The sequence below is a fragment of the Pseudomonas sp. CFBP 5748 genome (assembly GCF_053850495.1).
Window position 1 is genome coordinate 1 of sequence record NZ_JBSPTN010000009.1, and the last position, 114767, is coordinate 114767.

Here is a 114767-nt window from a genome sequence, read left to right on the forward strand (position 1 = left end):
ATGGTGTCCACTTAAATCAGGTGGACACCATCGCCTTTGGCGTCGGGGTCAGGAAGGTGTGTTGGCCGGACGCATACAGATGAGCGCGCCATGACCAAGATTGAAGCCGGGCCGGTAGTAGCTGATGATTTTGAGACATGGCTGAGCACACGCCCTAAGTGGTTGCAGACAGCGGCTCGTATGATCATCGACTCGAAGCGGCAGCTAAACCAGCACGAAATTAGCTCGTTGGCCAGGTTGTGCAAGCTCGAAGCCAAGGATGAAGCTGATCCAGGATTTCTGACGGTAACCCCTGGCACCTTATCGCAGGTCGCCAATAGACCTTTGCTTCGAATCGAAGAAATCCTTGATGTGCACGGGCTGAACGCCATCAAAGCTGGTGCCAATCTTCCATTCGGCAAAAGCAATCTCTCGGTGATCTACGGACAGAATGGAACCGGCAAGAGCGGTTTTGCGCGGCTGCTAAAGGAGATCTGTGGATCACGATCCAAGGACGAAATACGCGGTAATGTCTTTGATCCAATGCCTACGCCCTGCCGCGCTCATTTCAAGGTGTCAATAGACGGTAAGCCGGCGGATGTTCACTGGGACGTCCCAAGCGGGCCTCACAAAGCTCTACGACATGCACAGGTGTTCGACAGCAAGGCTGCCCAGCAGTACATGACCAGGACTGAAGCATGCTATGAGCCCAGCCGGATGAAGTTTGTATCCGCACTGATCGTAACAGCGGACGCTGTTAGCGCGGAGCTTTCAAGAGAGAAGGCACTACTCAGCAAAGCGTTACCCGCCATCCCAGAAACGCTAGGTCACACCGCCGAAGCAAAATGGCTTCAGGGCCTGAAGAGTACGACCACGACCGCCAGTATTGATAAGGAATGTCTGTATACAGATCTGCTTGATCGGGAGCGCATTGAGAAGGAGGCCCTACTCGCAGAGAAAGACATTGCAGGCCGGCTGCTGAGCATTAACAAAGAAAAAACTGCGCTGAAGAGTATTGAAACAGCAATGTCGACTCTTCAACAAGGATTGAACGATGCGACGGCAGGTACGCTAGAGACCCTGAAAAACGCCGCTGTTAAAGCCAGGAACTCGAGCGAAGAGGCAGCGGCAGCGATTTTCGGTAAAGCCGAGCTCGACGGTGTTGGCTCTGCGACCTGGCAGGATATGTGGGAATACGCACGCTCATACTCCAACGGCACGGCCTACACAGAATCCCAGTTTCCCAATATCGCGGCTGACTCACGCTGCGTACTTTGCCACCAAAGCCTTGATGAGGATGCCAAAGTCCGGCTGTCAGGGTTTGAAAAGTTTGTCACTGATGGCCTCGAGACAGCCGCCAAGAAGGCTGAAAAGAGCTTTACTGATCAAAAAAACTTCGTGCCAACTCTTCCAGGGCAAGCCGACTGGATCGTTCACATGTCCACTCTGGGCTTCGAGGAAGCCGATGCGATCACTTGGCTGGGCATGCTCAAAGCGAGGCGCGATCAAATCGTGTTGGGAAGTCCTGTCGGCACCTTGCCAGCTTTCGACTGGAAGGGCATCAGCGAGGCGGTTACAACTAAGTCAGCAGACTTGATTGCCGAAGAAGGGAGCCTTTCATCCCTGCTGAAGGATGAGCATCGTCAAGCAATGCATGAACGAGTTCAGCACCTTCAAGCCAAGCAGTGGCTCTCACAAAACAAGACCTCTATTAGCGCCGAAAGGGCTAGGCTGATAGCAGTCGCAGCAATAGACAAAGCCTCACGCTCAGCGGCCACCAATGCCCTGACTACCAAGAAAAACGACTTGGCCAAAACTGAACTGGATGCTGGCTACCAAGCTCGATTCATCGAAGAATTGAAGCTACTGGGCGGCCACCGCATTCCAATAGCGCCCCTAAGTAAATCGGGTGGCAAAGGCAAGATCACCTTTGGTTTGAATCTCGTGGGCGCGCACGGCACCCATGGCTTGGAATATATCTTGAGCGAGGGTGAAACCAGGATCGCCGCACTCGCCGCGTTCCTTGCGGACACGACAGGATCAAACCAGTTAGCTCCGTTCATTTTCGATGACCCGATATCTTCACTCGACCAAGACTTTGAAGAGAAGGTTGTCGAACGTCTCGTGTCTTTGTCACAGACCAGGCAGGTCATCATATTCACCCACCGACTTTCTCTTGTAGCTCAAGTAGAAGCTGTTACCAAGAAATGGGAGCAGACTCCAGGGATGCCCTCAATTAAGCCGACACTCACGTCACTTCAAAGGATGGCGAAGACTGCTGGTATCGTCGCCACTGCGAGCGCTCGAGACCTGAGACCAGAAAGTGCTGTCCGTGGGTTGATCGACAATACGATTGTGCGGTTGAAAAAACACCAGGAGAAGGCGGAAGTCGAGGCTTATGAGTCGCTCGCCAAGAGCGCTTGCAGTGACTTCAGGATCATCGTCGAGAAGACGATTGAGTACATTTTGCTGGCGGACGTCGTAGGCCGCTTCAGACGTGCAATCAACACTCAAGGCAAGCTACACAAGGTCGCTAAGGTAACAAATGACGACTGCGTATTCATTGATGACTTGATGACCCGCTACTCGGTGTATGAGCATGCTCAGTCTGAGGAGATGCCCAGCAGCGCTCTTGAGCTGGATGTCTTTGAAGCCGACGTAACAGCCCTGCAGAAATGGATTGCCGAGTTTGGATCGAGAGCGAGCTAGCACGGCTCATTGAGCGAGGGTCAGAATCATGAAAAACCTCCTGATTCTGGCCTGGGGCTAGACAGCAGCAGGCATCAGGGCAAGGCCCTGCTTCGGTGATGATGCAGAGCCTGCTTTGCGAGAAGTTCGCCGACCGTTCTGCCTTGTAGTCGATGAAGATTGAGACTAAAAAAGTCGCAAGGATAGAGACTAATACCGAACACGCTCGCCCAAAACCGACATCCTGTAAACGTTGGCGAGGTATCGAGCATCGCTCGAGAATTGTCTTGCGTGCTTCTGCCAGCTTGGCAAGTCGGTGACTGTCAAAATTGAGGTGCCGTCGGGAAGATTATCACCAACGATTTGGCCTTGAACGCCGTTAACAAACACCTTTAACGCGTCATAGAAGTCTTTCCCTGCCAAGAGAGAAGCTTTGATCTCTTCCGAGCCTGCCTGGTGTAACCAGCTATTAATGTTGAGGCGCATCGCGTCCTCTACTTGCACGACGTCACTGTGGAGATTTCGAAATGCATCAAAAGCTTGCTCCGGGATCCATCCTAAGGTGAAGTCGTACTGCTCCAACCAATGCAGATCAGACGCGGAGAGGCAGGTGGGAACGTAGCTGCGCAGCGCGGCGAGCGATAACATATAGTCGTCATTGGAAGCTGGTTGTGGGGTAGCTGCCAAACTGTACACGTTGGGGAAGATACGCTGCAGTACGCCCTGAGGGATGGATTTGAGGTCATCTGCAGTGTAATCAGACCAATGTTTCACATGAACGGCAAAGGAGCTTCCGTCCGGACGCTCATGCCGATAGACAGAGCCACTGTTTTGCTGATCCTGGATGGTGGTGTGCTTGTGGGCAGTTGTAAAAATCACGTAGCCTTTGATTTTTCCTGCGTACCCATCAGTTTTTTCCAACTCCTCCAGCACCTGCTTCCAAGTGAACGAGGTTTCGCGCAACTTGCACTGGCCTACCAGTGGTAAATCCGATTTTTTGGGGACTAGATCAATCCCAAACTGACTTTGGCCTTTGTGTCCATAGCATTGATACTTGATCTTCGGGTCGTGCTTGTGGGCTATTTGCTCCATGAAGTAGCAGCAGAGTTCTTCCCAATGCTCCCAAATCTCAACCTTCAGTCCTAGCATTTCCAGCTCCCTTGACGGCGGAAAATTGTAGATGGGATTAGCGGTGCAGCGGCCTAGCCTTGGCAGGCATAATCATCGCGCTTGAGGTCATGATATCGAGATCTGGGGTAATTCGCCCAAGCTGAAGGCCTCGCAAGGTGATCGGTTTGAGGAGCCAATGAGCTCCATCTACATCGATTTGATTGAGACCACCTCCACGTACTTGTAATTCTGCCTGGCGGCCTTCACAGCATCTTGCTCAGCAAGCAACGAACTCAGCGTGTCGGCCTCATGGATCAGCTCGTGCATCTTCCCCTCAAATTCGTTTCCAACTCGAAGCGTGACCCTGAGCCTAGGCGTAAATGATTTCGCCGCTTTCTTCTTGGGCGAAGGCGTTGATACCGGCTTGGTAAAAACAACCTCTGGCGCAGGCTGTGGCGTTGGAGGCGCAGGAACCTCTTCGGGCTCAGTCGCACCAAACAATGCACGACGCATTTCTTCTTCAGTTAAATCAGAGCTCATGGAAGATCTCAAAGGGGCGCTAATTATCTCGACAAGTTCCATTAGGATTGTTGCCGACCGGTATCGTAGGGGAGCCTGCCTAGACGTCAAATCCCCAGTTCGATTTCAATACAGGAGCCCCGTAAGGCTCGCGAAAGCTGCGCCTTTGGCAGGATGGTAATGAGTCCATCAGCTAAGTTGCTAGCGTGACGAGCATACAGCGTGACTGTGTTCGCATCCTGCATCCGACCTGGTACGACAGCACCTACCCTCTGCTGGGCAATTTTAAGAATATTCAAGATTTCCTGGCTGACCTCATTGGTGGACAGATGTTCAACGAGTGGTCTAGGCGGAGGGGCGGAACGGCTCCCCATATCTATTACCGCTTGGAGCAGGCCGTCTGAGCCCAAATGCTTCAGGGCCATCTCCCACAACTTCCCCTCTTGGGCGATATCCAGGCGTGCCCTACTCATTGCGAAATCCTAAAAGCATCAAGCTCATTCCTGATTGCAAATTTTACCCAGCTGTCGGCGAAAGCGACGCTCATACAGCTGGGTTAGTCGCAGAGGACGGGGCGCGAATTCTACGTTGAACGGCAGGATATTAGATATTCAGACTCGCGGAAGGATGCTGACTTGGGCAGGTAACATCAATCGCTCGCCGCCCGGATGGGAAACACGGCGATTGAACGCAACCTGTTTCGTAGGATGAAAGAAGCTACGAGGAGAAATAGAGCCATGCCCACCACATCGGCCACGAAATGATCATACGCATTTATGAACGGAATTCCGTTGGTGGCAGGATCAACATACATTTCATTTCCGACGGAAAAAAACAGCGTGATCACTACGCCGATCCAAGGAGTCCAAGGGATCCCCTCGTTAACGTCTCTGACAATCGAGCGGAACAAAAGCCTGGCGAATGAAGAAGGCCACAACAGAAGTGGAATTTTCAGCACATTGCGAATGACTTGAGACAACTTGGGTCGCTGCAGCTTGGTGGGGGGGAATCCGAAGTAGCTGAGCGCGAGTGGGAATGTGAACCCGAACAACGCATGGCAGACATTGTAATTCCAGCCTATAACGTCGAAAAAGCGGAACTGGATGATCCAGAACGTTATGGATATCGCGCTGAAAATCGCGATAGGGGTGAGTATTTGAAAGCGTTTTAGAAGCATGGATTTTCCTTATGCGGGCTGGATATCCATTCAGGGTACGACGTGGTCGACAGCCTTCTCAACCGAACCCTGCACATTTACTCAATGCGGCGATTAGCAAGGCTGCGTCGGGAATATTTATCTACCTTGAGTCTGCCTTGTGGCGATTCTCCTCCCAGTCCGCGCATGTTGAATTGACGGAGCTTTGCCTCTGGCTGATCGCTGGATTTTCTCGCTCACTGATCATACCAAATCCCGGATACCCCACGAAAAAGTAGGATTAAATACTTGGTTTTTGATGGCAAAAACGAGCCGGGGCTTAGGGCCCCAAACAGACGAGTTGGGTTAAGAGCAGAAGGGCAATCCCAAACCGATGTCATAGACTTGAAGATGAGCTCAAAAAACCCTTTAGGTCGAACGGATCAAATAAAAAGCGACCGGCCAAACAACCTAATTTCCAGAGTGAAAAACAGCGAGGCACAGCCACAGCTGCTTTTCTTTTGAGTTCAAAATATACATCTCCGGTTTTGAAAAACCGTTTCAAGGGCGGGCATTTCATGCTGTCGCATATTCGACATAAATGTCGCCCAAGGATAATTTTCTCTAAGCCTGCATTGCGCCTATTGGAAACCTAGGCACGTTGAGCGATGAGCCGCCCGGTAGTAACGAAGGGCTTACTGGAGGCGATCAGGCGTTGGTAGATACGTGTCACCTGCTATGCGCATGAACTCACGCAAGCTATGCCGTCCGACGTCCCGCCTGAACGTCGCAATGACGTACTTCGAGTTGACCGTATTGATCACCCAAAACCTGCCTTCCTTCGTTACGTACTGAATGTCGGATGTCCGAATCAGCCGACCATCTGCGAATCGTTGGAACGGCCCAGGGCAAATGTGACTGAACACCACGCCAACGGCACTGCATGCATGGATATGGACATTCACCAGGTAGGCCGTGACCAGCCCGTCGTAGTCCTGATTCACTGCTTTGGCTATGCGAAGGAGGTCGAAGTCCGAGTAGCGCTTTTCGTGTAAATCGACTGCGACGGTATTGATGTAGTCCATGGTTAAACGGCCTCTGACGCTGAGGCTACGCCGGTGGTTGCAGCACTACGCCGATAAAGCTCTCTGACCCCAATCAAGGCATCAACATCCAGGTCGCGTTGATGGGTATTGACGTACACATCACCACTCTCGACATGCAGAACACAGATTGGCACTTCTGCCTGGTTGAACCCCATGGAAAGTGATTTCAGCTTTTCCATCTTCCAGCCTGACCCTTTGTTCATCCATGCCGGGGTAACGACCTGGACATCTTGAATGACCATGCTCTCGTCTTGGGAGACCAGCAGCTCTACCAAGCGAGGCTCATCGTTCAGCATCTCTTCATAAGCTATGAACCGCCCCTCATGCCGGCGCTTGAGGCTCACGTGATACCAATGGGTAACCAAGGATCGCGACATGGCGTGAAAGTGAGCGAGACCGTCCCCGAACATTCCCACCGGGCCGGCCTGGTCTTGCATGCTAATCCTGAACATCGTGTATCTCGTGTTGAGCAGGCCCGCGAAGTGCGCCTGCGATTAACATAAGCCAAATATTGTCTTCAGCGAGGCAGTCATCTCGCGCCCTTTTCCCATGAGCACGTACACCGTGTTTCGCGTCTCGAACAGGCAAACACCGTCGAACGATTTACACAGGGTCGAGCGCACCCAGCCCCCTGGTGGAAACCGGCCATGACCGTCATGGATGACGCAATGGGCATACATAAACATCGGCTCCAGACCAGTAGCTCTTACTTTCGCGAGCGACTCTGGGGACTCGTCGACGTGGAAGATGACCCAGTCCTCGACGGTGCAAAAAGGCTTACGACCGAAGCGCCCCGCGACCAATACTTCCACTTCTGCATGAGACAGCGACGTGCCAGCAGAGGAGATTTCCCCCTCCCGCAGCAGCTCGTGCTCAGAAGAATTAGTCATAAATTGATGATCCTCTTGGCGACAAAGAAAATAGAGCTCTGCGCACGTACAGATCGCAAAGGTGGCGCGCCTGTAGTTCCATCGCAATGACTATATACATTTGTGTGGAACTCATCAAACGGGGCATACCGTCTCCTTTTGGGGAGAGGTGCGCTGGATGTCTTTGCGGAAGGCATATGCGGCAACGCTACAGTGGCTGAGGGTTCGACATGGGTTGTCGCAAGCAGACCTCCAGCATCAGACTGACCAAGCACACATAAGCCGCCTGGAAGCATCGACGACATCGGCAACCGTCGATCTCAGTGCCGACTTAGCTAAAGCGCTAGGCCTGATGCCACTCTCTTTTCTCACGCTGGTGGCCGCAGCCGATGAAGGTAAGACCGCGCGCTCAGTTCTGAATGACACAATGAAAGAACTCATGCAGCTTGGTGTTCTTGATGAGCAGCTACCTGCCGAACCCCAAACGCTCACTACACCCCAGAGAATCGCTGCAGCAGAAAGACTCAAAGCGGTGCGCGATCTTAAGGCGGCAGGCCTTTCTCAAGCGGAGGTTTGCCGGCAATTAGAACTGCCCAAGAGCACAGTTAACCGGCTGTGGTACGTCGGCGGTTGACCGTGCTCAGGTCTCAAACTCAAGAATATCAGCGGCTTGCCTTGCAACGAGAACGACGTTCCGATCAATAGGTTCTGATCCCTGATCGGGTCGCTCAAGATATGGAGACTCAGGAATCCCCTGTCGGTAATGCTTTAGGACGTACATCGCCCGCTTTCGCTTGCCACGAAGGGAAATGAATCCTTGATCCTTGGAAACCGTCTCCGCGACCTTTTTCATCTCACCGTTCAGTCTTGCCTGGTCTAGAGATGACGCCATTTCCTCAGCCTCATCCGCAGCCTGCTCAAATCTGTCGAGTGCCTCTGTGAAGTCCTGGTAGTCACCTACCTCACAGGCCATCGCGACTAATAACGCCCCGCTGGTAAAGAAACACTGAAGGTGAGAGTAATCAGGACAGGATTTTCGAACTCTAGCCATGACTTCCGCTTCCGTGGACAAAAACTCCTGTCGGAGCTTATCCGCCTCAGCCTGGACGTCTGTGATTTCGGAAACCAGATCGGCGAGTTGTTCCTCCAAAAGGCTATGCTCGCGATAAATGAATACCACAGCAGGCTTGAGGCTCTCGCACGCTTTGATGAAGGCTTCGCGATCTAGCATGGCGACTGCAGAAGAGCCTGTAGAGACAGAAGTACATTCAGTGACCTGGGTCGGTATCGTGACCAAAGCCGTCATCAACATTTCAAGGCAAGTCTCTATCGACTCCTCGACTCGCAAATAGCTATTCACTTCCATTTGAGTTCCTATTCACAGCCCTGCCACCGGCACAGACTTACCAAAAGTTTTGATCTGCTCAAGATCGGAGGCGTCGAGATCGAACCACTCACCCTCAAGGCGCTTTGCTTGATAAGTGATGTGGAAGCTTCGCTCTGCATGACTGTAATCATCAAACCAGGCGTAATGTTCAAGGCTTATGGGAAAGGGGAGCTTGACTTCGAAGAGCCGGGTACGAGCTCTCAAGTGAATTGTTTTGCCGATCTTGAAACCCAGCTTAGATCGAATGACATAGACGTACCCACCTGTCGGCAAATTGGAGGGGCGACTCACGCCTCTCACGGGCGATGGTGGTGCTGGGATGTCGAATCCAGCGATATCTGGAAAATATTCGGCATGTAGATCTGGAAGACCGTACCGGTTAACCACGTCAGGAGCAAAAGCAAACCAGTGTTTGGCTTGAAGCCAATAACGTCTTCCATTCGAGCTGGGCCGAAGCGTGACATCAGCCTCGCGCCACAGGATTTTTGCACGGCCTGACTCTCGATCAACCGTCATGACGATGCCAAATGCGCTCACATTACCAACCTGGGCTCTCGCGTCCCAGCTGGCCAGCAAAATGCAGTCCTTTGGACGTACATGGAGAATCAGGCCGGACAAATCGGAATCAACCTGCACGTTATGTTTCACAGGCATGACAAGCTTCTGGGGATCAAACCGATAAAATTTCATACAAGCTTCCTTGCAATAACTACTAGGCTACCGCGATAACAAACCCTATGAGGCTCAATAAGGCACCGAAATAATACCCAGAATAGATCAAGTATCCCGCACAAAGAACGCCGTGACCTCAATCTGATATCGCGCTTTTCCGCGCAGTAGCCCAGGCCAGAAAACCACTTATTGGTTGCCGGTAATCCACGAGGATTCGTAAAGTTCTACAACATGAACTGGCAAACGAGAGGAGACGATATGGATGACGAATCGCTACCGATGCTCGACCCGCAGCTAGAGGCCATCAAGTGGCCGACAGACTTCTCCGGCCAGCAGCTGTTTATCCAAGGTGACGATTGGCAGCACAACGCGATGTTGAACTGGTCTCACTTTCGTGCCGACCTTTATGCTTTTGCATACAAAGATGCCGCTGACGGCCTAGTAGAGGCTATGGCTAATCGTCAGGTGCCACTAGATAGCGGCATTTACCCTTTGCTCTTTCTATACCGCCATTCCTTGGAGCTGCAGTTCAAGCTGATGCTTCAGAGTGCTCGCGCGCTGACAGGCAAAAAGTCCAAGAACTACGATAAGCATCCGTTGATGCCTCTATGGTCAGAATTGCGCCATCTGCTCATGGGGCTGGGTCTAGAGCGCTCCGACGCCAACGCTAATGCTGTTCACGAGTTTATTCGCCAGTTGGACGACGTTGACCCAGACTCGATGGCATTTCGGTATGCGACGACCAAGAGTGGTAAAGCTCACCTGCCGGACGTTACGTACATCAACATCCGGCACTTGCGCGAGGTGCTCAACAGCGTTTTCGTTTGGCTAAACGGCACATATAGCTGGATCGGGGAGATGGAGCAAGGTCAATCAGGCTACTAAACCCGTACGCTGGGAGACACGGTCATTTCAACGCGTAAATTGTGATAAGGGGCTGGTTGTTACCACGCTGGCTCCTCATCCTCCTCTTGAAACTCATCGTGCTCATCATCCTCAGTATCTCGCCCAATCAGCCCGCTTCGAAGAAGTCCGATCTCATAATCCCTGGATTTCAGCTCCTGATGGGCACTTCGAATCGCGAGAACAGTAGTCTCGATTTTCAACGCTCCTTTGAGATCCCGACGTAGGCTGTTCACTCGCAGAAGGCACCCCAAATTCTGGGTGCCCCTCAGCCAGTTGTTTCGTGCGGAACCCGACGTCCCTTCATTCCTGTTGAAAACGAAAGTGATCTCGATGTCGTTCACGTGTCGCCGGCCTGATACCAAGTCTTCGCCCGAGCCTTTAGACGGCAAATTTGAAAATGTGTAACTGCCCTGTATGAAGATAAGCTCTCCCTCAGCGATCAGCAGCTTAAGTGTGCCTCGATCTAGATCATCAGAGATGTTCTTCACCCTGGCATGGCCCATCGTGATTTTCAGCATGCTTGTCATATAGCGCTGAAGGATGAGACCCGAAGTGCCCGAGTACATGATCCCATCTCTCAGGTACAGGATGCCTTCGTCGTTGCAGAGATTGGCGCTACGCACGCCCTGAAAACCACTAATCTGAGTAATGTCCACTCCGAGCTCGCTGGCAATTTCAAATACCCTGAGGTGGTTGAAGTACCACCACTGACAGGCCATGAGCTGCGTAGACTTGAAGATGGCACTAGGGTCAAGACGCTCCACCTCCTTCTGCCAGGTAACCTTCACCGCTTTAAGTCGATCAGACGTAAGGCTTAGCTCAAGCATGCGAGTGGTGTGCGCTTCACCATGGTGAATGGAGCAGAGAACGGCAAGGTTCTTTTCAGAGTGATCGCGGCTCTTGGCCCACGGCTCTATATGATGGACGATGACGGGAAGAGTGGGGTCTCGGCAAACACAGCAAACCCACCTATTTGCGAACAAGGTCTTTACGAGCGCCTCGAGGGGAATCGGGGGCCTACCGTCACCGAGTATTGTGTGTGCGGCCTCCTCGGTAAGTCCCATTTCGAGAAGCTGCTGAAAGTTTTGCTGCTGAAGTTTTGCGAGCGTCCATCGCTCTTCACGCAGCGTCCTTGCCAGCGTGATGTCTACACCTCGGGCAATCAGCGCTAGCTCAGTCGGGTTTCTGGTCACAAGCTCTACTCCATTAGAAATTCAGCGACAGTAGGTCAGGGCTACCAGGGCCTTATTAACAGACTCGCTGTGTAACCACATCCTGAAGAGCCATGAGATGCTGAGTCAACAGCCGGAGCGTATCTTCGTCGTTGATAAAACGCTCATCGACATCGATTTTCTCAGTCGCATTTCAACAAATACTTCAGGCTTATTGAGCACTTTAAAAACCAAATAATGGTGAGCGAACGTAGCCGAGCTTCCACTTTTGCCTATGCGGTTCCGAAAGCTTGAGCTTCCCAAGATCCAATACCCAAGCAGCCGCTGCTTCGCCTCGAAGGAAGGAAACCATTCGGCGACTCCTATGTTGCAGAGTCTGGAATCGCTCAACGTCCATTTCACCACCATGTCCGCCGCAGCTCTGTAGTGGTCAGCCATGAAAAGCTTTTTGCACACTGAAAGCCAGCCACGCACTTCCAATTGCTTGGTCGCATTAATGATGCTGTTGTCACCAAAAAACGCAGTGGTATGACGTGGTTGAGTTGCTAGACAACCAGTCAGATGAGCCTCCAGCTAGCTGAGCGATATTTCCCACTCGCATTCTTTTTCAAGAATCAGCACAAAACTGCCCATTCGATTCCGTTGATATTGAAAATCAGCACAGACTCGTTGAAAGACTACCAACTGGATGGTAGCTTTATTGCAGATTTTAAATTCATGCAATCAACGCCATCCCTGTGAGAATCCCATGCAAGATTGGAAGCAAACCCGCAAAGACATCAACGCTCGCTTGGTAGAGCTAAACGGCCTGTCTCCTGAAACCATGAAGGGCATGGCTGCTCTCGGTGCTGCCGGTAGCAAAACAAACCATCTGGACGCCAAGACTCGCGAGCTCATCTCCCTTGCAGTGGCCGTGACGACCCGCTGCGACGGCTGCATTGCCTTTCACGCTGCTGAAGCCAAGAAGCTCGGTATAACCAGTGAAGAGGTAGCTGAAGCTTTGGGTGTGGCCATCAACATGAACGCCGGGGCTGCAATGGTCTATAGCACCCACGTACTCGACGCGTTCGACAAGTCCTAATCAAACGCCGAATCCCCCCTTCAACGACGTCGAGATAAATCATGAATAAGCTGTTCACTCCTTACGATCTAGCCGGGACTCCTTTAAAAAACCGCGTTGTCATGGCCCCTATGACTCGCACCCGAACCTTGAACAACATTCCGAATGAATCCAACGCGCTTTACTACGCACAACGAGCTTCTGCCGGCTTGCTGATCACCGAAGGCCTGCCTATTTCCGATGAGGCTCGCGGCTATCTATACACCCCTGGCATTTACGAAGATGTGCACTTACCAGGCTGGCGCAAAGTGACTGACGCGGTGCACGCCAAGGGCGGGAAGATTTTTGCGCAGCTCTGGCACGTAGGCCGTATGTCCCACACCTCGGTACACGGCATGGTGCCAGTCTCCTCGGGCACGGTGCCTGCGGTAGATACCACGGTGTATGCCTGGATCGAACCTGGTAAATCTGGCCCGGTACAGCCAAGCACACCACGTGCGCTGGAAACTGAAGAAGTGAAACGCGCCATCGCCGACTTCGTGAAGTCCGCAAGGATGGCCATTGACGCCGGCTTTGACGGTATCGAAATCATGGCAGCCAACGGCTTCCTGTTCGACCAATTCCTGAGCAGCGCCTTGAACACTCGTTCTGATCAGTACGGCGGCTCTATCGCGAACCGTCAGCGTTTCCTGCTGGAAACTATTGATGCGATTGCTGCTGAAATCGGTGGATCGAAGATCGGTGTGCGCTTCTCTCCGTTTGGTCGACTGTATGACTTCGGTGTGTACGAAGGCGAAGAAGAAACCTGGATGAGTATGGCGGCTGCCCTCAACGAAAGAGAGCTGGCATTTGTTCACCTGAACTACCAACCGACCATCCTCGCCGCGCAAACGCCACCAGGTTTCGGCGCTGCGTTCCGTGAAGCGTACAAGGGCACCTTGATGGCTGCGGGCGGCTTCACCAAAGAGATCGCAGAGTCTGAGCTGGCCAAAGGCGAGCTAGATCTCATTGCCTTCGGCACCGCCTACATTGCCAACCCTGATCTGGTAGAGCGCATGCAGAACAATTGGCCATTGGCCGAGGGAGATCGCGCGACCTACTACGGCGTAAGCGGCTCGATTGATAAGGGCTACACCGACTATCCGGAATACGCAGCCGCCAAAGCCTGATATTCCTTCACAAACATTTAGGAGAACACCATGCCACTCGTAACTATCAAAGGGATTGAAGGCGTTTTTTCCGACGAGCAAAAGGCTGAAGTGATTCGCAAAGTGACTGACGCTATGGTGTCGGTTGAAGGCGAAAACATGCGCGCCCTCACGTGGGTCATCTTCGAAGAGGTAAAAAGTGGGGACTGGGGTATTGGTGGCAAACCTGTGACCGCCAAAGAAGTATTGAAGCTGCAAGCCGGCGAGTAAGGCTTCACCTTCAGGTCATTAGCTCCCTGTTCTTTGAGTGCGGCCATGCTCAACGAACAGGGAGCTTTTTCCGTTCTTAAAGAACGCCAGGTTTGTGGGGACTACTCCGTGATTCTGATCATTTACGCCCATCCTTACCCCGACAAATCCAACGTCAACAAGCTGATGCTCAAGCTGGCAGCCAACAATCCCGATGTCGCAATCCGTTCCCTGTACGACCTCTACCCCGATTTCAATATCGACGTTGAAGCTGAGCAGAGGGCGGTGGAACAGGCAGACCTTCTGGTTCTGCAACATCCTATGTATTGGTACAGCTATCCGCCCCTTTTAAAGCTGTGGATCGATAAGGTCTTCACTCAGGGTTGGGCCTATGGCGCCGACGCTGTTGCTTTAAAAAACAAGAAACTGCTGTGGGCCGTAACCACTGGCGGAGAGCATGATCATTTTGAAGGCGGCGACCACCCAGGTTTTGCGGTGCTGTCCCAGCCCATTCAGGCGACGGCGAATTACTGCGGGATGCATTGGTTGAGTCCAGTCGCAGTCCATGGTGCCTACAGAGCAGATCAAAGCGCATTGCTTAAACAGATCCGGAATTATGGCCAGCGCCTGACGTCATGGAGGGAAGATTGAATGGACACTCACAGCCTGATTGAAATGCTCATCTACCTGGGCTCCGCAGCCTTGATAGTCCCAATTGCCGTTCGCTTAGGGCTGGGCCCAGTTCTAGGCTACCTGATAGCTGGCTGCCTGATCGGCCCATGGGGTTTGAAGCTTGTGACCGACGTGGAGTCCATCCTGCACTTTGCTGAAATTGGCGTGGTGTTGATGCTGTTCATCATTGGTCTCGAACTCGACCCCAAGCGCCTTTGGGCAATGCGCCGCATGGTCTTCGGCGGCGGCGCGTTGCAGATGCTGGCATGCGGCGCGGCCATCGCAATTTTCTGCGCTGTACTTGGCTTGAGTTGGACGGCTGCGTTGTTGGTAGGGCTGACGTTGAGCCTGTCCTCGACGGCTATCGCCATGCAGGCCATGAGCGAGCGAAACATGAACTCCACCGCCGTAGGTCGCAGCAGCTTCGCCGTGTTGCTTTTCCAGGACATCGCGGCGATTCCCCTAGTGGCCATGATCCCACTGCTGGCCGCAAACGGTGGTACGCCCTCAGGTGCAGAGCTGGCGCTGTCCACTGCCAAAATCGTGGGTGCAATTGCCGCAGTGGTTCTTTTGGGTCACTACGTCTCTCGGCCCGTCCTTCGCTTTGTAGCGCGCTCAGGCCTGAGAGAAATCTTTAGTGCCGTCGCACTGTTCCTGGTGTTTGGGTTCGGCCTCTTGTTGGAGGAGGCCGGCTTATCCATGGCCATGGGCGCGTTCTTAGCCGGCGTTCTCTTGGCCAGCTCGGAGTATCGCCATGCTCTGGAAAGCGATATTGAACCCTTCAAAGGCCTGTTGCTGGGTCTGTTCTTTATCGGTGTAGGGATGTCGATTGACTTCGGCACGCTGATCGATTCGCCGCTGAAAGTCATCACCCTGACCTTGGGCTTCATTCTGATCAAGCTGCTCGTGATCAAGCTCCTGGGTCGCTTCCTGAATGTCCCAAGTGACCAGCGTTCATGGCAGGCGGTGTTCCTTGGCCAAGGCAGTGAGTTTGCCTTTGTAGTATTTGGCGCAGCAACCGTCGCCGGCATCCTGGTCGACCCTTGGGGTAAGAGCCTGACGCTAGCGGTGGCGTTGTCCATGTGTGTAACGCCTTTACTGATCCTCTTGCTCAATCATTTAGAGTCTTTGGGCAATCAGGCCAGCAAAAAAGCGGACACCATTGACCAAACCAACCCTCGGGTCATCATCGCTGGCTTCGGAAGATTTGGTCAGATCGCTGGTCGTCTGTTGATGTCCTGTGGTTTTGAGGTAGTGGTCTTGGATCATGATCCAGACCACATCGAGACGCTGCGTAAGTTCGGGGTCAAGGTGTTTTATGGGGATGCCACCCGCCTCGATTTACTGCACGCTGCGGGTGCTGCCCAAGCCGTGGTGCTGATCAACGCCATCGATAATCAAGACGATAACCTGGCATTGACCAAGTTGGCCCAAGAGCATTTTCCATCCCTAAAACTGGTGGTGCGCGCTCGTGATATGGGACACATCATCACGCTGCGTCAGATGGGTATTGAAGACGTCGAGCGGGAAACCTTTGAAAGCGCGCTGTCCCTCGGTCGCAGGGCTTTGGAGCAACTTGGGATAGGACGCTACGAAGCTCGTGAGCGTGCGGATCGATTCCGCCGCCTGAATTTGGAGATGCTAGAGGAGATGTCCGCTCAGCCCGAGGACGATACCGAATTCAAGTACGACGCTTACAAACGGGCCAACGCTTTACTAACGGAAATATTCAATGAAGACCGCGCTCATCCAATTGATGTCGGCCCAGGAAAAGTGAGCCTTGCGCACAGGGAGACAGGTAGCTGACTTGCCTTACAGGTCGAGGAGGATGCTTGGTTAACTAGCGTCCTCCAGTTCAGTGATGATTGCTTTTTTCAAGGCTGAAACTGATTTAGACCCAGCGAAGACCCTCAACAATCGGCCTTCGTGGAACACTGCCAAGGACGGCACAGATCGAATGCCATACATCTGCGCAATCGTCGGCGATACCGCGATATCAATTTTTCCAAACACTGCGAGAGCATGGAGCTTTTCCTCCAAGTCGACGAAGACTGGCTTCATCTCTTTACAAGGTTTGCACCAAGATGCTGAGAACAGTACGACACTGCTGCCTTTGGCAACAAAGCGGGAAAATTGGGGAGCGCTCAATTCAACGATACGGCTCATTTGGATCTCACGTGTTGTGTTAAGGAAAAGGGGGCACCTTCTGATTGCCCCCGTTCCGTTGCCTATCAAATTTTGCAGCCATCGATGCCGCAGACTTGGCCCGTCAATGAGCTATCCTCGGTTCTCGCTTTAGCAGCCATTTGATTCAGCGCTTCAAGAAAGGCCGCTTCTGGCTGAGCACCTGACACCGAGAACGCGTTGTTGAAGACAAAAAGTGGCACGCCGGAACCCAGTTGCGCTGCGAAATGCTCGTCCTCTTCCATCTCAACGCGCAGCTCCACGGATGACCACGCCAACTGAATTGATTCATCGGGCACACCTGCCTCCTTCGCAATCTCCTCCAAATTGGCGCGATCAAAAAGCGACTTGCCGTGACTGGTACTTTGCTCGTACAGCGCCTCAACAAGGCGCGTCTTCACTGTCGTGTCTTCAACTGCCTTCACCAGGACATGAGCATCCGCTGTGTCACCAAACATCATGGTGTCGAAACGGTAATCCAGCCCCTCAGCTCGGCCATATTTACTGACCGTACTCATCATCGCTTCTGCGGAATCTGGGTTGCCGAGCTTACGTTTCAGTGCCGCTATCATCGGTTCAGGGGTGTGATTTGCAGCCAGTCGATAGGCCCGAATGTTGACCTGTACATCGTCCTTCTGCGGGAAGTTTTCGAGTGCTTTTTCAAAACGACGCTTGGCAATCCAGCACCAGGGACACACATAATCAGACCAGATATCGACTACATATTTTTTCGAAGGGGTTTGCATAATTTATCCTGCACGGAGAAGTTAAGATTGCATTGCGGCCATTTCAAGCAAATGGTTAAAGCCAGCCAACGGGTCGGCTGAGCGACCCAATGTCCAATCAATGAGGCTTGCTCCCTCCAACATGCTCAGCAGCATGAAGGCGAAGCTCTCAGCAGTTGTTCCAAGTAACCAGTGGTGCTGCCGGACTGCGTCATTTAGGGTTCTTTGGAGCCAGGCTAGCTGGGAATTAAAGAAGTCCCTGGTAAGTCTTTGTAGCGACAAAGGCAGCGCAGCCATTTCCGCTGCCAAGGCACCGCATAACGGCAGCAGCCCCTCATTCGCGCTGATCACGAAAAGTCGGGAAAAAGCCTGTAAGCGCTGCAGTGGCTCGGGATGCATGATCTCGATTGACAGCAACGTCTCGTTGAACCGAGCGATGTAGTCGTTGATCAGCTCCGCGCCCAAGCACTCCTTGGTAGGAAAGTGATGGTGAATGCTGGCTTTTCTAATGCCGACTTTCGCTGCGAGATCCGCGTAACTGAACGCTGAGTAACCCTTTGAGCGCATCTGGGTTTCGGCGTAGTTCAGCAGCGCGGCTTTTGTCGTGATAGACATTTGAAACTCCTACAGCCAGCACCCTTGTCACTGAAGCAGCCTGCTGGAAAGCGCCCCGTTGAAAGGCGTTACACAGGGCGCTTGCCTCGGTGTTTAGGCACGTACCGCCATCACCCCTGCATCAACATCCCAGATAGCACCGGTCACCCAGGAGGTTTTATCGGAGAGTAAGAAGAGGATGGTATTGGCGACGTCTTCAGGAACACCGACTCGACCCAGTGGGTGGAAATCGTTTAGCGACTTCATCGCATCCGGGATCGCTTCCTTGTCCATGAAGCCTTCATAGATCGAGGTGTGAACGATGCCAGGCGAAACGGCATTGACTCGGATACCTGAGTGAGCCAATTCAATTGCCAGGTTTCGGGTGACTGCGTGCAGGCCCGCCTTAGCCATCGAATAAGCGGTAGCTGGAGAGCCGGCCAGCGCGGCTTGCGCGCCAATCGAACCGACGTTGACAATGGAGCCTTCGCGCTTGGCAGCAAGCATATTTTTGACCACTGCCTGCGTGATAAAGAATGTAGCGCGGTTCAGATCCAGGTACATGTCGTAGTCAGCCTCATCGTGCTCAATGAAAGGCTTCGGAATGAATATGCCTGCAGAGTTGACCATGAAGCCGATGTCACTGTGGTTGGCATTGATCTCGCTGCGTACATGATTCATCCCTTCCTCGGTCATGAGGTTGGCAACGATTACTGATACGTTCCCCAGCGGACTCAGCTCGGCGCGCACAGCATCGGCTTTATCCTTTTTACTGCCGGTGAGAACCACGCTGCCACCCGCCTTTAAAAACTGGCGCGCTGTTTCCAGGCCCATGCCGCTCGTGCCGCCGACGACCAACAGTTTTTTGCCTTTAAAAAAATCGTTCATTGCAGACTCCGGTATCAGATAAGTGAGAGGTGGTCAGCGGCCAGGTGCCGTGCTGACCTGTGGCCAGGACAGTTAGTCTTCGATGACTTCGAGCTTAGGGAGCATGCGGATGGCTTTAGAGAAGTTGGCGTAGTTGACCGAAGTCTTTAGCACCACGTTGTGCAGCTCCTCTACACGCTCACGGGAGGCATCGGTGTGCAGGCGAATGACGACACTCACCTCGTCGTAGCCTGGGTTAACGCTTTCGTCGATGCCTAGGAAACCGCGCAGGTCGAGGGTTCCGTCAGTCTCGATCTCCAGGCTGTGAATCTTGATGCCCATCATCGCGGCATTGGCGGCATAGCCGACCGACATGCAGGCGTTGAGAGCTGCCATCAGCAGCTCCTGAGGGTTGGGCGCGGTGTTCTCGCCCAGCAATTCATTCGGCTCATCGGCTGCAATTTCAAAATCGCGGGAATAGGTCTCACCGGCCAAGCTGTAACGGCTGACTTTGGCTACAGACCGGGTCTGACCCTTCCAAGCGGTTTTAACGTTGAAGCTTGCGTGGCGCTTGTTCGCATCACCAGCAACGCCTTCGGCGAAATTCTGGAGTGCGGCGACATCGATACCATTCAGGTTGCTGTTCATGTGGACGTTCCTCTTCAGATAAGCCGGACGATTAGACCGGAAGAGAAACAAGACTACCAAGTAGTAGGTTGGCTTGCAAGATAGATGACGATACCAATAGCTTTGAAAAGCTAGGCTGCATAGAGGAATTGGGAATATTGATGACAACACAGTGAGTGTCGTGACCAACAGAGTCACTTCGAAAGCGACGCCATGAAACGATCTTTCACACCTCTATGCATCGGGTGAAATTTGTGTAATCGTACGAATTGATGGCATAAGGCTGTCACCACATGGATAAAAATCAGGGAGGTTTTATGGCTGTTTATGCACCAGGGCACGTGTTGGGGCGAGATGGAGGTTCGTTTCAAGAAGTCACTTTGAACGCAGCCAAGAGCGCGGTCGTCGCTAAGCATGGACGGTACTGTACAATTCGCGATCACGAAAAAGCGCCGCCTACAAGCCAACCTTCCCGTCATTGGATGCAAATCTACCGCACACCAGATAATACCGAGTGATCTATCCGGTGGATTTTAGTTTGCACTAATTGATACAAGCATAGATCGGCTCGCGGCCCTGAATCAAATGACTCAAGGCCGCCTGCTCTTGGCAGGCGACCAAATCGAGAAGCTATTGAAAGATGTACTAAAGATACAGCGATGAAAGATGCCCCCTGAAAAGGGAATGCAGCGGTGGAGTCGATAAATGTGCTTGCTAGAGTTTTCAGTGACGAAGGGTAGATAAAATCAAATCAAATCCCGAAGATTTCTCGTAATCATCGCTCATCGCCCAAGAAACAAAGCTCGCACCTTCCAAAGTATTCAATATGTACCTTGAAACTCTGATTACATCCAGGTCGGCTTTAAGCTCTCCTCGATCTTGACCCTGCTTAATATTTGCCTGAAGCCAAGTGAGATGGATCTCAAAGAAATCCTTCGTCATTTCTTTGAGACTTTCAGGCAGGGCCAGAAGCTCTGCGGCCAAGGCTCCACAGAGTGGAAGCATCCCGTTTAGACTGCTTTGTGCGAACATCAAGGCGAACGCATTCAGTCGGTCGACAACACTGACGTGTTCATCATTGATAGCCTCCAGCTGCTTTTTGAACCGGAACAGGTAGCTCTCGACTATGGCAATTGCCAAGCCTTCTTTGGTGGGGAAGTGATGGTGAATACTCGCCTTTTTAATGCCGATTTCGTCTGCAAGGTCGGCATAGCTGAAGGCCGCGTAGCCCTTCGTGCGCAGCAGAACCTCGGCGCTAGTCAAAAGGTCTGAACGTGTACTCATGATGCCGAATCCGAATTTGTCATCCTGACATCATAAATTAGTCACCCCTCATAAGACAGCGCTCGCCTTACCAGGCTTCAGCCTTGAGTCGAGCTGGCAAGTGCGGCACAACCTCAACGCATGGCTTGCGCGTCCGCAGGCAAACGCGCAAAAGCTTGGAGTGCTGGGTAAAAATCGCTGAAGTCTGCGCTCAGCACCTCATAGTTGCCTTTGAGATGTTCGAACAATCCATCAAGCCCCTCTGGTCTGGAAAGGCGCTTCGAGATTATGCCCAAGCCATATCCAATCATTTCAATGTCTCTATAGGCGCACAGCCAATCCTCCGAGATCATCAAAGGCACGACCTGCGCCAGCGACGAAGGAAGGTTAGGCTCTGCCTCCAAAATCCCATAGATCTGCTGCGCGAAATCATCCAGCGGCACGTCACAATATTGCTCCCAATCTCGCGCGAGGCAGTGGTCAAAGAACATGTCGAGAGCGATTCCAGCGTAGCGCCTTTGCTCGTTCGGAAATCGTGATAGCGCTCGCTTGACCAACCCGTGAGCATCAGTGAAGGCATCAATCGTCCGATGCAGCTGAATCGCAGCCTCAGTTTTAGGAGAAAAACGCCCTGCGAGTGGGCCTTTAACAAAGTCCCCGTACAGGCTCCCCAGGAGCTCGTCAGACGATTGCCCCCCAAGGTGTAGATGAGCCAAATAATTCATCCCATGCACCCTCATGCAAGTAGCGGTCGACGGTCAAGATAGCAGAGTCGAAAATGTCCTATCTACTAGATGGGTTCGTTCCTGAGCCTTACCAACTTTGAACTTATTTTGAAGCTCATCCCCCTAAACCTGTGCCCATCGCCGCTAGCTCAGCTGAATCTGAGCTGCTAACTCAAGAAGGTATTGAAATCATGAAAAGCGAACAGGTTGAGGGCGTTGTAGAGAAGGTTGCCGGCAAAGCTCAAAGCGCAGTGGGGAAACTACTGGGTGATTCGAAGCTTGAAGCCGAAGGTGCGGGACGCCAGGCTGCCGGTCAGTTGACCCAAACCTATGGCGATGCACTGGACAGTGTGTCTACGTTCGTCAAAGAGAAGCCGGTTGCTGCACTTGCAATTGGTGCAGTAGCCCTGCTGATACTAGACCGTCTCCTGCGCCGCTGAAGGTGGGAGGAAAAGCCTTGAGTTGCTTCTCCCGAAATCGTCTCTCGTACTCTCCAGGGCTATCTCTGAAGGGTGCGAGGGCTATAGGGATATACTGGAGAGCACTTTATGAGCGTCCTGTCCCTCAGTAGTCTCGAAGTGTTTGATTTGCAAGCCGGCACAGCAATGACCCCGAAGGACAGAGATGCCGGCTAGACGCTTGATCGGTTTTTATTGATCCGCCGTACCGAATTTATCAGAGGCCGGGCCTCCATTGAAGCTAAAATCGGTGGTGCCGTTGGTGATCCATTCGACCAGCTTTTCCTTGTGTGTGTAAGCCACCACTCCACGTTTTTGAGTCGGATCGAATCTTAAGACGCGCCATATACCAAAATCGGGGCCGAAGTCGATGAACACGGGTTTGGAAACCCACCAGCGAGCAAAAAGCTTGCTGCGGGAATGCCAGCTAAATGAAGCCAGTCCATTCTCCGACACTTTTGACAAACCCATTCTGAAGTTGTACCTGTCGAACTCAGTTCGCGTGCCATCGATCACCCAGATCATATCTTGATAGTAGTTTTGCCTCGCGATGACCTCTTCAGGATGTATTGTCGATCTCTGAAACTCAATAACCATCCCTGAAGGCGTTCTGACATCTGCTATATGTCGCTCCCCTGAGGACGCTTGCAACACAACTTCCTGCCACTCGGTTGGGAACATATTCTTCCAATCGCGATGCCATGCCGTTTCCGTTTCCCACCACGGATCGCAATTGTCCAAACGTTTATGAGCCCAATGCCAGACGACATGGTTCCCGCATTTAGCGACGGTCTGGGAACCACAAAAACTGCAAACACCACGTGCTTTTGGAGTGGCCTCTACACGAGCGCCTTCAAGCAATGAGTATTTCATTTTCTTCCTTGATGCTAAAAATGGGGTGCGGCAGCTCTTAACTTCCTAGTCGGCAGTACCTTGTAACTCACAGGACGAAAGACAAATATCTGAGCACGGAATTCGTCCTAGCAGCCTGGTAGGCCTGCGTAAATGTCTAAAGAGGCGGGTGGCGGACGGTGCCCCACTTAAATCGCCTTCAGGAGACGGTCAAGCGTTTGATGCTCCCATGTGCTCAGCATAGCAATGGGATCTGTGCCAAAGCGATTTCCCGAGTCTATAGACCAGCGCCGTCCGTCAGGGCTTATGCACTCTTCACAGTAGCCCAGCTCATCGCGGTCGTTATGAATAGACACTCGCCAACCTTCGACATTAACTTTGAAGCGCTCCGCATAAATTTCTTCCCATCCCCTCTCGCAGGCTCTGACCATAATTAGGCGCCCAAGAGCTACCTCCCTCAGCACTTGGCTGACCTCTCGCGCTGAGAGTGGAGCCTCTTCGGCAGCGCCATCTAGCTGCGACGAACGAGCTGCCGCTCTGGCCTCTTTCAGTCTCTGCTCAGCGTACATAGCCGGATCATCATTTGGCAGCGGATATCCTGCGGCTGAGAGAGCTTCGGCTCGCTCTTCAATGAGCAGGCGCTCAGGATCGCGAACCGTTTGGTAGGCTCTGCCTGGTACGCGTTGAGTTGTGTCCAATCCCGGCTCCCCAGAAGGCTGATGACTAAGAGCGACTAACTTACTTTTAGAACGATAACAGAACGCTTCGAATAGCGATGCCGAGCTCCGAATCATGAGGGTAGGATGCGTTGCGATCTATGCTTCACAGAGGCTCAGACACCAAGCAAGCGGAGCGCGCAGGCGTGAGGGATGCCAGCCCGCAGGGGCGAGACACGCCTTGGCGGGGCTCGATTCACGGCAGCCTGACGCAGCAGGCGGCATGCCATCAACGCCAACAAGAGATAACTCAAATGCCCGACGATGAACTCCGCGAACTGGAGGCCAAGAGACGAAAAGCTTTGTGGATGCTTGCGAACATATCTCCAGGCGATTCGAAGGCGTTCGATCCCTTATCCATTCTTGATGACCTTGAACTTCAAGAGCGAAAAGACTCCCCTCATGCTGACAAGGCACTTGAGCTCAACCAGCTTCGGGATTGTGTCACCGTGCAGTATCACCACTCCGGAACCGACATCATTTTGGAGCAGACTATCCCCCAGCCCTGGAGGGAGCGCTTCAATCAGGCGAGTATCGGGTCGACCAGATTGTTAGATGGGCCTTACGCTGCGGACTGGTATAAATTCCTGGCTTGTTGGGAATCAGAGATGCAGCACCTCGAGGCACACAGAGCTGCCAGAAGTAAGCCCAAGCTGGATTGATGCAGACGGAGAAAAGACGTGGAACGAGACAGCGATGACACCGTGTATTGCGATATCCAAATGCATGTAGCCCAAGGCCGGGAACTACTGGAAGTAGTGACTGCCCTGCGAGAGTCGAAAGCTCATCCAAGTCTCGACAGAGTTTTTGAACACATTCAGGACGAGCTCAGCACCTCAATCGACATCGTTGAGAACCCGCCGACCTGGGGGCCTTGGTTTCAGTAAACCTCACCACAGCCCGTACTGTTTCTTCCTGTATATCGCGGATAGCCCACCAGTGTGAAAGCTGCCGGTGCCGGTGACTACAACTCCTGCAAGCACCTCTCCTTCCGTCTCTCTAGGTACAATACGAGCGTGACGCCTGCACCGCTCGGGAGCTCATTTTCAGAAGATGCCTAATGGGTGCGCCTATCAAAATCAATCAGTAAAGGAATACAATCTTGCATATTAAAAGTTTTGGCCTATTGGGGCTTCGAACACTCTACCTCAATAACATCATGCAGACCAACTCCCTCAATCCGCGTGATGTTCCTCAAGTCAAAGCTTCAAAGGTTAATATTTTCGTCGGCCCCAACGGCGGCGGTAAGTCAACTGTGCTAGATATGGTGCGCGCACTCAAGGATGTTGAGATTATAAAAACGATTGCTCGTGAAAACATGCGATCCACTACCGTGGCGGCTTCCATCATCTACTTTGACAATGGAACTTGGGTAGCTTCAGTATTAAACAAGCTAGATATTGATGAATTTGGCACATACATAGCCGTTACCACACGAGAAGACAGACACTTATTCAAGGGAAGCATTTACAGTAAATCGTCGAAACCTCCCAAAGAACTTTTAAAGGTTTTAGATAAACTAGAAGCAATAATTAGTTTTCGCTCATCACACGACGAGCGCGGAGTTTGTATTAACAAAATCATCAACGCGCTCAATAATGATGGCAAGCATCTAGTGGGACTCGCGCCGCACCCATTGCAGCCCGACCAAGTAGACTATAAAAGGCCTCCAAATGCAGATGACGCCTACAAGAATGCCAACCCAATTAGCTTTCTTGATAAGAATACGTTAGGTGTCTACCTCAACGATGATTTAGGTCAGTACAACCATATCCCAATAAAGATGCTGCCGTCTGGATGGCGGGCGTTTGCTGGACTAATAGGATGGCTGAACTCTGTTAAGGATGACCAGATATGTGTCATCGAGGAGCCTGAAGTCCACCTGCATCCAACGCTTCAGAGACTCATGATGGCTAGGGTTTCTGAAATCGTCACCCGCAAGAACCTTCAGCTTTTCATCTCTACGCACTCGTCTGTGCTTCTCGACATATCAAGCTGGTCTGTACCAGACACAAAGCTATTTGAAGTCAATGGTTACGCATTATCAGAATTAACATCACCTGCAAGGGCTCTGTCAGGGCTCGGCATAAAGCCAAGCGATGTTTTCCAAGCCAACGGCGTGATATGGGTCGAAGGGGCGTCTGATCGAATCTACATTTTGCACTGGCTTTCGCTCTGGTGCTCGACGCATGGTAAATCCATGCCCATGGAAAATCTTGATTTCTCCTTCGTGTTTTACGGCGGCTCTATGCTCGGCCATTTCACATCAAATGCTACGCCAGGATTAATTGACATATTCAGTATAAACAGGAACTCCATAGTAGTTATGGATCGAGATCTAGACTTTCAGCGCGCAGCTGACGGCACTGATGAATGCATTAACCAAAACTGCGTGAAATATCAGGTTTGGGCTGACATTGCTGAACATGAGTCGAAGACGGGATATTGCTGGGTGACTGAGGGCTATACGATTGAAAGTTATTTACCAGCAGCTTTTCGAGACAAGCATTATCGGATTTTCGGCGCTAGACTAAAGCAGATTACTACCTATTCAAAAGTTACAATCGCCGACAAGTTCGTAACTGGGGACAACACTTTCAGCCATAGCCATGACCCACAAACCGACTTGCCCACTCAGATTGAAAGGCTTTTCAACACTATTGAGGCATGGCAGTTGTAGGCACAAGCATCGGCAAGCATCGCCTCGAGGCAATCAAAGGTCTGCATCCCAAGCATCCATCGCCTCGCTCACAGTAGCCAACCAGCGGAGATGATCGTTCTGTATGGCATTGGCGACGTGCTTGGCGGTGTTGGCTTCGATCCAAGATGGAAGACTATGCGCGCCGTCCGAGAACAGGCTTGCGGTCACGACAGCGAATCGCCCCGTACTCGTAGACTGGAGGCACATGTAGCGCACAGCAGCGCCACTATGGAGCCGACGCCAAGCCACCACCTCAATACAGCCCTGCAGCTCTACAGGGGCCTCAGCAGCGTGGTCAGCCTTCTGCGACTCCTCGTTCTCTGCCACAGGTTGGAATGGCCTGCTCGGCTTTCCTGGTTGGTGGACAAGGTGCTGCAACTGCTCGCGTGCCGCGATTATCTGATCTCGGAGTTCTTCGGGATTGATGGACATCCCGCCCTCCGGTGTCACCTTGAGGGTCTTCAAGGAGTTCGCCGCCCGGATGAACTCGCGCTCACGCTTCTGCTCCCAATCGGGACGGCGGTCGTGAAACAGCCTGGAGATTAAGCGATGGAGGTTGATCATGTGAGGCTCCGGTGACTCGGGTGGTAGCTAAGGCACTCCGGTAGGCTATCACCCAAAGCCTCCCTGCTCGAAACGATGGAATCTGAACCAGCACTCAGGCGCCACGGGTTGTCGGTCGGGAACTTGATAAGGCTGGATAAGCGCACTCCACAACTGAAGGGTTCATAGGCTAAAATGTTGCGTTTGCGCCCGCCTGGAGCTCTGAGTGCTCAGAGATAAAGAAATCCGAACAGCCTTAGTCGACCACCTAATGAAGCGGTCGCCTAAACCTGCTCGAGTGCTCGAAGAGCTCACCATCGATAATGGCAATGCCATTGCTGACGTAGTTGCCTGCTATCGCGAGATGCATTGCTACGAAATCAAGGGCGAGACAGATAACGTACGACGCATTCTGTCGCAGTCAGAGTTCTACTCAAGGTCGTTCCCCAAACTGACCCTAGTGACCACAGAAAATCACGTACGCTGGGCAATGGATAAGATCCCCTCCTACTGGGGCATTATCTTGGCCACGTCAGGTAGAGATCGGACAATGTTGCGTTATGTCCGAAAGGCCGGCACTAATCCAATGTTCTCCAAGAAAGACGCTCTTCTCATGCTCTGGAAGGCAGAGCTGACGGCCATTGCGACCTCACATCCCGAGGTGGTCTTCAAAAAGTCTTTCAACCGTGACGATATCGCTGAACAGATCAGCTATCAGCTGAGCCGCGACGACGCCCTCGCAGGAATCCAAGGCGCCCTCATCGAAAGGCGCTCAAATGTTGTTAACCACGAAAGTGATGTGAGCGGCGGTTGAGCTTTTAATCCACGTTCCTGGGTTGCCTGTCTTTTTCGACCTTGCTGGAGCCTTGTAGCTGCGGTCATGAATGTACTGCTCACCATATGAATAATGCGGAGTAGACAGCCTAAAAAATGGCTCATTCACAATCACATCAGAAATATCAAAATACTGCCTAAATTTGTGAGTTTTGAACCGTCGCCCACGCGCAATGAAGAAGCTATCACTATAAGTGTAGAAAACCTTAGGCGCCGCCCGACTACTGATAAACTCAGGTTCCATCTCAAAGTCTGAATACTCCGGACTGACCACGCCGTAGTCTCCAAACAACACCTCCTTGAAGGCGGGGGTTGAGTTCATAGCCCGCCACAGCTTGTATTCCTCTCGAGGAATATGAGCTTTGGAGTTTGTCGGGAGTAGCCCTGCAATAGATGCAGGCACTACTGACCCAGAGACAACCACTTTGGCGCCTGGAAAATCACCTTGGAAGCTAGCCACAAACCTTTCCACCTTCCTCTTGGAGTCGGCTGCATCATCGATGATGCGTAGATCAATCAAAAGAATTACTGTCTGTGGCTTGGCGACCACCAAGTCTGCCCAAAGTGCCTGAAGGTTACTCTTTGTGAGGTTGTAGCTTTCAATGTCGATCATTTGAAGGCGTATACCGACATCTGTGCCCGGTCGCGATTTGACGAAATCAAGCGCCGCGACGTTATGATCTGGGTGCCGATCAAAGGCCAGAACTGGCATAACTTGGTAATTCGACAGCGTTGCAAGAACGGCCCTGTACTGCGGGACAGTGCCCAGATCGACACTATCATCGACATCGAAGTTGTCAACAAAGAACTTATAATTTATGCCATTTTCCAGAGCATTACCTAGCTCTTTATCTGCGATCCTCAAGCGATCAATGACCTCATCCTCATCCATCACTTTTTGCGTTCGGGGAATGTCATACATGGGAGCAATTTGATCACGAATGCCTCCATCCAACACCCCAACACTTTGGATCTCATTCTGTTTAAGCTTAAGAAAAGGAACATATTTAATCATTGGCAAACCCGAAAGCGCTTTTAACGTCCATGGAGTGATGCAATTCAGGGTAAAGCTTATAATTCCTAGCTTGGTGGCGAATCATCCCGGCCATGATAGATGGATGCACTTCCGCTCTAGAGCACACATCCAGCAATTGCTTCCTATCAGCCCGGATATTCCAGGCCATACGCCAATACTGGCGAGAGACCAAACTATCTTTCGCGATAATATTGGCCTCAATCTCACGATCAGAATCGCTATCCTCTTCGAGGTCGTCCAAAATAGGATTATCGAGATAATCGTAATGCATATGAATATGGGCTAGCTCGTGCATGAGCGTAAACCAGAAGTTATCGTAGCGATTGTAGCGAAGCGCTATCCCAACAACTGGCGTGCCCTGAGAAAGCTTGAACGTACACCCGTCCATTTTCATCGACTTGAAGCCAGGCTCCACCACCAGCAGCACTCCATATGCTTCAGCCAGGACATCGACCAGGGAGGTGATGTTCTCAGGCGTCAGGCTCAGGAGGGCAATATCTCGAAGTTGCTGAGTGCTCAACCCCTCGAAATTAGGCATCCTCCGGCTCAGCAAGCTGAACTTGGATTTTTCATTGATCAGCGACAACCACGCTTGGATCTTGGTTTCTTCCGCAGAATCATTCTTGCGATAGAGCACCGCGTTGTTGTTGGTAGCGCTGAGGGCAAGCCGAATGATGAAGTCGTCATACGCCTCACCTGGTCGACCATGCGTTTTGGCATCTGCTGGCTTCAAGGCTTTCTTCAAGTTTGAAAGAGCCGCCGTGAACTCGACTGCAGCGTCCCGCGAGGATGGATAAACCTCGAAGTCCTCTGGAAGACCTTCTGGAGAATCAGACATGATGAGCCTCCCCTGCCAGCTTTCCAGCTATGTCAGGAGGTGCTTCGAAGTAACGCAGGTTCTCTTTTTCGGCATCAGCGTCGTACTCAATCATGCCCAAGTAGCGGTAGTACCCTTCCGCAGTAGGTAGCGAGTGCAGGCAGAAGCCTGGACGGTAGCCGAGCGTGTTGATGGCGAAGTGAGAAGCATGGGCAATCAGGATCCGACTGACGCTACCAAACTGCTTCACGTAGTTCGGTCGATCTCGATTCCAGTACGCAGACGCAACGTAATCGATGTAGAAAATGCGCTCCCCGTCCAAGCGGCTTTCCTTGGGATGATAGATGACGCAAGTCGCCTGTATCCGCCCCAGTGCGCTCAGGAAGAACCAGTGGTAATCATCGCTACGGAAGGCGAACGCCTTGTCCAGCCAGCTCCAATGGAAATCTGATAATCCATAGGTGGGCAATTGTTCGAAAAGCACGTTGGGGTCATCTGCGGCAGCAGGAATGTCCGCCATCAGCTGTTTCATGATATGGCGCTTCTCGGTATCCCACTGCTCGCTCAACTGGAACACATACGTGGGAGCCAGACCTTGATGGATCTGGTAAGGCACCTGCTGTCCTGAATGGCGACACTTAAGGGTGGGCTCAGTCATCAGAGCGCACACCGCTGGGAGCGCAGCCCTCGGACAGTCCGAATGGCATCATGTGGAAATCCCTCTCCGTATTAATGGCCAGATGATGCCACTATTGACTGCCAGCCTCAACGTACTACTTATGACGTCAAAACCAGTGATCACCATTGTAGACGCGATAGTCTGTGCAGGTATCTCCGTCCGATTGCACTCATCAGATCGGCAGTGCTGGCCACTATTACACTGTCAGGTTCGTGTCGTGTCGCCCGGATCGCCTCCGACTCATACTTGAACCATCTGAACAGCAACTGAGACAGGGGACACGAGATGAGTAATTTTGACACCGTTGAAACCCGCGTACTGAGCAAAGGTGAACTGGGCCAAGTGATCAGGTATCTGCGCGAATTGCGTCAGTGGTCTCAAGAGACGCTGGCGGTGCTCGCCAAGACTACGCCCAGAACCATCCAGCGGGTTGAAGCAGGGGCCGGGGCAAGCCTCAATACGCTTCGCTCTCTCGCCTCTGCTTTTGAGTTCCAGGACATCGACGCATTCACTAAACCGATGGAGATTCCAACCGAGGAGCAGCTGCGCGCTGCTCGTGAGCAGTTCGATCTGAGGTATGTCATGACGAAGGCACTGAAGCTCGAATCAGGCAGGGGCTTGGCCAAACTTGCAGCTGAAAGCATCGGCGATTATATCGAGCCCGCCTTCGAGCCATCCAGAGACCAGGCACTGGCATTCGCGGAGCTCACTGATTACCTACGGGAGTATCGCGACTGCGCCGAGCTCTATTCCAGCACAGCGCGCTTGGAGGTTTTTGAAGAACTCCAGGCCATGATCGAACTCCTAAACGAACAGGGCGTTGATCTGCGCTATGCGACCTGTCCAGTGGTACACAACGGCACCTCGGATTCGCATGTGGAAGCATTCCCTGTAGGGGATGTGCTTTACCTGATTGGATTCAGAGAAGGTGAAGCGCCAGAAGAGTTGGCCCTGCCTCGGAAGATGGGCATTTAGTGACCCGCCTATCCCGGTCGTGGAGCTAAATGAGCACCTATTTCACAATTGCTATTCGCCTACTCTTAGGCCCATGGTGGAGAGCAAGCGGAGCGCGCCGGCCCGAAGGGCCAAAGGCGTGAGGATGGAAGCCCTGCGGGCCAAGACGCCTCCGGCAGCTTGGTTCACGACAGCCGACCGACAGGGCACGCCCAAAAAGCTGCTCGCCCCTCAGGGCTTCCTAGGCTTCGCTCTTGCAGTCGCTTCTGCCACCAACGGGTCTTCAGGCCAAAAATGCTTCGGATATCTACCTTTAAGATCCTTCTTCACCTCCGCATAGGTGCTGCGCCAAAAATTGGCTAGATCCTGGGTCACCTGCACAGGCCTGCGGGCTGGCGATAAAAGATGCAGAACCAGAGGTTGCTTACCGTGGGCTATGCGGGGCGTTTCTGCCATCCCAAACAGCTCCTGCAGTCGTACGGCCAGAATAGGTGGCTGTTCGCTGTAGTCGATGCGAATGTTCGACCCTGACGGCACCTGAATCGTCTGCGGTGCTTGAACCTCTAGTTCCTGCGGAAGCGGCCAAGGCAGAAGATTTCTGACTATCGAGGACAGATCCAGCTGACTGAAGTGACTGAGCCTCGTGACTTTGCCCAGGTATGGCGTCAGCCAATCTTCCAGTGTATCCAAGAGATTGGTATCACTGAGATCAGGCCATTTGCTAGCGGATTGGCCACTCTGGATATCCATCTGACGGAGCAGATCGACTCGAGCTTGCCACTGCCGCAGCTCAGGGCTCCAGGGCAGGAGTTCAATGCCCTTGCGCCTCACGAGGTTGACCAAGGCCAGCGAACGGGTTTGCTCATCGAGACTTGGCAGGGCTGTCGTCGACAAGATGAGTTGCCCAACCTTCAACTGCCGCTCAGCCTTGAGTACCCCTTCCCTTTCATCCCAGTCGATCTCATCGACAGACCTCACGAGGTCACCTAGCTCGTCATCGAAAAGGGCCGGATCGAGGTCACTCGCCATGTAGATCCGCTCCTCACGCTGGCCTTGCCGGCTACCAAGATCGGCTACCACCAGCCACTCGTGCTTGGTGAGAGCATCAGGCTCTGAGAACACGGCAGCCCGACCGTTGGAGAGACGGTACTCGGATGCACTTGCACGCCTCTGGAGACCGATTCGGTCAGGGTAGGCGAATGCCAGTAGACACCCTACCCATCTTGGGTGATCGGGTTCGCTGACTGGGTGGACGGCACTCCCACGTAGCAGGGATCGATACTGCCGAGCAGACTGCTTCACGCGCTGAAATGAGCCACCGCCTCGACGTGAATGTTGGTCGCCGGATAATGCACTCAGCCTGGTGTGAAGATCAGCACCTGTACCACGCAAGATGTCTTTCTCACCGAGCAGCGCCGCGATGTTGCAAGCGAGGTCATCCAGCCCCATCGCGTTGCCTTTAATGAGCATGTGAGCGATCCGTGGATGCGCTGGGAGCTCGCTCATGGCTGATCCGTGTGGTGTGAGCTGTCCAGCATCGTCGAGTGCGCCCAGGCGCTTCAGCAGGTCTCTACCTTGGCCGAAGGGAGCTGATGGAGGTTGGTCGAGCCAGGTCATCTCCTCCAGCTTCATTCCCCACCGGGCCAACTGGAGAGCCAGGGATGCAAGATCCGCCTGCAGGATTTCAGGGGCACTGTAGCCAGCCATTTGCTCGTGCTGCGACTCAGACCAAAGGCGATAGCAGATACCTGGTTCCAATCGCCCTGCCCGTCCTGCACGCTGGGTAGCACTGGCCTTGGAAATACGCTGCGTGTCGAGTCGCGTCATACCGCTGCGAGGATCGAACTTCGGCACTCGCTCGAGACCACTGTCCACCACAACCCTAACGCCTTCGATGGTCAAGCTGGTTTCAGCGATGTTCGTGGCCAGTACGATCTTCCGGGAGCCGTTGGGTGCTGGGTCAATAGCAGCACGCTGGGCGTTCAGGTCGAGGTCGCCGTACAGCGGGCATACGATCACCTCTGGACGACCACTCAACTGCTCTTTGAGCGCCTCAGCCACCCGCCGAATCTCTGCCTGCCCAGGAAGGAAAACCAAAACGCTTCCCGACTGTTCGTTGATGGCAGCCAAACAGGTGTCAGTGACTCGCGCATCCATACGCTCGCCCGGCTGATATGGACTGCCCCAAACCGGTACGACCGGATACATCCGGCCCTCACTGGTGACCACAGGCGCATCATTCAGCACTTTTGAAAGGCGAGCACCTTCCAGCGTTGCGGACATCAGAAGCAACTTCAGTGGCGGTTCATCACGCAGAAGCTCACGAGCACTCACGCACAGAGCCAGTGCAAGGTCGGAGTCGAGGTTTCGCAAGTGGTATTCGTCGAAGATCACCACACCCACACCATCCAGCGCGGGGTCATCTTGAAGCCGGCGAGCCAGGATACCTTCGGTCACTACTTCAATCCGGGTTCGTGGGCCTACCTTGCTTTCAAGACGAATGCGGTATCCGACAGTCTCACCAACCTTCTCACCAAGCTCACTCGCCAAACGTTCAGCGGCGGCCCGAGCAGCCAATCGACGAGGCTCGAGCATCAGGATCTTCTGATCACCGAGCCAAGGCTCGTTCAGTAGTGCTAGTGGCACTCGAGTGGTCTTGCCAGCACCAGGAGGAGCTTCAAGGATTACTTCGTGGCGGTTGGCCAGGGCCTCTCGTAGGTCTGGCAATACGAGGTCAATAGGTAGTGAAATCATCGAGGCTCCCAAATCAGGGAAGCAGTATACGACGGGGGATCAAGCGAGGAGATTAAGCCCTCAGACTGAGACGGCGTTGTTTGAGAGTATTTGACAAGAAAGTGATGGTTTCTGTGCATTCAGCAAAACGTGGAATTCATCGAAAATCAGCAGCCCCACACCCTCCAGTGCCGGGTCGTCCTGCAAACGGCGAGTGAGGATGCCTTCGGTGACCACTTCAATGCGGGTCTTGGGCCCGACCTTGCTGTCGAGACGAATCCGATAGCCAACGGTTTCGCCGACCTTTTCCCCCAGCTCACTGGCCAGTCGCTCGGCCGCCGCCCGCGCGGCCAGGCGCCGTGGCTCAAGCATCAGGATGGTCTGCCCGGCCAGCCAGGGCTCGTGCAACAGAGCCAAGGGCACGCGGGTGGTTTTACCGGCACCGGGCGGCGCTTCGAGCACCGCTTCGTGGCGCGACGCCAAGGCTTGACGCAGGGCGGGTAAAACTTCATCAATCGGCAAAGAAATCATGCTGGCTCCAAAACAGAGGGCCGAGTATAACGGCGAACTGTTTAGCGTGGTCTGGACTCCAACCAGCAACGCCTTTATCTGCTCAGGAGATTGCTATGCGTATTCCCTTTCGCGTGATCGGCGGCGTCCTGGTCGCCACCCTGCTGACCCAGGTCAGCGCCTGCGGCTCGATCTTCTATCCGGACCGTCGTGGCCAGATCGACGGCAAGATCGACCCGGCGATTGCCGCACTCGATGCCGTCGGCCTGCTGTTCTATATCATCCCCGGCCTGATCGCGTTCGCAGTGGACTTCGCCACCGGTGCCATTTACTTCGAACCGGGCAAAAGCGTCCAGATCGAGCCGGAGAAACTCAAGCCGGCCATCAACGCCGACGGCAGCGTCAATAACCTCAAGCTGCAGGCGATCCTGGAAAGCGAACTGGGCCGCAGCTTCCCGCTGGACGATCCACGGCTGATCCAGCACAAGGGCAACGCCCAGCAACTGGCCGCCCTCGGTCTCAAACCAGCCGCATAACTGGCGCCACGCAAGGAACGACCGCGCCATGACCACCAGCACCGAACACGCTCGTCTGTTACGCCTGGCCACCCGTGCTTCGGTGGCCGTGGCACTGATCCTGGTTGTTGCCAAGGCAGTGGCCTGGTGGCTGAGCGGTTCGGTGAGCATGCTCGCCGGCCTGACCGACTCGGCGCTGGACGGCGTCACTTCACTGCTTAATCTGCTGGCGGTGCATTACGCCCTGCGCCCCGCCGACGACGATCATCGCTACGGGCACGGCAAGGCCGAATCCCTGGCCGGCATGGCCCAGGCGCTATTTATCGGCGGCAGTGCAGTATTGATTGCCTTGCAGGCGCTCGAGCGTCTGAAACACCCGATTCCGGTGGAAGCGCCCTGGCTCAGCGTCGGCGTGATCGTATTTTCCCTGGGGCTGACCCTGGCGCTTCTGGCGTTGCAACATCGGGTCATCCGCGCCACCGGCTCCAACGCCGTGCGCGCCGACTCCCTGCACTATCGCTCCGACCTGTTGCTCAACGGCAGCATCCTGGTCGCCCTGGTGCTGGCGGGGTTCGGCTGGTATCAATTGGACGCCTGGTTCGGCCTGGGCATCGCTGCGTACATTCTGTGGAGCGCCGTCCAGATCGCCCGGGAAAGCTTCGCGGTGCTGATGGATCAGGAACTGCCACCCGACGTCAGCCAACACATGCTGGAACTGGCCTGTGCGGTGCCCGGCGTGCTGGGCGCCCATGACCTGCGCACGCGGATCTCCGGCAACCATTGGTTCGTGCAACTGCACCTGGAGTTGCCGGGGGAGCTGACCTTGTCAGTGGCCCATGGCATCAGCGACCAGGCCGCCGACGCTATCCACAACGCTTATCCAAAGGCCGAAGTGCTGGTGCATGCCGATCCGTCGGAAGTGGTGAAAGGCGCTAGCGCCTAACCTGTGGCGAGGGGATTTATCCCCTCGCCACAAAAAGCAGCGTCCGCGCGACCTTTACCGAGCCTCAGTAAGTCACCTGATACCCACGACTACTCAAGCAACTGCCCTGGGCCTGGCGATAGGTCTGCACCACTTCCGGCGCTGGCGGGTAGGTGTAGTTGCGCGGATCGAAACCACTCTGCTGCACCGCCCAGCGATAGCAATCGTACCCGTCCTGATTGACCTGCTCGGGCGACTGGCCGTTGGCCGGGTAAGCCACCACGTCAAAGCTGTTGCCTTGGGGCTGGGGCTGCGGGTTGGCCACCGGCGGCTCGACCACGACGTAGTCCCGGGTGTTGGCTTCGTAGACGTAATAGGCACCGGCGGCGAGAAAGAACAGCGAGCTGCCGATCCAGACTTCCCGGGCATAATCAGGCAGATAACGGATACGGATTCCGCGCGGCGGCTCGACCACAACATAGCGCGGGCCTTGAGGGCGATACCAGTAGCCGCCCGAGTAGAAATAGTCATGGCCACGATAAGGTACGCGGTAGTTGCGGTCCGGGAACCGGTCGATCACATAACCCGGGCGATATTGCGGTCCCGGGCCCCAGCCGGTGCCATGACCGCTCGGCCGGCCGGACCATTGCTGGTCGGGGCGATTGTCATGACCTGGGCGTGGCCCGCCGTTCGGATAGCCATCGCTGCGGCGCGGGATATCGCGGTAGTAACCCGGTCGCGGTTCCTGGGTCTGGGTCACGCTGTCAGGCCGGCCCTGTATCGGCAGGTTATTGCCGGGTTGCTGCTGTGGACGGCCGGGACCGTTGGGGTCTTGAGGCGGACGGTTATACGACTGGCCGCCCTGATATTGCGGCAGTGGCTTGACCTCGAACTGACGACTGTTGTCGCCACGAATGATTTCGTTGTTCTGTGGCCGCGGCTGGCCCGAATAACCCTGGCCGTTGCCATCGCGCCCGTCCTGACCACGACCGCCGTCCGGTCCGCCACGGTTTTGCTGATCGTCGGCCATTCCCTGCGCACTGACACTTGCCCACAACAGACCAACACCTGCCAAACGCCAGATGCGCGACTTCATGAAATTCCTCACAACGGTTCAGGGCCTGATGATAAGACTGGAAAAGCCCAGGCCGGTTCTGCAACAGGTTATCAGTCACGGGGTTTATTTCGCAGGCATTTGCTGATCCCCCAACCAGGCCACCACCTTGCGCAGGGCCACGTCAGATAAAGCAAAGTGCCATCATCAAAAAATGACCTGACAACTACCGTTCGTCGGATTTACAAGTAATTCTTCAAGACAGGAAGCGTTACCACTTAAGATGCCCACCGTTTTCGCCAGGCGACAGGGACTTCTTATTCGCCTGAAACAACCGCCGGCATCCGCCGCAGTTAGCCATTCAAGGGAATGAAGGCATGTCACGTTTTGGCGTTACGCACGTTTTGGCTTGTTGTGCGGTGTTTACATCCCTGGTCCATGCCGCGCCCATCCAAACACCCGGTGACCGCGATCTGATTCGTGATCGTCAGCAGCAACTGCTGCAAGAACAACAAAAACGCCTCGACGAACTCCAACAACTGCCCGGCAAGACCTTGCCCGCGCCTGCCCCTGCCACCCCCGACGACAAACGTTGCTTCGACATCAAGACCATCGAGCTTGAGGGCGCGGCCCACCTTGACGCGGGCATGCGCGAGCAGTTGCTCAAGCCCTATCAGAACCAATGCCTGTCGGTCGGACAGATCAATACCTTGCTCAAGGCCTTGACCCATCACTATCTCGAGCGCGGTTTCGTCACAACACGAGCCTACCTGCCGCAGCAGGATCTGTCGGGCGGCGTGTTGAAAATAGTGGTAGTCGAAGGGCGACTTGAAGGCTTCGACAGCTCCGCCCTGGCCACCCCTCGCGAATTGGCCATGACTTTTCCCGGTCAGACCGGCGAGCCGCTGAACCTGCGGGAACTGGAACAATTGGTGGATCAGCTCAGTCGCTTGCCGTCCCGTCAGGCCCAGCTCGAACTGGCACCAGGCGAGCAGGTCGGTGGCAGCCGTATCGGCCTCAAGGGCGAGCGTGAAAAACCCTGGCGCGTATCGGCCACGCGTAACAACGACGGCGACCGCAGCACTGGCCAGCAGCAAATGGGTCTGGGCCTGGACTGGGACAGCCCATTGGGCCTGGCCGACCAATTGAGCCTGCGCGCCAATCAGGACGCGGTCAGCGATCACTGGCGTCACTCCGACAATCAGAGCCTGTATTACAGCGTGCCCTACGGCTGGTGGACCTTCAATTACGCCTACAGCCAGAGCTTCTACCGCGCCAGCGGCAACGCCCAAGGCTACACATTCGGTTATGACGGTACCAGCAAGAACCACGCGTTGCGCGCCGAGCGCGTACTGCATCGCGACAACGTGAGCAAGACCGGCGTCAGTTTCGGCCTCAGCCAACTGCGCACACGCAACTACGTGGACGATAACTTCATCGACACCTCCAGCGTGACCATCACCGAGACCCAATTGAACCTCAACCATGGTCGGCGCGTCGGCTCGGCGTTCATCAACCTGGATGCCGGCTGGCAACAGGGGATTGGCATGCTGGATGCCCAACGGGACAGCTCCCACCATGGCCCCCAATCGCGCTACAACAAATACAGCCTGACCCTGAGCTACCTGCAGCCGTTCCGCTTATGGGGTGAAAACTTCAGCTTCGACAGCCTTGCAACGGGTCAGCGCAGCGAAGATGAACTCTACAGCCCGCAACGAATCAGCCTCGGTGGTGTCAGTTCGGTACGTGGCCTGCAAGACCAGACTTTGACCGGCGACAGCGGCGGTTACTGGCGTAACCAGTTGCGCTGGCGCCGAGCTGTGACCTGGCAGCCCCTGCAACCGCTGTTGCAGGAGTACGGCGTGGCGTTTGCCTACGATGTCGGGGTGATCGAGGGAAGATCCTCGAACCCCGACGAGCGCGGTCGCCTCACCGGTAACGCCCTGGAGTTCAACGCCAGGGGCAAGAACCTCGCAACTTCCGTGAGTTTTGCCCGCTCACTGGAACGCCCGGGGATTATCGAAAAACGTGAACGCCCGGTGTATTTCCGCGTCGATCTGTTTTTCTGACACCCGACTCGCTCTTGTAAATGGAAGACTTTCACATGGACGTTCGTAGCCCCCTGTCTCAGAGTATTGCCCTGTCTTTGGCCTCGATTGTGTTCCTCAATCCCATCGTCGCGGCGGCGGCAGGTCTTGCGGTCGACGCGGCAGCGGGGGGTAAGACGACCATTGGGGCGGCGGGTAACGGCGTGCCGGTGATCAACATCAACGGCGCCAATGGTAGCGGGCTTTCCCACAACAAGTTCACCGACTACAACGTCGGCAAGAACGGCGTGATCCTCAACAACGCCACCGGCAAGACGCAGAGCACCCAACTGGGTGGCATCATCGTCGGCAACAGCAATCTCAAGGGCCAGGCCGCACAGGTCATCCTCAACGAAATCACCAGTGGCAATCGCAGCCACTTGGCCGGCTATACCGAAGTGGCCGGGCAAGCGGCACGCGTCATCGTCGCCAACCCCAACGGCATCACCTGCAGCGGTTGCGGCTTTATCAACACGCCACGCGCCACCCTGACCACCGGCAAGCCCATCATGGACGGCCAGCGCCTGGACAGCTTCCAGGTCGACGGTGGCGATATCAGCATCGAAGGTGCAGGCCTGGATGCCAGTGACGTCGACCAGTTCGACCTGATTACCCGCAGCGCCAAACTCAACGCCAATATCTATGCGAAGAACCTCAATGTGGTGACTGGCCGCAACGACGTCAGCGCCGACAATCTGAGCGCCACCGCCCGCGCCGAGGATGGTAGCGAAAAACCCGAGCTGGCCATCGATAGCTCGGCCCTGGGCGGCATGTACGCCGGTGCGATTCGTCTGGTGGGTACCGAAAAAGGTGTGGGCGTGCGCCTGGCGGGCGACATGGCGGCCAGCGTGGGCGACATCCAGATCGACGCCAGCGGCAAGGTCAGCATGAACAACGCCAGCGCCAACCAGGCCATCACCGTCAACGGACAAAGCCTGGACGTACAAGGCAAGGTCTACGCTGGCACCCAGGTCAGCGTAAACACCCGCGCCAATGTAACGGTGGGCAAGAGCATTGCCGCTCGCGACAAAGTCACCGTCACCAGCGCCGGCAAGGTCATCAACAACGGAATCGTCGAAGCCGGGGTGAACCCGGACAACACCCGCAACCAGGGCGGCGACGTCACCATCACCGCCAAACAACTGACCAACACCGGTAACGTCGTCGCCAGCCGCAACCTCGCAGTAGACGCCAGCGAGGTGATCGACAACCAGAACGGCATCATCCAGGGCGCCAACGTTGGCCTGACCAGTGCTCGCCTGGTCAACCAGGGCACCTCGGCGCGGGTGCTGGGTCTGAACACGCTGTCTCTGTTGACTCCGGCCATCGTCAACCTGGGCGCTCTGATCCGCTTCGGCGACGGCCAGTCCACCACCCTCAATCTCGACAGCCTGGACAACACCGACGGTCATCTCGAACTGGCCGGTGGCAACCTCGAACTCAACACTCGACAACTGACCAACCTGCGCGGTTCGGTGATCGCCGATCAACTACAACTGACCGCCGAGCGCCTGGACAACCAAGGTGGCCTGATCGCTTCCAGTGTCGGCCAGTCCAACCTCAAGGTCAGCGGCCAACTCGACAACACCGGCGGCGTGCTGCAAGCCCAAAGCCTGCTGGATGTCAGCGCCGCCAGGGTGCTGAATCAGGGCGGCAAAGTCGTCGCCGATCACCTGAAGCTGACCGCCGAACGCCTGGACAACAGCGCCAATGGCCTGATCAGTGCCGAACTTGGCAACAACGCATTGACCGTGACTCAAGACCTGATCAACCAGGGCGGTCGGATCCAGGCGGCCTCCGTGCTGACCGTCAAGTCCGGGACCGTGGACAACCTGGGCGGCACACTGGTGGGCCAGCAGTTGACCCTGGTCAGCCAAGGTGCCCTGAACAACCAGCAAGGCAAGATCAGCGCCGATCAACTGGACCTTACCGCCCAGGACGTCAACAACACCGAAGGCCTGCTGCAGGGCACAAGTGTCGCCACTCTCTCTGCCCGGGATCTGAACAACCTCAAGGGCAACGTCAACGGCGGCCAGCTCAGCGTGGGTTTGGACAGCCTCAGCCAGAACACCCAAGGCGTGCTCAGCGCCGAAACCGGCAAGCTGACAATGGTCGTGGCCCAGCAACTGAACAACAGCGCCGGTCATCTTCAAGCCAAAGTCGGCGACCTCGACGTACGCGCCGCAGCGTTGAACAACCAGCAAGGTGTGATCGTCGGCAAGCAACTGTTGCTGACTCAAAGCGGCTTGCTGGATAACCGCGGCGGCCGCGTGGTGGGCGATCAACTGACCGTTGGCGCAGGGCGCATCGACAACAGCGCCAACGGCTTGCTGCTGGCCGGGACCGGGGGTGCGCTGCTGACGCTCAAGGACCAGGGCATGACGCGGGGGCAATTGCTCAACAACCAGGGGCGTGTGCAGAGCGACGGCCATTTGCAGATCAATGGCAGCGACATCGACAACCACGGCGGCGTGCTGCTGGGCAGCAGCGTCGGGGCCAACGTCTCCAACCTGGACAACAGCGTACAAGGTTCGGTGATTGCCACCGGCGGTACGATTGAACTGGTGGTCTCAGGTGTATTGAACAACGCCCTGGGCCTGATCGACGGTGGCGAGTCGGCAGTTCGCGTGACCCAGGCCACACAGTTTGACAATCAGGGCGGTACCCTCGCTGGCAAACGCCTGGATGTGCAGGGTACGGTGGTGGATAACCGCAAGGGCCAACTGCTGTCCGGCACCGAGGGTTTGAAAATCACCGCCACCACCGTGAATAACAGCGAAGGCCTGGTGCTGGCGCGCGGCGGCCACGCCGATCTACAGCTTAATCAAGGCACACTGAACAACCAGGGCGGTGCTTTGCAAGGTGACAGCGCCGAAGTGGTGGCCGCCTCTGTGGACAACAGCGCACTGGCAGGCAAGGCCGGGCTCATCAACGCCCAGGTCGGCGACCTGAAACTGCTGGTCGACAACCTGACCAACCAGGCCGGCCGCCTCTATGCCCAAGGCCTACTCAGCAGCCAGGGCCAGGTTCTGGACAACCGCGCGGGCGGTGAAATCAGCGCCAGGACCCTGAGCCTCAACGCTGTGAGCACCTACAACCAGACCGGCCTGATCGAATCGGGCGGCAACCTGTTGCTAACCGGCGACAACCTGAATAACAGTACTGGCCGTATCCGCGCCATTGGCGGCAACCTGAGTCAGATTCTGCTCACTGGTGACCTGAACAACCAGAGCGGCTCCATCGGCGTCACCAGCCAGGCCCTCAACCTCAAGGCTGGCGCGCTGAACAACCTTGCCGGCAGCGTCGAACACACCGGAGCAGGCCTGCTCAAAATCGACCTCGCCAGCCTGAGCGGCAACCAGGGCAGCATCACGGGTCTGGGCCACGGCGATGTGGACATTGGCTCGATCAATGGCACCGGGCGCCTGCAGTTCAATGGCGCTCTGGATGTGGCCGTGGGCAACAACCTCAACCTGCTGGCCGGTGACCGCATCGCCAGTGCCAGCAACCTGATGTTAAGCGCCACAACCCTGAACAACAGCGGCGAAGTACTCAGCGACGGCGACCTGAGCCTGACGCTCACCGGCGACCTGAATAATGACGGCCTGCTGTCGGCGGCCAAGGCCGTCAGCCTCTCGGCGGGGAACCTGACCCAAAATGGCGGACGTATCGCCAGTGCCGGTGATACCACCCTCAACCTGCGCGGCAACCTGGACAACCTGGGGCGCCTGATCGCCAGCCAGAATCTCAAGATCCACGCGGCACAAGTCAGCAACCGCGGAACCCTCGGTGCCCTTGGCCAGGTGGACATCTTCGCGGGCAACGGCATCAGCACCTCAGCCGATACCCTGATCTACAGCGGCGCCGACATGAACCTGCGCGGTGCCAGCCTGAGCAACCTCTACGGCGACATCTACAGCAAGGGCAACCTGAGCTTCGCCGCCCTCGACGGTGGCCAGGCAAACAGCCTGAGCAACCGCTCGGCGAACATCGAAAGCGAAGGCGACATGAACCTCAATGTCGCCAACCTGGAAAACACCAAGGACACCTTCGAGATCGGCGAATCCCTTGTCAGCCGCCGCATCGACATCAACTGTACCGACTGCTCCGGCAAGCACCACACCGCGACTTTTATCGTCAACAGCACCTACCTGGGAAAAATCATCCAGGACTCTCCGGGCGCACGCCTGATTGCCGGACGTGACCTGCTGATCAATGCCGGTACGGTGGAAAACAAGCAAAGCCTGCTCGCCGCCAACCGCGACGCATTCGTCAACGCGACAAACTTCTACAACCGTGGGGCGACCCTCGACCAGCGTGTCGAAAGCACCACTTACTTCCTGCACGGGGTGAAACAGGGCGACTTCCGTTGGGCAGAGTCCAACGCCAATGCCTGGAACGCGGCCAACGCCGGCAGCGCCCCGGACCAGCAGCAACCGATTCCAACGGCGATCACCCAGTACCCGCTCATCGGCCAGAGCAGCGTCGTACACAACGGCACCCAGACGGGTTACGCCTCGACCTTGCAGTCCGGTCGCCAGTTGAACCTCACCGTCACCGGCAACCTGGAAAACGGCACCTTGACTCAACAGGCCAGCGCCCAGTTGACCGGCCAGAGCCTGGCTAACACCGTTGGCCTGGTCGGTGGCCAGACCATCACCGTCAATGCCCTGGGCAGTGGCGGCAGCACCCAGGTGGCGGCGGATGTACGGCGCGTCGAGCGTGTCACTGCCGACGGCAGTACCCAGCTCAGCTTTGTACCGGTGGACTTTGCCGGCGTACCTTTCGCCGCCGTCGACCCCACAGCGCTCGCCACCTATCGACTGCCGGAAGGTGACTATGGCTTGTTCGTGCGTAGCCAGAACCCGGACAGCCGCTACCTGATCGAGACCAACCCCAACCTGACCAACCTCTCGCGCTTCATGAGCTCCGACTACATGCTGGGCCTGTTGGGCTACAACGACGACCGCAGCTGGCGTCGCCTGGGTGATGGCTTGTACGAAACCCGCCTGATCCGCGAAGCGGTGCTGGCTCAGACCGGTCAGCGCTTCCTCGCCGCCAGCCTGACCAGCGACTACGAGCAATACCAGTACCTGATGGATAACGCCATCGCCGCCAAGAACTCGTTGCAACTGAGCGTCGGCGTAGCCCTGAGCGCCCAGCAAGTGGCGGCGTTGACCCACGACATTGTCTGGATGGAGACCCGCCAGGTGCAGGGCCAGCAAGTCCTGGTGCCGGTGCTCTACCTGGCCCAGGCCGAGTCGCGCAACCTGCGCGGCGGCAGCCTGGTGCAGGCCCGGGATATTAACCTGATGGCCGGCAACGACCTGACCAACGTCGGCACCCTGCGGGCCAGCAGCAACCTGGTGGCAGAGGCGGGGAACAATCTCTATCAGGGCGGTCTGACGCAAGCCAGCGAGCGTGTGAGCCTGATGGCCCAGAACAGTATTCGCAACGCCCTGGGCGGCGAAGTACGTGGCAATCAGGTCGACCTCACCGCCGTCAAAGGCGACGTCGTCAACGAGCGCGCCGCCATGGAAGTGCTCTACGGTTCCGGCTCGCGGACCAACCTGGATCAGGGCAGCCTGATCAGTGCCCGCCAGCAATTGAATGTCAGCGCCGGACGCGACCTGACCAACAAAGGCCAGATCAACAGCGACGGCAATGCCACGCTCAATGCCGGCCGCGACGTGGAAATGCTCGCGGTGCAGGATCACACCTTCACCCAGAATGCGATCCGCCGTGGCCTGGTGACCAACAACACGGTTAAGACCCTCGGCTCCAGCGTGACCACTGGCGGCAACCTGGAAGTGAACGCCGGACGTGACATGGCGGTCGTGGCGAGCCAGGTCAAGGCCGGTCATGACCTGGCCCTCAATGCAGGCAATGACATAGCCATTGTCTCGGCCCAGGACGAACAGTCCTCGACCTTCTACCAGAAGAAAAAAGGTTCCTGGGGCAAAAGCAAAACCACCCAGAGCGCGGACTCGGCGACCAGCAACGTGGCTTCGCAGATCGAGGCCGGACACGACCTGACCGTCAACGTCACCCAGGACAAGGACGGACGTATCGGCCTCACGGGTGGCCGCGACGTAAGCGTGATCGGCAGCCAGCTCAAGGCCGGCAACGACTTGCTGGTGGGGGGTGCCGGCGACGTGAACCTGATGTCGGCGCAAGAGCAGACCGACAGCAGCTACAGCATGAAGAAAAAAGGCAGCTTCGGCCTGAGCAAAAGCGGCAATAGCCGCAGTTCCAGCAGCATCACCCAAGTGGGCAGCGAGCTGAGCGCCGGAAACGATGCCGTGGTGGTCGCTGGCGGTAACGTCAACCTGTCCGCCAGCCGTGTCGACGCCAAGCGCGATGCGCAATTGCGCGCCGGGATGGTCGACAAGAACGGCGACGTCAACCTGATGGACGCAGCCAACGAGTCCACCAGTCAAAGCGAGAAGTACAAAAGCAAAGTTGGCTTCAGCACCTCCGGCAACTTCATTTCCATCGCCTCGGCGAAGAAATCCGGGCAGGCAAACCTGCAGACCCAAAGTGTCGGCAGCCAAGTCACCGCTGGCCGCGATGTCACCGTACAGAGCATCCGTGACGTGAACATGATCGGCAGCACCGCCCAGGCCGGGCGTAACCTGCAAGTGGGCGCAGGGCGCGACGTCAACGTACTGGCCGGCAGCAACAGCCAGGACCAGAGCAACTGGAAATCCACGAAGCAGAGCGGCCTGTCCCTGGAAAGCGATCGCAACGGCTTCACTGCGTTTGCCGGGCGCGAAGCGACCAAGGAAAAATCCCGAGCCGCCCAGCAGACTGCCGCCGGCAGCCAACTGGTGGCCGGCCAGGACATGACCGTCCAGGCCGGGCGCGACCTGACCCTCGAAGGTGCGGGCCTGGACGCCGGGCGCGACATCAGCCTGCAGGCCACACGCGACATCAATGTCGATGCCGCCGATGAAACCTTCATCCAGGAGCGCAGCAAGACCCGCAACCGCAATGGCCTGACCGCCAACATCAGCCACAACTATGGCAACACCATGGACGCCATCAACGGCACCGGCAAAGGTGAAGACAACGTCAGCAAGGCCTCCAGCGTGCTCAGCACCGTGGACGCCATCAACTCCTTCACTTCCGGGCCGACCAGCGCCACTCACCTTGGCTCGGCCAGCCAGGGCACCAGCTCGCGTTCGGAAATTCGCGACAACGTCCCGTCCACTTTGAGCGCCGGGCGTGATATCAACGCCGTGGCCGGTAACAACCTCAATGTGCGCGGCAGTCAGTTCGAGGCCGGGCGCGACATCACCCTGGTGGGCAAGAACGTCAACCTCGACGTGGCCCGTGGCGCAATCAACCAGGAGAGCCAGACCACCCGCAGCCAGGGCGGCATCAACGGCCAGAGCGGCGGCGGCAGTGCCCGCGCCGGGATCGGTGGCAGCAACGGCGTGGCCAGCGAAGAAATGACCCAGGGCACCAACAACCCGAGCGTACTGCTCTCCGGGCGTGATACCAACATCGAGGCCAGTGAGAACCTGACCATGATCGGTACCCAGGTGATTGCCGGCCACGATATCGATCTGCGTGCCGGCAAGGACCTGACCATCCGCGCCGCACAGAACGACTCCGACAGCGAATCCACCCGGCGCAGCGGTGGCGGAGAAGTCGGCATCGCCTTGGGTGGCAAGGACTTCATCGCTGTCTACGCCAGCGTCGACATGGGCAAGGGCAAGCTGGAGCGGGAAACCGAGAAACAGCAGACCGCCTACCTGTACGCAGGCAACCAACTGCGCTTCAACAGCGGCAACGACACCACCATCGCCGGCGCCAACCTGCGCGCCGACGAAGTGGTTGGCCGCGTCGGCGGCGACCTGCTGGTGTCGTCGGTGCCAGACACCGGCAAAGTCAGCGGCAAGCAGTTCGATGCCAGCGTCACCGTCAGCATCGGCCTGGCCGGTGGCGGTGGCGTCAGCGGTTCAGTGGGGGCGGGCAAGACCACCGGCAAGACCAACTGGGTTGAACAGCAAACCAGCATCACCGGTAAAAACGGTGTGGATATCCGCACCGAGAAACACACCCAGATCGATGGCGCGCTGATCGCCGCCGACAACGGCAAGCTCAAGCTCGACACCAACACCCTGGGCTTCCGTGACATCAATGGCGTAGACAAGGAGCACAGCTACTACGTCAACGTTGGCGGTGCCTTTGGTTGGGGGGCGGAAGCAGGTAACGGCGCCAAGGCCACCGGCGGCAAGGACGTGGCCTTCACCGGCGACAAGAGCCTGAGCGGCGCGCCCAAGGAAGGCTTCAATGGCTGGAGCGTGAGCGGCTACGACTACCGCAAGGAGCGCGAGCAGGATGTGCGCGCCACCGTCGGCGCGGGCAACATCATCGTGCGCAACGACGCGGTTACCGGGCAAGACTCCACTGGCGGCCTCAACCGCGATCTGACCAAGGCCTATGACATCACCAAGGACAAGGAAAAGCGTACCGAACTCTATGTGAGCGAGTCGTCGCTGAACTCGGTGGGTAACCCGTCGCAAACCTTGGATCGGTGGAAAAAAGGGCTGCAGGACTATGGCAAGAACAGCTCCGATCTGTTCAAGAACTACGGCAACCTGACCAAGGCCACTGAGCAGGCGCTTGCTGAAAATCCGAGCCTGGCACCTCTGGCCTGGATTCCGGGTGTGATGCAAAGCGCCATGGACAAAACCTCATACGGAACCCTGGGCCTGATGCCAGGCGTGATCAGCCACGGTGGCGTAGCCACGCAGTTACCCGTGCTGCTCAGTGGCGACATGAGCTTCTACCGCACCGAACTGGTCTATCAGAAAGATGCCAACGGCAACGTTGCCATGGACCCGGAAACCGGCAAGCCGCTGCTGGACCTGGCCAAGACCAAGTTCGACATGATCCTGCGTCCCGACGCGCCGGGAGCGATTGCCACCAACGGCATCCAGAATGCGTTCGAGGCGGCACTGGTCAATGGCGGTATGCAAACCGGCCGTGACAACTATATGCAGGCCTACAACCCGGAACATGGTTTCCTCGGCGACCTGTTGGAATCGGCATGGGACGTGAACCTGGGCGGCATCAAGCGCTCCGGCAACGCCCAGCAGTTGCATGAGTTCTACCAGGCAGGCATCGACCAGGGCTTCAAGCTGGACCTGGTCGGCCATAGCCAGGGGGCGTTGCTCACCTACCGGGCACTCGAAGGCCTGGATTTTGGCCAAAACGCCGGCAGCATCCAGCTTTCAGGGGCGCCGGTATACGCGCAAAAATTCTTCACCGCAGCGGAAAAAGCCGGCTTCAACACTACCGACAATGCAGTGTTCCAGGTCAACCGGCCAGACAAGCAGGTGTTCTTCGGGATGTTGCCGATGACCGATTCGGTGTCCGACCTTCTGGGACGCAACGCCATGAACTCCAGCGACCCGATCAGTCGTTTCCTGGGGGCCGTCTTCACCCTCCCTGGCCTCATGGGTAAAGACAGCCCGCATTCCAACTACCTGTGCCAGGTTCAATCGATGTGCGGAAACGGCGCCAGTCAATTGCAGCAGGACTTCAGGAACGGCACGACCACCAACCCGGACGGAACCAGAAGCAAGACCTATATCGTACCGACCTTTATCGACAAGAATGGCAATGCCTTCGGCGCTTCACTTTGACGCTGAGCCGACTTGCCCTGCTATTACTGCCCGTGACCCTTTGGGGCTGCGGGCAGACACCGTTGGTGCACGAGGACGATCGGCGGTTGAGCCGCATGTTATGTGAAGTAGGAGAACAGCGGGTTACCCTCAGTCCTCGCTTCTCTTATGACCTGCCCGAGCCGCTGCGACACACCACGTGCGGCACGATCAAAAGTGGCTTTACCTACGACAAACGCCGCGACGTGCTGTCGGCGGGCACCTCCGGCAACTTTCGTTCCGGTGAGCTTGAGGTCTTGGCGTCGTCACTGTTCCTGATCGTAGAGGGCATGCTCGATGGGAACGTAGAGGACCTCTATGCTCCCGAGCAATTTCTGCAAAACAAACGGGCTCAGATGGATCTGTATTCGAGCGAGCCTCGCCCACAGGAGATCGACTGGGTCACTCGTCAAGGGATGCGGTGCCTGCGTTTTCATAACGTTTGGCACAGCCCGACGGGCTCCTGGGAGGAGGTCGTCAAGTACTGGTGCTGGGAAAACCAGAGCGGCCTGAGGCAACCGTTCCATGTCCGCGCCGGCCAACGCTTGGCCGAAGGCACCAAGGGCTATGACCTGGATCAGGCCTTTATCCTGCCGTTTTTCCAGGGCCTGAAAATCAATCGCCTGTCCGATGCCGCCCTGGCCGAGGCTGACGCAAAAATCAAAGCCGCCTGCGCCCACGTCAAATCCCGCTATGACCAGCACCTGAACTGGGGCGCCGACTACCCGGACAAACGCCTGACCCGCCAGCGCTTGCGCGCCTGCGGGTATGACGTGCCCTAGCCAAAGCAGAATCTGCCCAATAAAAAAGGGAGGCCCGTCGGCCTCCCCTTGAGAATTTCGTCCGTGCTCGACGCTTTTGACGTCGGCTCACCTCACGCCGTCTTCTGGACAGTGTGCAGCTCGGGGGTCTGCCAGCGCCGGTGGGCGCTGCGACCGCAGCCGGCCTGATTGGGCGGGCTGCACTGGACTGTTTGTCCGAGCAGTGATCTTGGTGATAAGAATAAGCCTGGGGCGCCGACAGATGATTGCGAAGATTGCGTAAATAAACAGCTCTTGCGCAATTTTTAACCCTAGATAGATAATCCACCGCAATTATCAAGATAAAGGCCCGACTGATGAGCAAACTCGACCGTTACGACCTGAGCATTCTGGCGGAATTGCAGCGCGATGCGCGCATCTCCAACCAGGAACTGGCCGAACGCATCGGCCTGTCACCCTCACCTTGCTCGCGACGAGTCAAGCAACTGGAGGACGACGGCTACATTTCCCGCCAGGTTGCCCTGCTCGACCGCAAGATGCTGGGCCTGAGCCTGACCGCCTATGTGCTGATCGGCATGGACCGCCACACTCCCGAGCGCTTCGAGAACTTCGAAGCCGCCATCCGCAACCTGCCGCAAGTGCTCGAATGCAGCCTGGTGACCGGCATGGATGCCGACTATCAGCTCAAGGTGGTGGTACCGGACATGGATCATTACCAGAAGCTGCTGCTGGGGCACCTGACCCGGATCGATGGCGTCACCAGCGTGCGTTCGAGCTTTGTGCTGAACCAGGTGCTCAACAGCACCGAACTGCCGTTGACTCATCTGCGTAGCTGAAGCCCCCATCGCGAGCAAGCTCGCGCCCACAAGGATTGGGTGTGAACGCGGATTGGTGATTACAAAAAAGTTCAAATGTGGGAGCGGGCTTGCTCGCGATGGCGTCAGCCCAGCCGATGAATAGCTGCGACACACCGCCGCAGGCCAATCCCTCGCCCTCCCCCCATGCCGTATACTCGCCACGCCTTTTCAACCTCGACCACGCCGGAGTGCCCGATGGATCCTGCTGTTTTCGAAGAGTGGATGATGACCGGCCTGGTCAGCATCCTGATCATTTTCATGGGTTTCATCGTCTGGGACCTGGCGAAGAAGTCCAAGGCCGGGCGTTTCGGCTCGTTCATTCTGTTTTTCGTGCTGGGGCTCGGCGTGGCGGCGTTCGTTATCAAGAGCGTGGTGATCGGCCTGATCGAGACCGGGACGCTATAAGCGCGCCGGCACTTCTTTCCACTGGCCCTGATCAAGCCCTTCGATTGTCCAGTCGCCGATCCTGACCCGCACCAGGCGCAATGTCGGCAAGCCCACCGCAGCGGTCATGCGTCGCACCTGGCGGTTGCGCCCTTCGCGTATCACCAGTTCCAGCCAGCTGGTGGGCACGCTTTTACGAAAGCGTACCGGCGGGTTGCGTGGCCATAATTGCGGTTCATCCAATTGGCGCGCCTCGGCCGGCAAGGTCATGCCGTCGTTCAACTCCACGCCGTCACGCAGACGCTGCAATTGTTCGGCACTCGGCTCGCCCTCCACCTGTACCCAATAGGTCTTGGCCAGCTTGTGCTTGGGGTCGGCGATGCGTGCCTGCAATTGCCCATCGTTGGTCAGCAACAGTAACCCTTCGCTGTCGCGATCCAGCCGCCCGGCCGGGTAGATGCCCGGCACATCGATAAAATCCTTGAGCGTCGCCCGCCCCTCGCCGTCACTGAATTGCGTCAGCACATCGAAGGGCTTGTTGAACAGGATCAGCTTCGGCTCGGCTGGCGGGGCCTTGGCCACGCGGCGCGGGGCGGAGGCTGGGGGCTTCGCGCCAGGACGGCGGGAAACAGGGCGTGGGGGACGAGACATGGCGAACACAACATCTAACGGTCAGGACCGACCATGCTAGTGGCCCGACCGTTAAATGACCACCATCCGATCAGCGGAACGGTGGCTCGTCGAAGCTGCGCAGTTTGCGCGAATGCAGCGAGTTGAGCTCGGTACGCAGCAGGTCCAAGGCCGCAATACCGATCTTCAGGTGCTGGTTGACCGCCCGCTCATAGAAGGCGTTGGCCGAACCCGGCAACTTGATCTCGCTGTGCAACGGTTTGTCCGAGACGCACAGCAACGTGCCGTACGGCACCCGCAGGCGATACCCCTGGGCGGCGATGGTGCCGCTTTCCATGTCCACCGCCACGGCGCGGGACAGGTTGATCAGCGGACGTTCCTGGGCCCAGCGCAATTCCCAGTTGCGATCGTCGTAGGTCAGCACGGTGCCGGTACGCAGGCGTTTCTTCAGCTCGTCGCCCTTTTCTCCGGTGACATTGGCCGCCGCTTGCTGCAAGGCCATCTGCACTTCGGCCAGGGCCGGAATCGGAATGTTCGGCGGCACCACCCGGTCGAGGATGCCATCGCGGCGCATGTAGGCGTGGGCCAACACGTAGTCGCCGATGGTCTGGGACTGCCGCAACCCGCCGCAGTGGCCGATCATCAGCCAGCAATGCGGCCGCAGCACGGCCAGGTGGTCGGTGATGTTCTTGGCGTTGGACGGACCGACGCCGATGTTCACCAGGGTCACGCCATGACCATCATTGGCTTGCAGGTGATAGGCCGGCATCTGGTAGCGGTGCCAGACCACGCCAGCAGCGATGGCCGAGGCTTCGCCGTGGTCCATGTCCTTGTCGATGATCACGTTGCCCGGCAGCACCATGCGTACAAAACGCGGATCGCTGCGCAACTGCTCCAGACCATGGACGATGAACTGGTCGACGTAGCGGTGATAGTTGGTCAGCAGGATCCACGGCTGCACATGACGCCAGTCGCTGCCGGTGTAATGCACCAGCCGGCGCAGGGAGAAATCCACCCGCGCGGCGTCGAACAGCGCCAGGGGCAGCGGGTCGGTGTTTTCCCAGTCATAGAGGCCGTCGGCGATGCCATCGGTGGCGGCCGACAGGTCAGTGCTGGGGAACACCCGCGCCAGCACCGCGGCGGTTACGCCGGAGCCGGCCAGTTCATCGCCCTGCTCCACCACGTACGGGTACGGAATGTTCTGCTCGCTGACACCCACTTCCACGGTGACGGTAAAGTCGTGCATCAGCGGGACCAGCTGTTCCAGCAGGTACTTACGAAACGCAGCAGGATGGGTGACGGTGACGCTGTAGGTGCCCGGCAGCTGGACCTTGGCGTAAGCGCGCGTGGTTTGCGGGACCTCGCCATGGCAGTGATAGGTCAGGCGCAAGGCCGGATAGCGAAACAACGCACGTTGCTCGGCATCCGGCTCGACGCGATCCTTGAGGTAACGCTTGAGCGCCTGGTTCAGCGCGGTGGTCGCACGCTCGTGCAGGGCGGCCAGCCGGTCCACGGCTTGCTCGGCGGTTTGAACGACAATAAACGCTTCGGTCACGATCAGCTTCCTGTGTTCTGACTTGCAGGCCTTCATCTTGCCTGCATCGCCGCCCGACGGGAACAGTGGCGTAGTGGACTCGATCGATTCCCTGTGGGAGCGAGCTTGCTCGCGATAGCTGAGTGTCAGTCACCACAAATGTTGGATGTGCCGACGCCTTCGCGAGCAAGCTCGCTCCCACAGGGGTATGTGTCGTTTCTAAAAGCCGTGTGGGGTGGAGCGCGTCACGATGGCTTCGACCTGCAAGCCCCGAGGCAAGGCGCCATACGCCCGGCCAGCCGAGCCAAGGCGGCTGGCGATGAAGGCATCGCTGACATCGCTGTTGCCCGCTTCCAACAACAACTTGGCTTGCAAACCGACGGCGATGTCTTCAGTCAATTGCCGGGCGCGGTACTGGATGTCATCGGTGTCCTTGAACGCGGCGTGCAACTGATCGATGTGCCCGGCCAGACGCTTGTCGCCATGGCCGTCCCCCAGTTCGGTGAATAGCACTTCCAGCACACCGGGCTCCTTGGACAAGGCCCGCAGCACATCCAGGCACTGCACGTTGCCGGAGCCCTCCCACGTTGAATTGACCGGTGCTTCCCGGTACAAGCGTGGCAGAATGCTGTCTTCGACGTAACCGGCACCGCCCATGCATTCGGCGGCTTCGTTGATCATCGCGGGAGCGCGCTTGCAGATCCAGTACTTGCCCACCGCCGTCACCAGCCGGGCGAATTTGGCCTCATGCTCGTCATTCAAGTGATCGAGCGCCTGGCCCATGCGCAGGCTCAAGGCCAGGGCGGCTTCGCTTTCCAACGCCAAATCAGCCAGGACGTTTTGCATCAATGGCTGCTCGCTCAGCAACTTGCCAGCGACCTTGCGGTGCGCGCAGTGGTGGCTGGCCTGGGTCAGGGCCTGGCGCATCAGGGCGCTGGAGCCGACCATGCAATCGAAGCGGGTCATGGCGACCATCTCGATGATCGTCGGCACACCGCGCCCTTCTTCACCGACCATCCAGGCCAAGGCGCCGCGAAACTCGACTTCGCTGGAGGCATTGGAGCAATTGCCCAGTTTGTTTTTCAACCGCTGGATGTAGAACTGATTGCGGGTGTCATCCGGGCGATGGCGCGGCAGCAGGAAACAGGTCAGGCCCTTGTCGGTCTGAGCCAGTGTAAGGAAGGCGTCGCACATCGGCGCCGAACAGAACCACTTGTGCCCCACCAATTCATAGGCCTGGCCCGGGCCGCTGGCGCCCACCGGATAGGCCTTGGTGGTGTTGGCCCGCACATCGGTGCCGCCCTGTTTTTCGGTCATTGCCATGCCAAGGGTAACCCCGGCCTTGTGGGCCATGCCGATGTTACGCGGGTCGTACTCGGTGGCGAGCACTTTTGGCACCCAGTGCTCGGCCAGGTCCGGTTGCAGGCGCAGCGCCGGAACGCTGGCGAAGGTCATGGTCAGCGGACAGCCGGTGCCAGCTTCCGCCTGGCTGTGCAAATAGGTCATCGAGGCACGAGCGACATGGGCACCGGGTTGCGGATCAGCCCACGGCAAGCTGGGCAGGCCATGCTCGACGGCGGTGCGCATCAACTGGTGATAGGCAGGATGGAACTCCACCAGGTCGATGCGATGGCCATACCGGTCGTGACTGGAAAATACCGGTTTGTTCTGATTGGCCAGGAACCCTGCTTCCATCAGCGGCCCACCGGCCAGCGCACCGTATTCATCGATCCGCGCCTGCGCCCAGCCAGCACCGAAACGCTGCGACCACTGCTGCAGCGGCAGGTCGATGCGATACAGGTTGGCGCCGTCCAGGGACGGCGGCTGATTGGTGACGTCGTGGGTTTCGGCGAACTGGTGCAGGTTCATGACGGGGCTCCTCGGTCGGCCAGCAGAGTTCAGTTAAGCACCGCCCCCCAACCGAACAAAGTGTCATACCCGCCTAAATGCCGGCGCTTTCACCCTGCTTCGGGCAAAGCACCCGGCGCTGCAGAGTCGCCTGCAATGCCTCGAATTTCACCGGCTTGCCCAGGTAATCAATCAAGGCGCCCGACGGACAATGCTCATGATCCAGGTTCGGGCTGACCACCAGCACCGGCAAATCCTCGCAGCCGGACAGCGTGCGGATCTGGCAACAGACCGACACACCGTCCAGCGGTGGCGACTGGCAGTCAAGCAACACTGCATCAAAGCTCTCGCCCTGCAACAAGTCCAAAGCCGCGCGCCCACTGTCAGCGGTGCGCACCCGGTAACCAAGCTTGAGCAACATGCCGCGCATCACCAGTCGATCGATACTGTTGTCATCCGCCAATAGCACCGTGCAATCCTGGGGCAGGCGCGAGCCTTGGCGCCCACCGAACGAAAACGCCGTGGGGACCGCCGCTGACAAGGCTATTTCAAACTCGACGTCCAGCTGAAAACGACTGCCGCGACCTGGCTCGGAGGTGTGGGTCAGGCGTCCGCCCAGCAGTTCCACCAATTGCCGGCAGATCGCCAGACCGACGCCGAGACCGCCATACTCACGGGTCATTGAACCGTCGAGCTGGAAAAAGCGCTGGTACAAGGACGCCTCTCCAAGGTCGGTAAAGCCGATACCAGTGTCGATCACGGCGAACGACAGCACCAGGTGATCGCGCCCCATCGGCCGGCCGCTGACCCGCAACGCCAGGCCGCCAACCCGGGTGAACTTGATGGCGTTGTCCAGCAGGCACTCCAGGCATTGGGCCAGTTTGCCGCTGTCACCGAGCAATCGATCCGCCAGGCCCGGGCTCACTTCAACCTTGAAATCCAGCCCCTTGGCCTCGGCATTGGCGGCGAACTGTACCTCCAAGGCATCGATCACACTGCGCAGGCTGAACGGCGCCGGATAGACCTTGAGCTTGCCGGCCTGCAACTCGGTAAGGGTGAGGATGCCGTTGACCATGCGCATCATGTCCCGCGCCGAACCGGCGGCGGTTTGTTGGTACTGGGTCAGTTCCTCGTCCATTTCGACGGTTTCCATCAACTCCAGGGAACCGATCACACCATTCATTGGCGTCCGCAGCTCGTGGGTCAACGTGGCGAGGAATTCGTCCTTGAGCTTGTTGCCGTGGGCCAATTGCCGGTTGAGCACTTCGAGTTTCTGTCCGGCATCGAACAGGGTCTGGGCCTGCTGCTCGCGCAGGGCATTGATGCGGTCGGCCAGGGCCAGGGACAACAGCGCCACTTCGATGGCCGAGCCGATCTGGCTGGCATACATGGTCAAGAACACGTTCGGCAGATAGCCAAGCACCATCATCGTGTTGACGATGCCGCCCAACAGAAACGCCGACCAGGCAATGATGAAATAGCGCGCCACTCGCAGGCCGCGCCACCAGACCAACACCCCGGCGGAAAAAATCACCACGGTGAATACCAGCGCCAGCGCCGTTGCCAGGCGCAGCGCCAGAGCGTAGCTGGTCATCAGCGACAGCCCCACCACCACCGCGCTGTAGGCAATCAGCGCCAGCAGCAGGCGGTCAAGCCAGCGACTGTATTGCGCGGTTTGCAGGAAGCTGCGGGCGAACTGGCTGCCAAACAGGCCCGCGCAGCCGATGAAGAACGGCGTCGCGGCGTTAGCCCACCAGGGGTTGTCCGGCCAGAAGTACTCCACCGCCGCGCCGTTGACCGACAACTGATACAGGCCGAACGAGGCAATATAGACGATGTAATAAAGGTAGCTGGTGTCCCGCACGCTCAGGTAGATGAACAGGTTGTAGACCAGCATCCCCAGCAAAACGCCATAGATGATCCCCAGCACGTACAAACGCAACGGCTGTTGTTCGAGATAAGCAGTGCTCGACCACAGCGTCAGCGGTGCCTGGATCGACCCCTGGCTTTGCAGGCGCAGGTACACGGTCTGCTGTTGATCGGGTTTGAAAGCCAGGCTGAACAGGTAGTTGTTCTGGTGAATTTCACGACTGGCGAAGGGCAATGCATCACCCGTCTGGCGCACCAGGCGATAGGCCCCTGCGGCGTCTGGCAGATACAAGTCGAGGTGGTCCAGCGGCGGATACGCCAGTTCCAGCAGCCACGTGCGTTGGGCCTCCGGATTGCCGGGGCGGTAATGCAAATCGACTTTCAGCCAGAACGCCGACCGTGAATAGCCAGCGTTCAGCGTCTCTTTATCATGGGGTTTGAAGCCACCCGCCGCAGCCTGGGCGAGGACATCATCGAGGGTGGCCGTGCCTTCTGTGTCTTCGAATACTTGCAGGGCATGACCCAAAGGCAGGCTTTGAGTGAACTCATCGAATTCGAGGGCGCTCGCCAAGGGGGACAAGCACAGCAGCAATATCAGCAAATAGCGCATTTAAGCCCCAGCGTGGCCTGTCCGGTTGAGTCAGGAAGCCCCCCATTCCCTGAGTAGACGTAAAACCGGCATTACCTGTTATGAGTTGGATCCATCTCTAGCATAGCCGTTGATGGCCAATTTGCACCATTGAAATCTTTCCCGCAGAAGGCTCTAGAACGGGCGTTCCAGCGGCAAGCATTGAGATAGAGCTGTTGCTTTGGTCAACTTGCGAAACAAGCCTGGCGCCGGGCCCGACCCTGGCGAGGGGATTTATCCCTTCGTCACGGATAAACCCCTCCATCGCGTAAATTTCCCCCACCACAGGTGTGCGCCGCTTCAAGGGGTTTGGTGGTAAGCTCGCGCACCATGAATATCTACAGCTCTCGCCCCGTTGTCCTCTGCCTCTCCGGCCACGACCCCAGTGGTGGCGCCGGCTTGCAGGCAGATATCGAAGCCCTGCTCGCCCAGGGTTGCCATGCCGCCCCGGCAGTTACCGCGTTGACCGTGCAAGACACAGTCAACGTCAGCGATTTCCGCGTGCTCGATCGCGAGTGGGTGCTGGCACAAGCCAACGCCGTGCTCAACGATTCGCCAGTGGCGGCGGTCAAGCTGGGCATGCTCGGCTCACTGGAAATGGTCGACACCGTGGTCGAACTGCTCCAGGCACACCCGCATCTGCCAATGGTCTGCGACCCGGTGCTACGCGCCGGCGGTGGCGGGCGACTGGGCAAGGATGAAGTCGGCTACGCCATGCGCGAACGCCTGCTGCCCCTGGCCATCATCGCCACCCCCAACCTGCCGGAAGCACGCATCCTCGCCGAACTGCCCGAGGGCAGCGCCGACGAGTGCGCCGAAAAACTGCTGCCCTTCGTCAAACACCTGTTGATCACCGGTGGTCACGGCGACGAACATGAAGTCCATAATCGCCTGTACAGCCGCGACGGTCGCCGCGAAACCTATACCTGCCAGCGCTTGCCCGGCAGCTATCACGGCTCCGGCTGCACCCTGGCCAGCGCCCTGGCCGGTCGGCTGGCCCAGGGCGAACAGCTCGCCAGCGCCGTCAAGACCGCACTCGATTACACCTGGCGCACCCTGCGCGATGCCGAACAACTGGGCAAAGGCCAGTTCGTACCGCGTCGCCTGCCGCTGGATTTCTGCTCGTAGCACTGGAGGCCTGTGGAATGAAATTACGTGGCCTTTACGCCATCACCGACAGCCAGCTGCTGGCCGGCAAATTCCTCGCTTATGTCGAAGCGGCACTGGACGGCGGCGTCACCCTGTTGCAATACCGCGATAAAAGCAGCGACGAGGCCCGGCGCCTGCGCGAAGCCGAAGCGCTGCGCAACCTCTGCGAGCGCTACAAGACTCAACTGATCATCAACGACGACGCAGAGCTGGCCGCACGCCTGGGCGTCGGCGTGCACCTGGGCCAGACCGATGGCCCGTTGGCGCCGGTGCGGGCACTGTTGGGGCGCCAGGCGATCATCGGCTCCACTTGTCATTCGAGCCTGGAACTGGCCGAACAGGCCGCCGCCGAAGGTGCCAGTTACGTCGCATTCGGGCGCTTCTTCAATTCCAACACCAAGCCCGGCGCGCCCAGCGCAAACCTTGAACTGCTGGAACAGGCCCGCCGCAAACTGCATGTTCCGATTTGCGCCATTGGCGGTATCACCCTGGAGAACGCCGCCCCACTGGTGGCCCACGGCGTCGATCTGCTGGCGGTGGTCCACGGCCTGTTCGGTGCCGACAGCAGCGGGGAAGTGACGCGCCGCGCCCGCGCTTTCAACGATCTGCTGCAGATCAAATAATTTCCGCTTTCGAGAGCCTAACCATGTCCCGTTCCGAAACCCTGTTTGCCAACGCCCAGAAACACATCCCCGGCGGCGTGAACTCGCCCGTTCGTGCGTTCAAGAGCGTCGGCGGCACCCCGCTGTTTTTCAAGCACGCCGAAGGCGCGTACGTGACCGACGAAGACGATAAGCGTTATGTCGATTACGTTGGCTCGTGGGGCCCGATGATCCTCGGCCACAGTCATCCGGAAGTGCTCGACGCGGTGCGCAAGCAGTTGGTGCATGGCCTGTCCTACGGCGCTCCGACCGCGATGGAAACCGAAATGGCCGACCTGGTCTGCTCGATCGTGCCGTCGATGGAAATGGTGCGCATGGTCAGCTCCGGCACCGAAGCGACCATGAGCGCAATCCGCCTGGCGCGGGGCTTCACCGGGCGCGACAGCATCATCAAGTTCGAGGGCTGCTACCACGGCCACTCCGACAGCCTGCTGGTCAAGGCCGGTTCCGGCGCATTGACCCAAGGCGTGCCGAGTTCGGCTGGCGTACCGGCGGCGTTCGCCAAACACACGTTGACCCTGCCGTTCAACGACCTCGAAGCCGTCGAGACGATGCTGGGTGAAGTTGGCCAGGACGTGGCCTGCATCATCGTCGAGCCGGTGGCCGGCAACATGAACTGCGTACCGCCGGCACCGGGTTTCCTCGAAGGCCTGCGCAGCCTGTGCGACCAGCACGGCGTGGTGTTGATTTTCGACGAAGTGATGACCGGCTTCCGCGTGGCCCTCGGCGGCGCCCAGGCCCATTACGGCGTGACGCCGGACCTGAGCACCTTCGGCAAGATCATCGGCGGCGGCATGCCGGTGGGCTGCTTCGGCGGCAAGCGCGCCATCATGGAATGCATCGCACCGCTGGGCCCGGTCTACCAGGCCGGCACGTTGTCGGGCAACCCATTGGCCATGGCCGCCGGCCTGACCACCCTGCGTTTGATCAGCCGTCCGGGCTTCCACGCCGAACTGACCGACTACACCACCCGTCTGCTCGACGGCTTGCAGGTTCGCGCCGACGCGGCCGGCATCCCGTTTGTGACCACCCAGGCCGGCGGCATGTTCGGCCTGTATTTCAGTGGTGCCGATGACATCGTCACCTTCGAAGACGTGATGGCCAGCGACGCCGACCGCTTCAAGCGCTTCTTCCACCTGATGCTGGACGGCGGCGTGTACCTGGCACCGAGCGCGTTCGAAGCCGGATTCACCTCCATCGCCCATGGCGAGGCCGAGCTGAAAATCACCCTCGACGCCGCCGAGCGGGCTTTCGCTGCACTGAAATAAGCCTGTGGATAACTGACGCTGGCTGACACCGGCGTCAGTTATCACCGACAACCTTGCGCCCTTTTCCTACGTATTTACCCTCGAAGCGGCCGTTGAGGTTCCCTCGCAGCAGAAAAACGAGTAAAGACTTTGTAAGGATGGCCCTGCTTATTTCATAATGCGCGCTTATTGGATCCCCCGGAGGGTCCGCGCGCCCCTCAGAGGTAAGTCGATTCCCATGAACCGCACCGGCCGCACCCTTGCCTTGGGCTGCCTGTTGCTCCTTCAGCCCCTGCTCGCGAATGCCCAGGCAGGCGGCAACTCGTTGTTGATCCCGGCGCTGGGCCGTTGCACGCTCAATACCCAGCCACAAGATCTCGCATCGGCACTCGACGCCTGTCAAAAAGCGGCGGACGCAGGTGATGCACAAGCGCAATACGAGCTGGGTGAGTTCTACTACGAAGGCAAAGCTGCGCCGCGCGACCTCAAGCTAGCCCTCAACTACTTCGAAAAAGCCTCGCTGCAAGGCCATGCCCAGGCGCAATTCAAGCTCGGCGGCATGTTCTTTCATGGTGAAGGTGTGCCGGCCAATAATGTCCAGGCCTACATCGTCTTGAAGATGGCGGCGGTCAACGGCGCCGAAGACGCCCTGGACACCGCCGACGAAGTCGCCGAGAAAATGCCCCGCGACGAGCTGGAAGTGGCCACCCAGGTGCTGGGACAGATCTTCCGCAAATACCTGATGGAATTGCAGAACGCCGACGGGCGCACGCCCTTCTCGCCGTTGCCCTGATTAATGCGATGGCCTTACCGGCCCCTTCGCGAGCAAGCCCGCTCCCACACATGATCTCCGGTGCCCACAAATAACGTGTTCACAGACAATCCAGTGTGGGAGCGGGCTTGCTCGCGAATGAGGGTAACTCGGTGTTTAGCCTTACTTCTCAGGCATCGGCATCGGAAACGGCATCACGTTGCCGACCGCGCCCCGGGCCTCGCTGATTTTCGGGGTGCCCAGGCGCTCGACTTCGTCGATGCGCACGATCGAGTGCATCGGCACGAAACTGCGCACCACGCCTTCGAACTGCGCCTTGAGCTTTTCCTCGCTCGGATCGACGACCACTTGCGTGCGCTCGCCAAAGACGAACTCTTCCACTTCCAGGAAGCCCCACAGATCACTTTGATAGATCTGCTTGGCGTACATTTCGAACACCTGGCCCTGGTTGAGGAAAATCACCTTGTAGATTGGAGCTTCACGTTTGGTCATGGCTGGCGAAACACATCGGCGGGTAAAAATGAGGGCGCGAACTATAGCATAGCCACTGCTCGCACAGCGGTAGGAACCCAAGGACTTGTTCCCTATAATGCGCGGTTCTTTGAATCACGTGATGACCCCCTCCATGGCCAAGAAGCTTTACATCGAAACCCACGGTTGCCAGATGAACGAGTACGACAGCTCGCGCATGGTCGATCTGCTGGGTGAACACCAGGCCCTGGAAGTCACCGCCCGCGCCGAAGACGCGGACGTGATCCTGCTCAACACCTGTTCGATCCGCGAACGCGCCCAGGATCGGGTGTATTCCCAACTGGGCCGCTGGCGCGAACTGAAACTGGCCAACCCGGAAATGGTCATCGCCGTGGGCGGTTGCGTGGCCAGCCAGGAAGGCGCCGCCATCCGTGATCGCGCGCCGTACGTGGACGTGGTTTTCGGCCCACAGACCCTGCACCGTCTGCCGGAGATGATCGACGCCGCCCGTAGCACCAAGCTGCCGCAGGTGGACGTCTCGTTCCCGGAGATCGAAAAATTCGACCACCTGCCCGAACCACGCATCGACGGCCCAAGTGCCTATGTGTCGGTGATGGAAGGTTGCAGCAAGTACTGCACGTTCTGCGTGGTGCCCTACACCCGGGGCGAGGAAGTCAGCCGACCGTTCGACGACGTGATTGCCGAGATCATCCACCTGGCGGAACACGGCGTGCGTGAAGTGACCCTGCTGGGGCAGAACGTCAACGGTTATCGCGGCCTGACCCACGACGGGCGCCTGGCCGACCTCGCCGAACTGATCCGCGTGGTGGCGGCGGTGGATGGCATCGACCGCATCCGCTACACCACCTCGCACCCGCTGGAGTTCTCCGACAGCCTGATCCAGGCCCACGCCGAGGTCCCCGAACTGGTCAAGCACCTGCACCTACCGGTGCAATCGGGTTCCGACCGGATCCTCGCGGCCATGAAGCGCAACCATACGGCGCTGGAATACAAATCCAAGCTGCGCAAGCTACGGGCAGCGGTACCGGGGATCTGCATCAGCTCGGACTTTATCGTCGGTTTTCCCGGCGAAACCGAAAAAGATTTCCAGCAGACCATGAAACTGATCGAAGACGTGGGCTTCGACTTCTCCTATTCCTTCGTCTATAGCCAACGCCCCGGCACCCCGGCGGCCGACCTGGCGGACGAAACTCCCGAAGAAGTGAAAAAAGAACGGCTCAACGCCTTGCAACACCGCTTGAACCAGCAAGGTTTCGAGATCAGCCGACAAATGGTCGGCTCCGTCCAGCGGATCCTGGTGACCGATTACTCGAAAAAGGACCCGGGCGAGTTGCAAGGGCGGACCGAAAACAACCGCATCGTCAACTTCCGCTGCGACACCCCAGCCCTGATCGGCCAGTTCGCCGACGTGCACATCGACGCCGCGCAACCGCACTCGTTGCGCGGTTCGTTGATCCAGTAACACCCCGATCCCCTGTGAAAGCAGAACCAGTGGGAGCAAGGCTTGCCCGCGATGCAGGCGCCTCAATTCTTGAGGGACCGAGTTGCATTCATCGCGGGCAAGCCTTGCTCCCACAAGATTGCTCGGTTTATTAAGAGCTTTCGCACCCAGCCTACTGGCGCTATCCTTGGTTTCATCTTAATTGCCCCTGGGCGGCTAAAAACGACCTTGAACGCACCCATCGAACCACATCGCTTTATTCTCGAGCCCTTTGAGGCTCGCCGCTTCGCCAATCTGTGCGGGCAATTCGACGAGCACCTGCGCTTGATCGAACAGCGCCTGGCCATCGAGATCCGCAATCGCGGAAACCAGTTCGAACTGATCGGCGAACCCAAGCACACCACCTCCGCGGAAAACCTGCTGCGCCGCCTCTACCGGGAAACCAAGGGGAACGAGCTGTCGCCGGACACCGTCCATCTGTTCCTGCAGGAGTCGGCTGTCGAAGAACTCGACAACCACGCCCCGTCGGAACCTGCCGTGGCCCTGCGCACGAAAAAAGGCATGATTCGCCCTCGCGGCTTGAATCAGCAGCGCTACGTGAAGGAAATCCTGGGCAACGACATCAACTTCGGCATCGGTCCGGCCGGTACCGGCAAGACCTACCTGGCGGTTGCCTGCGCGGTCGATGCGCTGGAGCGCGAGCAAGTGCGGCGCATCCTGCTGGTGCGTCCGGCGGTCGAAGCGGGGGAAAAACTCGGCTTCCTGCCTGGCGACCTGGCCCAGAAGATCGACCCGTACCTGCGCCCACTGTATGACGCGCTGTATGAAATGCTCGGCTTCGAATACGTCGCCAAGCTGATCGAGCGCCAGGTCATCGAGGTCGCGCCACTGGCCTACATGCGCGGACGTACGCTGAACAACAGCTTCATCATCCTCGACGAAAGCCAGAACACCACGGTCGAGCAGATGAAAATGTTCCTGACCCGGATCGGCTTCGGCTCCACCGCCGTCATCACTGGCGACATTACCCAGGTCGACTTGCCCAAGGGCACCAAGTCCGGGCTGAACCATGTGATCCAGGTGCTCAAGGATGTACCGGGCATCAGCTTCACGCATTTCATGCCCAAGGACGTCGTACGCCATCCGCTGGTGCAACGCATTGTCGAAGCCTACGAGCGCTTCGAGAACCGCGAGGCTGACGACGCGCCCGAAGGCAAAGGCAATCGCCACAATGCTTGAACTCGACCTGCAAGTGGCCTGCGAACACGCCGCCCCCAGTGAAGCCCAATTTCGTCAATGGTGCGAACTGGCCTTGCGCCAGCGCAGCGCCGACTCGGAGTTGACCATCCGCCTGGTGGACGAACCCGAAGGCCGCGAACTGAACCACACCTGGCGGCAAAAAGATTACGCCACCAATGTGTTGTCGTTCCCCGCCGACGTGCCTGATGAACTGCTCGACATCCCACTGCTGGGGGACCTGGTGATCTGCGTCCCGGTGGTGGAGCGTGAAGCGGCTGAACAAGACAAGCTTCCTGAGGCCCACTGGGCCCACCTGGTCATTCACGGCTGTTTGCATCTGCTGGGTTACGACCACATAGAAGATGACGAAGCCGAAGAAATGGAAGCACTGGAACGAACGTTGCTTGCAGAGCTGGGTCATCCCGACCCCTACGCCGGCGACGAACACTGATACATCAACCTGTAACGATAAAGGATTCAGAGTAATCGCTATGAGCGAAGATCGATCGAGCAACGGGCAGAAGTCATGGCTGGGCAAGCTCACCCAGGCTTTTGCCCATGAGCCGAAAAACCGCCAGGAGCTGCTGGAGCTGCTGCGCGATGCACACCAGAACAAACTGTTGGACAGCGAAGCGCTGGCCATCGTCGAAGGCGCCATCCAGGTCGCTGACCTGCAAGTACGCGACATCATGGTCCCGCGCTCGCAGATGGTCAGCATCAAGGCGACCCAGACACCCCGTGAATTCCTGCCCGCCGTGGTCGATTCCGCTCACTCGCGCTACCCGGTGGTCGGCGAGAGCCATGACGACGTCATGGGCGTGCTGCTGGCCAAGGATCTGCTGCCGCTGATCCTTCAGGAAAACGGCGACAGCTTCAACATCAAGGACTTGCTGCGTCCGGCCACTTTCGTGCCCGAATCCAAGCGCCTGAACGTGCTGCTGCGTGAATTCCGCGCCAACCACAACCACATGGCCATCGTCATCGACGAGTACGGCGGCGTGGCCGGCCTGGTGACCATCGAAGACGTGCTCGAGCAGATCGTCGGCGACATCGAAGACGAGCACGACGTCGAGGAAGACAGCTACATCAAGCCCCTGCCCAGCGGCGATTTCCTGATCAAGGCGCTGACGCCGATCGAAAACTTCAACGAGTTCTTCGACAGCCAATTCTCCGACGATGAGTTCGACACCGTCGGCGGCCTGGTGATGAGTGCTTTCGGGCACCTGCCCAAGCGCAACGAAACCACGGAAATCGGCTCCTGGCGCTTCCGCATCCTGAATGCCGACAGCCGTCGGATTCATCTGCTGCGCCTGTCCCCCATTGCCCGATAACCCCTGCGAGACCCGCTAAGGACAAAAATGCGCTGGATAACCCGCCCCGGCTGGCCCGGTAACCTGCTGGCCGTGGCGGCCGGCGCGATCACCACCCTGGCCTTGGCGCCGTTCGATATCTGGCCGCTGGCACTGTTGGCGGTCGGGTTCTTCTATGCCGGGTTGCGTGAGCTTTCGCCGCGCCAGGCCTTGGGCCGTGGCTGGTGTTTCGGTTTTGGCCTGTTTGGCGCCGGCACCAGCTGGATCTACGTCAGCATCCACAACTTCGGCGGCGCCTCGGTACTGCTCGCCGGCCTGTTAATGCTGCTGTTCATCGCCGCCATCGCCTGGTTCTTCGCCCTGCCCGCCTGGCTCTGGGCGCGCTGGCTGCGGCGCAACGAAGCCCCACTGGCCGACGCCTTGGCCTTCGCCGCGCTGTGGCTGGGCCAGGAAGCCTTTCGCGGCTGGTTCCTCACCGGGTTCCCGTGGTTGTATTCCGGCTACAGCCAGCTCGACGGCCCGCTGGCCGGCCTCGCGCCGCTGGGCGGGATGTGGCTGATTTCCTTCACGTTGGCCCTCACTGCCGCGCTGCTGTACAACGCGTCCCGCCTGATCCGCGCCGGGCGCAAAGGTTTTATCGCCGCAGGTGTGCTGCTGTTGATCGGCCCGTGGGTGGCCGGCATGGCGCTCAAGGGCCACGCCTGGACCAGCCCGTCGGGCGACCCGCTAAGCGTCGCAGCGATTCAGGGCAACATCGAACAAAGCATGAAGTGGGACCCGGAGCAGCTCAACGCGCAGTTGGCGCTGTACCGCGACATGAGCTTTGCCTCCAAACGCGTCGACCTGCTGATCTGGCCGGAGACCGCAGTCCCGGTGCTCAAGGAATCAGCCCAGGGCTACCTGGACATGATGGGCAACTTCGCCGCCGAGCGGCATTCGGCGCTGATCACCGGCGTGCCGATTCGCCAACTGGTGCGCCACGAGAAGCGTTACTACAACGGCATCACCGTGACCGGCGAAGGCGACGGGACTTACCTGAAGCAGAAACTCGTGCCGTTCGGCGAGTACGTGCCGCTGCAGGACATCCTGCGGGGCCTGATCGCCTTCTTCGACCTGCCTATGTCCGACTTTGCCCGGGGCCCGGCCGACCAGCCGTTGTTGCAAGCCAAGGGTTACCAGATCGCGCCGTTCATCTGCTATGAAGTGGTCTATCCGGAGTTCGCCGCCAGCCTCTCGGCCCGTAGCGACCTGTTGCTGACCATCAGTAACGACACTTGGTTCGGCACTTCCATCGGCCCGTTACAGCACCTGCAAATGGCGCAGATGCGCGCCCTGGAAGCCGGTCGCTGGATGATTCGCGCCACCAACAACGGCGTGACCGGGCTGATCAACCCCTTCGGCCAGATCACCACACAGATCCCGCAATTCGAGCGTGGCATCCTCTACGGCGAAGTGGTGCCGATGCACGACCTGACGCCGTACCTGCAATGGCGCTCGTGGCCGCTGATCATTTTGTGCGTGTTGCTGCTGGGCTGGGCGTTGATCGCGGGCCGGATGGCCAAAACCGTTTAAGGACTTTTGGCCCCCTGTGGCGAGGGCGCTTGCTCCCTCGCCACAATGAGGGCGCCCTCGCGACCTCATCATCTTCAGCGGTAGAACAACCGATACCCCACCAGCCCCACCGCCTCATTCATCAACTGCCCCGACTGCCAGATCGACTTGAACTCCGGCATCCAGCCGCCCAGCGGTCGGGCATTGTCCTGTCCCAGGAAGCCCACCGGTGCTGGCACCACTTCAAACCCCGACCGCTCGAAACTCCAGACCGCCCGCGGCATGTGCCATGCCTGGGTCACCACGACGACACGCTTGATGCCGGCCGGCAGAAGGATCTCGGCGCTCATCCGGGCGTTTTCCCAGGTCGTGCGGCTGCGCTCTTCCTGCCAGCGAACGCTCACGCCGAAATCGTCCAGCATCGAATCAGCCATCAGTTTGGCTTCACTGGGTGGGGTGCCGTAGTGCAAGCCGCCGGTCGTCAGCACCGGCAACCCCGACGCCTTGGCCAGGCGCGCGGCATAACGCTGGCGCTCCAGGCCGATGCCGGTGGGTTGGTCGGCGCCCCAGGCCAGGTCACCGCGCTCACGGCCAGAACCCAGCACCACAATGGCGTCGGCACGCTGGGCCAGGGTCGCCCATTCGCTGCGCGGCAGCGGCGGTTCGCGTTCCAGCGCCCTGGCGCTCCATTGCACTACCACGGGCAGGCTCATCAGCCAGAAGCCACCCAGTCCAACGAAAAAGCACAGGCCGGCCAGGCGCGGCCGGGAGTTGCGCCACCACCAGGCGAGCGCCAACAGCAGCAAAAGAAGGCCGGGCGGCAATAAAAGTGTTTTGATGAAATAACGAAACGGCATCGGGCATCTCCATAGATGCCCGAAGCCTAAGTGGGTTGACGCAAAGCGACAACAGATTCGAAAAAACCTTGAATCAAAAAAAGCGACACGCGTGAATCCGGCGTTACTTGAACTGCAGTGACCGGACTTTTACAGCATCCTTGTCAGGTGTCCGGTCCTTGAGCCATACAACTTTGGCCGAACGGGGCACATCGAGACGCTTGAGTACCTGGACCCCACTGGTGGGGGCTTGGTGTCCGGCCTGTTCGAGGTAAGCCTTGACCAGTTCGAACTCTGCGGGGCTCAAGCCGCGCAGCTCCAGCTCTGCCGGGCGTTCATCACGCAAATGACCGGCGGTTCTTGCAGCGTCAAGGGCTACCCCGAGACGATCGATCAGTTTTTCGTACAACTCAGGCGTCGTTACTTTTCGTTGTGATTCAACCATCCCTCACCTCATTGAAGATAAGACTCACTCCCCATTGAGAAGCTTAGCTTCGCTGGGCAAACCGGCAGGACGCCGCGACCAACGGCCCTGAGCGCGGGCCGGGGCCGATGGTCGGCAATGAATCGGCAATGGCTCGGCAGCAATCAGGGTTTCCCTCGGCAGAGTGCGGTCATGTATGCTACGGCGCTTCCTGTAACTCCACTTCCAGCTTGGCTGGGCATCGAAAACGCCGCATTCGGCGTCGTCTGCGTCCAGTATGGCCACGAAGAGGATTGGGCCACCCCATTCAGTACAAAAGTAGCCATGCACGAACACTACCAGCCCCGTGAAATCGAAGCCGCCGCCCAGTCGTTCTGGGACGAGCAAAAGTCCTTTGAAGTCAGTGAACAGCCAGGCAAGGAGACTTACTACTGCCTGTCGATGTTCCCTTACCCCAGCGGCAAGCTACACATGGGGCACGTGCGCAACTACACCATCGGCGACGTGATCTCCCGCTATCAGCGCATGCAAGGCAAGAACGTCCTGCAACCCATGGGTTGGGACGCCTTCGGCATGCCGGCGGAAAACGCCGCGATGAAGAACAACGTGGCCCCTGCCAAGTGGACCTACGAAAACATCGCCTACATGAAGACCCAGCTGCGCAGCCTGGGCCTGGCGGTGGACTGGTCCCGCGAGGTCACCACCTGCAAGCCCGACTACTACCGCTGGGAACAATGGCTGTTCACCCGCCTGTTCGAAAAAGGCGTGATCTACCGCAAGAACGGCACCGTGAACTGGGACCCGGTTGACCAGACCGTACTGGCCAACGAACAAGTGATCGACGGCCGCGGCTGGCGTTCCGGCGCGCTGATCGAAAAACGCGAAATCCCGATGTACTACTTCAAGATCACCGCCTACGCGGATGAACTGCTGGAGAGTCTCGACGAACTGACTGGCTGGCCTGAACAGGTCAAGACCATGCAACGCAACTGGATCGGCAAGTCCCGGGGCATGGAAGTGCAATTCCCGTACGACGTTGCCTCCATTGGCGAAGCCGGCAACCTGAAGGTCTTCACCACCCGTCCGGATACCTTGATGGGCGCCACTTATGTCGCCGTGGCCGCCGAGCACCCGTTGGCGACCCTGGCCGCCCGGAATAACCCCGCGCTGCAGGCGTTCATTGCCGAATGCAAGGGCGGCAGCGTCGCCGAAGCCGACGTCGCCACTCAAGAGAAGAAAGGCCTGCCGACCGCGCTGTTCGTCGAGCACCCGCTCACCGGTGAAAAACTCCCGGTGTGGGTCGCCAACTACGTACTGATGCATTACGGCGATGGTGCTGTCATGGCAGTGCCGGCCCACGACGAACGCGATTTCGAATTCGCCCACAAGTACAACCTGCCCGTCAAAGCCGTAGTGCGCACCAGCGCCGGTGATCAAACCCCGGCCCCTTGGCAGGACGCCTACGGCGAACACGGCGAGCTGATCAACTCCGGCGCGTTCGACGGCCTGGACTTCGCCGGCGCGTTCGATGCCATCGAAGTGGCGCTGATCAAGAAAAACCTCGGCGCCTCCCGCACCCAGTTCCGCCTGCGCGACTGGGGCATCAGCCGCCAGCGCTACTGGGGCTGCCCGATCCCGATCGTGCATTGCGATACCTGCGGCGACGTACCGGTACCGGAAGATCAACTGCCCGTGGTCCTGCCGGAAGACGTCGTACCCGACGGCGCCGGTTCGCCCCTGGCGCGCATGCCTGAGTTCTACGAGTGCAACTGCCCGAAATGCGGCGCACCGGCCAAGCGTGAAACCGACACCATGGACACCTTCGTCGAGTCCTCGTGGTACTACGCCCGCTACGCCTCGCCGCACTTTGAAGGCGGCCTGGTGGAAAAATCCGCGGCTGACCATTGGTTGCCGGTGGATCAATACATCGGCGGCATCGAACACGCCATTCTCCACCTGCTCTACGCGCGCTTCTTTCACAAGCTGATGCGCGACGAAGGCCTGGTGAGCTCCAACGAGCCGTTCAAGAACCTGCTGACCCAAGGCATGGTGATCGCCGAGACTTACTATCGTCGCGAAGCCAACGGTGCCTACACCTGGTTCAACCCGGCGGACGTCGAACTCGAGCGTGACAGCAAAGCCAAGGTCATCAGCGCCAAGCTGATCGCCGACGGCCTGCCGGTGGAAATCGGCGGCACCGAGAAGATGGCCAAGTCGAAGAACAATGGCGTTGACCCACAATCGATGATTGACCAGTTCGGCGCAGACACCTGCCGCCTGTTCATGATGTTCGCCTCGCCACCTGACATGAGCGCGGAATGGTCCGACTCGGGCGTCGAGGGCTCGCACCGTTTCCTCAAGCGCGTCTGGCGCCTGGCTCAAGCTCACGTCACTCAGGGCCTGCCGGGCAAACTGGAGGTCGCCGGCCTGAACGATGAGCAGAAAGCCATCCGTCGCTCGATTCACCTGGCCATCAAGCAGGCCAGCCATGACGTCGGCCAGAACCACAAATTCAACACTGCCATCGCCCAGGTGATGACGCTGATGAATGTCCTGGAAAAAGCCGCGCAAGGCACCGAACAGGATCGCGCACTGGTTCACGAAGGCCTGGAAGCCGTGACCTTGCTGCTGGCGCCGATCACGCCGCACATCAGCCACGAGCTGTGGAATCAACTGGGTCACGCCGACCCGGTGATCGACGCCAGCTGGCCGGTGGTGGACGAAACCGCGCTGGTGCAGGACAGCCTGACCCTGGTCATCCAGGTCAATGGCAAGCTGCGCGGCCAGATCGAAATGCCGGCCGCCGCCACTCGCGAAGAAGTCGAAGCCGCCGCACGGGCCAACGAAAACGTGCTGCGCTTCGTCGATGGCCTGACGATCCGCAAAGTGATCGTCGTGCCCGGCAAGCTGGTCAACATCGTCGCAAGCTAATTGGATCGGGCGCCAGGCTCAAGCCTGGCGCCGAATATAACCTGCGAGACCGCACTGTCGGCCCATAGGGTTCAAGGGGAGCAACAAGATGATCAAACGTAATCTGCTGGTAATGGGCCTGGCGGTCCTGTTGAGCGCCTGCGGCTTCCAGCTGCGCGGCACCGGCACCACCGAGCTGGCCATCACGGAGCTGGACCTCAGCGCACGGGACGCTTATGGCGAAACCGTTAAAATGCTGCGCGTAGCCTTGGAAAACAGCGGGGTCAAGGTTTACAACGGCGCGCCCTACAAGCTGATACTGACCCGTGAACAGCAAAGCCAGCGCAGCCTGAGCTATGCAGGTGCCGGTCGCTCGGCCGAGTACGAGCTGACCAACGTGCTGAACTACGAGATCCGTGGCCGGAACGATCTGTCGCTGCTGGACGACAAGCTGCAAGTGCAGAAGGTCTACCTGCACGATGGCAACAACATCACCGGTTCCGACCAGGAATCGACCGAGGTGCGCGTCGAAATGCGGCGTGAGCTCGTACAGCGCATGATGCTGCGCCTGCAACAACTGAGCCCGGCCCAGTTGGAAGAGCTGCAACAGACCGCCGATGCCCGCGCCAAGGCCGAAGCCGAAGCACTGGAAGCGGCACGCAAGGCTGAAGCGGAAACCCCGCAGCAGTCGCCGATGCAAATCCCGGCTGAATAAGCCTTGCGGGGCGCTCCGGCGCCCCGCTCGCCTTCTCTTATGAACCGCGCTTTATGAAACTGGCCCCCGCCCAACTTGGCAAACACCTGCAAGGCGCCCTCGCGCCGGTCTACATCATCAGCGGCGATGACCCACTGTTGTGCCAGGAAGCCGCCGACGCCATCCGCGCAGCCGCCCGCCAGCAAGGCTTCGACGAACGCCAGGTGTTCGCCGCCGATGCCAGTTTCGACTGGGGAACGCTGCTGCAGGCTGGGGCAAGCATGTCGCTGTTCGCCGAAAAACGCCTGCTGGAGCTGCGCCTGCCGTCCGGCAAGCCCGGCGACAAGGGCGCAGCCGCGCTGATCGAATATTGCTCGCGGCCGGCCGAGGACACAGTGCTGCTCATCAGCCTGCCGAAACTCGACGGCAGCGCGCAGAAGACCAAATGGGGCAAGGCCCTGGTCGAAGGTCAGCAGACGCAGTTCGTGCAGATCTGGCCGGTGGACGTCAGCCAGCTGCCGAGCTGGATCCGCCAGCGCCTGTCCCAGGCCGGTCTCTCGGCCAGCCAGGACGCGGTAGAGCTGATCGCCGCCCGGGTCGAAGGCAACCTGCTGGCCGCCGCCCAGGAGATCGAAAAGCTCAAGCTGATGGCCGAGGGTGGGCAGATCACCGTGGAAACGGTACAGGCCGCGGTGGCCGACAGCGCGCGCTTTGATGTCTTCGGGCTGACCGATGCGATCCTCAACGGTGAAGCCGCCCATGCCCTGCGCATGCTCGAAGGCCTGCGGGGTGAAGGCGTCGAGCCACCCGTGATCCTCTGGGCCCTGGCCCGGGAATTGCGCTTGCTGGCCAACTTGTCCCTGCAATACAGCCAGGGCATACCGCTGGACAAAGCCTTCAGCCAGGCCCGCCCGCCCGTGTGGGATAAACGCAAACCGCTGATGAGCAAGGCCCTGCAACGCTATTCGGCGTCGCGCTGGGCGCAACTGCTGCTCGAAGCCCAGCGCATCGACGCGCAGATCAAAGGCCAGGCCGCCGGCTCACCATGGATGAGCCTGAGCCGGTTGTCGCTGTTGATGGCCGGCCAGCGGCTGACGCTGCCTGCTGAATAAAAGATCGCAGCCGTCGGCAGCTCCTGCATGGGAAATGCGAAGGCTGCGATCTTTTCCGCTCTTGATCCTACAAATATCGCCTCCATTTACCCTATAGACAGCTCCCCAACGCTGCCCCATTATTTGCACCGCAAAACCCACCCATGCGAGAACTCATCATGAGCAAAAAGCCATCCAAGCATGGCCCCAACAAGGCCAAATCCATCATCGCCCAACCGTTGTTCCGCAGCCGTCAGGAACGACCCACCAAGGGCAAAGGCAGCTACCGCCGCGAAGCCTTCCAGTCTGACAACTGGGAGGCTTCTTGCTTTGTGGCAGCTTGAAACACCCGGACAAGCCCTACGCCCCTTTCGCATGATAAGGTCAGCACCTGATTTGTATTTCTGGACCTGTGCATGCCCTTTTGTCTTTCCCGTCGTTGGCCACTGCGCCAAATGATTGTTGCCGCAAGCGTCGCCCTGCTTGTCGCCTGCGCCGAAAAACCTACCGCCGCCGACGCTCAACCACTCCAGACCGCCCCTGCCGTGACCGCTCCGGCCATCGTGCCACCTGTGGTGCCGACTGGCGATGACCTGGCCATTGCGCCCACCCAGACCTTCGCCGAGTGGCAGGCCGGGTTTCGCAAGGAAGCACTGGCCGCCGGAATCCGTGCCGACCTGTTCGACCGTGCCTTTATTGGCGTCAGCCCGGACATGAGCGTGATCAAGGCCGACCGCAGCCAACCGGAATTCACCCGGCCCGTGTGGGAATACCTCGATGGCGCACTCTCACCCTTGCGGGTCCGTAAAGGCCAGGCCCTGGTCGCCCAGCATGCCGAGATCCTGCAAAGCATCGAACAGCGTTATGGCGTCGATCGCCAGGCGCTGGTGGCGGTGTGGGGCATGGAGAGCAACTTCGGACAGTTCCAGGGCACCAAGTCGGTGATCAATTCCCTGGCGACCCTCGCCTACGAAGGACGCCGCCCGGGCTTTGCCCACGCGCAACTGATCGCCGCGCTGCAGATCCTGCAACAGGGCGATATCACACCGGAAAAAATGCTCGGTTCCTGGGCCGGCGCCATGGGCCAGACTCAGTTCATTCCCACCACGTACAACACCCACGCGGTGGATTTCGACGGCGACGGCCGCCGCGACATCTGGGGCAGCGCCACCGATGCCCTGGCTTCGACCGCGCACTACCTGCAAAGCTCCGGCTGGCAACGCGGCCAGCCATGGGGATTCGAAGTGCGACTCAAAGAGGGCTTCAACTACCCCCTCGCCGATGGTGCGATCCGCAAGCCCGTCTCCGAATGGCTGCAATTGGGCGTCAGCCTGCCCAACGGCGGCCAGGTTCCGGCCGGCGCCGAACACCTGTCGGCGGCCCTGCTGCTGCCGGCCGGCTATCGCGGCCCGGCGTTCCTGGTCCTCGACAACTTCCGCGCGATTCTCAAGTACAACAACTCTTCGTCCTACGCATTGGCGGTAAGCCTGCTGTCCGAGCGCTTCACCGGTGCAGGGCTGATCGACGGCCAATGGCCAAAGGATGACCTGCCCCTGAGCCGTAGCGAACGCATCGAATTGCAGACTTTGCTTGGCAAGCATAACTACGACGCCGGCACCCCCGACGGCATCATCGGCGCCAACACCCGCAAGGCAATCCGCAGCGCCCAGCAGTCGTTTGGCTGGCCGGCGGACGGGTACCCGACGCATCAGTTGCTGGAAGGGTTGCGTAACCGCTGATTTGACTTATGGCGGCTACCGCCATCGCGAGCAAGCTCGCTCCCACAGTTGACCGCGTTCTTTCAGAGAAACGCGGGGCCAATGTGGGAGCGAGCTTGCTCGCGATGACTGACCATCAGGCAACAAAAATCTAACCCCTGACCACCACGTCCTGCTCCAACACCAACATCTTCTCCCCCGCATCCAGCTTCACCAACGCCCCCATGGGCAAGGTCAGGTTCGGATCGCAATGCCCACTGCGCCAGCCGGACACCACCGGAATACGCAACGGTTCGAAGGTCTGCTTGAGCAAGCGGTTCAACGCCTCGACATCAACCCCCGCCACATCCCCCACCAACACGCCACGCAACTTGTGCAACGTGCCGGCCAGCCGTAGTTGGGTCAGCAGCCGGTCGATGCGATACAGCGGTTCGTTGACATCTTCAATGAACAGGATCACCCCGTCGGCATCGATCTGATAAGGCGTGCCCATGGTTGCGGCAATGATCGACAGGTTTCCCCCCAGCAAACGCCCGTGGGCAATGCCAGGTTCGACGGTGGTCAATGGATAAGCAGCGGGATGGCTCAGCACACTGCCCGCTTTCAACTGCCCACGCAGCAGGCTGAAAAACGAGGTGACGGTTGGTGGCTCCTTGTCGCCCAGCAGATCGGCATTGAGCAGTGGTCCGTGGAAGGTGACGAAGCCGGCATAACGGCTGATGGCCAGGTGTAGGGCGGTGATGTCGCTGTAGCCCACGAATGGCTTGGCGTTGCGTCGTAGGAGGTCGAAGTCGATGCGATCCAGCAGGCGGGGCGTGCCGTAGCCACCGCGCAGGCAGATGATGGCTTTGATTTCTGGGTCGGCGAAGGCGGCGTGCAGGTCGTTGAGGCGTACTTCGTCGCTGCCGGCCAGGTAGTCGTTCTTTTCGTAGACGCCCGGGAATATCCGCAGTCCGTGACCCCGTGCGTGCATCCATTGGATGGCTTTGTCCGTGTCCAGGGGGGCGGGACCGGCGGGGGCGATCACTCCGATCAAGCCTTCTTGAGGGAGGGCTGGGACGGGGTGGTGTGGGTTTAGGGTTTGGGCCATGGGGTTCCCGGCTTTTTTGATCGTGTGTATATCCATTTTTTTTGTAACGGCGGCTGGCGGTTCCGCTCTTACAGCGGGTCACTTTTGGAAGAGCCGGGAGCCGGACCAGCCAAAAGTAACCAAAAACGCTTTGCCCCACCACTCGGCACCTCGCTTCGGCTCGGTGCGCCCTCACTCCGGCATTGCTCCGTGGGCCCGCCGCGAAGGGCCATCCATGGCCCAGCGCGGCTATCCCGGCATCCATGCCGGGATGCCCACTGCGCAATGCCTGCGTTCGGCCAGCGTGGTTTAACGGGGCGCCCAGATCAAGATCCAAAGCAAAGCAAAGCAAGAGCGGGGCATGTCCAGCATCTATGTGGCTGAGCCACCGCTATCGCGAGCAAGCTCGCTCCCACATTGGATCTTCAGCGAATACAGAATTCATGTGCACTTAGCCCCCTGTGGGAGCGAGCTTGCTCGCGATGAGGTCCGCACATCCAACATCACCGCAGACTGACCCACCGCCTTCGCGAGCAAGCCCGCTCCCACAGGAGAAATGCGGTCCCACCAAGAACCAGGCCGGCTATCAGGCCGCCTCGCGGTGGACGTTGATCTCGGGCGCCCCGTTAACCACGATGGCTGAACGCAGGCATTGGTTCGTGGGCAACCCGGCATGGATGCCGGGTTAGCCGCGCTGGGCCATGGATGGCCCTTCGCGGCGGCCCACGAACCAATGCCGGAGTGAAGGCATGCCGAGCACTAGCGAGGCACCGAGTGGTGGGGCAAAAGCGTTTTGGTTACTTTTGCGCTCTTCAAAAGTGACCCGCTGTAAGAGCGGAACCATAAGCCGCCGTTACCGCAGCAACGGATATACACACCGCCCTGGATACACCACCCCACCCACCAAAAAAATCCCAACCTTAAATCAGGACCCCAGCAACTCTGCCTTAACCAGTTTCGCCTGCTCATCCGCATGATACGAAGACCGCACCAACGGCCCCGAAGCAACGTTCTTGAACCCCATCTTGTACCCTTCCTCAGCAAACCAGGCAAAGGTATCCGGATGCACAAAACGCTGCACCGGCAAGTGACTACGCGAAGGCTGCAAGTACTGCCCCAAGGTCAGCATATCGATGTCATGCTCACGCATGCGCTTCATAACCTCGATGACTTCCTCGTCAGTCTCACCCAGGCCCAGCATCAACCCGGACTTGGTCGGAATGTGCGGCATCATCTGCTTGAAGCGCTGCAGCAAAGTCAGCGACCACTGATAATCCGACCCCGGACGCGCAGCCTTGTACAGGCGCGGCACGGTTTCCAGATTGTGGTTGAACACATCAGGCGGCTCGGCAGCGGTGATTTGCAGGGCGATGTCCATCCGGCCACGGTAATCGGGCACCAGGGTTTCCAATTGCACGTTCGGCGACAGTTTGCGGATCTCGCGGATGCAGTCGGCGAAGTGCTGGGCACCGCCGTCACGCAGGTCGTCACGGTCCACCGAGGTGATGACCACGTACTTGAGCTTCAGGTCGGCGATGGCGATGGCCAGGCTTTCCGGCTCATTCACGTCCAAGGGTTTCGGACGACCGTGGCCGACGTCACAGAACGGGCAGCGACGGGTGCAGATGTCGCCCATGATCATGAACGTCGCGGTGCCGCCGGAGAAGCATTCGCCCAGGTTCGGGCAGGAGGCTTCTTCGCAGACGCTGTGCAGCTTGTGCTTGCGCAGCAGGGCCTTGATCCGGTCGACTTCCGGGGATACCGGGATCCGTACGCGAATCCAGTCGGGTTTCTTCGGCAACTCGGTGGTCGGGATGATCTTGACCGGGATGCGTGCAACCTTTTCGGCGCCGCGCAGCTTGACGCCGGCCTCTACCTTGGCACGCGGGGCCGGGCGCTCGGTAACATCCAGCGTCGGGATCATGGTTTGCACTGCATCAGTAGTCATATCAGTCGATTCCGCCCGTAAGGGTCGTCTGCTCAGCATAGTCGAGGTGTTTGACGAGCTGCGCGCGCAGCCGGGCACTTACCTCGGCAAATTCAATCGATCCTGTGTGATCGCGCAGCTGGGTCATCGCCAGCCCCGCGTAGCCACAGGGATTAATCCGTCGAAACGGCGCCAGATCCATGTCCACGTTCAACGCCAGGCCGTGAAACGAACAGCCGTGGCGGATCCGCAGGCCCAGGGAGGCGATTTTCGCCCCGTCGACGTAGACACCCGGCGCGTCTGGCTTGGCCGCGGCGGTTACGCCGTAGCTGGCCAGCAACTCGATCAGGCAGGTCTCCATTCGGGTGACCAGCTCGCGTACACCAAACCCCAGCTTGCGCACATCCAGCAATAGATAGGCAACCAGTTGGCCGGGGCCATGGTAGGTCACCTGCCCGCCGCGGTCGACCTTCACCACCGGAATATCCCCCGGCAGCAGCAGGTGCTCGGCCTTGCCGGCCTGGCCCTGGGTGAACACCGGAGGGTGTTCCACCAGCCAGACTTCATCATCGGCGGTGTTGCCGCGTTCGTTGGTGAAGCGTTGCATGGCATGCCAGACCGGCTCGTAAGCCATTCGGCCCAGCTCGCGAAAGCCCAGCGTGCCCGGCATCACAACACCATGTGCACGAAACCGGTCGCGCGCAACTCGCTGTTGATGTCGTACAGCTGTTCCTGGCCGGTGGCGATAATGTGCAACTGGATGGTCGTGTACTTGCCGTTGGTACTCTGGCGCTCGGCCAGGGTCTCGTGATCAACGGTGGCATGTTTTTCCAGGATCGCGATGATCCTGTCCTTGAAGCCCACACCGGTGTCGCCAATCACCTTGATCGGATAGTCCGCGCAAGGGAATTCGATTTTTGGCGCCTTTACTTCAGAGTCTGTCATGGCGTAACGGCCTCGTAAGCCGTGGTAACGAACATGGCCCCGCGCCGGATCGGAACGGGGCCATGGAGGTCAACACTAGAATCAGTTGAACAAGCCGTAGAAGAATAGACGGATGCTATCCCACATGCGGCGGAAGATACCACCTTCCTCGACCGCGTCCAGAGCGATCAGGTCAGCGCTGTGCACCACTTTGTCGTCCAGTTTGACTTCGACTTTACCGATCACGTCGCCCTTGGCGATGGGAGCGGTCAGTTGCGGGTTCATGGTCATGCTGGCAGCGAGCTTCTTGAGCTGGCCTTTAGGCAGGGTCATGGTCAGGTCCTGGGCCAGGCCGGCCTTCACCTGATTGGTGGTGCCTTTCCAGACTTGGGCCTGGGCCAGTTCGGTGCCCTTCTGGTAGAAGGTCTGGGTTTCGAAGAAACGGAAGCCGTAGGTCAGCAGCTTCTGGGTCTCGGCGGCACGGGCCACTTCGCTGTTGGTGCCGAACACCACGGCGATCAGGCGCATGCCGTCACGGACAGCCGAAGACACCATGCAATAGCCGGCTTCGTCGGTGTGGCCGGTCTTCAGGCCATCGACGGTCTTGTCGCGCCACAGCAGCAGGTTGCGGTTAGGCTGCTTGATGCCGTTCCAGAAGAATTCTTTCTGGGAGTAGATGGCGTAGTGCGCCGGGTCTTCGTGGATGATTGCCCGCGCCAGGATCGCCATGTCGTGAGCCGACGAGTAGTGCTCAGGGTTCGGCAGGCCGGTGGGGTTCATGAAGTGGCTGTTGGTCATGCCCAGGTCGGCGACGGTTTTGTTCATCATGTCGGCGAACGCATCTTCGCTACCGGCGATGTGCTCGGCCAGGGCGACGCTGGCGTCGTTGCCAGACTGAATGATGATGCCGTGCAGCAGGTCGCTGACGGTCACTTGCGAGCCGACCTTGATGAACATCCGCGAACCGCCGGTGCGCCAGGCGTTTTCGCTGACGGTCACCGGATCGTTTTCACCGATCTGGCCGCGACGGATTTCCAGGGTCGCGATGTAGGCGGTCATCAGTTTGGTCAGGCTGGCCGGTGGCAGGCGCTGGTCACCGTTGTTCTCAACCAGCACCTCGCCGCTACTGGCGTCCATCAGCACAAAGGATTTGGCGGCCAGTTGAGGGGGCGCGGGCATCATCTCGACCGCGAACGCGGCCGGTGAGAGAAGCAGCGGGACTAGCAGGCAAAGGCGTTTGGCAAAGGTGGTGATGTTCATCCGTCTCTCGAAATAACTAATGGAAACTGCCCGCAGGCAAACTAAACAGGCAGCCTTCTAACGGGCTGCCGCGTATTTAAGTTGCTCACTCACATCCCTTGCCGGGCTTTTGTTATGCGTGGAGCCAACAACCTGACCCGCTCGAACCGCAAGCGGGCCCTCAATCAAATCATTCGGCGGTGACCAGGCTCGGCGAGCCGAGATTGGCCAGGCGTACGCTGTTCTGTACCTGCTGGACTTCACCCGGAGAACCGATCGGCCCCATCCGCACCCGATGCAGTGTCTGCTGGTTGCGCACGATCGAGCTGATGAACACCGGGGCGCTCACCATCGAGCTCAGCTTGGACCTCAGCAGTTCTGCAGCGTCCGGGTTGGCGAACGCGCCCACTTGCAGATACTGGCCAGACGCTGTTGCAGAAGCGTTTTTTTTTGCCTCGATCTGCACAGGCACCACGGCCGCCGCGTGTTGCTGCGGCGGTGGCGTCCACTGCTCGACCGTACCGGTGGAAGCCGTCACGGTCGGCGCGGCATTTTGCGCCACTTTCGGCTCGTTGAGCATCAAAGGCGCCGGACGGCCGCGTTGGGCCCACCACTCCTGCGGGTCGATGCCTTCGACCTTGACCCGCGCGGTGCCGGTTTCAGCGTAACCGAGTTTTTTCGCCGCCGCATACGACAGGTCGATGATGCGGTCGGAGTAGAACGGTCCACGGTCGTTGACCCGCAGGATCACCGTCTTGTTGTTGTCCAGGTTGGTCACCCGGACATAACTTGGCAGCGGCAAGGTCTTGTGGGCCGCGCTCATGCCGTACAAGTCATAGACCTCGCCATTGGCGGTGTTCTGGCCATGGAACTTGGTGCCATACCAGGACGCCGTGCCCGAGGCGACGTAGCGCTTGGATTCGGCCATCGGGAAATAGGTCTTGCCCAGCACCGTATACGGGTTGGCCTTGTAGGGGCCGGTGTGCAGGGTCGGCGTCGCGTCGGGAATGCGTGAAACGTCCACGTCCCACCACGGTGCGCCGTCCTTGTGGGCCCGGTTGATGTCCAGGCCCGGCGTGGCGCGCACGGCGGTGGAGGTTTTCTGGGCCGGCGCGCGGCTGGTCGAACAACTGACGACCAACAGCGATAACGCGGCCAACGCCACGAGCTTCAGGGGTTGATAGGTAGGCAATGCCTGCATTATTTGACGCCCCGTGCTTTGACCAGCTCTTCAGACAGCTGATGTACGGCCATGGCGTACATCACACTGCGGTTATAACGCGTAATCGCGTAGAAATTCTTCAGGCCCATCCAGTATTCGGGGCCCTGCTCGCCTTCAAGGCGGATCGCGGTGACCGGCATATCGTCACGCAGCGCATCATGACTCGACCAACCCAGCGCCCGCAACTCCCCGACGGTTTTCGTCGGCTCCAGGCCTTCGGTCAGGCCCTCGTCCACTCGGTCGCCACGCACCTCGGCGCGACTGACCACCGGCTCGCCAGCCTCCCAGCCGTGGCGCTTGAAATAGCTGGCCACACTGCCAATGGCATCGGTCGGGTTGGTCCAGATATTAATGTGGCCGTCGCCGTCGAAGTCCACCGCGTAGGCGCGGAAACTGCTGGGCATAAATTGTGGCAGGCCCATGGCCCCGGCGTAGGAACCCTTGAGCGTCAGCGGATCGACCTGTTCTTCGCGGGCCAGCAGGAGGAATTCACGCAGCTCCTTGCGGAAGAACTCGGCACGCGGCGGGTAATCGAAGCCCAGGGTCGACAGCGCGTCGATCACCCGGAAATTCCCGGTGTTGCGGCCAAAGAAGGTTTCCACGCCAATGATCGATACGATGACCTGAGCCGGTACACCGTATTCCTGCTCGGCACGGGCCAGCGCCGCCTCGTGCTGGCGCCAGAAGTCCACGCCCCGGGCAATGCGCGCCTCGGTGATGAACATTGGCCGGTACTCGCTCCACTGCTTGACCCGCTCGGCAGGCCGGGAGATCGCGTCGAGAATCGACTGCTTGCGTTCGGCCTCGCGCAATACCCCCATTAGCTGCTCACCGGCAAAACCGTAGTCGCGGGTCATTTCACCGACGAATTCGGCCACCTGCGGCGAGCCTTCGTATTCGCCGGCCGAGGCGTGCGGCGCACAGCCCAGGAAGCCGACCAGGCCGACCCACGGCGCATATCGCGTCGACCAGCCACGCATTGCTTGCATTGAACTCTTCACCTTATTCAAACCTGCGCGATCCACTTGCGATGCGTATGAATCGACATCAAAACTCCAAACGCTGACAGCAGCGTCACCAGCGAAGTTCCTCCGTAGCTAATGAATGGCAACGGCACCCCCACAACCGGCAACAGGCCACTGACCATACCGATGTTGACGAAAACATAAACAAAAAACGTCATGGTCAGGCTGCCCGCGAGCAACTTGCCGAACAATGTCTGGGCCTGGGCGGTGATCACCAAGCCGCGACCGATCAGCAGCAGGTAGATCAACAGCAGCACGCAGATGCCTACCAGGCCGAACTCCTCGCCCATCACCGCGATGATGAAGTCGGTGTGGCTTTCCGGCAAAAAGTCCAGGTGCGACTGGGTGCCCATCAGCCAGCCCTTGCCGAACACGCCGCCGGAGCCAATGGCCGCCTTGGACTGGATGATGTTCCAGCCGGTGCCCAGCGGATCGCTCTCCGGGTCGAGGAAGGTCAGTACGCGCTGCTTCTGGTAGTCGTGCATCACGAAGTACCACATGGCCACCGACACCGGCACGGCGGCGGCGATCACGCTGAGAATCCAGCGCCAGCGCAACCCACCCATGAACAGCACGAAAGCACCGCCGGCCAGGATCAGCAGCGAGGTGCCGAGGTCCGGCTGGCGTACGATCAGGGCGAACGGGATGCCGATCAACAACAGGCTGATGCACACGTGTTTGAGCTGCGGCGGCAAGGTGCGCTTGGACAGGTACCAGGCGATGGTCGCCGGCATGATGATCTTGAGGAATTCCGAAGGCTGGAAGCGAATCACGCCGGGGATGTTGATCCAGCGGGTGGCGCCCATGGCGTTGTGCCCCATCACGTCCACCACCACCAGCAGGCTCACGCCGATGACGTAGGCCAGCGGCACCCAACGCGCCATGAAGCGCGGTTCCAGTTGGGCAATGACGATCATCGACACCAGGCCGATGCCGAACGAGGTGGCCTGCTTGGCCAGCAAATCCCAGCTCTTGCCGCTGGCCGAATACAGCACGAACAGGCTGCCGGCGGCCAGGGTCAGCAGCAGGATCAGCAACGGGCCGTCGATGTGCATGCGCTGCAACAGCGTGGCACGACGACGCATCACGTCTTCGCTGGAGAGGATCCGGTCGAAATTATTCTTCACGGGCCGTAGCCTCCGCAGTGGTGGGGCTTGCGTACTCAGGCTTGAGCTGGCCGTGCTCATCCAGCAGCCAGGCGTCCATGATCTGGCGCACCACTGGCGCGGCGACGCCGGAGCCCGACTCACCGTTCTCGACCATCACCGACACAACGATTTTCGGGTTGTCGGCAGGCGCAAAACCGACGAACAAGGCGTGGTCGCGGTGGCGTTCCTGAACCTTGGAGCGGTCGTACTTCTCGCCCTGCTTGATGGCGACCACCTGGGCCGTACCACTCTTGCCGGCAATGCGGTATTGCGCGCCGATGGCCGCCTTGCGCGCGGTACCCCGGGCGCCGTGCATCACCTGCTGCATGCCGTTGTTGACCTTCTGCCAGTCCGACGGATTGTGCAGGATGATGTCCGGCATCGGGTTCGGGTCCACCGGCTTCTGGCCTTCGATGGTCTTGGCCAGGTGCGGGCGATACCACTTGCCCTTGCTCGCCACCAGCGCCGTGGCCTGGGCCAGTTGCAGGGGCGTTGCCTGCATGTAGCCCTGGCCGATCCCCAGGATCAGGGTTTCCCCCGGGTACCACGCCTGGCGACGGGTCGCCCGTTTCCACTCCCGGGACGGCATCAGGCCCGGCGACTCTTCGAACATGTCCAGGGAGACTTTCTGACCGAGCCCGAACTTATTCATATAGGCCGCCAGCCGATCGATCCCCAGCTTATGGGCCAGGTCATAGAAGTAGGTGTCGTTGGAGCGCATGATCGCCGTTTCCAGGTCCACGTAGCCGTCGCCGGTGCGGTTCCAGTTACGGTACTTGTGGTCATAGTTGGGCAGCATGTAGTAACCCGGGTCGTAGACCCGGCTCGAAGCATTGACCACACCGGAGTCCAGCCCGGCAATCGCCACGGCCGGCTTGATGGTCGAGCCCGGCGGATACAGGCCGCGCAGCACGCGGTTGAACAGTGGCCGGTCGATGGAATCACGCAACTCGGAATAGGCCTTGAAGCTGATACCGGTGACGAACAGGTTCGGGTCGAAACTCGGCTGGCTGACCATCGCCAGGACCTCGCCGGTGTTCGGGTCCAGCGCGACCACGGCGCCACGGCGCCCGCCCAGCGCGGCTTCGGCGGCTTCCTGCAGCTTGATGTCCAGGCTCAAGACGATGTCCTTGCCGGGGATCGGGTCGGTGCGCTTGAGCACCCGCAACACACGGCCGCGGGCATTGGTCTCGACTTCTTCGTAACCCACCTGGCCATGCAGCTCGGGCTCGTAGAAGCGCTCGATACCGGTCTTGCCGATGTGGTGGGTGCCGCTGTAATTGACCGGATCGAGGGTCTTGAGCTCTTTCTCGTTGATCCGCCCCATGTAGCCGACCGAGTGGGCAAAGTGCGCGCCCTGGGGATAATGCCGCACCAACTGCGCCACCACCTCGACGCCGGGCAGGCGGAACTGGTTCACGGCGATCAGGGCAATCTGCTCTTCGGTCAGCTCGAACAGAATCGGTACCGGCTCGAACGGACGCCGCCCCTGGCGCATGCGCTTCTCGAAGATCGCCCGGTCCTCGGGGGTCAGCTGCAGCACTTCGACGATCACGTCGAGCACGTGCTGCCAATCCCCGGAGCGCTCGCGGGTCATGCTCAGGCTGAAGCTGGGCCGGTTATCCGCCACCACCACGCCATTGCGGTCGAAAATCAGCCCGCGGGTCGGCGGAATCGGCTGCACATGCACACGGTTGTTTTCCGACAGGGTCGAGTGATACTCGTACTGGATCACCTGGAGAAAATACAGCCGGGCGATCAGCACACAGATCAGCGTCACCACCGTAATGGCACCGAACACGACGCGGCCCCGCACCAGGCGGGCGTCTTTTTCGTGGTCCTTGATGCGGATCGGCTGGGGCATGAGGGCAGGATTACTTGTGGTAAGGGTGCCCGGACAGGACTGTCCAGGCACGATACAACTGTTCGCCGATCAGAATCCGCACCAGCGGGTGCGGCAACGTCAACGGCGACAACGACCAGCGCTGATCAGCCCGGGCACAGACTTCCGGCGCCAGCCCTTCCGGGCCACCGACCATGAAATTGACCGTGCGCGAATCCAGCCGCCAGCGATCGAGCTCCACCGCCAACTGCTCGGTGCTCCAGGACTTGCCGTGGACTTCGAGGGTGACAATGCGCTCGTTCGGCCCGACCTTGGCCAGCATGGCTTCGCCTTCCTGGCGGATAAAGCGCGCCACGTCGGCGTTCTTGCCACGGGTATTGAGCGGAATTTCCACCAGTTCCAGGGCCAGCTCGGACGGAAGACGCTTGGCATATTCATGCCAGCCTTCTTCCACCCACTTGGGCATGCGAGAACCGACAGCGATCAGGCGCAGTCGCACAGCGGTCCCTTATTGCTGGTCTTTGTTGAGCTTGGTGAAGTGCTCATGGGTGTTTTCCGGGCTGTGGTGCGCAGCGCTGGCCGAACGGCTCTGCTCGGCACCGGCCCACAGGCGCTCCAGGTCATAGAACTGACGCGCCGAGGCGGTCATCATGTGCACGATGACGTCGTCCATATCCAGCAGCACCCAGTCGCTGTCGCCCTTGCCTTCTTCACCCAACGGCTTGACGCCCTGGGCCTTGACCGCTTCGCGGACCTTATCCAGCATCGCGCCGATCTGGCGGTTGGAGGTACCGGTGGCGATGATCATGTAGTCAGTGATGCTCTGCTTTTCACGAACGTCGATCACCTGGATGTCCTGGGCCTTGACGTCTTCCAGGGCCGCTACGGCTACCTTGACCAGTTCTTCACCGGCCAATACCACGCCGGTATGGGCTTCTACGGGCAGCGGGGCGCTTTTGAATGTGCCTTTGCGCTTTACTTTGTTTACGTCTTTGTCAGTCATATAAAACTCGTTTTGCTCGTGTGTTCGGGCGCTTCGCTACACGCATTCACGTGACTTGAAGCGCGCCCTTTTTCAGTTCGACGCACGGTACAGCCCGTGCGCATCGATGTAGGCCAGGACCGCGTCGGGCACCAGGAAACGTACCGACTTACCGCTGGCCAGCAGTTGACGGATCTGGGTGGCGGATACCGCGAGCGGCGTCTGCCAGACGAATGCAATCTGTCCGCTCGGCCCTTTCAGGGCCAGCGGGTCGCTCACCGAGCGGGCCGCCAGCAGGTTGCGCAAGGCATCCGGCGGCTCGCTGTCGGCATCCGGGCGTTGCAGCACCAGGATGTGGCAATGCTGGAGCAACTCTTCCCAGCGATGCCAAGTGGGCAGGCCGCAAAATGCGTCCCAGCCCAGAAGCAGAAAAACCTGGGCATCAGCGGCCAGTTCGGCGCGCATCAGCTCCAGGGTATCAATGGTGTAGGACGGTTTGTCCCGCTGCAATTCGCGGGCGTCCACCACCAACGGCGCCACACCGGCCACCGCGCACTCGACCATCGCCAGACGGTCCTGCGCCGACACCTGCGGCGTGTCCCGGTGAGGCGGCCTGGCGCTGGGCGTCAGGCGTAGCTCATCGAGGGCCAGGGCATCGGCGACTTCCAGCGCACCGCGCAAATGGCCGATGTGCACCGGGTCGAACGTGCCGCCCAGGATACCGATGCGCCGGGGCGGGGTTGTCGTCACTGCGGCTGACGGGTCGAGGTCGCCCAAGTCAGACCGGCTCCTGTCCGCGCAACTGGCCGTCACCGACCACGATGTACTTCTCGCAGGTCAAGCCTTCGAGGCCCACCGGGCCGCGGGCGTGCAGCTTATCAGTAGAAATGCCGATCTCGGCACCCAATCCGTATTCAAAGCCGTCGGCGAAGCAGGTCGGGGTGTTGATCATCACTGACGCCGAGTCCACTTCGGCCACGAAACGCCGGGTTTCCCCCAGGTTTTCACTGACGATGGAATCGGTGTGGTGCGAGCCGTGGCGATTGATATGGTCGATGGCTTGATCCAGCCCGTCGACCACGCGGATCGACAGGATCGGCGCCAGGTACTCGGTGTCCCAGTCTTCCTCGGTGGCCACCGCCGCCTCGATGATCGCCCGGGTGCGCTCGCAACCACGCAGCTCGACGCCTTTTTCGCGGAACTGGGCCGCCATCGACGGCAGGAAGGCCTGGGCAACGGCCTGGTCCACCAGCAGGGTTTCCATCGCGCCGCAGATGCCATAACGGTAGGTCTTGGCGTTGAAGGCGATGCGCTGGGCTTTCGGCAGTTCGGCGTGGGCGCTGACGTAGACGTGGCAGATACCGTCCAGGTGTTTGATCACTGGCACGCGGGCGTCACGGCTGACCCGTTCGATCAGGCCCTTGCCGCCACGCGGGACGATGACGTCGACGAACTCGGGCATGCTGATCAGCGCGCCAACCGCGGCGCGATCGGTGGTTTCCACCACTTGCACCACGGCCGCCGGCAGATCGGCTTCGGCCAGGCCGCGCTGGATGCAGGCGGCAATGGCGCGGTTGGAATGAATCGCCTCGGAACCGCCGCGCAGGATGGTCGCGTTACCCGACTTCAGGCACAGGCTCGCGGCGTCGATGGTCACGTTCGGCCGCGACTCGTAAATGATCCCGACCACGCCCAGGGGCACGCGCATCTTGCCGACCTGGATACCTGACGGCCGATAGCTCATGTCACGGATCGCCCCGACCGGGTCCGGCAGCGCCGCGACCTGCCGCAGACCGACGATCATGCCATCGATGCGGGCCGGGGTCAGCGCCAGGCGTTCGAGCATGGCCGGCTCGAGGCCATTGGCCCGACCTGCGGCCAGGTCCAGCTCATTGGCGGCGGACAACTCGGCGCGAGCAGCGTCCAGCGCATTGGCGGCGGCCTGCAGGGCGCGGTTTTTCTGCGCAGTGCTGGCACGGCCGATGATGCGCGACGCTTGACGAGCGGCGCGACCCAGGCGGGTCATGTAGTCAAGAACGGACTCAGTCATGGTCTGTGTGGTCTTGGCAAAGAGGAAAGCGGCAGATTATAGCTGTCGTAACCCGCGACTAACAGCGTGGACTCGCAGTGGTGACCGGCGGAGGCGTAAAACCTGCGCAAATTGCCGGTGTTCAGCGGTGATTAAGCTTTCCATTGCTATCATCGCGCTTCCTTTGGCCTCACTTCGTTTATCGCCATGACCGATTTGCCTCAACCGCCAAACGCCCTTCCCCACGCTTTTTTTGATCGCGATGCCCAGGTACTGGCCCGGGATCTACTGGGTAAAGTCATTCGCCACAAGGTTGGCGAGCTGTGGCTCAGCGCGCGGATCATCGAGACCGAGGCGTATTACTTCGCCGAAAAGGGTAGCCACGCGTCGCTGGGTTACACGGAAAAACGTAAGGCTTTGTTTCTGGATGGCGGCCACATCTATATGTACTACGCCCGGGGTGGCGACTCGCTGAACTTCAGCGCCCAGGGCCCCGGCAATGCGGTGCTGATCAAATCGGCGTACCCATGGGTCGACGCCGTTTCCGGCCCGGCGAGCCTGGCGCAGATGCTGCTGAACAACCCCGACGCCCAGGGCCGCCCGCGCGCCTCACAAAAACTCTGTGCCGGCCAGACCTTGCTGTGCAAGGCTTTGGGCCTGAAAGTGCCGCAGTGGGACGCCAAGCGCTTCGACCCCGAACGCCTGCTGGTGGAAGACGTGGGCGTGCCGACGGTCAATGTGATCCAGACCACTCGCCTGGGCATCCCACAGGGACGGGACGAACACCTGCCCTATCGCTTCGTCGATGCCGCCTACGCGCCGTGGTGCACCAGGAACCCGTTGCGGCGCGGGCAGGTCGAAGGGCGGGATTATTTTTTGCTTTCATGATCGACACATTTCACTGTGGGAGCGAGCTTGCTCGCTCCCACAGTGAAAATTGCATGCCGCTTTATATTCAATGGAGTTGTATTTATGGGCCCATGGCTCGATAGCATCACCGGCTGGCTGACCCTCAACCCGCAATGGCTGGCGGTGGCGGTGTTCATTGTCGCTTGCGTGGAGTGCCTGGCCATCGCCGGGTTGATCGTGCCGGGGACCGTGCTGTTGTTTGCCATAGCGGTACTGGCCGGCAGCGGCGCGTTGTCCCTCGGTGAGACGCTGCTGCTGGGCCTGCTCGGTGGTTTGCTCGGGGATCTGGTGTCGTACTTCCTGGGCCGGCACTTCCACCAGAACATCCGGCGCCTGCCGGGGCTGCGCCATCATCCGGAATGGATGGCTGCGGCAGAAAGCTATTTCCAGCGCTACGGTATCGCCAGCCTGCTGGTGGGCCGCTTCATCGGCCCGCTAAGGCCCATGTTGCCGATGGTGGCCGGGATGTGCGACATGCCGTTTCCGCGCTTCGCGGCTGTCAGCCTGTTGGCCGCGGCAGGCTGGACCGTGGCGTACCTGCTGCCGGGCTGGGCCACCGGAGCGGCATTCCGCCTGCCATTGCCCGAGGGCTTCTGGCCACAGGCCGGCGTGGTGATCGGCAGCATCGCGGTGATGATCGGGCTGAGTGTCAACAGCAGCCTGCGTCGCCATCGGCACGCCTCGGCGCTGATCGCAGGCCTTGGCCTGCTGATCCTGATCGGGTTGTTCATCGGCTTTCGCTACCTGACAGCCTTCGACCAGGGCCTGGTGGCGCTGGTCCAGGAACATCGCAGCGCGACAATGGACGAAATCGCCGTGACCTTCACGCTGCTCGGCGAATTCCGCAACATGCTGATTTTCAGCGCCCTGCTCACCGGTTTGCTGCTGTTGGCACGCCAATGGCGCCAGGCAATCTTTGCCGGGGGCACGATGCTGCTCACCTCCCTGGCCAATACCGGCAGCAAACACTTCTTCGCCCGTGTGCGCCCGGAAATCCTCACCGACCCGCTGACCAGCTACAGCATGCCCAGCGGCCATGCCTCTGGCGCCTTCGCGCTGTTCCTGAGCCTCGCCATCCTCGCCGGTCGCGGACAACCACCGCGCATGCGCCTGACCTGGCTGCTGCTCGGCTGCCTGCCGGCACTGGCCATTGCCCTGTCGCGGGTATACCTGGGGGCTCACTGGCCGAGCGATGTCGTCGCCGGCGCCATGCTCGCGGCCTGTGTCTGCGCCGCGGTCCTGTGGCTGAGCCAGCGCCAGACACCGCTGCCGGCCATGCCGCCGAAAATCTGGTGGCTGATATTGCCGGCACTGGTGGCGGCGTTCAGCTTCTTCGCGCTGCGGCATTTGCCCCATGCGATGTTGCGGTATGCCTATTGAGCGGCGATCCATGTGGGAGCGGGCTTGCTCGCGAAAGCGGTGGGTCATTTAACACGTGTGTCGGATGACACTCCGCTTTCGCGAGCAAGCCCGCTCCCACAGGGGATCAGTGTTATTCAGTGGATATGAGTTAGGTCAGGCGAAGAGCTCACCTTGCAACTCATCGAGCAACGCCTGGATCGCATCCAGCCGCTGCTGGGGATCATCGAGCTGCAGCAGGTCGATCTTGTCCAGTTCATTGAACGGCAGCAGGTAGGCCAGTTGATTGGCCAGGGACTGCTGGCCGGTGGCTTCGGTGCCCATGTTCAGCGCCTCGACCATCGGGTGTTCGGCCAGGGCCTTGAGCAGCGCCACCAGGTCGGCATCCTCATCCTGTAGCGGTTGTTCCGGCTCGTCTTCCAGCCACTCGACCTCGGCGACCGTCAATTGATCCGGCTGGACGCTGCTGCCATGCACGATAAAGCGGCGCCCACCCTGCACGCGAATGCCCAACAGGCCGTTGTCCTGCTGGGAAAAGTCAGTGATCCGTGCCTCACAGCCGACCCGCGCATAGCCATCAGGGGCAATGCCGACTTCCTCGCCATCAAGAATACAAACCACGCCGAAGCCTTCACCCTTCTTCATGCAGCGACCGATCATGTCGAGGTAACGCGCCTCGAAAATCTGCAAATCAAGGATGCAACCGGGGAACAGTACGGTGTTCAACGGGAAAAGCGGCAAGCTCATAACCAGTTCCTTAAACCGTCATCGACACCACCAACGGCAGCAACACCGCCGTGGCCACGCCCATCAGACTCATCGCCAGCGCCGCAAAGGCACCGGACTCCTCGCTTTCCTGCAACGCCACGGACGTGCCCACCGCATGGGCCGTCAACCCCAGGGCCATGCCACGGGCCTCCGGACTATGGACACCCAACCGGGTCAGAATGCTCGGGCCCAGAATCGCCCCGAGCACGCCGGTGATCAAGACGAACACCGCCGCCATCGCCGCGACACCGCCGATCTGCTCGGCCACCAGCATGGCAATCGGCGACGTCACCGACTTGGGCGCCATGGTCATCAGAATCATGTGCTCGGCGCCGAACGCCCAGCCCAACACCACCGCAGAGCCGGTGGCGAACACCCCGCCAATCACCAGCGTAGTAAAAATTGGCCAGAACAACTGCCGGATCCGACGCAGATTCAAATACAACGGCACGGCCAGGGCGACGGTGGCCGGGCCCAGCAGAATGCTGAGGATCTCGGTGCTCTTGCGGTATTCGGCGTAGCTGATACCACAACCGACCAGCACAGCGATCAGCAGCACCATCGACATCAGCACCGGTTGCAGGAACACCCAGCGGGTCTTTTCGAACGCCGCCAACACCAATTGATAGGCGCCCAGGGTAATACCGATGCCGAACAATGGATGGTGGATCACCGAGCCCCAGGCTCCCTGCCAGTCGAGCATCATTGAGCGTCCTCCGCAGCGGGGGCGTGACGCCGGGCCAGGCGCTGCATCAGCACGCCGGTAAACGCCATGGACAGGACCAGAGACAACACCAGCGCACCGACGATGGCCCAGAAATCGGCGGCAATGGCCCGGGCGTAGACCATCACCCCCACCGCTGGCGGCACCAGCAGCAACGGCAGGTAACGCAGCAGGCTGCTGGCGGCCAGGTTCAATGGCTCGCCGACTTCGCCGCGAACGATCAGATAACCCAGCAACAGCAGCAGGCCAATGATTGGCCCCGGCAACACTGGCAGGAACAAATGATTGATGGCGGTGCCCAGCAATTGGAACAGCACCAGCCAGGTCAGGCCCCGTAGCAACATCCGCTCTCTCCCCTGCAACACTTACTCAAAGAATGCGCCGGCATTATAAGCACGCCCGCGCTATGGTTCGGCATTCGTAAAAAGCATGGTCAGTGACCTTACCCGCGCCTCATGTTGATCTACAGTGGTTCTCCGGGGACACAGATCCCCGTGACAAAAGACAAAACAGATGAACCCAAGGAGAGTCTCAATGCCCTACGTTCCCGTTGCAGCGCTCAAAGATTATGTCGGCAAGGAGCTTGGACGTTCCGAATGGCTGACCATCGATCAGGACCGTATCAACCTGTTCGCCGAAGCCACTGGCGACTTTCAGTTCATCCACGTCGATCCGGTCAAGGCCGCGCAGACCCCGTTCGGCAGCACCATTGCCCACGGTTTCCTGTCGCTGTCGCTGATACCCAAGCTGATGGAAGATATCCTGATCCTGCCCGAGGGCGTGAAAATGGTCGTCAACTATGGGTTGGACAGTGTGCGTTTCATTCAGCCGGTCAAGGTTGATTCCAAGGTCCGGCTCAAGGTCGACCTGGTGGACGCTACCGAGAAAAAACCCGGCCAATGGCTGCTCAAGGCCACCGCCACCCTGGAAATCGAAGGTTCGGACAAACCGGCCTACATCGCTGAGCCACTATCACTCTGCTTCGTGTAAACCTGCGCGGTCGCGAAACCGCTCAGGCAGTTTCGCATCGCTTCTCTATATCTAGGGGACATAGCTGCGGCATACTCGTGGCCTGATGACCTGGATCCCGTTATGCGCTTACTTGTTCCCCTGACCCTGATCTTGTTGCTCACTGCCTGCGGCGACGGCGAATCGCTGTTGCCTCCAGACGCGCGCCTGCCCGACGGCGGACGCTATCGCGGCGACCTGGTGGACGGCTTGCTGCAAGGCCAGGGGCGCGTCGACTACCCCAACGGCAGCTGGTACGCCGGGCAGTTCGACAAAGGCCAATGGCATGGCACCGGGGAATGGCATGGCAGCAATGGCGAGGTTTATCGCGGCCAGTTCGAGCAGGGTCTGTTCAACGGCCAGGGCAGCCTGACCACGCCCACCACCAGCTACACCGGCGGCTTCAAGCAGGGCCGGCGAGACGGCGAAGGGACCCTCAAAGAAAACGGCATGACCTACCGTGGCGAGTTCAAGGCCGATCGCTATTCCGGCCTCGGACGCCTGGAGCTCGCCGACGGCAGCCAGTATCAAGGCCCGTTTGCCAACGGCAAGCCCAACGGTGAAGGCCAGCGTTTTGATGTCAGCGGCAACCAATTCACCGGAAAATTCGTCGATGGCCAGCTCCAGGGCAAGGGCACCTTCAACAGCGCTGACGGCGATGTCTACATCGGCGGGTTCAAGAACAACCAGCTCAATGGCCGTGGTCGCTACGAAAACGCCGATGGCGATGTCTGGATCGGCCAGTTCAAGGACGGCGCCCTCACCGGCAAGGGTGAACTGATCGGCGCCGATGGCAGCCATTACCTCGGTCAATTCAATGAATGGCGTTTTACCGGTCAGGGCCGCCTGAACCTGCCCGACGGTAGTTTTTACATCGGCCAGTTCGAAAGCGACACTTATCACGGGCGCGGCACCCTGGTGCTGACCGACGGCACCGTGCAAAGCGGCGCCTGGGCCAACGGCCAACGGGTGCGCGACGCCGACGGCAGGTTGCTGCCGGACGTGCTCGAACTCGGCCTGCTGGCCCAGGGTCGTTTGCTGGAAGACGCCTTGGCCAACATCCCGGCCTCGACGCCGGCGGTGGAGCTGTACAGCCTGACCCTGGGCGGCGACGGCAAGCAAAGCGTGTTCCTGCGCGAGTCCGACTATGTCGCCAACATGCTCGCCAGCCGTTTCGGCGCATTCGGGCAGATCCGCCTGGTGAACCACCGCGACCACCTCGGCGACCGGCCCATGGCCAGCCGCGAAAGCCTGCGCCGCGCCGCCGCCACCCTGGCCGAGCGCAGCGGCCCGGAAGACCTGATCTTCATCTACCTGACCAGCCACGGCACCGGCGAGCATGAACTGGTGCTCGACCAGCCGCGCATGGAATTGGCCGACCTGCCCGCCGACGAACTGGCAGTGGTGCTGGAGCCGCTGAAAAACCGCGACAAGATCGTGGTGATCTCGGCGTGCTACTCCGGCGGCTTCATCCCGGCACTCAAGGATGAACGCACACTGATCATGACCGCGTCCCGGGCCGACCGGGTGTCCTTCGGCTGCTCCGAGGAGGCCAACTTCACCTACTTCGGCGATGCGCTGTTCGCCCAGGCACTGAACCAGACCGACGACTTGGAGCAGGCCTTCAAACGGGCCAAGGCCACGGTCGCCGAACGCGAACAGGCGGACAATTTCGAAGCCTCCGAACCGCAGATCTGGGCGCCCAGGACCGTTATTTCCCATTGGCAATTGCTGCGCAAACAGCAGGCACGAAAAGCATTGCAAAGTGCTGCATTGAACGACGAGGCCACAAAGAGCAACTAAGCTGAATCGTATCAAGGGGGAAACACTATGTACTTGACGCCTCAGCATGTTTTGCTCGCCGGAGCCACCGGCTTGACCGGTGAACACCTGCTGGATCGGCTGCTCAGCGAGCCGACCATCACCCGCGTATTAGCGCCTTCACGCCGGCCATTGGCCGAGCACCCACACCTGGAAAACCCGGTTGGGGAACCGGCCCAGGTGTTGCCACAACTCAGCGGCCGGGTGGACATCGCCTTTTGCTGCCTGGGCACGACCATCAAGAAAGCCGGCTCTGAACAGGCCTTTCGCGCGGTGGACCTGGACCTGGTCGTGGCGTTTGCCAAACGCGCCCGGGAACTGGGCGCACGGCACTTGATCGTGATCAGCGCGTTGGGGGCTGACGCGAAGTCATCGATTTTCTACAACCGGGTCAAGGGCGAAATGGAAGCCGCACTCAAGGCCCAGGACTGGCCACAACTGACCATCTGCCGCCCTTCCCTGCTGCTGGGTGACCGCACCGAACCGCGCCTGGCCGAGCAACTGGCCGGGCCGCTGTCGAAGCTGATCCCGGGCAAATACCACGGCATCGAAGCCTGCCAACTGGCCCGCGCCATGTGGCGATTGGCGCTGGAAGAGCAGGATGGGGTGCGGGTGGTGGAGTCGGATGAGTTGCGTAAGCTCGGCAAATAGTCATGTGGCGCCTGATCGGACGCCATCGCGAGCTTGCTCGCGATGGCGGTGGAACAGCTTGCATCCATGCAGGATGCACAACCCCAACTGCTGTAGCGCGTGTTACAACCCACCCGTCGCCTGAAACCCCACGCCCAGCGCCGTGAACAACGACAACGGCAACAACAAGGTGTCGAGCAACGCACTGCCCGGCAAATCGAGGCCCGGGTAGCTCGGGGCCTCGGCGCCGAAGCGGTCCTTGGCGCAGCAGCCGCCATTGAGGGCGTAGAGGTCCAGGCGCGTTCCCGCGTACACCACCGGCGCGCCGGGCTTGGCGGCGTCGAGGGTGCGGGCAGTGGCGCAGCCGGTCAGTTGCAGCGCCAGCAGTACGATCAGCAGCTTATTCATCGCTGCTCAAATGGTGCTCGCCCCAGCGTGGCAGCATGTCCTGGGGGATGTTCAGCAGGTTGAGAATCCGCGCGACCACGAAATCGATCAGGTCGTCGATGGTCTGTGGCTGGTGATAAAACCCTGGCGAGGCCGGCAGGATGGTCACACCCATGTTCGACAGCTTGAGCATGTGTTCCAGGTGAATGCTCGAGTACGGCGCTTCCCGTGGCACCAGGATCAACTGGCGGCGCTCCTTGAGCGTGACGTCCGCAGCCCGCTCGATCAGGTTGTTGCAAGCGCCGGTGGCGATCGCCGACAGCGTCCCGGTGGAACACGGCACCACCACCATCGCCGCCGGGGCGCCGGAGCCCGAGGCCACCGGCGACATCCAGTCTTCCTTGCCATACACACGAATCTGCCCCGCCGCCGCACCGGTGTATTCGGTGAGGAAGGCCTGCATCATCTGGGTCTTGGCCGGCAAGGTCACGTCGGTTTCGGTGGCCATCACCAGTTGCGCGGCCTTGGAGATGAGGAAATGCACCTCGCGGTCTTCGCGCACCAGGCAATCGAGCAGGCGCAAGCCGTACTGGGCGCCGGAGGCACCGGTCATCGCCAGCGTGATGCGTTCAGGGCCATTGCTCATTTCAGCGCCTCGGCCAGTTTACCGTGCAGGCCGCCGAAGCCGCCGTTGCTCATGATCACCACGTGAGTGCCGGGTTGGGCCTGGCTCTTCACGCGCGCAATGATGCCTTCCAGGGAATCGCTGACGATCGACGGCACCGTGCACAACGCGGCAGTGGCCCCCAGGTCCCAACCGAGGTTGGCCGGCGCGTACCAGATCACCTGATCGGCATCGACCACGCTTTCCGGCAGACCGTCACGGTGGGCACCCAGCTTCATGGAATTGGAGCGCGGCTCGATGATCGCGATCAGCGGCGCGTCACCGATGCGCTTGCGCAAACCGTCCAACGTGGTGGCGATGGCGGTCGGGTGGTGAGCGAAGTCGTCATAGATGGTGATGCCGTTCACCTCGGCGACTTTTTCCATCCGCCGTTTCACGCTCTTGAACGCGCTCAAGGCGGCAATGCCCATGGACGGCACTACGCCGACATGCCGGGCCGCCGCGAGGGTGGCCAAGGCATTGGCGACGTTGTGCTGGCCGGTCATGTCCCACTCGACCACGCCTTGGGACTGGCCCTCGAACATCACTTCGAACTGCGAACCGTCGTCCTTGAGCAACTTCACCTGCCACTGCCCGCCCGCGCCGGTGGTCTGCACCGGGGTCCAGCAGCCCATTTCGATCACCCGCTGCAACGCTGGTTCGGTGGTCGGATGGATGACCAGGCCTTCGCTCGGAATAGTGCGCACCAAATGGTGGAATTGCCGCTCGATGGCCGGCAGATCGGGGAAGATATCCGCATGATCGAACTCAAGGTTGTTGAGAATCGCCGTGCGCGGACGGTAGTGGACGAATTTCGAGCGTTTGTCGAAAAACGCGCTGTCGTATTCGTCGGCCTCGATCACGAAGAACGGCGTGCCGCCCAAGCGCGCCGACACCGCGAAATTCTGTGGTACGCCGCCGATCAAAAAGCCCGGGCTCATGCCCGCGTGCTCCAGCACCCAGGCAAGCATGCTGCTGGTGGTGGTCTTGCCGTGGGTACCGGCCACGGCCAGGACCCAACGGCCCTGCAACACGTGATCGGCCAGCCATTGCGGGCCCGAGACGTACGGCAGGCCTTTGTTGAGCACGTACTCCACCGCCGGGTTGCCACGGGACATGGCGTTGCCAATGACCACCAGGTCTGGCGCCGGGTCCAGTTGCGCCGGGTCATAGCCTTGGGTCAGCTCAATGCCCTGGGCCTCCAGCTGCGTGCTCATCGGCGGATAGACGTTGGCGTCGGAACCGGTCACATGATGGCCCAGCTCCTTGGCCAAAACGGCCATCGAACCCATGAAAGTGCCGCAGATACCGAGAATATGAATGTGCATAGTCGACCTCGTAAAACATGGCCGCAGGTTAGCGTAGGGAGGGGGAAATCGCACCTTGTGTTTAAACCCCGGTGCACAGGCGGGCTTCTGTGGGAGCAAGGCTTGCCCGCGATAGCGGTGGATCAGCTTGCAGTGATGTTGAATGTGCAGCCGCCTTCGCGAGCAAGCCCGCTCCCACAGTTGACCGAGTTCTTTCAGGAGGAATGCGGTCAGAATGTGGGAGCGGGCTTGCTCGCGAATGCCCGCGACGCGGTTCAGCGGGCGATGGCGTGTTTACGCAGCTTCCGGTAGAGGGTGTTGCGGCTGATCCCCAGTTGTTCAGCCGTATGGGTCATGTGCCAGCGCTGGCGCTCCAGCACATCGAGCAGCGCCACACGCTCGGCATCTTCCAGTGGCCGCTCCACCACGGTTTCAACCAGCGCCACCGGACGCTGGCGAATCATCGCTGGCAAATCCTCCAGCCCGATCCGCCCGCCGTCGCACAACGCCGCCAGGGTACGCAGCACATTACGCAGTTGCCGCACGTTGCCCGGCCAATCGAAGCCCAGCAACGCCTGGCGCGCCGCTTCGTCGATGATCACCGTTTCGGCGCCCGCCTCTTCGGCCAGCAGGAAATCCAGCAACTGCGACTTGTCACTGCGCTCGCGCAACGCCGGCAGCGGAATTTCCAGGCCGTTGAGCCGGTAGTACAAATCCTCGCGAAAACTGCCGTCCTGCACCCGCTCCAGCAATTGCCGGTGGGTGGCGCTGATGATGCGCACGTTGACCGCTTCGGGCTCGCCGCCGATGGGCACCACCTGGCGATCTTCCAGCACCCGCAGCAAACGGGTCTGCAAGGCCAGGGGCATGTCGCCGATTTCATCGAGGAACAGCGTGCCGCCGTCGGCCTGTTGCAGCTTGCCGCGCATGCCTTCCTTGCGCGCGCCGGTGAAGCTGCCGCCGCGATAGCCGAACAGCTCGCTTTCGATCAGGCTTTCCGGGATGGCCGCGCAATTGAGGGCGACAAATTGCTTGCTAGCGCGTTGGCTGGCCTGGTGCACGGCTTTGGCGAAGGCTTCTTTACCGGAGCCGGTTTCGCCGTGGATCAACAGCGGGACATCGCGCTCGAACACCCGCAGTGCCTTGCGGAAATGCTCCTGCAACGCCGCATCTCCCAGGCAGATGCCCGGCAGCCGTGCGGGCTCGATGGCCTTGAGCAGCGGCGCGACCGGCACCGGCACGCTGCGCGGCTGACCACGCAGCACGGCGAACAAATGCCGACCGTCACGGGTGCGCAACGGCCAGCTCGCACTGGCATTGATGCTCGCACGGCCGAGCAACTCGTCCAGCGAACAATCGAAAAAGTCTTCCACCCGCTGGCCCAGCAAGCTGCCGCGAATATGCCCCAAGAGGTTGAGCGCGCTCTGGTTGACCGCACTGATCCGCCCTTCGCCGTCGAACGCCAGCAATCCTTCACTGAACAGCCCCACGGACTCGGCTTGCAGGTGAAAGCGCAGCAGCCATTGATTGTCGAAGCAACGCAGGAAATAACAGCTCTCGATCATCTTCGCCGAGAGATTGACCAGGGCCATGGTGTGGAACTGGCTCTGGCGCGACACGTCCGGCCGGGCCGAGGACACGTCGAGCACCGCCAGCAGCTCGCCCTGGGGGTCGAACACCGGGCTGGCCGAGCAGGTCAGGCCGGTGTGGCGGCCGCGAAAGTGTTCTTCCTGGTGGATGGTCAGGGCCTGGCGTTCCACCAGGCAGGTGCCGATGCCGTTGGTGCCTTCGCAGGCTTCGCTCCAGTCGGCGCCGAGCCAGAGCCCGGCCCGTTCGAAAATCTTGCGTTCGCTGGGGGCGGTGACGCAGTTGAGGATCACGCCCCGGGCGTCGGTCAGCAGCACCGCGTGGCCGGCGCCGGAAAGTTGCTGATGGAGGCTGGTCATTTCGCTGCCGGCGATGTGCAGCACCTGTTGCAGGCGTTCGCGGCTTTCCAGCACCCGGCCATGTTCGAGCACCGTCGGTGCGAGGTTCTGGGCCGGGTCGAGGTGATAGTCCTCGAGACAGCGCAGCCAGGAACGGGCAATCGACGGATCGCTGCCGGGGCCCTGCAGGTGGGTCTTGCCCTGGGTGACCGTCAGGACTTGCTGGGCATGGCGACTCAAGTGGTTGCTGTGCATTTCTTATTGTTCTCCCCGAAGGTAGCGGCCCCCAGCATCCTCCAGCCCAACCACCTTTGCAATGCTGGCGCGACTTGTCAGTCACAGACTGTCTCGCTTATGGCACAAACTGTCACACCCGCTGTATCGCAAGCGTCACGCATGGCATCCGTTTGTCCGACGAACTCCTCCTAAAGTCTTGATTTATGGGCCCCGCAAGGCAATGGCCCAACCTTTGCTCTAGGCTTAATTACCGGCGCTCAATTTTGCGCGGCTCCCTTATAAGCACAAAAAGCCAAGGAGAACTCATCATGCGTTACGCTCACCCCGGTACTGAAGGCGCTATCGTTTCGTTCAAGAGCAAATACGGTAACTACATCGGCGGCGAGTTCGTCGCGCCTGTCAAAGGTCAGTACTTCACCAATACTTCCCCGGTCAATGGCCAGCCCATTGCCGAATTCCCGCGTTCCACGGCCGAAGACATCGAAAAAGCCCTGGACGCCGCCCACGCTGCCGCGGATGCCTGGGGCGCCACGTCGGCCCAGGCCCGTTCGCTGGTCCTGTTGAAAATCGCCGACCGCATCGAAGCCAACCTCGAAGTGCTGGCGATCACCGAATCCTGGGACAACGGCAAGGCCGTGCGCGAAACCCTCAACGCCGACATCCCCCTGGCCGCCGACCACTTCCGCTACTTCGCCGGTTGCCTGCGGGCCCAGGAAGGCAGCGCCGCCGAGATCGACGGCAACACCGTGGCCTATCACATCCACGAACCGCTGGGCGTGGTCGGGCAGATCATCCCGTGGAACTTCCCGCTGCTGATGGCCGCCTGGAAACTCGCCCCGGCCCTGGCCGCCGGTAACTGCGTGGTGCTCAAGCCAGCCGAGCAAACCCCACTGGGCATCTGCGTGCTCATGGAACTGATCGGCGACCTGTTGCCGCCCGGCGTGCTGAACGTGGTGCAAGGCTTCGGTAAAGAAGCCGGTGAAGCCCTGGCGACCAGCAAGCGCATCGCCAAGATCGCGTTTACCGGTTCCACCCCAGTCGGCTCGCACATCATGAAATGCGCCGCCGAGAACATCATTCCGTCCACCGTGGAACTGGGCGGCAAGTCGCCGAACATCTTCTTCGAAGACATCATGCAGGCCGAGCCGAGCTTCATCGAAAAAGCCGCCGAAGGCCTGGTGCTGGCGTTCTTCAACCAAGGTGAAGTCTGCACCTGCCCATCCCGCGCCCTGGTGCAGGAGTCGATCTACGACGAGTTCATGAAAGTGGTGATGAACAAAGTCCTGCAGATCAAACGTGGCGACCCGCTGGACACCGACACCATGGTCGGCGCCCAGGCGTCCGAGCAGCAATTCGACAAGATTCTTTCGTACCTGGAAATCGCCAAGGGCGAAGGCGCCGAGCTGCTGACCGGCGGCAAGGTGGAAAAACTCGAAGGCAACCTGGCCAGCGGTTATTACATCCAGCCGACCCTGCTCAAGGGCACCAACAAAATGCGCGTGTTCCAGGAAGAAATCTTCGGCCCAGTGGTGAGCATCACCACCTTCAAGGACGAAGCCGAAGCCCTGGCGATTGCCAACGACACCGAGTTCGGCCTCGGCGCCGGCCTGTGGACCCGCGACATCAACCGCGCCTACCGCATGGGCCGGGCGATCAAGGCCGGTCGCGTGTGGACCAACTGCTACCACCTCTACCCGGCGCACGCCGCGTTTGGTGGCTACAAGAAGTCCGGTGTGGGTCGTGAGACGCACAAGATGATGCTCGATCATTATCAGCAGACCAAAAACCTGTTGGTGAGCTACGACATCAATCCGTTGGGGTTCTTCTAAGCCCTGGGGCCAGGCACAGGTATCTTGCCTGGCCCTTTAGATAGCTATCGCGAGCAAGCTCGCTCCCACAGGGATCTGTGGATAACTCGTTTCCAGGGTTGAAACAGATCCACTGTGGGAGCGAGCTTGCTCGCGATGGCGGCGGTCCAGCTTGCATCCCTGCTGTATGCAACACACCGGTTCCAAGATCAGCCCCGCTCCAACAGGGCCAAAAAACAATAAAAACAGGTAAACCCTTATGCCAAGCGATCATGCAAACCCGCAACCGGCAACGTCCTCGGTCGACTTCGAAAAAGTCGGCTCCGAATATTTCCAACAACGCGAACTGAAAAAAGGCGCGGCAGGCTGGGTCCTGCTGGTGGGCCTGGGGGTGGCGTATGTCATTTCTGGGGACTACGCCGGCTGGAACTTCGGCTTGGCCCAAGGCGGCTGGGGCGGCATGTTCCTCGCTACCCTGCTGATGGCCGCGATGTACCTGTGCATGTGCTTTTCCCTGGCGGAACTGTCCTCGATGATCCCCACCGCCGGTGGCGGCTACGGCTTTGCCCGCAGCGCATTCGGGCCCTGGGGCGGGTTTCTCACGGGCACGGCGATCCTCATCGAATACGCCATCGCCCCGGCGGCGATTGCCGTGTTCATCGGCGCGTATTGCCAATCGCTGTTCGGCATTGGCGGCTGGATGATCTACCTGGCGTTCTACATCATCTTCATCGCCATCCATATTTTCGGCGTGGGTGAAGCCCTCAAGCTGATGTTCATCATCACCGCCGTTGCCGCCCTGGCACTGGGGGTTTTCCTGGTGGCCATGGTGCCGCACTTCAACGTCGCCAACCTGCTGGACATCCCTGTCACCGCGGCCACAGGCGCCAGCCCATTCCTGCCCTTCGGCTACGTCGGCGTGTGGGCGGCGATTCCTTATGCGATCTGGTTTTTCCTGGCCGTGGAAGGCGTACCGCTGGCGGCTGAAGAAACCAAGAACCCCAAGCGCGACCTGCCGCGCGGCTTGATCGGCGCCATGCTGGTGTTGGTGGCCTTCGCCCTGCTGATACTGGTGATCGGCCCAGGCGGCGCGGGCTCCAATGCGTTGATGGCCTCGGGCAACCCACTGGTAGAGGCACTGGCCAAGGCCTACGGCGGCTCCACCTGGATGGGCAGCTTCGTCAACCTCGTGGGTCTGGCGGGCCTGATCGCCAGCTTCTTCTCGATCATCTACGCCTACTCGCGGCAGATCTTTGCCTTGTCCCGCGCCGGCTACCTGCCGCGCAAACTCTCCGAAACCAACAAAAGCAAAGCGCCGGTATTGGCGCTGGTCATTCCCGGCATCATTGGTTTCGGCCTGTCCTTGACCGGCCAGGGCGACCTGCTGATTCTGGTGGCGGTGTTCGGCGCCACCATCTCCTACGTGCTGATGATGGCCGCGCACATCACCTTGCGCATCCGTCGCCCCAAAATGGACCGGCCATACCGCACACCGGGCGGCATCTTCACCTCGGGCGTGGCCCTGGTGCTGGCGTGCATCGCCGTAGTTGCGGGCTTCCTGGTGGATCCGCGCGTGGTCATCGGCGCGGCGATCATCTATGGAGTGTTAATTGCTTACTTCGCGTTCTACAGTCGGCATCACTTGGTAGCAGGCACGCCCGAAGAAGAATTCGCGGCTATTCAGAAAGCTGAAGAAGCCTTGCACTGAGTTGTAAAACGCCGAAAACCACGGCGCCGCCCAGCGGCGCCGTCACGGAGAACCTGTATGGCCAGTTTTGCACACACGGTCGGCGCCCAGACCTACCGCTTCGACAGCCTCAAAGACCTGATGGCCAAGGCCAGCCCGGCGCGTTCCGGGGATTTTCTGGCCGAGGTCGCGGCGCTCAACGATGGTGAGCGCGTGGCCGCGCAAATGGCGCTGGCCGACCTGCCCCTCAGCCATTTCCTGCAGGAAATGCTGATTCCTTACGAGGTCGACGAAGTCACCCGGCTGATCGTCGACACTCACGATAAACAAGCCTTCGCCACCGTCAGCCATCTCACCGTCGGCGGTTTTCGCGATTGGCTGCTCAGCGACGCCGCCGATGAACAGAGCCTGCGGGCGCTGGCCCCGGGCCTTACGCCGGAAATGGTCGCCGCCGTGTCGAAGATCATGCGCGTGCAGGATCTGGTGCTGGTGGCGCAGAAAATCCGCGTGGTGACCAAGTTCCGCGGCACCCTCGGCCTGCGCGGGCGCCTGTCCACCCGCCTGCAACCCAACCACCCCACCGATGAACCCGCCGGCATCGCCGCGAGCATCCTCGACGGCCTGCTCTTCGGCAACGGCGACGCCATGATCGGCATCAACCCGGCCACCGACAGCACCGCCTCGATCTGCGCCATGCTGGAAATGCTCGACGCCATCATCCAGCGCTACGACATCCCCACCCAGGGCTGCGTGCTGACTCACGTCACCACCTCCATCGAAGCGGCAAACCGCGGTGTGCCCCTGGACCTGGTGTTCCAGTCCATCGCCGGCACCGAAGCGGCCAACGCCAGCTTCGGCATCAGCCTGAGCGTCTTGAAAGAAGGCTACGACGCCGGGCTCAGCCTGAATCGCGGCACCTTGGGCAACAACCTGATGTATTTCGAAACCGGCCAGGGCAGCGCGCTGTCAGCCAACGCCCACCATGGCGTCGATCAACAGACCTGCGAAACCCGGGCCTACGCCGTGGCACGACATTTCAAGCCATTCCTGGTGAACACGGTAGTAGGCTTCATCGGCCCGGAATACCTGTACAACGGCAAACAGATCATCCGCGCCGGCCTCGAAGACCACTTCTGCGGCAAGCTGTTGGGCGTGCCGATGGGCTGCGACATCTGCTACACCAACCACGCCGAAGCCGACCAGGACGACATGGACACCCTGCTGACCCTGCTGGGCGTGGCCGGGATCAACTTCATCATGGGCATCCCCGGCTCCGACGACATCATGCTCAACTACCAGACCACCTCGTTCCACGACGCCCTCTACGCCCGCCAGACCCTGGGCCTGAAACCGGCGCCGGAATTCGAAACCTGGCTGGCGAACATGGGCATCTTCACCCAGGCCGATGGCCGGGTGCGGTTTGGCGACAACCTGCCACCGGCGTTCCGTCACGCCCTGGCGCATTTGGGATAAGTGAACTGCCCATGGACAAAAACCCTGTCGATCCACAAAACCCTTGGCTGAATCTACGTAACCTCACGCCGGCGCGCATCGCCCTGGGCCGCACCGGCACCAGCCTGCCGACCCAGGCGCAATTGGACTTCCAATACGCCCACGCCCAGGCCCGCGATGCGGTGCACCTGGCGTTCGATCACCAAGGGATTCGTGCGCAACTGGCTGAACGCGGCCGCGAAAGCCTGTTACTCCACAGTGCGGCGGCTGACCGACATAGCTATTTGCAACGCCCGGACCTGGGCCGACGGCTCGACGAGGCTTCCGCACAAATCCTGGAGGACTACGCAACGGCCCATCCCGGCGGCGTGGACCTGGCCATCGTCGTCGCTGATGGCCTGTCGGCGCTGGCGGTGCATCGGCATACGCTGCCGTTCCTGGCGCGGCTGGAAGAACAGACTGCCGCTGACGGCTGGTCGGTGTCGCCTGTGATCCTGGTGGAACAAGGCCGGGTGGCGGTGGCCGATGAAGTGGCGCAGCGGCTTGGCGCGAAAATGTCGGTGATCCTGATCGGCGAACGCCCCGGCCTCAGCTCACCTGACAGCCTGGGGCTGTATTTCACCTACAACCCCAAGGTCGGCCTGACCGATGCCTATCGCAACTGCATCTCCAATGTCCGCCTCGAAGGCCTGAGCTACGGCATGGCCGCCCACCGCCTGATTTACCTGATGCGCGAGGCCTGTCGCCGCCAACTCTCGGGGGTCAATCTGAAGGACGAAGCCCAGGTACAAACTCTAGACTCGGAAAATACTGCCGATATGAAAGGTAACTTCCTACTCATGCCACCCCAAAGCTGATCCGTTTATCCGTTGCGTTTTTGATCCGCTTTCAGGCAGCATCGAAGCACGGCAGAACGCCGTTGTAGTCAGAGTATCTGTCGACCTTTGCAGACGAGACCTACCATGCGGATTATCCAAGCGACCCTGGAACACCTGGACCTGCTGACCCCATTGTTCGTCAAGTACCGGGAATTCTACGGCTCACTGCCCTACCCGGATTCGTCGCGAGCCTTCCTCGAAAAACGCCTGCGCCGCAAGGAGTCGGTGATCTACCTGGCCTTGCCGGATGACGACGACAACAAGCTGCTGGGCTTCTGCCAGCTCTACCCAAGCTTCTCGTCGCTGTCGCTCAAGCGCGTGTGGATCCTCAACGACATCTACGTCGCCGAAGACGCCCGCCGCCAACTGGTGGCCGACAACCTGATCCGCACCGCAAAAAAAATGGCCAAGGAAACCAACGCCGTGCGCATGCGCGTCTCCACCAGCAGCAACAACGAAGTCGCGCAGAAAACCTACGAATCGATTGGCTTCAAGGAAGACACCGAGTTCAAGAACTACGTGCTGCCGATCAGCGAGGGGATCTGAGCCGCTTACCGCGGCCTGATCGATCTGTGGAAGCAAAGCTTGCTCGCGATAGCGGTCCGTCAGGCAACATCAATGCTGACTACCCCGCCGCCATCGCGAGCAAGCTTTGCTCCCACAGGTGTTTCACCCCAAGACAACATCTCGAAATCCCCAGCTACAAACTCCCCCCGCACTTCCCCCGCCCCACCGTATAATGCCGCTCTTCCCGGCTTGTAAGAAAAAGCTACACACTCCGTAGCCATACTCAAAGCCAGACCCACCAGCCTGCCGAGTCGGGCCGCCACCACAGGTGCTATGCATGGATTTCAACCCCCTCGACCTCATTCTGCATCTCGACGTCTACCTCGACATGCTGGTGACCAACTACGGCACATGGGTCTACGCCATCCTGTTCCTGGTGATCTTCTGTGAAACCGGCCTCGTGGTGATGCCCTTCCTGCCGGGCGATTCCCTGCTGTTCATCGCCGGCGCCGTAGCCGCCGGTGGCGCCATGGACCCAGTCCTGCTGGGCGGCTTGCTGATGCTCGCGGCCATCCTCGGCGACAGCACCAACTACCTCATCGGCCGCACCGCCGGCGAAAGACTGTTCCGCAACCCGAACTCGAAAATCTTCCGCCGCGACTACCTGCAGCAAACCCACGACTTCTACGACAAACACGGCGGCAAAACCGTGACCCTGGCGCGCTTCCTGCCGATCATCCGCACCTTCGCCCCCTTCGTCGCTGGCGTCGGCAAAATGAACTACCTGCGATTCCTCGGCTTCAGCGTCCTCGGCACCGTCCTCTGGGTCGGCGGCCTGGTCACCCTCGGCTACTTCTTCGGCAACGTACCCTTCATCAAGCAGAACCTGTCGCTGCTGGTGGTAGGCATCATCCTGCTGTCGCTGCTGCCGATGATCATCAGCCTGGTGCGCAGCAAAATGAGCCAGCGCGGCTCGAAAGCCCAACCGCGCTGATCGCCCATGTGGTCCCTGAGCAACTGGCGCCGCCAACGCACCCTCGCCAAACACCCCGTGGCCGAGGACACCTGGCAGCGCGTGCGTCATCAATTGAGCTTCCTCGACGGCATCAGCGCCGCCGAGGACCAATGGCTGCGCGAAGCCTGCGTACTGTTCCTGCACGACAAACACCTCAGCGCCCTCCCCGGCGTCGAACTGCACCAGGAACAACGCCTGCTGCTCGCCGCCCAGGCGCAACTGCCGCTGATGCACCTCGGCGAGCTGAACTGGTACCAGGGCTTCCACGAAATCGTCCTCTACCCCGACGACTTCCTCAGCCCCCAGCGCTACCGCGACGCCAGCGGCATCGAGCACGAATGGGACGGCGAACACAGCGGCGAAGCCTGGCCCCAGGGCCCGATCATCCTGGCCTGGGACGGCGTGCTCGCCAGCGGCGGCTGGGACGGCTACAACCTGGTGATCCACGAACTGGCGCACAAACTCGACATGCTCAACGGCGACGCCAACGGCCTGCCGCCGCTGCACGCCGACATGCGCGTCAGGGACTGGGCCGACGCCATGCAACAGGCCTTCGACGACCTCAACCGGCAACTGGACCAGAACCCGGACGCGGAAACCGTCATCGACCCCTACGCCGCGGAAAATCCGGCGGAGTTCTTCGCCGTCACCAGCGAATACTTCTTCAGCGCCCCGGACCTGCTGCACCAGGCCTATCCACGGGTGTACGAACAGCTCAAGGCGTTCTACCGCCAGGATCCATTGGCCCGGTTGCGGCAACTTCAGGCCGAAGATCCGGTCTATCAGGCGTCATACTAAGGTCTCTAAGACCCTGGTAACGTGGCAACAGCGGCCGAATATGCCTATAATCGCCGCCACTTTTTGGTCAATCCGACCAGTCATTTGGTCAACTAACGGGGGCACCGCCCAATGAGCTACAGCAAGATTCCGGCTGGCAAAGACCTGCCGAACGACATCTACGTCGCGATCGAAATCCCGGCCAACCACGCCCCGATCAAATACGAAATCGACAAAGACAGCGACTGCCTGTTCGTTGACCGTTTCATGGCCACCCCGATGTTCTACCCGGCCAACTACGGTTACATCCCCAACACCCTGGCCGACGACGGCGACCCCCTCGACGTGCTGGTCGTGACCCCTTACCCAGTCGCCCCAGGCTCGGTCATCCGCGCCCGTCCAGTCGGCATCCTGAACATGACCGACGACGGCGGCGGCGATGCCAAAGTCATCGCAGTGCCACACGACAAACTGTCGCAACTGTACGTCGACGTGAAGGAATACACCGACCTGCCACCGCTGCTGATCCAGCAGATCGAGCACTTCTTCGCGAACTACAAAGATCTCGAAAAAGGCAAGTGGGTCAAGATCGAAGGCTGGGCCGGTGCAGACGCCGCCCGCGAAGCGATCACCAAGTCGGTTGCCGCCTACAAAGGCTGAAGCTGTATTTGAATAAAGAACCCCGGTTTTCACTGGGGTTTTTTTATGCCTTAATGGAGCTTAATACAGGATTGTACTAACATCGTTTAAACCCGTTTAGCCCGCGCCTTTCAAATCCTAAAAACGGAAAGATCATCTTATATATTTGAACAACCTGTTTATTGCCGAAAACACAGTCGCCCCTAAACTTTCCGTTTATGAAAATACTTTCCAGTGGCGACCGCTTCCGAGCCCTTCTAAAAGAAGCGAACATCCGATCCGCCGACTTCGCGAAGTTATACGGCGTGAAATCCCAACACGTGAACAACTGGTTCAACCGTGGCATCCCACCCGGGCGCATCCACTCCATCGCCAGCCTGCTGACCGTCAGCCCGGAATGGCTCGCCCACGGCGAAGGCCCGCAGACCCCATTGGGCCTGGGCCCCGGCACCACCTATGAGGCGGCCGAAAACGATGGCGTCTACAGCGTGGTGGAACCCACGGACATTGAACTGCCTTTCTATAAGGAAGTCCCCATCGCCCCCGGCGAAACCAAAACCCACATCACCGAAATCCCCGACCAATCCATCCGCCTGCCCCGCAGCCACCTCGAATCCCTGGAAATAAACCCCAACGACGCCATCTGCATCACCATGGTCGGCGACAGCATGGCCGAACGCATCGAAGACGGCTCCACCCTCGCCATCGACCGCGGCCTGACCCAAATCGTCGACGGTCAAATCTACGCGCTTGAGCATGACGGGATGCTGCGCATCAAATACCTGCACAGAATTCCCGGCAACCGACTGCGCCTGCGTAGTCACAACAGTGCTGCGTATCCCGACGAGGTCTTCAGCGCCGAACAAATCGACGCGCAACACATCCACGTGATCGGCTGGGTGTTCTGGTGGTCAACCCTCAACAAACAGAGACCGCCCGTATTCGACTAACCCACCCAAGGCCAGAAACCGTGGCAGGACCTGTAGCAAGAGCTGTGGTAGGAGCTGTGGCAGGAGCTTTTGTGGCGAGGGGATTTATCCCCGCTGGGCTGCGCAGCAGCCCCCTGCTCTTTATCTGAATCCCCCCTAACCCAATGATTCCACACCACTTACCACTGGGATTCTGAACCAAACCCGCGTATCCTCCGCCCCACATTTGCGAGCCCACGCCTCGCACCGACAAGGCAGATCACTTTCTGACCAAGTCCCACAGCCGGCCGCAAGAGCCGGATGTACGTTTTGAAGGCTGGTAAGGTTTGTCAAAAACGAGCTGAATCAGTCAACGAGAAGCCGGCCATAAGCCGGCTTTTTAATGCTTGCTGAAAAACTTCCGACTACTGGCATACAGCCTCGCTAGTCAAAAGCTATCAGTCCGTGGACTGCGACACCATCATCAGCATCGCTTTGGAATTGACTTGGAATCGGCCTCAAGCTGCTTAGGGAGAATGCCACAAGCTTTTGCCGGGACGCATCTCGGTGCTCTCTGGGTTATTTTTTATGGCCCCTATCCCATATAAAATTTCGCCCACAGCCTACGACTTGACTCCAGTATTGCAATATGGATGGACTATTTGACCATTGCTAACGCTTCCTCTACCGCCTTCGCGCCTACGGACCTTATGGTCATAGGAGACAGACTTCGATGGATCTAGGTATCCTTGACAAACTGAACACTTTGGCAAGTTTGGTAGAAAGGTATTAATAAATATTGTTGACTTTGTTTCATCATTGAATGCTGCTGAGGCTTGTGACTCGCCGATATCTAAGACTCGTCCCGACAATCCAATTTTGGAGGCCACATTCGAAAACGCGAGTTTCCCACTAAGCTCAGAAGCATTCGCGGGAGATGAGGCAACCTGAATTAAGTACTCGAACATGTCAGCCATTCTAGGGATTCTCTGTTTCTTACTCATATTCTGAAGAAGGAGCGTCACGATAGACTTATTAGTAATCAAAAAATGTTCAACATGCATACGAGCCACAACAAATTTTTTAAAAAAAACATCATCATTACAAATGATTTTTTGGGTCACCAATAGAATCATTCCCAAAAACAAGAACCTATTATATTTCCCGCGCTCATTATAGAAATATACCGCTGGGTGTAATCCAAGGCTCCCTGGAGAATTACCAGTTATCCTCCTTAAAACCTCCAAAGAACGCTTCATGCTATTTATTGTTTCGAGACCCGTATTGTCATTTTCACATTTTTCGATCGAAACTGGATCTACTAATCTGGAGGAAGCAATTGTCAAAAAATCGATAAGTAAAGCCAGAGCTTCCACTGGCGATACCGCCCCCCCTAATGGAACGTCAAGCGTTTTGAGTGGAATCTGGGATTCCGGGTCAAACAATAAGCCATGCAGCTCATTTGCCAATGACCTGATTTTGGTCTTATTAGTATTACTAAACTGTGACCAATACTCATGTCCATTGCCCGAACGCAACACCGCCCTAGCAGCAACAGCGAAGGGTTTTCTTCTATTTTTTATGAGCATTTCCTCAATATCATCTAGAGGAGTACCCTGCGAGTTGATCTTGAAAAATGAGGTTTCGGCAACACTCGCATTCCCTTGGATCCATTGCAAGTTTAGTGGCCGAGTGAAAAGCCTAGATGCTCTGTTTGCTATAGTCACATCGCCATTAATCTTCTTCCCTACATGATTCTTAAGAGTAGAGTACCTCCCGACTTTCTCCTCCACAAGCCGCCTAGTGCGCGCAGCAATTTTCTTTTGTTCGTTTGATATATCTCCATTATAGAAGTCACGAGAAATAGAACCATCCCCATAATCGTCTACCATCCAAGCACGCAAGGCGCTCAGCCGATGCCCTCCATCGATTACGAAAATAGAATTTGGAGACTTCCATAGGATCAGCGAGGGTATGACTTCATTATCAAGAAAGCTAGTAATAAACGTTGCAATTTGCTCAGGACTCCAATGATTTGTTTCTCGCTGAAAGTCCGGCTTTCTTAGTAGCTTTAAAACTGCCGAGTCGGACTCCAAATGAGAAATTGGAAAATCCCTTATTAACTCAAGCTCAATTACATCTTCGCTCATAATCGCGAAGTCTTCCCTAGGGATCATAGCATCCAGATTTACACGTTGAGCCATTACGCCTCCTGACACTACATAGACTTATTGTGATTTTCTAGGCATGGCCAAACTAAAAGCACTAGAAATAACGACTTCCAGCTCCTCGACCTCTAAGAAGGTAAGATCAATAATCTGGTTCTTAAGACGAAGTACTTTTGTTGCACCTCGCATGGTGCTCTCCATCGTACCGCGACCAACTTTGTTGGCGGTTTTCAACCATTCCTCCGCCACAGCGAGCGCTAGAACAGAATTACCACCGATAGAGGGTCGTTCAAAAATCTGAACCATGGCATCTTCGGACAATTCGCGTACAAGCGCCCACCGCTCTGGATGTTTTTCTCCTCGGTCAAGAACCGTTCCTCTCACCCAGAGCCTTTGAAACGAGTTGCGAACGCCCCCTGCAAAGCGCTCGCGAGACTGATCTGCAAATCGCCAGGACACCACATCGGGTGCCAGCACAGAGCTCATAAAGGCCCAAACGTCATCGCGAAGTGCCTCTCCTGTCCTTAGCTCTACTTTCTGAGCTAGGTAGATTGCGGCCTCTTGGTCGAATTGTGCTCGGGCGGCCTGCGTATTTACAGTGGGGAAACCTGACTTCTGTGCGATCCTTCTCAACTCTGCCGCTATTGCAACTGCGACGCCGTCTGCTCGTGTTCCTCCGCTGGGAGCGATGGACTTAAGGGCCGAGTGCTCTCTGATCACATCCAGGCTGTCCTTCGTATATGACGCAGTGCCCTTAAGTTTCTCAAGAATCGTCGTAACGCCGTGAGCCTTCAAACGTGGTAGAAGTGAAACACGCATTGCTCTTACTCCCCCAAATCGGCCGACGCAAGAATTGCGGCCCTGAATCTGCCGGGTTTATACGCACGTAATTGCTTAATGTTATCGAGACTTTGTCCTGGAAAAGCGTTATCCAGCCAGACCCTTGCCTGATGACCAATCGACCCTTCTTCAAAGTGGGTGAGATCCTCTTCGCCATCAAGATCAAGCACCACATCAATCATCTGCGTCATGACATCGGCAATCATTACTTGGAGAGTAAAAGCATCACCCTCAATGAACTTGCCCGCAACACTTTCGTTATCCGCATTGACATATAGCCTAACATTACCACCGAAGTCAGCTTCGAAAGCATCGGTATTCCAATCGACAAGCCAAGGAGCATACTGCTCTAACCCTCCCGGAAAACTCTCGGAAAAGCTTGCTAGCTCAATGGGGAATCTCGAATCACCACCGTCCTCAATTAGGATATTTTTCTGCCTGTGCCACAAGCGAGCCCCTCGATGCCTAGGAGACAATACACCTCCAGAGTCAAGAGGAGAGTCAAGCACTATACTGAAGCTGAGCTGGAGCTGCCCTGACAGGCTTTTCCCCGGTATTACACTCTCAAGCATAACAAGAGGATGCTTCTTATCAATGATTACGGTAGACAACCTATCTAAACGCCGAGGCAGACTGCCAACACCGGTTCCTGCTACCAAGGTTGCGGCCAACTTCAGCTCCGAGGCTGCAAACCCTAGCCACAGTGCTGCTTCGGAAAAATCTACTTCAACTTGAACATTGATCTGAATGTCCTGCTCGTAGTCCCAATCCTCTAATATGTCTGAAGCAGGTGAGAGAGGTTCGCCCGGTGATCCAATCATCCACCCCTTGAAGTTGACGACGTCATCTGGAAGCACTAAGAACGGAAATGCTATTCGGCTCATTCCTCACCTCCACTCAGAAAATAAAGGCGCAAGCCAATGGCCGCGTCGGGAGGGCTAAGAACATTTATCCTAACGACCCCGCTTCCTGTACCAACTTTCAGTGTTGCACCGAGTGTCGATGCTTCAGTGGCATCCAAGTACATTCCAATAACCTTTGTCTTAAAGCTGGCAGGAAGATCACTTCCATCGGCAACAGCCCCATCAGCGACCAAATGAGACTCTGCATACAGCTCAAGCGAACTATCCGCTTCGTCGTTTTGAAGATCCGCCTCAAAAATGGCGCAACGACGATTCTCGCTATCGAGCTCAAGACGAATAAATCGGACTGGGGAGATAGAACGGAATTTCTTCCTAGATTGAGTTCGAGATGGCGACTTAGGCCTTCCTGGACCTTTCCCCGATGCAGAATCAAGCATTCTACCAAGTCGCGCTGCAGTGCCGGCGAGCGAGGGACCGCGCTCGCTTCCGCCGGTAGTAGGTGCTGTAAGGGGAGTAGCATAGCTATTGGCCAAAGCCTCAAGTCGCCTAAGGGCAACTCTAACGAACGTCTTGGAACTTCGACTGGGGAGCATGCTGGGAATCCAGTCATCATGCGCTGGAGGCTCCGCCATCGCAAAGGCCTCCTCCACCTCATCTTCGCTTGAACAGACGAAGACTCCCCCCCATTCAAATCTTGAGTCGTGGAAAGGCTCTCCCTGAATGTACTTCACCACCAGCTCAACCGGCCGCATAAGCGCGATATGGCATGCTTGACTAGGAATGATCGAGCATTCATCCGATGCAGGACCTATACGAGTTGCGCATAGTCCCTTGGAAATGACAACAGCGCCCAAATCCTGCTTAGGCCGTTCACAACGTATAGTCTCGGTGATCCGACCTTCGCGATACGCTTCCATAGCCGAGGCGAACAAATCAAGAGGAGGAAACGTTTCAGGTGTGGGTACTGGAAAATCTATACCTTCGATTTCAACTCTGATACTGAGCTTCTTCTGCTCAGGAGTTGATGCGGTCAGTCTTGGCCAGAAGCTCCATAGGATCGTTTCCAGAATTTCGTGCGCAACTGGTCGGTCTTCATTGTCATCATATATCTGAGGATCCAAGATCAGGACTGATGTACCTGTCAGTGCAGGGTCACGAACTGGCAGGCCTAGAGACATCGCAGCCACCGACGCGTCATTGCCAGTCAACGGATCAATCCCCTCATCACCGTCGCAGCATCCCCACCAGTGTCGTCCTGTGAATCTTTTACGCCCCTGATAGGCGAC

106 protein-coding genes and 1 pseudogene (1 of these 107 running past the window's edge) are annotated in these 114767 nt (G+C 58.7%); 49 read left to right on the forward strand and 58 right to left on the reverse strand.

Annotated elements, in window-relative coordinates; all coding sequences use genetic code 11:
* Positions 1–90 precede the first annotated feature (90 nt).
* Positions 91–2688 (forward strand): AAA family ATPase, encoded by a 2598-nt coding sequence (locus ACWNZ1_RS20385; protein ID WP_456027827.1) that lies wholly within the window; start codon positions 91–93, stop codon positions 2686–2688.
* A gap of 189 nt (positions 2689–2877) precedes the next feature.
* Here ACWNZ1_RS20385 and ACWNZ1_RS20390 read toward each other — a convergent pair whose 3' ends face one another.
* The 7 genes from ACWNZ1_RS20390 to ACWNZ1_RS20420 form a co-directional block, all read right to left on the reverse strand.
* Positions 2878–3816: a hypothetical protein gene (locus tag ACWNZ1_RS20390; protein WP_456027828.1), complete on the reverse strand. Its 939-nt coding sequence runs from the start codon at positions 3814–3816 to the stop codon at positions 2878–2880.
* 168 nt (positions 3817–3984) lie between these two features.
* The gene (locus tag ACWNZ1_RS20395) at positions 3985–4317 is read right to left on the reverse strand and encodes a hypothetical protein (protein ID WP_456027829.1); all 333 of its coding nucleotides are present in this window, start codon (positions 4315–4317) and stop codon (positions 3985–3987) included.
* Positions 4318–4403: 86 nt separating this feature from the next.
* Positions 4404–4769 (reverse strand): hypothetical protein, encoded by a 366-nt coding sequence (locus tag ACWNZ1_RS20400; protein WP_456027830.1) that lies wholly within the window; start codon positions 4767–4769, stop codon positions 4404–4406.
* Positions 4770–4945: 176 nt separating this feature from the next.
* Positions 4946–5473, reverse strand: coding sequence for a hypothetical protein (locus tag ACWNZ1_RS20405; protein WP_456027831.1), 528 nt, complete (start codon positions 5471–5473; stop codon positions 4946–4948).
* Between the two features lie 653 nt (positions 5474–6126).
* Positions 6127–6516 (reverse strand): hypothetical protein, encoded by a 390-nt coding sequence (locus ACWNZ1_RS20410; RefSeq protein ID WP_456027832.1) that lies wholly within the window; start codon positions 6514–6516, stop codon positions 6127–6129.
* A gap of 2 nt (positions 6517–6518) precedes the next feature.
* The gene (locus tag ACWNZ1_RS20415; RefSeq protein ID WP_456027833.1) at positions 6519–6989 is read right to left on the reverse strand and encodes a hypothetical protein; all 471 of its coding nucleotides are present in this window, start codon (positions 6987–6989) and stop codon (positions 6519–6521) included.
* Between the two features lie 42 nt (positions 6990–7031).
* A complete protein-coding gene (locus ACWNZ1_RS20420) occupies positions 7032–7427 on the reverse strand; it encodes a DUF6957 family protein (RefSeq protein WP_456027834.1) in 396 nt (131 codons plus the stop codon).
* 157 nt (positions 7428–7584) lie between these two features.
* On the opposite strand from ACWNZ1_RS20420, the gene ACWNZ1_RS20425 reads away from it, so the two are divergent.
* A complete protein-coding gene (locus tag ACWNZ1_RS20425) occupies positions 7585–8040 on the forward strand; it encodes a helix-turn-helix domain-containing protein (RefSeq protein ID WP_057723456.1) in 456 nt (151 codons plus the stop codon).
* Positions 8041–8046: 6 nt separating this feature from the next.
* Here the strand turns inward: ACWNZ1_RS20425 and ACWNZ1_RS20430 are convergent, their stop codons facing one another.
* Both ACWNZ1_RS20430 and ACWNZ1_RS20435 read right to left on the reverse strand, forming a co-directional pair.
* Positions 8047–8772: a hypothetical protein gene (locus ACWNZ1_RS20430; protein WP_456027835.1), complete on the reverse strand. Its 726-nt coding sequence runs from the start codon at positions 8770–8772 to the stop codon at positions 8047–8049.
* Positions 8773–8784: 12 nt separating this feature from the next.
* A complete protein-coding gene (locus tag ACWNZ1_RS20435; protein WP_456027836.1) occupies positions 8785–9483 on the reverse strand; it encodes a GIY-YIG nuclease family protein in 699 nt (232 codons plus the stop codon).
* A 240-nt stretch (positions 9484–9723) separates the two neighbouring features.
* On the opposite strand from ACWNZ1_RS20435, the gene ACWNZ1_RS20440 reads away from it, so the two are divergent.
* A complete protein-coding gene (locus tag ACWNZ1_RS20440) occupies positions 9724–10350 on the forward strand; it encodes a hypothetical protein (protein ID WP_456027837.1) in 627 nt (208 codons plus the stop codon).
* Positions 10351–10409: 59 nt separating this feature from the next.
* Here ACWNZ1_RS20440 and ACWNZ1_RS20445 read toward each other — a convergent pair whose 3' ends face one another.
* Both ACWNZ1_RS20445 and ACWNZ1_RS20450 read right to left on the reverse strand, forming a co-directional pair.
* Positions 10410–11564 (reverse strand): HNH endonuclease signature motif containing protein, encoded by a 1155-nt coding sequence (locus ACWNZ1_RS20445; protein ID WP_456027838.1) that lies wholly within the window; start codon positions 11562–11564, stop codon positions 10410–10412.
* Between the two features lie 105 nt (positions 11565–11669).
* Positions 11670–11981, reverse strand: coding sequence for a hypothetical protein (locus ACWNZ1_RS20450; RefSeq protein WP_456027839.1), 312 nt, complete (start codon positions 11979–11981; stop codon positions 11670–11672).
* Between the two features lie 310 nt (positions 11982–12291).
* On the opposite strand from ACWNZ1_RS20450, the gene ACWNZ1_RS20455 reads away from it, so the two are divergent.
* From ACWNZ1_RS20455 to kefC, 5 genes are all read left to right on the forward strand, one after another.
* A complete protein-coding gene (locus tag ACWNZ1_RS20455) occupies positions 12292–12624 on the forward strand; it encodes a carboxymuconolactone decarboxylase family protein (protein WP_456027840.1) in 333 nt (110 codons plus the stop codon).
* A gap of 41 nt (positions 12625–12665) precedes the next feature.
* Positions 12666–13772, forward strand: a complete 1107-nt coding sequence (locus tag ACWNZ1_RS20460) for an alkene reductase (RefSeq protein WP_456027841.1) — start codon at positions 12666–12668, stop codon at positions 13770–13772.
* A 30-nt stretch (positions 13773–13802) separates the two neighbouring features.
* A complete protein-coding gene (locus ACWNZ1_RS20465; RefSeq protein WP_456027842.1) occupies positions 13803–14021 on the forward strand; it encodes a tautomerase family protein in 219 nt (72 codons plus the stop codon).
* A 108-nt stretch (positions 14022–14129) separates the two neighbouring features.
* Complete coding sequence (gene kefF, locus ACWNZ1_RS20470) at positions 14130–14651, forward strand: glutathione-regulated potassium-efflux system oxidoreductase KefF (RefSeq protein WP_330784171.1); 522 nt, start codon at positions 14130–14132, stop codon at positions 14649–14651.
* Complete coding sequence (gene kefC / locus ACWNZ1_RS20475; protein WP_330784005.1) at positions 14652–16478, forward strand: glutathione-regulated potassium-efflux system protein KefC; 1827 nt, start codon at positions 14652–14654, stop codon at positions 16476–16478.
* Positions 16479–16508: 30 nt separating this feature from the next.
* Here kefC and ACWNZ1_RS20480 read toward each other — a convergent pair whose 3' ends face one another.
* From ACWNZ1_RS20480 to ACWNZ1_RS20510, 7 genes are all read right to left on the reverse strand, one after another.
* On the reverse strand, positions 16509–16838 hold the full coding sequence (locus tag ACWNZ1_RS20480; protein WP_456027843.1) for a thioredoxin family protein: 330 nt from the start codon (positions 16836–16838) through the stop codon (positions 16509–16511).
* Between the two features lie 65 nt (positions 16839–16903).
* Positions 16904–17602 carry a DsbA family oxidoreductase gene (locus ACWNZ1_RS20485; protein WP_456027844.1) on the reverse strand — a complete coding sequence of 233 codons (699 nt, stop codon included), beginning with the start codon at positions 17600–17602 and terminating at the stop codon, positions 16904–16906.
* Between the two features lie 21 nt (positions 17603–17623).
* A complete protein-coding gene (locus ACWNZ1_RS20490) occupies positions 17624–18196 on the reverse strand; it encodes a TetR/AcrR family transcriptional regulator (protein WP_456027845.1) in 573 nt (190 codons plus the stop codon).
* Positions 18197–18289: 93 nt separating this feature from the next.
* Positions 18290–19063, reverse strand: a complete 774-nt coding sequence (locus ACWNZ1_RS20495; protein WP_456027846.1) for an SDR family NAD(P)-dependent oxidoreductase — start codon at positions 19061–19063, stop codon at positions 18290–18292.
* A 72-nt stretch (positions 19064–19135) separates the two neighbouring features.
* Complete coding sequence (locus ACWNZ1_RS20500) at positions 19136–19690, reverse strand: OsmC family protein (RefSeq protein WP_456027847.1); 555 nt, start codon at positions 19688–19690, stop codon at positions 19136–19138.
* Between the two features lie 702 nt (positions 19691–20392).
* A complete protein-coding gene (locus ACWNZ1_RS20505; RefSeq protein ID WP_210043771.1) occupies positions 20393–20953 on the reverse strand; it encodes a TetR/AcrR family transcriptional regulator in 561 nt (186 codons plus the stop codon).
* 113 nt (positions 20954–21066) lie between these two features.
* Positions 21067–21657 carry an acyl carrier protein phosphodiesterase gene (locus tag ACWNZ1_RS20510; RefSeq protein ID WP_210043772.1) on the reverse strand — a complete coding sequence of 197 codons (591 nt, stop codon included), beginning with the start codon at positions 21655–21657 and terminating at the stop codon, positions 21067–21069.
* A 191-nt stretch (positions 21658–21848) separates the two neighbouring features.
* Here ACWNZ1_RS20510 and ACWNZ1_RS20515 point away from each other — a divergent pair, with 191 nt between their 5' ends.
* A complete protein-coding gene (locus tag ACWNZ1_RS20515) occupies positions 21849–22097 on the forward strand; it encodes a CsbD family protein (RefSeq protein WP_330714079.1) in 249 nt (82 codons plus the stop codon).
* A gap of 210 nt (positions 22098–22307) precedes the next feature.
* Here ACWNZ1_RS20515 and ACWNZ1_RS20520 read toward each other — a convergent pair whose 3' ends face one another.
* Together ACWNZ1_RS20520 and ACWNZ1_RS20525 are read right to left on the reverse strand one after the other, a co-directional pair.
* Entirely contained in the window at positions 22308–22988 is a 681-nt protein-coding gene (locus tag ACWNZ1_RS20520) for a competence protein CoiA (RefSeq protein WP_456027848.1), read from the reverse strand.
* 167 nt (positions 22989–23155) lie between these two features.
* Entirely contained in the window at positions 23156–23761 is a 606-nt protein-coding gene (locus ACWNZ1_RS20525) for a DUF7693 family protein (protein WP_456027849.1), read from the reverse strand.
* A gap of 176 nt (positions 23762–23937) precedes the next feature.
* Between ACWNZ1_RS20525 and ACWNZ1_RS20530 the strand changes: the two genes are divergently transcribed.
* The 3 genes from ACWNZ1_RS20530 to ACWNZ1_RS20540 all read left to right on the forward strand — a co-directional run bounded on the left by ACWNZ1_RS20530 (position 23938) and on the right by ACWNZ1_RS20540 (position 26363).
* Positions 23938–24345 (forward strand): hypothetical protein, encoded by a 408-nt coding sequence (locus ACWNZ1_RS20530; protein WP_456027850.1) that lies wholly within the window; start codon positions 23938–23940, stop codon positions 24343–24345.
* 18 nt (positions 24346–24363) lie between these two features.
* Complete coding sequence (locus ACWNZ1_RS20535) at positions 24364–24570, forward strand: hypothetical protein (RefSeq protein ID WP_017337041.1); 207 nt, start codon at positions 24364–24366, stop codon at positions 24568–24570.
* 215 nt (positions 24571–24785) lie between these two features.
* Positions 24786–26363 (forward strand): ATP-dependent nuclease, encoded by a 1578-nt coding sequence (locus ACWNZ1_RS20540; RefSeq protein WP_456027851.1) that lies wholly within the window; start codon positions 24786–24788, stop codon positions 26361–26363.
* 33 nt (positions 26364–26396) lie between these two features.
* Here the strand turns inward: ACWNZ1_RS20540 and ACWNZ1_RS20545 are convergent, their stop codons facing one another.
* Complete coding sequence (locus tag ACWNZ1_RS20545; RefSeq protein WP_456027852.1) at positions 26397–26948, reverse strand: hypothetical protein; 552 nt, start codon at positions 26946–26948, stop codon at positions 26397–26399.
* A gap of 205 nt (positions 26949–27153) precedes the next feature.
* Between ACWNZ1_RS20545 and ACWNZ1_RS20550 the strand changes: the two genes are divergently transcribed.
* Entirely contained in the window at positions 27154–27741 is a 588-nt protein-coding gene (locus ACWNZ1_RS20550) for a sce7726 family protein (RefSeq protein WP_046482359.1), read from the forward strand.
* Here the strand turns inward: ACWNZ1_RS20550 and ACWNZ1_RS20555 are convergent.
* Genes ACWNZ1_RS20555 through ACWNZ1_RS20565 form a run of 3 tightly spaced genes read right to left on the reverse strand, consistent with a single transcriptional unit; the run spans position 27700 to position 30272 of the window.
* Positions 27700–28776 carry a beta family protein gene (locus ACWNZ1_RS20555; protein ID WP_046482361.1) on the reverse strand — a complete coding sequence of 359 codons (1077 nt, stop codon included), beginning with the start codon at positions 28774–28776 and terminating at the stop codon, positions 27700–27702. The genes ACWNZ1_RS20550 and ACWNZ1_RS20555 overlap by 42 nt on opposite strands.
* The gene (locus ACWNZ1_RS20560; protein WP_456027853.1) at positions 28769–29635 is read right to left on the reverse strand and encodes an ImmA/IrrE family metallo-endopeptidase; all 867 of its coding nucleotides are present in this window, start codon (positions 29633–29635) and stop codon (positions 28769–28771) included. Before ACWNZ1_RS20560 ends, ACWNZ1_RS20555 begins: the two co-directional genes overlap by 8 nt.
* Positions 29628–30272 carry a hypothetical protein gene (locus ACWNZ1_RS20565; protein WP_456027854.1) on the reverse strand — a complete coding sequence of 215 codons (645 nt, stop codon included), beginning with the start codon at positions 30270–30272 and terminating at the stop codon, positions 29628–29630. The genes ACWNZ1_RS20560 and ACWNZ1_RS20565 overlap by 8 nt, the downstream gene beginning before the upstream one ends.
* A 306-nt stretch (positions 30273–30578) precedes the next feature.
* On the opposite strand from ACWNZ1_RS20565, the gene ACWNZ1_RS20570 reads away from it, so the two are divergent.
* Positions 30579–31268: a helix-turn-helix domain-containing protein gene (locus ACWNZ1_RS20570; RefSeq protein ID WP_456027855.1), complete on the forward strand. Its 690-nt coding sequence runs from the start codon at positions 30579–30581 to the stop codon at positions 31266–31268.
* A gap of 210 nt (positions 31269–31478) precedes the next feature.
* Here ACWNZ1_RS20570 and hrpB read toward each other — a convergent pair whose 3' ends face one another.
* Both hrpB and ACWNZ1_RS20580 read right to left on the reverse strand, forming a co-directional pair.
* On the reverse strand, positions 31479–34001 hold the full coding sequence (gene hrpB / locus ACWNZ1_RS20575) for an ATP-dependent helicase HrpB (RefSeq protein WP_456027856.1): 2523 nt from the start codon (positions 33999–34001) through the stop codon (positions 31479–31481).
* Between the two features lie 129 nt (positions 34002–34130).
* A pseudogene (locus ACWNZ1_RS20580) lies at positions 34131–34511 on the reverse strand (DEAD/DEAH box helicase); the annotation flags it as partial.
* 95 nt (positions 34512–34606) lie between these two features.
* Here ACWNZ1_RS20580 and ACWNZ1_RS20585 point away from each other — a divergent pair.
* Both ACWNZ1_RS20585 and ACWNZ1_RS20590 read left to right on the forward strand, forming a co-directional pair.
* The gene (locus ACWNZ1_RS20585) at positions 34607–35026 is read left to right on the forward strand and encodes a polyribonucleotide nucleotidyltransferase (RefSeq protein WP_135847307.1); all 420 of its coding nucleotides are present in this window, start codon (positions 34607–34609) and stop codon (positions 35024–35026) included.
* Positions 35027–35054: 28 nt separating this feature from the next.
* Complete coding sequence (locus ACWNZ1_RS20590; RefSeq protein WP_456027857.1) at positions 35055–35948, forward strand: cation diffusion facilitator family transporter; 894 nt, start codon at positions 35055–35057, stop codon at positions 35946–35948.
* 64 nt (positions 35949–36012) lie between these two features.
* Here ACWNZ1_RS20590 and ACWNZ1_RS20595 read toward each other — a convergent pair whose 3' ends face one another.
* Positions 36013–37023, reverse strand: coding sequence for a DUF6515 family protein (locus tag ACWNZ1_RS20595; RefSeq protein ID WP_135847309.1), 1011 nt, complete (start codon positions 37021–37023; stop codon positions 36013–36015).
* Between the two features lie 335 nt (positions 37024–37358).
* On the opposite strand from ACWNZ1_RS20595, the gene ACWNZ1_RS20600 reads away from it, so the two are divergent.
* From ACWNZ1_RS20600 to ACWNZ1_RS20620, 5 genes are all read left to right on the forward strand, one after another.
* Positions 37359–39050, forward strand: coding sequence for a ShlB/FhaC/HecB family hemolysin secretion/activation protein (locus ACWNZ1_RS20600; RefSeq protein WP_135847310.1), 1692 nt, complete (start codon positions 37359–37361; stop codon positions 39048–39050).
* Positions 39051–39085: 35 nt separating this feature from the next.
* Entirely contained in the window at positions 39086–48727 is a 9642-nt protein-coding gene (locus ACWNZ1_RS20605; protein WP_456027858.1) for a hemagglutinin repeat-containing protein, read from the forward strand.
* A gap of 95 nt (positions 48728–48822) precedes the next feature.
* Entirely contained in the window at positions 48823–49527 is a 705-nt protein-coding gene (locus ACWNZ1_RS20610; RefSeq protein WP_456027859.1) for a hypothetical protein, read from the forward strand.
* A gap of 335 nt (positions 49528–49862) precedes the next feature.
* The gene (locus ACWNZ1_RS20615; protein WP_135847313.1) at positions 49863–50342 is read left to right on the forward strand and encodes an Lrp/AsnC family transcriptional regulator; all 480 of its coding nucleotides are present in this window, start codon (positions 49863–49865) and stop codon (positions 50340–50342) included.
* Between the two features lie 216 nt (positions 50343–50558).
* A complete protein-coding gene (locus tag ACWNZ1_RS20620) occupies positions 50559–50768 on the forward strand; it encodes a DUF2788 domain-containing protein (RefSeq protein ID WP_046815823.1) in 210 nt (69 codons plus the stop codon).
* Here ACWNZ1_RS20620 and ACWNZ1_RS20625 read toward each other — a convergent pair.
* The 4 genes from ACWNZ1_RS20625 to ACWNZ1_RS20640 all read right to left on the reverse strand — a co-directional run bounded on the left by ACWNZ1_RS20625 (position 50763) and on the right by ACWNZ1_RS20640 (position 57238).
* A complete protein-coding gene (locus ACWNZ1_RS20625) occupies positions 50763–51329 on the reverse strand; it encodes a pseudouridine synthase (protein ID WP_178084339.1) in 567 nt (188 codons plus the stop codon). The two genes, ACWNZ1_RS20620 and ACWNZ1_RS20625, sit on opposite strands and share 6 nt — an antisense overlap.
* 139 nt (positions 51330–51468) lie before the next feature.
* Positions 51469–52968: an AMP nucleosidase gene (gene amn, locus ACWNZ1_RS20630; protein ID WP_178084283.1), complete on the reverse strand. Its 1500-nt coding sequence runs from the start codon at positions 52966–52968 to the stop codon at positions 51469–51471.
* Between the two features lie 162 nt (positions 52969–53130).
* Entirely contained in the window at positions 53131–54780 is a 1650-nt protein-coding gene (locus tag ACWNZ1_RS20635) for an acyl-CoA dehydrogenase family protein (protein WP_135847316.1), read from the reverse strand.
* A gap of 73 nt (positions 54781–54853) precedes the next feature.
* Positions 54854–57238, reverse strand: coding sequence for a hybrid sensor histidine kinase/response regulator (locus tag ACWNZ1_RS20640; protein ID WP_135847317.1), 2385 nt, complete (start codon positions 57236–57238; stop codon positions 54854–54856).
* 348 nt (positions 57239–57586) lie between these two features.
* Here ACWNZ1_RS20640 and ACWNZ1_RS20645 point away from each other — a divergent pair, with 348 nt between their 5' ends.
* From ACWNZ1_RS20645 to ACWNZ1_RS20660, 4 genes are all read left to right on the forward strand, one after another.
* Positions 57587–58384 carry a hydroxymethylpyrimidine/phosphomethylpyrimidine kinase gene (locus tag ACWNZ1_RS20645; RefSeq protein WP_135847318.1) on the forward strand — a complete coding sequence of 266 codons (798 nt, stop codon included), beginning with the start codon at positions 57587–57589 and terminating at the stop codon, positions 58382–58384.
* Between the two features lie 17 nt (positions 58385–58401).
* Positions 58402–59028, forward strand: a complete 627-nt coding sequence (thiE, locus tag ACWNZ1_RS20650; protein WP_135847319.1) for a thiamine phosphate synthase — start codon at positions 58402–58404, stop codon at positions 59026–59028.
* A gap of 23 nt (positions 59029–59051) precedes the next feature.
* A complete protein-coding gene (hemL, locus tag ACWNZ1_RS20655) occupies positions 59052–60335 on the forward strand; it encodes a glutamate-1-semialdehyde 2,1-aminomutase (protein ID WP_265072410.1) in 1284 nt (427 codons plus the stop codon).
* A 217-nt stretch (positions 60336–60552) separates the two neighbouring features.
* Positions 60553–61107 carry a tetratricopeptide repeat protein gene (locus ACWNZ1_RS20660; RefSeq protein ID WP_135847321.1) on the forward strand — a complete coding sequence of 185 codons (555 nt, stop codon included), beginning with the start codon at positions 60553–60555 and terminating at the stop codon, positions 61105–61107.
* A 141-nt stretch (positions 61108–61248) separates the two neighbouring features.
* Here ACWNZ1_RS20660 and ACWNZ1_RS20665 read toward each other — a convergent pair whose 3' ends face one another.
* A complete protein-coding gene (locus ACWNZ1_RS20665; RefSeq protein WP_003185742.1) occupies positions 61249–61578 on the reverse strand; it encodes a DUF1820 family protein in 330 nt (109 codons plus the stop codon).
* A gap of 133 nt (positions 61579–61711) precedes the next feature.
* Here ACWNZ1_RS20665 and miaB point away from each other — a divergent pair, with 133 nt between their 5' ends.
* The 5 genes from miaB (at position 61712) to lnt (ending at position 67140) form a co-directional block, all read left to right on the forward strand.
* Entirely contained in the window at positions 61712–63040 is a 1329-nt protein-coding gene (miaB, locus tag ACWNZ1_RS20670; protein WP_178084284.1) for a tRNA (N6-isopentenyl adenosine(37)-C2)-methylthiotransferase MiaB, read from the forward strand.
* A 207-nt stretch (positions 63041–63247) separates the two neighbouring features.
* Positions 63248–64258, forward strand: a complete 1011-nt coding sequence (locus tag ACWNZ1_RS20675) for a PhoH family protein (RefSeq protein WP_135847323.1) — start codon at positions 63248–63250, stop codon at positions 64256–64258.
* A complete protein-coding gene (gene ybeY, locus ACWNZ1_RS20680) occupies positions 64251–64709 on the forward strand; it encodes an rRNA maturation RNase YbeY (protein WP_046065210.1) in 459 nt (152 codons plus the stop codon). The genes ACWNZ1_RS20675 and ybeY overlap by 8 nt, the downstream gene beginning before the upstream one ends.
* Before the next feature lie 40 nt (positions 64710–64749).
* Entirely contained in the window at positions 64750–65589 is an 840-nt protein-coding gene (locus ACWNZ1_RS20685; RefSeq protein ID WP_025215634.1) for an HlyC/CorC family transporter, read from the forward strand.
* Between the two features lie 27 nt (positions 65590–65616).
* Entirely contained in the window at positions 65617–67140 is a 1524-nt protein-coding gene (lnt, locus tag ACWNZ1_RS20690) for an apolipoprotein N-acyltransferase (RefSeq protein ID WP_256453784.1), read from the forward strand.
* 74 nt (positions 67141–67214) lie between these two features.
* Here the strand turns inward: lnt and ACWNZ1_RS20695 are convergent, their stop codons facing one another.
* A complete protein-coding gene (locus ACWNZ1_RS20695) occupies positions 67215–67976 on the reverse strand; it encodes a YdcF family protein (RefSeq protein WP_456027860.1) in 762 nt (253 codons plus the stop codon).
* 103 nt (positions 67977–68079) lie between these two features.
* Positions 68080–68400: a hypothetical protein gene (locus tag ACWNZ1_RS20700; protein WP_135847326.1), complete on the reverse strand. Its 321-nt coding sequence runs from the start codon at positions 68398–68400 to the stop codon at positions 68080–68082.
* 303 nt (positions 68401–68703) lie between these two features.
* On the opposite strand from ACWNZ1_RS20700, the gene leuS reads away from it, so the two are divergent.
* The 5 genes from leuS (at position 68704) to ACWNZ1_RS20725 (ending at position 74813) form a co-directional block, all read left to right on the forward strand.
* Positions 68704–71310 carry a leucine--tRNA ligase gene (gene leuS, locus ACWNZ1_RS20705; RefSeq protein ID WP_135847327.1) on the forward strand — a complete coding sequence of 869 codons (2607 nt, stop codon included), beginning with the start codon at positions 68704–68706 and terminating at the stop codon, positions 71308–71310.
* A gap of 88 nt (positions 71311–71398) precedes the next feature.
* A complete protein-coding gene (locus ACWNZ1_RS20710; RefSeq protein ID WP_256453785.1) occupies positions 71399–72004 on the forward strand; it encodes an LPS-assembly lipoprotein LptE in 606 nt (201 codons plus the stop codon).
* A gap of 53 nt (positions 72005–72057) precedes the next feature.
* The gene (gene holA, locus ACWNZ1_RS20715; protein WP_135847329.1) at positions 72058–73095 is read left to right on the forward strand and encodes a DNA polymerase III subunit delta; all 1038 of its coding nucleotides are present in this window, start codon (positions 72058–72060) and stop codon (positions 73093–73095) included.
* Positions 73096–73253: 158 nt separating this feature from the next.
* Complete coding sequence (gene arfA / locus ACWNZ1_RS20720; protein ID WP_123343928.1) at positions 73254–73418, forward strand: alternative ribosome rescue factor ArfA; 165 nt, start codon at positions 73254–73256, stop codon at positions 73416–73418.
* Positions 73419–73490: 72 nt separating this feature from the next.
* Positions 73491–74813, forward strand: a complete 1323-nt coding sequence (locus ACWNZ1_RS20725; RefSeq protein ID WP_256453786.1) for a lytic murein transglycosylase — start codon at positions 73491–73493, stop codon at positions 74811–74813.
* Between the two features lie 130 nt (positions 74814–74943).
* On the opposite strand, the gene ACWNZ1_RS20730 is transcribed toward ACWNZ1_RS20725, so the two are convergent.
* The 13 genes from ACWNZ1_RS20730 to ACWNZ1_RS20790 all read right to left on the reverse strand — a co-directional run bounded on the left by ACWNZ1_RS20730 (position 74944) and on the right by ACWNZ1_RS20790 (position 88221).
* Complete coding sequence (locus ACWNZ1_RS20730) at positions 74944–75882, reverse strand: S66 peptidase family protein (protein ID WP_265072413.1); 939 nt, start codon at positions 75880–75882, stop codon at positions 74944–74946.
* Positions 75883–76786: 904 nt separating this feature from the next.
* Entirely contained in the window at positions 76787–77809 is a 1023-nt protein-coding gene (lipA, locus tag ACWNZ1_RS20735) for a lipoyl synthase (RefSeq protein ID WP_047229497.1), read from the reverse strand.
* Between the two features lies 1 nt (position 77810).
* Positions 77811–78458, reverse strand: a complete 648-nt coding sequence (gene lipB / locus ACWNZ1_RS20740) for a lipoyl(octanoyl) transferase LipB (protein WP_135847332.1) — start codon at positions 78456–78458, stop codon at positions 77811–77813.
* Positions 78458–78733 (reverse strand): DUF493 domain-containing protein, encoded by a 276-nt coding sequence (locus ACWNZ1_RS20745; RefSeq protein ID WP_058543153.1) that lies wholly within the window; start codon positions 78731–78733, stop codon positions 78458–78460. The genes lipB and ACWNZ1_RS20745 overlap by 1 nt, the downstream gene beginning before the upstream one ends.
* Positions 78734–78814: 81 nt before the next feature.
* Positions 78815–79972, reverse strand: coding sequence for a D-alanyl-D-alanine carboxypeptidase family protein (locus tag ACWNZ1_RS20750; protein WP_135847333.1), 1158 nt, complete (start codon positions 79970–79972; stop codon positions 78815–78817).
* Positions 79973–80141: 169 nt separating this feature from the next.
* Positions 80142–81152 (reverse strand): septal ring lytic transglycosylase RlpA family protein, encoded by a 1011-nt coding sequence (locus ACWNZ1_RS20755; protein WP_135847334.1) that lies wholly within the window; start codon positions 81150–81152, stop codon positions 80142–80144.
* Positions 81152–82162: a lytic murein transglycosylase B gene (mltB, locus tag ACWNZ1_RS20760; RefSeq protein ID WP_135847335.1), complete on the reverse strand. Its 1011-nt coding sequence runs from the start codon at positions 82160–82162 to the stop codon at positions 81152–81154. Before mltB ends, ACWNZ1_RS20755 begins: the two co-directional genes overlap by 1 nt.
* A gap of 17 nt (positions 82163–82179) precedes the next feature.
* Positions 82180–83283 carry a rod shape-determining protein RodA gene (gene rodA, locus ACWNZ1_RS20765; protein ID WP_178084340.1) on the reverse strand — a complete coding sequence of 368 codons (1104 nt, stop codon included), beginning with the start codon at positions 83281–83283 and terminating at the stop codon, positions 82180–82182.
* Positions 83284–83314: 31 nt separating this feature from the next.
* Positions 83315–85210: a penicillin-binding protein 2 gene (gene mrdA / locus ACWNZ1_RS20770; RefSeq protein WP_135847337.1), complete on the reverse strand. Its 1896-nt coding sequence runs from the start codon at positions 85208–85210 to the stop codon at positions 83315–83317.
* A 10-nt stretch (positions 85211–85220) separates the two neighbouring features.
* On the reverse strand, positions 85221–85688 hold the full coding sequence (rlmH, locus tag ACWNZ1_RS20775) for a 23S rRNA (pseudouridine(1915)-N(3))-methyltransferase RlmH (protein WP_102679463.1): 468 nt from the start codon (positions 85686–85688) through the stop codon (positions 85221–85223).
* A 9-nt stretch (positions 85689–85697) separates the two neighbouring features.
* Positions 85698–86192 (reverse strand): ribosome silencing factor, encoded by a 495-nt coding sequence (rsfS, locus tag ACWNZ1_RS20780; protein ID WP_014340379.1) that lies wholly within the window; start codon positions 86190–86192, stop codon positions 85698–85700.
* 72 nt (positions 86193–86264) lie between these two features.
* Entirely contained in the window at positions 86265–86948 is a 684-nt protein-coding gene (nadD, locus tag ACWNZ1_RS20785) for a nicotinate-nucleotide adenylyltransferase (RefSeq protein ID WP_025215651.1), read from the reverse strand.
* 1 nt (position 86949) lies between these two features.
* Positions 86950–88221 carry a glutamate-5-semialdehyde dehydrogenase gene (locus ACWNZ1_RS20790; RefSeq protein ID WP_135847338.1) on the reverse strand — a complete coding sequence of 424 codons (1272 nt, stop codon included), beginning with the start codon at positions 88219–88221 and terminating at the stop codon, positions 86950–86952.
* A 186-nt stretch (positions 88222–88407) separates the two neighbouring features.
* Here ACWNZ1_RS20790 and ACWNZ1_RS20795 point away from each other — a divergent pair, with 186 nt between their 5' ends.
* Complete coding sequence (locus ACWNZ1_RS20795; RefSeq protein WP_256453789.1) at positions 88408–89088, forward strand: DNA-3-methyladenine glycosylase; 681 nt, start codon at positions 88408–88410, stop codon at positions 89086–89088.
* An 84-nt stretch (positions 89089–89172) separates the two neighbouring features.
* Positions 89173–90489: a bifunctional DedA family/phosphatase PAP2 family protein gene (locus ACWNZ1_RS20800; protein ID WP_135847340.1), complete on the forward strand. Its 1317-nt coding sequence runs from the start codon at positions 89173–89175 to the stop codon at positions 90487–90489.
* A gap of 135 nt (positions 90490–90624) precedes the next feature.
* Here ACWNZ1_RS20800 and ACWNZ1_RS20805 read toward each other — a convergent pair whose 3' ends face one another.
* From ACWNZ1_RS20805 to ACWNZ1_RS20815, 3 genes are read right to left on the reverse strand one after another with little or no spacing between them, the layout of a single operon-like run.
* Positions 90625–91215: an LON peptidase substrate-binding domain-containing protein gene (locus tag ACWNZ1_RS20805; protein ID WP_025215655.1), complete on the reverse strand. Its 591-nt coding sequence runs from the start codon at positions 91213–91215 to the stop codon at positions 90625–90627.
* Positions 91216–91225: 10 nt separating this feature from the next.
* Positions 91226–91942 carry an LrgB family protein gene (locus tag ACWNZ1_RS20810; RefSeq protein WP_135847342.1) on the reverse strand — a complete coding sequence of 239 codons (717 nt, stop codon included), beginning with the start codon at positions 91940–91942 and terminating at the stop codon, positions 91226–91228.
* A complete protein-coding gene (locus tag ACWNZ1_RS20815) occupies positions 91939–92304 on the reverse strand; it encodes a CidA/LrgA family protein (protein ID WP_135847343.1) in 366 nt (121 codons plus the stop codon). The genes ACWNZ1_RS20810 and ACWNZ1_RS20815 overlap by 4 nt, the downstream gene beginning before the upstream one ends.
* A gap of 190 nt (positions 92305–92494) precedes the next feature.
* On the opposite strand from ACWNZ1_RS20815, the gene ACWNZ1_RS20820 reads away from it, so the two are divergent.
* From ACWNZ1_RS20820 to ACWNZ1_RS20830, 3 genes are all read left to right on the forward strand, one after another.
* The gene (locus ACWNZ1_RS20820) at positions 92495–92950 is read left to right on the forward strand and encodes a MaoC family dehydratase (RefSeq protein ID WP_135847344.1); all 456 of its coding nucleotides are present in this window, start codon (positions 92495–92497) and stop codon (positions 92948–92950) included.
* A gap of 102 nt (positions 92951–93052) precedes the next feature.
* Positions 93053–94771, forward strand: a complete 1719-nt coding sequence (locus ACWNZ1_RS20825) for a C13 family peptidase (RefSeq protein ID WP_135847345.1) — start codon at positions 93053–93055, stop codon at positions 94769–94771.
* Between the two features lie 27 nt (positions 94772–94798).
* Positions 94799–95440 (forward strand): oxidoreductase, encoded by a 642-nt coding sequence (locus tag ACWNZ1_RS20830; protein ID WP_256453791.1) that lies wholly within the window; start codon positions 94799–94801, stop codon positions 95438–95440.
* A gap of 102 nt (positions 95441–95542) precedes the next feature.
* Here ACWNZ1_RS20830 and ACWNZ1_RS20835 read toward each other — a convergent pair whose 3' ends face one another.
* From ACWNZ1_RS20835 to ACWNZ1_RS20850, 4 genes are all read right to left on the reverse strand, one after another.
* Positions 95543–95827: a YceK/YidQ family lipoprotein gene (locus ACWNZ1_RS20835; RefSeq protein WP_135847348.1), complete on the reverse strand. Its 285-nt coding sequence runs from the start codon at positions 95825–95827 to the stop codon at positions 95543–95545.
* Entirely contained in the window at positions 95820–96452 is a 633-nt protein-coding gene (gene ubiX / locus ACWNZ1_RS20840; protein ID WP_014340390.1) for a flavin prenyltransferase UbiX, read from the reverse strand. Before ubiX ends, ACWNZ1_RS20835 begins: the two co-directional genes overlap by 8 nt.
* The gene (gene mpl / locus ACWNZ1_RS20845; protein ID WP_256453792.1) at positions 96449–97798 is read right to left on the reverse strand and encodes a UDP-N-acetylmuramate:L-alanyl-gamma-D-glutamyl-meso-diaminopimelate ligase; all 1350 of its coding nucleotides are present in this window, start codon (positions 97796–97798) and stop codon (positions 96449–96451) included. Before mpl ends, ubiX begins: the two co-directional genes overlap by 4 nt.
* A gap of 254 nt (positions 97799–98052) precedes the next feature.
* Positions 98053–99957, reverse strand: coding sequence for a sigma-54-dependent Fis family transcriptional regulator (locus ACWNZ1_RS20850; protein ID WP_456027861.1), 1905 nt, complete (start codon positions 99955–99957; stop codon positions 98053–98055).
* Positions 99958–100247: 290 nt separating this feature from the next.
* Between ACWNZ1_RS20850 and exaC the strand changes: the two genes are divergently transcribed.
* The 9 genes from exaC to ACWNZ1_RS20895 all read left to right on the forward strand — a co-directional run bounded on the left by exaC (position 100248) and on the right by ACWNZ1_RS20895 (position 109652).
* Positions 100248–101768, forward strand: coding sequence for an acetaldehyde dehydrogenase ExaC (exaC, locus tag ACWNZ1_RS20855; RefSeq protein WP_135847352.1), 1521 nt, complete (start codon positions 100248–100250; stop codon positions 101766–101768).
* A 238-nt stretch (positions 101769–102006) separates the two neighbouring features.
* Positions 102007–103455: an ethanolamine permease gene (gene eat, locus ACWNZ1_RS20860; RefSeq protein WP_158457403.1), complete on the forward strand. Its 1449-nt coding sequence runs from the start codon at positions 102007–102009 to the stop codon at positions 103453–103455.
* A 57-nt stretch (positions 103456–103512) separates the two neighbouring features.
* Positions 103513–104907: an ethanolamine ammonia-lyase subunit EutB gene (locus tag ACWNZ1_RS20865; RefSeq protein WP_280944408.1), complete on the forward strand. Its 1395-nt coding sequence runs from the start codon at positions 103513–103515 to the stop codon at positions 104905–104907.
* An 11-nt stretch (positions 104908–104918) separates the two neighbouring features.
* Positions 104919–105743: an ethanolamine ammonia-lyase subunit EutC gene (gene eutC / locus ACWNZ1_RS20870; protein WP_456027862.1), complete on the forward strand. Its 825-nt coding sequence runs from the start codon at positions 104919–104921 to the stop codon at positions 105741–105743.
* Between the two features lie 105 nt (positions 105744–105848).
* The gene (locus tag ACWNZ1_RS20875) at positions 105849–106310 is read left to right on the forward strand and encodes a GNAT family N-acetyltransferase (RefSeq protein WP_025569618.1); all 462 of its coding nucleotides are present in this window, start codon (positions 105849–105851) and stop codon (positions 106308–106310) included.
* A 298-nt stretch (positions 106311–106608) separates the two neighbouring features.
* Positions 106609–107265: a DedA family protein gene (locus tag ACWNZ1_RS20880; protein WP_256453796.1), complete on the forward strand. Its 657-nt coding sequence runs from the start codon at positions 106609–106611 to the stop codon at positions 107263–107265.
* Positions 107266–107271: 6 nt separating this feature from the next.
* On the forward strand, positions 107272–108084 hold the full coding sequence (locus ACWNZ1_RS20885; protein WP_456027863.1) for a M90 family metallopeptidase: 813 nt from the start codon (positions 107272–107274) through the stop codon (positions 108082–108084).
* A 111-nt stretch (positions 108085–108195) separates the two neighbouring features.
* The gene (gene ppa / locus ACWNZ1_RS20890; RefSeq protein ID WP_003205933.1) at positions 108196–108723 is read left to right on the forward strand and encodes an inorganic diphosphatase; all 528 of its coding nucleotides are present in this window, start codon (positions 108196–108198) and stop codon (positions 108721–108723) included.
* 197 nt (positions 108724–108920) lie between these two features.
* On the forward strand, positions 108921–109652 hold the full coding sequence (locus tag ACWNZ1_RS20895; protein ID WP_456027864.1) for a LexA family transcriptional regulator: 732 nt from the start codon (positions 108921–108923) through the stop codon (positions 109650–109652).
* A 581-nt stretch (positions 109653–110233) separates the two neighbouring features.
* Here the strand turns inward: ACWNZ1_RS20895 and ACWNZ1_RS20900 are convergent.
* The 4 genes in view from ACWNZ1_RS20900 to ACWNZ1_RS20915 are tightly spaced (at most 24 nt apart) and all read right to left on the reverse strand, a layout consistent with a single transcriptional unit that may run on beyond the window.
* Positions 110234–111814, reverse strand: a complete 1581-nt coding sequence (locus ACWNZ1_RS20900) for a GmrSD restriction endonuclease domain-containing protein (protein WP_456027865.1) — start codon at positions 111812–111814, stop codon at positions 110234–110236.
* Between the two features lie 24 nt (positions 111815–111838).
* On the reverse strand, positions 111839–112597 hold the full coding sequence (locus ACWNZ1_RS20905) for a hypothetical protein (protein ID WP_053182128.1): 759 nt from the start codon (positions 112595–112597) through the stop codon (positions 111839–111841).
* 5 nt (positions 112598–112602) lie between these two features.
* Entirely contained in the window at positions 112603–113502 is a 900-nt protein-coding gene (locus ACWNZ1_RS20910) for a hypothetical protein (protein ID WP_053182131.1), read from the reverse strand.
* Positions 113499–114767 carry the 3' portion of a hypothetical protein gene (locus tag ACWNZ1_RS20915; RefSeq protein WP_456027866.1) on the reverse strand. Its footprint extends 582 nt past the window's final position, so 1269 of the gene's 1851 nt are visible here — the last part of the coding sequence; its start codon lies off the right edge, out of view — the gene reads right to left on this strand; its stop codon occupies positions 113499–113501. Before ACWNZ1_RS20915 ends, ACWNZ1_RS20910 begins: the two co-directional genes overlap by 4 nt.

Coding starts and splice junctions, on each gene's coding strand:
- ACWNZ1_RS20425 (WP_057723456.1), top strand. CDS start 7,585: ATGTCTTTGCGGAAGGCATATGCGGCAACGCTACAGTGGCTGAGGGTT.
- ACWNZ1_RS20515 (WP_330714079.1), top strand. CDS start 21,849: ATGAAAAGCGAACAGGTTGAGGGCGTTGTAGAGAAGGTTGCCGGCAAA.
- ACWNZ1_RS20800 (WP_135847340.1), top strand. CDS start 89,173: ATGGGCCCATGGCTCGATAGCATCACCGGCTGGCTGACCCTCAACCCG.
- ACWNZ1_RS20815 (WP_135847343.1), bottom strand. CDS start 92,304: ATGTTGCTACGGGGCCTGACCTGGCTGGTGCTGTTCCAATTGCTGGGC.
- ACWNZ1_RS20505 (WP_210043771.1), bottom strand. CDS start 20,953: ATGAGTACACGTTCAGACCTTTTGACTAGCGCCGAGGTTCTGCTGCGC.
- ACWNZ1_RS20525 (WP_456027849.1), bottom strand. CDS start 23,761: ATGATTCGGAGCTCGGCATCGCTATTCGAAGCGTTCTGTTATCGTTCT.
- thiE (WP_135847319.1), top strand. CDS start 58,402: ATGAAATTACGTGGCCTTTACGCCATCACCGACAGCCAGCTGCTGGCC.
- rodA (WP_178084340.1), bottom strand. CDS start 83,283: ATGCGTCGTCGTGCCACGCTGTTGCAGCGCATGCACATCGACGGCCCG.
- ACWNZ1_RS20710 (WP_256453785.1), top strand. CDS start 71,399: ATGATCAAACGTAATCTGCTGGTAATGGGCCTGGCGGTCCTGTTGAGC.
- arfA (WP_123343928.1), top strand. CDS start 73,254: ATGAGCAAAAAGCCATCCAAGCATGGCCCCAACAAGGCCAAATCCATC.
- ACWNZ1_RS20440 (WP_456027837.1), top strand. CDS start 9,724: ATGGATGACGAATCGCTACCGATGCTCGACCCGCAGCTAGAGGCCATC.
- ACWNZ1_RS20695 (WP_456027860.1), bottom strand. CDS start 67,976: ATGCCGTTTCGTTATTTCATCAAAACACTTTTATTGCCGCCCGGCCTT.
- ACWNZ1_RS20480 (WP_456027843.1), bottom strand. CDS start 16,838: ATGAGCCGTATCGTTGAATTGAGCGCTCCCCAATTTTCCCGCTTTGTT.
- ACWNZ1_RS20490 (WP_456027845.1), bottom strand. CDS start 18,196: ATGTCTATCACGACAAAAGCCGCGCTGCTGAACTACGCCGAAACCCAG.
- lipA (WP_047229497.1), bottom strand. CDS start 77,809: ATGACTACTGATGCAGTGCAAACCATGATCCCGACGCTGGATGTTACC.
- ACWNZ1_RS20895 (WP_456027864.1), top strand. CDS start 108,921: ATGAAAATACTTTCCAGTGGCGACCGCTTCCGAGCCCTTCTAAAAGAA.
- ACWNZ1_RS20465 (WP_456027842.1), top strand. CDS start 13,803: ATGCCACTCGTAACTATCAAAGGGATTGAAGGCGTTTTTTCCGACGAG.
- holA (WP_135847329.1), top strand. CDS start 72,058: ATGAAACTGGCCCCCGCCCAACTTGGCAAACACCTGCAAGGCGCCCTC.
- ACWNZ1_RS20880 (WP_256453796.1), top strand. CDS start 106,609: ATGGATTTCAACCCCCTCGACCTCATTCTGCATCTCGACGTCTACCTC.
- ACWNZ1_RS20615 (WP_135847313.1), top strand. CDS start 49,863: ATGAGCAAACTCGACCGTTACGACCTGAGCATTCTGGCGGAATTGCAG.
- ACWNZ1_RS20585 (WP_135847307.1), top strand. CDS start 34,607: ATGCGTATTCCCTTTCGCGTGATCGGCGGCGTCCTGGTCGCCACCCTG.
- rsfS (WP_014340379.1), bottom strand. CDS start 86,192: ATGACTGACAAAGACGTAAACAAAGTAAAGCGCAAAGGCACATTCAAA.
- ACWNZ1_RS20545 (WP_456027852.1), bottom strand. CDS start 26,948: ATGATCAACCTCCATCGCTTAATCTCCAGGCTGTTTCACGACCGCCGT.
- ACWNZ1_RS20455 (WP_456027840.1), top strand. CDS start 12,292: ATGCAAGATTGGAAGCAAACCCGCAAAGACATCAACGCTCGCTTGGTA.
- ACWNZ1_RS20730 (WP_265072413.1), bottom strand. CDS start 75,882: ATGGCCCAAACCCTAAACCCACACCACCCCGTCCCAGCCCTCCCTCAA.
- miaB (WP_178084284.1), top strand. CDS start 61,712: ATGGCCAAGAAGCTTTACATCGAAACCCACGGTTGCCAGATGAACGAG.
- ACWNZ1_RS20560 (WP_456027853.1), bottom strand. CDS start 29,635: ATGTCTGATTCTCCAGAAGGTCTTCCAGAGGACTTCGAGGTTTATCCA.
- ACWNZ1_RS20485 (WP_456027844.1), bottom strand. CDS start 17,602: ATGCAAACCCCTTCGAAAAAATATGTAGTCGATATCTGGTCTGATTAT.
- ACWNZ1_RS20595 (WP_135847309.1), bottom strand. CDS start 37,023: ATGAAGTCGCGCATCTGGCGTTTGGCAGGTGTTGGTCTGTTGTGGGCA.
- ACWNZ1_RS20750 (WP_135847333.1), bottom strand. CDS start 79,972: ATGAACATCACCACCTTTGCCAAACGCCTTTGCCTGCTAGTCCCGCTG.
- mrdA (WP_135847337.1), bottom strand. CDS start 85,210: ATGCCCCAGCCGATCCGCATCAAGGACCACGAAAAAGACGCCCGCCTG.
- ACWNZ1_RS20805 (WP_025215655.1), bottom strand. CDS start 91,215: ATGAGCTTGCCGCTTTTCCCGTTGAACACCGTACTGTTCCCCGGTTGC.
- ACWNZ1_RS20500 (WP_456027847.1), bottom strand. CDS start 19,690: ATGAACAGCAACCTGAATGGTATCGATGTCGCCGCACTCCAGAATTTC.
- ppa (WP_003205933.1), top strand. CDS start 108,196: ATGAGCTACAGCAAGATTCCGGCTGGCAAAGACCTGCCGAACGACATC.
- ACWNZ1_RS20905 (WP_053182128.1), bottom strand. CDS start 112,597: ATGCGTGTTTCACTTCTACCACGTTTGAAGGCTCACGGCGTTACGACG.
- lnt (WP_256453784.1), top strand. CDS start 65,617: ATGCGCTGGATAACCCGCCCCGGCTGGCCCGGTAACCTGCTGGCCGTG.
- ACWNZ1_RS20395 (WP_456027829.1), bottom strand. CDS start 4,317: ATGAGCTCTGATTTAACTGAAGAAGAAATGCGTCGTGCATTGTTTGGT.
- hemL (WP_265072410.1), top strand. CDS start 59,052: ATGTCCCGTTCCGAAACCCTGTTTGCCAACGCCCAGAAACACATCCCC.
- ACWNZ1_RS20865 (WP_280944408.1), top strand. CDS start 103,513: ATGGCCAGTTTTGCACACACGGTCGGCGCCCAGACCTACCGCTTCGAC.
- ACWNZ1_RS20640 (WP_135847317.1), bottom strand. CDS start 57,238: ATGCGCTATTTGCTGATATTGCTGCTGTGCTTGTCCCCCTTGGCGAGC.
- mpl (WP_256453792.1), bottom strand. CDS start 97,798: ATGCACATTCATATTCTCGGTATCTGCGGCACTTTCATGGGTTCGATG.
- ACWNZ1_RS20605 (WP_456027858.1), top strand. CDS start 39,086: ATGGACGTTCGTAGCCCCCTGTCTCAGAGTATTGCCCTGTCTTTGGCC.
- ACWNZ1_RS20635 (WP_135847316.1), bottom strand. CDS start 54,780: ATGAACCTGCACCAGTTCGCCGAAACCCACGACGTCACCAATCAGCCG.
- ybeY (WP_046065210.1), top strand. CDS start 64,251: ATGCTTGAACTCGACCTGCAAGTGGCCTGCGAACACGCCGCCCCCAGT.
- ACWNZ1_RS20520 (WP_456027848.1), bottom strand. CDS start 22,988: ATGAAATACTCATTGCTTGAAGGCGCTCGTGTAGAGGCCACTCCAAAA.
- leuS (WP_135847327.1), top strand. CDS start 68,704: ATGCACGAACACTACCAGCCCCGTGAAATCGAAGCCGCCGCCCAGTCG.
- ACWNZ1_RS20410 (WP_456027832.1), bottom strand. CDS start 6,516: ATGGACTACATCAATACCGTCGCAGTCGATTTACACGAAAAGCGCTAC.
- ACWNZ1_RS20795 (WP_256453789.1), top strand. CDS start 88,408: ATGACCGATTTGCCTCAACCGCCAAACGCCCTTCCCCACGCTTTTTTT.
- amn (WP_178084283.1), bottom strand. CDS start 52,968: ATGAAGGCCTGCAAGTCAGAACACAGGAAGCTGATCGTGACCGAAGCG.
- ACWNZ1_RS20460 (WP_456027841.1), top strand. CDS start 12,666: ATGAATAAGCTGTTCACTCCTTACGATCTAGCCGGGACTCCTTTAAAA.
- ACWNZ1_RS20620 (WP_046815823.1), top strand. CDS start 50,559: ATGGATCCTGCTGTTTTCGAAGAGTGGATGATGACCGGCCTGGTCAGC.
- ubiX (WP_014340390.1), bottom strand. CDS start 96,452: ATGAGCAATGGCCCTGAACGCATCACGCTGGCGATGACCGGTGCCTCC.
- ACWNZ1_RS20570 (WP_456027855.1), top strand. CDS start 30,579: ATGAGTAATTTTGACACCGTTGAAACCCGCGTACTGAGCAAAGGTGAA.
- ACWNZ1_RS20875 (WP_025569618.1), top strand. CDS start 105,849: ATGCGGATTATCCAAGCGACCCTGGAACACCTGGACCTGCTGACCCCA.
- ACWNZ1_RS20820 (WP_135847344.1), top strand. CDS start 92,495: ATGCCCTACGTTCCCGTTGCAGCGCTCAAAGATTATGTCGGCAAGGAG.
- ACWNZ1_RS20600 (WP_135847310.1), top strand. CDS start 37,359: ATGTCACGTTTTGGCGTTACGCACGTTTTGGCTTGTTGTGCGGTGTTT.
- ACWNZ1_RS20385 (WP_456027827.1), top strand. CDS start 91: ATGACCAAGATTGAAGCCGGGCCGGTAGTAGCTGATGATTTTGAGACA.
- ACWNZ1_RS20910 (WP_053182131.1), bottom strand. CDS start 113,502: ATGAGCCGAATAGCATTTCCGTTCTTAGTGCTTCCAGATGACGTCGTC.
- ACWNZ1_RS20830 (WP_256453791.1), top strand. CDS start 94,799: ATGTACTTGACGCCTCAGCATGTTTTGCTCGCCGGAGCCACCGGCTTG.
- ACWNZ1_RS20420 (WP_456027834.1), bottom strand. CDS start 7,427: ATGACTAATTCTTCTGAGCACGAGCTGCTGCGGGAGGGGGAAATCTCC.
- ACWNZ1_RS20850 (WP_456027861.1), bottom strand. CDS start 99,957: ATGCACAGCAACCACTTGAGTCGCCATGCCCAGCAAGTCCTGACGGTC.
- ACWNZ1_RS20745 (WP_058543153.1), bottom strand. CDS start 78,733: ATGACAGACTCTGAAGTAAAGGCGCCAAAAATCGAATTCCCTTGCGCG.
- ACWNZ1_RS20645 (WP_135847318.1), top strand. CDS start 57,587: ATGAATATCTACAGCTCTCGCCCCGTTGTCCTCTGCCTCTCCGGCCAC.
- ACWNZ1_RS20660 (WP_135847321.1), top strand. CDS start 60,553: ATGAACCGCACCGGCCGCACCCTTGCCTTGGGCTGCCTGTTGCTCCTT.
- ACWNZ1_RS20725 (WP_256453786.1), top strand. CDS start 73,491: ATGCCCTTTTGTCTTTCCCGTCGTTGGCCACTGCGCCAAATGATTGTT.
- ACWNZ1_RS20450 (WP_456027839.1), bottom strand. CDS start 11,981: ATGGCTGACCACTACAGAGCTGCGGCGGACATGGTGGTGAAATGGACG.
- ACWNZ1_RS20565 (WP_456027854.1), bottom strand. CDS start 30,272: ATGACTGAGCCCACCCTTAAGTGTCGCCATTCAGGACAGCAGGTGCCT.
- ACWNZ1_RS20510 (WP_210043772.1), bottom strand. CDS start 21,657: ATGAATTATTTGGCTCATCTACACCTTGGGGGGCAATCGTCTGACGAG.
- ACWNZ1_RS20810 (WP_135847342.1), bottom strand. CDS start 91,942: ATGATGCTCGACTGGCAGGGAGCCTGGGGCTCGGTGATCCACCATCCA.
- eat (WP_158457403.1), top strand. CDS start 102,007: ATGCCAAGCGATCATGCAAACCCGCAACCGGCAACGTCCTCGGTCGAC.
- ACWNZ1_RS20435 (WP_456027836.1), bottom strand. CDS start 9,483: ATGAAATTTTATCGGTTTGATCCCCAGAAGCTTGTCATGCCTGTGAAA.
- ACWNZ1_RS20790 (WP_135847338.1), bottom strand. CDS start 88,221: ATGACTGAGTCCGTTCTTGACTACATGACCCGCCTGGGTCGCGCCGCT.
- eutC (WP_456027862.1), top strand. CDS start 104,919: ATGGACAAAAACCCTGTCGATCCACAAAACCCTTGGCTGAATCTACGT.
- ACWNZ1_RS20430 (WP_456027835.1), bottom strand. CDS start 8,772: ATGGAAGTGAATAGCTATTTGCGAGTCGAGGAGTCGATAGAGACTTGC.
- ACWNZ1_RS20495 (WP_456027846.1), bottom strand. CDS start 19,063: ATGAACGATTTTTTTAAAGGCAAAAAACTGTTGGTCGTCGGCGGCACG.
- ACWNZ1_RS20835 (WP_135847348.1), bottom strand. CDS start 95,827: ATGAATAAGCTGCTGATCGTACTGCTGGCGCTGCAACTGACCGGCTGC.
- hrpB (WP_456027856.1), bottom strand. CDS start 34,001: ATGATTTCACTACCTATTGACCTCGTATTGCCAGACCTACGAGAGGCC.
- ACWNZ1_RS20555 (WP_046482361.1), bottom strand. CDS start 28,776: ATGATTAAATATGTTCCTTTTCTTAAGCTTAAACAGAATGAGATCCAA.
- exaC (WP_135847352.1), top strand. CDS start 100,248: ATGCGTTACGCTCACCCCGGTACTGAAGGCGCTATCGTTTCGTTCAAG.
- ACWNZ1_RS20590 (WP_456027857.1), top strand. CDS start 35,055: ATGACCACCAGCACCGAACACGCTCGTCTGTTACGCCTGGCCACCCGT.
- ACWNZ1_RS20415 (WP_456027833.1), bottom strand. CDS start 6,989: ATGTTCAGGATTAGCATGCAAGACCAGGCCGGCCCGGTGGGAATGTTC.
- lipB (WP_135847332.1), bottom strand. CDS start 78,458: ATGCCGGGCACGCTGGGCTTTCGCGAGCTGGGCCGAATGGCTTACGAG.
- ACWNZ1_RS20390 (WP_456027828.1), bottom strand. CDS start 3,816: ATGCTAGGACTGAAGGTTGAGATTTGGGAGCATTGGGAAGAACTCTGC.
- ACWNZ1_RS20700 (WP_135847326.1), bottom strand. CDS start 68,400: ATGGTTGAATCACAACGAAAAGTAACGACGCCTGAGTTGTACGAAAAA.
- ACWNZ1_RS20665 (WP_003185742.1), bottom strand. CDS start 61,578: ATGACCAAACGTGAAGCTCCAATCTACAAGGTGATTTTCCTCAACCAG.
- ACWNZ1_RS20405 (WP_456027831.1), bottom strand. CDS start 5,473: ATGCTTCTAAAACGCTTTCAAATACTCACCCCTATCGCGATTTTCAGC.
- ACWNZ1_RS20530 (WP_456027850.1), top strand. CDS start 23,938: ATGCCCGACGATGAACTCCGCGAACTGGAGGCCAAGAGACGAAAAGCT.
- ACWNZ1_RS20900 (WP_456027865.1), bottom strand. CDS start 111,814: ATGGCTCAACGTGTAAATCTGGATGCTATGATCCCTAGGGAAGACTTC.
- ACWNZ1_RS20400 (WP_456027830.1), bottom strand. CDS start 4,769: ATGAGTAGGGCACGCCTGGATATCGCCCAAGAGGGGAAGTTGTGGGAG.
- kefC (WP_330784005.1), top strand. CDS start 14,652: ATGGACACTCACAGCCTGATTGAAATGCTCATCTACCTGGGCTCCGCA.
- ACWNZ1_RS20755 (WP_135847334.1), bottom strand. CDS start 81,152: ATGCAGGCATTGCCTACCTATCAACCCCTGAAGCTCGTGGCGTTGGCC.
- ACWNZ1_RS20685 (WP_025215634.1), top strand. CDS start 64,750: ATGAGCGAAGATCGATCGAGCAACGGGCAGAAGTCATGGCTGGGCAAG.
- ACWNZ1_RS20885 (WP_456027863.1), top strand. CDS start 107,272: ATGTGGTCCCTGAGCAACTGGCGCCGCCAACGCACCCTCGCCAAACAC.
- mltB (WP_135847335.1), bottom strand. CDS start 82,162: ATGCAAGCAATGCGTGGCTGGTCGACGCGATATGCGCCGTGGGTCGGC.
- ACWNZ1_RS20825 (WP_135847345.1), top strand. CDS start 93,053: ATGCGCTTACTTGTTCCCCTGACCCTGATCTTGTTGCTCACTGCCTGC.
- ACWNZ1_RS20610 (WP_456027859.1), top strand. CDS start 48,823: ATGTTATGTGAAGTAGGAGAACAGCGGGTTACCCTCAGTCCTCGCTTC.